Origin of the sequence: Rickettsiella endosymbiont of Aleochara curtula (assembly GCF_964030935.1) — a bacterium.
Classification (GTDB): Bacteria; Pseudomonadota; Gammaproteobacteria; order Diplorickettsiales; family Diplorickettsiaceae; genus Aquirickettsiella.
This window is the reverse complement of the sequence record NZ_OZ034990.1, coordinates 1,504,388-1,619,730: the sequence shown is the minus strand read 5'-3', so window position 1 is coordinate 1,619,730 and position 115,343 is coordinate 1,504,388. Positions and strand designations below refer to the sequence as shown.

107 protein-coding genes and 6 tRNA genes (1 of these 113 cut by a window edge) are annotated in these 115,343 nt (G+C 39.7%); 29 read left to right on the top strand and 84 right to left on the bottom strand.

Annotated elements, in window-relative coordinates; genetic code table 11:
• Window positions 1-812: the 3' portion of a bifunctional methylenetetrahydrofolate dehydrogenase/methenyltetrahydrofolate cyclohydrolase FolD gene (gene folD, locus AAHF87_RS07245; protein ID WP_342147836.1), read on the top strand. Its footprint begins 46 nt before the window's first position; the window shows 812 of its 858 coding nt (coding positions 47-858); its start codon lies beyond the left edge, outside the window; the stop codon is at window positions 810-812.
• Window positions 813-885: 73 nt separating this feature from the next.
• Here folD and AAHF87_RS07240 read toward each other — a convergent pair whose 3' ends face one another.
• The 6 genes from AAHF87_RS07240 to rpsU all read right to left on the bottom strand — a co-directional run bounded on the left by AAHF87_RS07240 (window position 886) and on the right by rpsU (window position 6,982).
• On the bottom strand, window positions 886-1,527 hold the full coding sequence (locus tag AAHF87_RS07240; RefSeq protein WP_342147835.1) for a GNAT family N-acetyltransferase: 642 nt from the start codon (window positions 1,525-1,527) through the stop codon (window positions 886-888).
• A 29-nt stretch (window positions 1,528-1,556) separates the two neighbouring features.
• Window positions 1,557-2,930, bottom strand: a complete 1,374-nt coding sequence (locus AAHF87_RS07235) for a leucyl aminopeptidase family protein (RefSeq protein WP_342147833.1) — start codon at window positions 2,928-2,930, stop codon at window positions 1,557-1,559.
• Window positions 2,923-4,041 carry an alanine dehydrogenase gene (gene ald / locus AAHF87_RS07230; protein ID WP_342147832.1) on the bottom strand — a complete coding sequence of 373 codons (1,119 nt, stop codon included), beginning with the start codon at window positions 4,039-4,041 and terminating at the stop codon, window positions 2,923-2,925. Before ald ends, AAHF87_RS07235 begins: the two co-directional genes overlap by 8 nt.
• Window positions 4,042-4,316: 275 nt before the next feature.
• Window positions 4,317-6,071, bottom strand: coding sequence for a DNA primase (gene dnaG, locus AAHF87_RS07225; RefSeq protein ID WP_342147831.1), 1,755 nt, complete (start codon window positions 6,069-6,071; stop codon window positions 4,317-4,319).
• 228 nt (window positions 6,072-6,299) lie between these two features.
• Window positions 6,300-6,749 (bottom strand): GatB/YqeY domain-containing protein, encoded by a 450-nt coding sequence (locus AAHF87_RS07220; protein ID WP_342147830.1) that lies wholly within the window; start codon window positions 6,747-6,749, stop codon window positions 6,300-6,302.
• A 5-nt stretch (window positions 6,750-6,754) separates the two neighbouring features.
• Window positions 6,755-6,982, bottom strand: coding sequence for a 30S ribosomal protein S21 (gene rpsU, locus AAHF87_RS07215; protein ID WP_006035291.1), 228 nt, complete (start codon window positions 6,980-6,982; stop codon window positions 6,755-6,757).
• A 61-nt stretch (window positions 6,983-7,043) separates the two neighbouring features.
• Between rpsU and tsaD the strand changes: the two genes are divergently transcribed.
• Complete coding sequence (tsaD, locus tag AAHF87_RS07210; protein WP_342147829.1) at window positions 7,044-8,099, top strand: tRNA (adenosine(37)-N6)-threonylcarbamoyltransferase complex transferase subunit TsaD; 1,056 nt, start codon at window positions 7,044-7,046, stop codon at window positions 8,097-8,099.
• Window positions 8,100-8,149: 50 nt separating this feature from the next.
• On the opposite strand, the gene AAHF87_RS07205 is transcribed toward tsaD, so the two are convergent.
• Window positions 8,150-10,324 carry a DUF5617 domain-containing protein gene (locus AAHF87_RS07205; RefSeq protein WP_342147828.1) on the bottom strand — a complete coding sequence of 725 codons (2,175 nt, stop codon included), beginning with the start codon at window positions 10,322-10,324 and terminating at the stop codon, window positions 8,150-8,152.
• A 116-nt stretch (window positions 10,325-10,440) separates the two neighbouring features.
• Window positions 10,441-11,046 (bottom strand): glycerol-3-phosphate 1-O-acyltransferase PlsY, encoded by a 606-nt coding sequence (gene plsY, locus AAHF87_RS07200; protein ID WP_342147826.1) that lies wholly within the window; start codon window positions 11,044-11,046, stop codon window positions 10,441-10,443.
• 271 nt (window positions 11,047-11,317) lie between these two features.
• Here plsY and orn point away from each other — a divergent pair, with 271 nt between their 5' ends.
• The gene (orn, locus tag AAHF87_RS07195; protein WP_342147825.1) at window positions 11,318-11,863 is read left to right on the top strand and encodes an oligoribonuclease; all 546 of its coding nucleotides are present in this window, start codon (window positions 11,318-11,320) and stop codon (window positions 11,861-11,863) included.
• A 9-nt stretch (window positions 11,864-11,872) separates the two neighbouring features.
• Window positions 11,873-12,442: an elongation factor P gene (gene efp, locus AAHF87_RS07190; protein ID WP_342147823.1), complete on the top strand. Its 570-nt coding sequence runs from the start codon at window positions 11,873-11,875 to the stop codon at window positions 12,440-12,442.
• Between the two features lie 269 nt (window positions 12,443-12,711).
• Here efp and AAHF87_RS07185 read toward each other — a convergent pair whose 3' ends face one another.
• The 12 genes from AAHF87_RS07185 to prmB form a co-directional block, all read right to left on the bottom strand.
• Window positions 12,712-12,873 carry a hypothetical protein gene (locus tag AAHF87_RS07185; RefSeq protein ID WP_342147822.1) on the bottom strand — a complete coding sequence of 54 codons (162 nt, stop codon included), beginning with the start codon at window positions 12,871-12,873 and terminating at the stop codon, window positions 12,712-12,714.
• Between the two features lie 263 nt (window positions 12,874-13,136).
• On the bottom strand, window positions 13,137-14,198 hold the full coding sequence (gene truB / locus AAHF87_RS07180) for a tRNA pseudouridine(55) synthase TruB (protein ID WP_342147821.1): 1,062 nt from the start codon (window positions 14,196-14,198) through the stop codon (window positions 13,137-13,139).
• 194 nt (window positions 14,199-14,392) lie between these two features.
• A complete protein-coding gene (gene rbfA, locus AAHF87_RS07175; RefSeq protein ID WP_342147820.1) occupies window positions 14,393-14,785 on the bottom strand; it encodes a 30S ribosome-binding factor RbfA in 393 nt (130 codons plus the stop codon).
• The gene (gene infB / locus AAHF87_RS07170) at window positions 14,785-17,241 is read right to left on the bottom strand and encodes a translation initiation factor IF-2 (protein ID WP_342147819.1); all 2,457 of its coding nucleotides are present in this window, start codon (window positions 17,239-17,241) and stop codon (window positions 14,785-14,787) included. The genes rbfA and infB overlap by 1 nt, the downstream gene beginning before the upstream one ends.
• Before the next feature lie 130 nt (window positions 17,242-17,371).
• Window positions 17,372-18,910 carry a transcription termination factor NusA gene (nusA, locus tag AAHF87_RS07165; RefSeq protein ID WP_342147818.1) on the bottom strand — a complete coding sequence of 513 codons (1,539 nt, stop codon included), beginning with the start codon at window positions 18,908-18,910 and terminating at the stop codon, window positions 17,372-17,374.
• Between the two features lie 13 nt (window positions 18,911-18,923).
• The gene (gene rimP / locus AAHF87_RS07160; protein WP_342147817.1) at window positions 18,924-19,382 is read right to left on the bottom strand and encodes a ribosome maturation factor RimP; all 459 of its coding nucleotides are present in this window, start codon (window positions 19,380-19,382) and stop codon (window positions 18,924-18,926) included.
• Window positions 19,383-19,527: 145 nt separating this feature from the next.
• Window positions 19,528-19,604, bottom strand: a tRNA-Met gene (locus AAHF87_RS07155).
• A 159-nt stretch (window positions 19,605-19,763) separates the two neighbouring features.
• Window positions 19,764-20,783, bottom strand: a complete 1,020-nt coding sequence (locus AAHF87_RS07150; protein WP_342147816.1) for a hypothetical protein — start codon at window positions 20,781-20,783, stop codon at window positions 19,764-19,766.
• A gap of 172 nt (window positions 20,784-20,955) precedes the next feature.
• Window positions 20,956-22,362: a Dot/Icm T4SS effector AnkH/LegA3 gene (ankH, locus tag AAHF87_RS07145; protein ID WP_342147815.1), complete on the bottom strand. Its 1,407-nt coding sequence runs from the start codon at window positions 22,360-22,362 to the stop codon at window positions 20,956-20,958.
• 3 nt (window positions 22,363-22,365) lie between these two features.
• Window positions 22,366-22,872: a hypothetical protein gene (locus AAHF87_RS07140; RefSeq protein WP_342147814.1), complete on the bottom strand. Its 507-nt coding sequence runs from the start codon at window positions 22,870-22,872 to the stop codon at window positions 22,366-22,368.
• Window positions 22,873-22,989: 117 nt separating this feature from the next.
• Entirely contained in the window at window positions 22,990-24,012 is a 1,023-nt protein-coding gene (locus AAHF87_RS07135; RefSeq protein WP_342147813.1) for an aspartate-semialdehyde dehydrogenase, read from the bottom strand.
• Window positions 23,996-24,973, bottom strand: coding sequence for a 50S ribosomal protein L3 N(5)-glutamine methyltransferase (gene prmB / locus AAHF87_RS07130; protein WP_342147812.1), 978 nt, complete (start codon window positions 24,971-24,973; stop codon window positions 23,996-23,998). The genes AAHF87_RS07135 and prmB overlap by 17 nt, the downstream gene beginning before the upstream one ends.
• 126 nt (window positions 24,974-25,099) lie before the next feature.
• Between prmB and AAHF87_RS07125 the strand changes: the two genes are divergently transcribed.
• On the top strand, window positions 25,100-25,453 hold the full coding sequence (locus AAHF87_RS07125; protein ID WP_342147811.1) for an Hpt domain-containing protein: 354 nt from the start codon (window positions 25,100-25,102) through the stop codon (window positions 25,451-25,453).
• Between the two features lie 133 nt (window positions 25,454-25,586).
• On the opposite strand, the gene rplQ is transcribed toward AAHF87_RS07125, so the two are convergent.
• From rplQ to AAHF87_RS06895, 46 genes are all read right to left on the bottom strand, one after another.
• Entirely contained in the window at window positions 25,587-25,967 is a 381-nt protein-coding gene (gene rplQ, locus AAHF87_RS07120; RefSeq protein WP_342147810.1) for a 50S ribosomal protein L17, read from the bottom strand.
• Between the two features lie 20 nt (window positions 25,968-25,987).
• Window positions 25,988-27,031 carry a DNA-directed RNA polymerase subunit alpha gene (locus AAHF87_RS07115; protein WP_342147809.1) on the bottom strand — a complete coding sequence of 348 codons (1,044 nt, stop codon included), beginning with the start codon at window positions 27,029-27,031 and terminating at the stop codon, window positions 25,988-25,990.
• 11 nt (window positions 27,032-27,042) lie between these two features.
• Window positions 27,043-27,663: a 30S ribosomal protein S4 gene (gene rpsD, locus AAHF87_RS07110; RefSeq protein WP_342147808.1), complete on the bottom strand. Its 621-nt coding sequence runs from the start codon at window positions 27,661-27,663 to the stop codon at window positions 27,043-27,045.
• Between the two features lie 69 nt (window positions 27,664-27,732).
• Window positions 27,733-28,185 carry a 30S ribosomal protein S11 gene (gene rpsK, locus AAHF87_RS07105; RefSeq protein WP_342147807.1) on the bottom strand — a complete coding sequence of 151 codons (453 nt, stop codon included), beginning with the start codon at window positions 28,183-28,185 and terminating at the stop codon, window positions 27,733-27,735.
• A gap of 45 nt (window positions 28,186-28,230) precedes the next feature.
• On the bottom strand, window positions 28,231-28,590 hold the full coding sequence (rpsM, locus tag AAHF87_RS07100; protein WP_342147806.1) for a 30S ribosomal protein S13: 360 nt from the start codon (window positions 28,588-28,590) through the stop codon (window positions 28,231-28,233).
• 240 nt (window positions 28,591-28,830) lie between these two features.
• The gene (gene rpmJ, locus AAHF87_RS07095; RefSeq protein ID WP_339049872.1) at window positions 28,831-28,947 is read right to left on the bottom strand and encodes a 50S ribosomal protein L36; all 117 of its coding nucleotides are present in this window, start codon (window positions 28,945-28,947) and stop codon (window positions 28,831-28,833) included.
• 39 nt (window positions 28,948-28,986) lie between these two features.
• Window positions 28,987-30,342 carry a preprotein translocase subunit SecY gene (gene secY / locus AAHF87_RS07090; RefSeq protein WP_342147805.1) on the bottom strand — a complete coding sequence of 452 codons (1,356 nt, stop codon included), beginning with the start codon at window positions 30,340-30,342 and terminating at the stop codon, window positions 28,987-28,989.
• 4 nt (window positions 30,343-30,346) lie between these two features.
• Window positions 30,347-30,781 (bottom strand): 50S ribosomal protein L15, encoded by a 435-nt coding sequence (gene rplO, locus AAHF87_RS07085; RefSeq protein ID WP_342147804.1) that lies wholly within the window; start codon window positions 30,779-30,781, stop codon window positions 30,347-30,349.
• 2 nt (window positions 30,782-30,783) lie between these two features.
• Window positions 30,784-30,969, bottom strand: a complete 186-nt coding sequence (rpmD, locus tag AAHF87_RS07080; RefSeq protein WP_342147803.1) for a 50S ribosomal protein L30 — start codon at window positions 30,967-30,969, stop codon at window positions 30,784-30,786.
• Window positions 30,970-30,984: 15 nt separating this feature from the next.
• Window positions 30,985-31,488 (bottom strand): 30S ribosomal protein S5, encoded by a 504-nt coding sequence (gene rpsE / locus AAHF87_RS07075; protein WP_342147802.1) that lies wholly within the window; start codon window positions 31,486-31,488, stop codon window positions 30,985-30,987.
• A gap of 18 nt (window positions 31,489-31,506) precedes the next feature.
• The gene (gene rplR, locus AAHF87_RS07070) at window positions 31,507-31,872 is read right to left on the bottom strand and encodes a 50S ribosomal protein L18 (RefSeq protein WP_342147801.1); all 366 of its coding nucleotides are present in this window, start codon (window positions 31,870-31,872) and stop codon (window positions 31,507-31,509) included.
• Window positions 31,873-31,887: 15 nt separating this feature from the next.
• Complete coding sequence (rplF, locus tag AAHF87_RS07065; RefSeq protein WP_342147800.1) at window positions 31,888-32,418, bottom strand: 50S ribosomal protein L6; 531 nt, start codon at window positions 32,416-32,418, stop codon at window positions 31,888-31,890.
• A gap of 20 nt (window positions 32,419-32,438) precedes the next feature.
• Window positions 32,439-32,834, bottom strand: a complete 396-nt coding sequence (gene rpsH, locus AAHF87_RS07060) for a 30S ribosomal protein S8 (protein ID WP_342147799.1) — start codon at window positions 32,832-32,834, stop codon at window positions 32,439-32,441.
• A 10-nt stretch (window positions 32,835-32,844) separates the two neighbouring features.
• Window positions 32,845-33,150 carry a 30S ribosomal protein S14 gene (gene rpsN / locus AAHF87_RS07055; protein ID WP_342147797.1) on the bottom strand — a complete coding sequence of 102 codons (306 nt, stop codon included), beginning with the start codon at window positions 33,148-33,150 and terminating at the stop codon, window positions 32,845-32,847.
• Between the two features lie 5 nt (window positions 33,151-33,155).
• On the bottom strand, window positions 33,156-33,698 hold the full coding sequence (gene rplE / locus AAHF87_RS07050; protein WP_342147796.1) for a 50S ribosomal protein L5: 543 nt from the start codon (window positions 33,696-33,698) through the stop codon (window positions 33,156-33,158).
• 17 nt (window positions 33,699-33,715) lie between these two features.
• Window positions 33,716-34,036 (bottom strand): 50S ribosomal protein L24, encoded by a 321-nt coding sequence (gene rplX / locus AAHF87_RS07045; protein WP_342147795.1) that lies wholly within the window; start codon window positions 34,034-34,036, stop codon window positions 33,716-33,718.
• Between the two features lie 14 nt (window positions 34,037-34,050).
• The gene (rplN, locus tag AAHF87_RS07040) at window positions 34,051-34,419 is read right to left on the bottom strand and encodes a 50S ribosomal protein L14 (RefSeq protein WP_342147794.1); all 369 of its coding nucleotides are present in this window, start codon (window positions 34,417-34,419) and stop codon (window positions 34,051-34,053) included.
• Between the two features lie 12 nt (window positions 34,420-34,431).
• Window positions 34,432-34,725 (bottom strand): 30S ribosomal protein S17, encoded by a 294-nt coding sequence (rpsQ, locus tag AAHF87_RS07035; protein WP_342147793.1) that lies wholly within the window; start codon window positions 34,723-34,725, stop codon window positions 34,432-34,434.
• Entirely contained in the window at window positions 34,722-34,928 is a 207-nt protein-coding gene (gene rpmC, locus AAHF87_RS07030) for a 50S ribosomal protein L29 (RefSeq protein ID WP_342147792.1), read from the bottom strand. Before rpmC ends, rpsQ begins: the two co-directional genes overlap by 4 nt.
• Window positions 34,928-35,341, bottom strand: a complete 414-nt coding sequence (gene rplP, locus AAHF87_RS07025; protein ID WP_342147791.1) for a 50S ribosomal protein L16 — start codon at window positions 35,339-35,341, stop codon at window positions 34,928-34,930. The genes rpmC and rplP overlap by 1 nt, the downstream gene beginning before the upstream one ends.
• 36 nt (window positions 35,342-35,377) lie before the next feature.
• Window positions 35,378-36,151 (bottom strand): 30S ribosomal protein S3, encoded by a 774-nt coding sequence (rpsC, locus tag AAHF87_RS07020; RefSeq protein WP_342147790.1) that lies wholly within the window; start codon window positions 36,149-36,151, stop codon window positions 35,378-35,380.
• Between the two features lie 2 nt (window positions 36,152-36,153).
• Window positions 36,154-36,501, bottom strand: a complete 348-nt coding sequence (gene rplV / locus AAHF87_RS07015; protein WP_342147789.1) for a 50S ribosomal protein L22 — start codon at window positions 36,499-36,501, stop codon at window positions 36,154-36,156.
• Between the two features lie 17 nt (window positions 36,502-36,518).
• Entirely contained in the window at window positions 36,519-36,812 is a 294-nt protein-coding gene (rpsS, locus tag AAHF87_RS07010; protein WP_339049897.1) for a 30S ribosomal protein S19, read from the bottom strand.
• 22 nt (window positions 36,813-36,834) lie between these two features.
• Entirely contained in the window at window positions 36,835-37,662 is an 828-nt protein-coding gene (rplB, locus tag AAHF87_RS07005; RefSeq protein WP_342147788.1) for a 50S ribosomal protein L2, read from the bottom strand.
• A 15-nt stretch (window positions 37,663-37,677) separates the two neighbouring features.
• Entirely contained in the window at window positions 37,678-37,992 is a 315-nt protein-coding gene (gene rplW, locus AAHF87_RS07000; protein ID WP_425287956.1) for a 50S ribosomal protein L23, read from the bottom strand.
• Window positions 37,989-38,606 carry a 50S ribosomal protein L4 gene (gene rplD, locus AAHF87_RS06995; protein ID WP_425288006.1) on the bottom strand — a complete coding sequence of 206 codons (618 nt, stop codon included), beginning with the start codon at window positions 38,604-38,606 and terminating at the stop codon, window positions 37,989-37,991. Before rplD ends, rplW begins: the two co-directional genes overlap by 4 nt.
• Before the next feature lie 55 nt (window positions 38,607-38,661).
• Entirely contained in the window at window positions 38,662-39,333 is a 672-nt protein-coding gene (rplC, locus tag AAHF87_RS06990) for a 50S ribosomal protein L3 (protein ID WP_342147787.1), read from the bottom strand.
• Window positions 39,334-39,371: 38 nt separating this feature from the next.
• Complete coding sequence (gene rpsJ, locus AAHF87_RS06985; RefSeq protein ID WP_342147786.1) at window positions 39,372-39,725, bottom strand: 30S ribosomal protein S10; 354 nt, start codon at window positions 39,723-39,725, stop codon at window positions 39,372-39,374.
• 19 nt (window positions 39,726-39,744) lie between these two features.
• The gene (tuf, locus tag AAHF87_RS06980; protein ID WP_342147784.1) at window positions 39,745-40,947 is read right to left on the bottom strand and encodes an elongation factor Tu; all 1,203 of its coding nucleotides are present in this window, start codon (window positions 40,945-40,947) and stop codon (window positions 39,745-39,747) included.
• Window positions 40,948-40,971: 24 nt separating this feature from the next.
• On the bottom strand, window positions 40,972-43,086 hold the full coding sequence (gene fusA / locus AAHF87_RS06975; RefSeq protein ID WP_342147783.1) for an elongation factor G: 2,115 nt from the start codon (window positions 43,084-43,086) through the stop codon (window positions 40,972-40,974).
• A 27-nt stretch (window positions 43,087-43,113) separates the two neighbouring features.
• Complete coding sequence (gene rpsG, locus AAHF87_RS06970; RefSeq protein ID WP_342147782.1) at window positions 43,114-43,662, bottom strand: 30S ribosomal protein S7; 549 nt, start codon at window positions 43,660-43,662, stop codon at window positions 43,114-43,116.
• A gap of 23 nt (window positions 43,663-43,685) precedes the next feature.
• Window positions 43,686-44,063, bottom strand: coding sequence for a 30S ribosomal protein S12 (gene rpsL / locus AAHF87_RS06965; protein ID WP_071662579.1), 378 nt, complete (start codon window positions 44,061-44,063; stop codon window positions 43,686-43,688).
• A 330-nt stretch (window positions 44,064-44,393) separates the two neighbouring features.
• On the bottom strand, window positions 44,394-46,439 hold the full coding sequence (locus tag AAHF87_RS06960) for a hypothetical protein (protein WP_342147781.1): 2,046 nt from the start codon (window positions 46,437-46,439) through the stop codon (window positions 44,394-44,396).
• 219 nt (window positions 46,440-46,658) lie between these two features.
• Complete coding sequence (locus AAHF87_RS06955; protein WP_342147780.1) at window positions 46,659-48,269, bottom strand: hypothetical protein; 1,611 nt, start codon at window positions 48,267-48,269, stop codon at window positions 46,659-46,661.
• Window positions 48,270-48,561: 292 nt separating this feature from the next.
• Window positions 48,562-52,806 carry a DNA-directed RNA polymerase subunit beta' gene (gene rpoC, locus AAHF87_RS06950; RefSeq protein WP_342147893.1) on the bottom strand — a complete coding sequence of 1,415 codons (4,245 nt, stop codon included), beginning with the start codon at window positions 52,804-52,806 and terminating at the stop codon, window positions 48,562-48,564.
• 232 nt (window positions 52,807-53,038) lie between these two features.
• Complete coding sequence (gene rpoB / locus AAHF87_RS06945; RefSeq protein WP_342147779.1) at window positions 53,039-57,172, bottom strand: DNA-directed RNA polymerase subunit beta; 4,134 nt, start codon at window positions 57,170-57,172, stop codon at window positions 53,039-53,041.
• A 299-nt stretch (window positions 57,173-57,471) separates the two neighbouring features.
• Window positions 57,472-57,855, bottom strand: a complete 384-nt coding sequence (gene rplL, locus AAHF87_RS06940; RefSeq protein WP_342147778.1) for a 50S ribosomal protein L7/L12 — start codon at window positions 57,853-57,855, stop codon at window positions 57,472-57,474.
• 164 nt (window positions 57,856-58,019) lie between these two features.
• Window positions 58,020-58,550, bottom strand: coding sequence for a 50S ribosomal protein L10 (gene rplJ, locus AAHF87_RS06935; RefSeq protein ID WP_342147777.1), 531 nt, complete (start codon window positions 58,548-58,550; stop codon window positions 58,020-58,022).
• A gap of 302 nt (window positions 58,551-58,852) precedes the next feature.
• On the bottom strand, window positions 58,853-59,548 hold the full coding sequence (rplA, locus tag AAHF87_RS06930; protein WP_342147776.1) for a 50S ribosomal protein L1: 696 nt from the start codon (window positions 59,546-59,548) through the stop codon (window positions 58,853-58,855).
• Window positions 59,541-59,984, bottom strand: a complete 444-nt coding sequence (gene rplK, locus AAHF87_RS06925) for a 50S ribosomal protein L11 (RefSeq protein WP_342147775.1) — start codon at window positions 59,982-59,984, stop codon at window positions 59,541-59,543. The genes rplA and rplK overlap by 8 nt, the downstream gene beginning before the upstream one ends.
• A gap of 216 nt (window positions 59,985-60,200) precedes the next feature.
• Complete coding sequence (gene nusG / locus AAHF87_RS06920; protein ID WP_342147892.1) at window positions 60,201-60,728, bottom strand: transcription termination/antitermination protein NusG; 528 nt, start codon at window positions 60,726-60,728, stop codon at window positions 60,201-60,203.
• 131 nt (window positions 60,729-60,859) lie between these two features.
• On the bottom strand, window positions 60,860-61,231 hold the full coding sequence (secE, locus tag AAHF87_RS06915; RefSeq protein ID WP_342147774.1) for a preprotein translocase subunit SecE: 372 nt from the start codon (window positions 61,229-61,231) through the stop codon (window positions 60,860-60,862).
• Window positions 61,232-61,359: 128 nt separating this feature from the next.
• Window positions 61,360-61,435 (bottom strand) — tRNA-Trp (locus AAHF87_RS06910).
• A gap of 10 nt (window positions 61,436-61,445) precedes the next feature.
• A tRNA-Thr gene (locus AAHF87_RS06905) sits at window positions 61,446-61,520 on the bottom strand.
• 202 nt (window positions 61,521-61,722) lie between these two features.
• Window positions 61,723-61,797, bottom strand: a tRNA-Gly gene (locus tag AAHF87_RS06900).
• A 22-nt stretch (window positions 61,798-61,819) separates the two neighbouring features.
• Window positions 61,820-61,904, bottom strand: a tRNA-Tyr gene (locus AAHF87_RS06895).
• 114 nt (window positions 61,905-62,018) lie between these two features.
• Between AAHF87_RS06895 and AAHF87_RS06890 the strand changes: the two genes are divergently transcribed.
• Window positions 62,019-62,615 (top strand): MarC family protein, encoded by a 597-nt coding sequence (locus AAHF87_RS06890; protein ID WP_342147773.1) that lies wholly within the window; start codon window positions 62,019-62,021, stop codon window positions 62,613-62,615.
• Window positions 62,616-62,737: 122 nt separating this feature from the next.
• Here AAHF87_RS06890 and rocD read toward each other — a convergent pair whose 3' ends face one another.
• The 3 genes from rocD to AAHF87_RS06875 form a co-directional block, all read right to left on the bottom strand.
• A complete protein-coding gene (gene rocD / locus AAHF87_RS06885) occupies window positions 62,738-64,006 on the bottom strand; it encodes an ornithine--oxo-acid transaminase (RefSeq protein ID WP_342147772.1) in 1,269 nt (422 codons plus the stop codon).
• A 5-nt stretch (window positions 64,007-64,011) separates the two neighbouring features.
• Window positions 64,012-64,896: an arginase gene (locus AAHF87_RS06880; protein ID WP_342147770.1), complete on the bottom strand. Its 885-nt coding sequence runs from the start codon at window positions 64,894-64,896 to the stop codon at window positions 64,012-64,014.
• A 156-nt stretch (window positions 64,897-65,052) separates the two neighbouring features.
• Entirely contained in the window at window positions 65,053-66,438 is a 1,386-nt protein-coding gene (locus AAHF87_RS06875) for a hypothetical protein (RefSeq protein WP_342147769.1), read from the bottom strand.
• Window positions 66,439-66,837: 399 nt separating this feature from the next.
• Between AAHF87_RS06875 and AAHF87_RS06870 the strand changes: the two genes are divergently transcribed.
• The 3 genes from AAHF87_RS06870 (at window position 66,838) to pgi (ending at window position 72,335) form a co-directional block, all read left to right on the top strand.
• Window positions 66,838-69,015 (top strand): cation:proton antiporter, encoded by a 2,178-nt coding sequence (locus AAHF87_RS06870; RefSeq protein WP_342147768.1) that lies wholly within the window; start codon window positions 66,838-66,840, stop codon window positions 69,013-69,015.
• Window positions 69,016-69,387: 372 nt separating this feature from the next.
• Window positions 69,388-70,734, top strand: a complete 1,347-nt coding sequence (pcnB, locus tag AAHF87_RS06865; RefSeq protein ID WP_342147891.1) for a polynucleotide adenylyltransferase PcnB — start codon at window positions 69,388-69,390, stop codon at window positions 70,732-70,734.
• Window positions 70,731-72,335, top strand: a complete 1,605-nt coding sequence (gene pgi, locus AAHF87_RS06860; RefSeq protein WP_342147767.1) for a glucose-6-phosphate isomerase — start codon at window positions 70,731-70,733, stop codon at window positions 72,333-72,335. Before pcnB ends, pgi begins: the two co-directional genes overlap by 4 nt.
• A 30-nt stretch (window positions 72,336-72,365) precedes the next feature.
• Here the strand turns inward: pgi and AAHF87_RS06855 are convergent, their stop codons facing one another.
• On the bottom strand, window positions 72,366-72,785 hold the full coding sequence (locus AAHF87_RS06855) for a hypothetical protein (RefSeq protein WP_342147766.1): 420 nt from the start codon (window positions 72,783-72,785) through the stop codon (window positions 72,366-72,368).
• A 205-nt stretch (window positions 72,786-72,990) separates the two neighbouring features.
• Between AAHF87_RS06855 and AAHF87_RS06850 the strand changes: the two genes are divergently transcribed.
• Window positions 72,991-73,869 (top strand): LOG family protein, encoded by an 879-nt coding sequence (locus AAHF87_RS06850; protein ID WP_342147765.1) that lies wholly within the window; start codon window positions 72,991-72,993, stop codon window positions 73,867-73,869.
• 142 nt (window positions 73,870-74,011) lie between these two features.
• A complete protein-coding gene (locus AAHF87_RS06845) occupies window positions 74,012-74,935 on the top strand; it encodes a hypothetical protein (RefSeq protein WP_342147764.1) in 924 nt (307 codons plus the stop codon).
• Window positions 74,936-75,064: 129 nt separating this feature from the next.
• Here the strand turns inward: AAHF87_RS06845 and AAHF87_RS06840 are convergent, their stop codons facing one another.
• Window positions 75,065-75,238, bottom strand: a complete 174-nt coding sequence (locus AAHF87_RS06840; RefSeq protein WP_342147763.1) for a hypothetical protein — start codon at window positions 75,236-75,238, stop codon at window positions 75,065-75,067.
• A gap of 14 nt (window positions 75,239-75,252) precedes the next feature.
• The gene (locus AAHF87_RS06835; protein WP_342147762.1) at window positions 75,253-75,426 is read right to left on the bottom strand and encodes a type II toxin-antitoxin system Phd/YefM family antitoxin; all 174 of its coding nucleotides are present in this window, start codon (window positions 75,424-75,426) and stop codon (window positions 75,253-75,255) included.
• A 464-nt stretch (window positions 75,427-75,890) separates the two neighbouring features.
• On the opposite strand from AAHF87_RS06835, the gene AAHF87_RS06830 reads away from it, so the two are divergent.
• Window positions 75,891-81,437 carry a hypothetical protein gene (locus tag AAHF87_RS06830; protein ID WP_342147761.1) on the top strand — a complete coding sequence of 1,849 codons (5,547 nt, stop codon included), beginning with the start codon at window positions 75,891-75,893 and terminating at the stop codon, window positions 81,435-81,437.
• 4 nt (window positions 81,438-81,441) lie between these two features.
• Entirely contained in the window at window positions 81,442-82,587 is a 1,146-nt protein-coding gene (locus AAHF87_RS06825; protein ID WP_342147760.1) for a hypothetical protein, read from the top strand.
• Window positions 82,588-82,618: 31 nt separating this feature from the next.
• Here AAHF87_RS06825 and AAHF87_RS06820 read toward each other — a convergent pair whose 3' ends face one another.
• The 3 genes from AAHF87_RS06820 to icmV are packed head-to-tail and all read right to left on the bottom strand — an operon-like array spanning window position 82,619 to window position 86,136.
• Window positions 82,619-83,137, bottom strand: a complete 519-nt coding sequence (locus AAHF87_RS06820) for a hypothetical protein (RefSeq protein ID WP_342147759.1) — start codon at window positions 83,135-83,137, stop codon at window positions 82,619-82,621.
• Between the two features lie 31 nt (window positions 83,138-83,168).
• On the bottom strand, window positions 83,169-85,685 hold the full coding sequence (gene dotA, locus AAHF87_RS06815; protein ID WP_342147757.1) for a type IVB secretion system protein DotA: 2,517 nt from the start codon (window positions 85,683-85,685) through the stop codon (window positions 83,169-83,171).
• Window positions 85,678-86,136, bottom strand: a complete 459-nt coding sequence (gene icmV / locus AAHF87_RS06810) for a type IVB secretion system protein IcmV (protein ID WP_342147756.1) — start codon at window positions 86,134-86,136, stop codon at window positions 85,678-85,680. The genes dotA and icmV overlap by 8 nt, the downstream gene beginning before the upstream one ends.
• A gap of 217 nt (window positions 86,137-86,353) precedes the next feature.
• Here icmV and icmW point away from each other — a divergent pair, with 217 nt between their 5' ends.
• The 10 genes from icmW to AAHF87_RS06760 all read left to right on the top strand — a co-directional run bounded on the left by icmW (window position 86,354) and on the right by AAHF87_RS06760 (window position 99,621).
• Window positions 86,354-86,806, top strand: a complete 453-nt coding sequence (gene icmW / locus AAHF87_RS06805) for a type IVB secretion system protein IcmW (RefSeq protein ID WP_342147755.1) — start codon at window positions 86,354-86,356, stop codon at window positions 86,804-86,806.
• Between the two features lie 2 nt (window positions 86,807-86,808).
• On the top strand, window positions 86,809-87,351 hold the full coding sequence (locus tag AAHF87_RS06800) for a hypothetical protein (protein WP_342147754.1): 543 nt from the start codon (window positions 86,809-86,811) through the stop codon (window positions 87,349-87,351).
• Window positions 87,352-87,386: 35 nt separating this feature from the next.
• On the top strand, window positions 87,387-88,400 hold the full coding sequence (locus AAHF87_RS06795; protein WP_342147753.1) for a hypothetical protein: 1,014 nt from the start codon (window positions 87,387-87,389) through the stop codon (window positions 88,398-88,400).
• A gap of 18 nt (window positions 88,401-88,418) precedes the next feature.
• Window positions 88,419-90,296 (top strand): 1-deoxy-D-xylulose-5-phosphate synthase, encoded by a 1,878-nt coding sequence (dxs, locus tag AAHF87_RS06790; RefSeq protein WP_342147752.1) that lies wholly within the window; start codon window positions 88,419-88,421, stop codon window positions 90,294-90,296.
• Window positions 90,297-90,357: 61 nt separating this feature from the next.
• Window positions 90,358-93,066 carry a preprotein translocase subunit SecA gene (gene secA, locus AAHF87_RS06785; protein ID WP_342147751.1) on the top strand — a complete coding sequence of 903 codons (2,709 nt, stop codon included), beginning with the start codon at window positions 90,358-90,360 and terminating at the stop codon, window positions 93,064-93,066.
• Between the two features lie 19 nt (window positions 93,067-93,085).
• Complete coding sequence (gene map / locus AAHF87_RS06780) at window positions 93,086-93,862, top strand: type I methionyl aminopeptidase (RefSeq protein ID WP_342147750.1); 777 nt, start codon at window positions 93,086-93,088, stop codon at window positions 93,860-93,862.
• Between the two features lie 133 nt (window positions 93,863-93,995).
• The gene (locus tag AAHF87_RS06775) at window positions 93,996-95,030 is read left to right on the top strand and encodes an efflux RND transporter periplasmic adaptor subunit (RefSeq protein ID WP_342147749.1); all 1,035 of its coding nucleotides are present in this window, start codon (window positions 93,996-93,998) and stop codon (window positions 95,028-95,030) included.
• A 4-nt stretch (window positions 95,031-95,034) separates the two neighbouring features.
• Entirely contained in the window at window positions 95,035-98,127 is a 3,093-nt protein-coding gene (locus tag AAHF87_RS06770; protein ID WP_342147748.1) for an efflux RND transporter permease subunit, read from the top strand.
• A gap of 32 nt (window positions 98,128-98,159) precedes the next feature.
• The gene (gene dapD / locus AAHF87_RS06765; protein WP_342147746.1) at window positions 98,160-98,984 is read left to right on the top strand and encodes a 2,3,4,5-tetrahydropyridine-2,6-dicarboxylate N-succinyltransferase; all 825 of its coding nucleotides are present in this window, start codon (window positions 98,160-98,162) and stop codon (window positions 98,982-98,984) included.
• Between the two features lie 160 nt (window positions 98,985-99,144).
• On the top strand, window positions 99,145-99,621 hold the full coding sequence (locus AAHF87_RS06760) for a DUF4440 domain-containing protein (RefSeq protein WP_342147745.1): 477 nt from the start codon (window positions 99,145-99,147) through the stop codon (window positions 99,619-99,621).
• A gap of 114 nt (window positions 99,622-99,735) precedes the next feature.
• On the opposite strand, the gene AAHF87_RS06755 is transcribed toward AAHF87_RS06760, so the two are convergent.
• The 6 genes from AAHF87_RS06755 to AAHF87_RS06730 form a co-directional block, all read right to left on the bottom strand.
• A tRNA-Leu gene (locus AAHF87_RS06755) sits at window positions 99,736-99,820 on the bottom strand.
• 15 nt (window positions 99,821-99,835) lie between these two features.
• Window positions 99,836-100,237 (bottom strand): preprotein translocase subunit SecG, encoded by a 402-nt coding sequence (secG, locus tag AAHF87_RS06750; protein WP_342147744.1) that lies wholly within the window; start codon window positions 100,235-100,237, stop codon window positions 99,836-99,838.
• 32 nt (window positions 100,238-100,269) lie between these two features.
• On the bottom strand, window positions 100,270-101,043 hold the full coding sequence (gene tpiA / locus AAHF87_RS06745) for a triose-phosphate isomerase (protein ID WP_342147743.1): 774 nt from the start codon (window positions 101,041-101,043) through the stop codon (window positions 100,270-100,272).
• Between the two features lie 13 nt (window positions 101,044-101,056).
• A complete protein-coding gene (locus AAHF87_RS06740; protein ID WP_342147742.1) occupies window positions 101,057-102,376 on the bottom strand; it encodes a hypothetical protein in 1,320 nt (439 codons plus the stop codon).
• Between the two features lie 95 nt (window positions 102,377-102,471).
• Window positions 102,472-103,701, bottom strand: a complete 1,230-nt coding sequence (locus AAHF87_RS06735) for a DUF456 domain-containing protein (protein ID WP_342147741.1) — start codon at window positions 103,699-103,701, stop codon at window positions 102,472-102,474.
• A gap of 136 nt (window positions 103,702-103,837) precedes the next feature.
• Window positions 103,838-104,725: an NAD(+) kinase gene (locus tag AAHF87_RS06730; protein ID WP_342147740.1), complete on the bottom strand. Its 888-nt coding sequence runs from the start codon at window positions 104,723-104,725 to the stop codon at window positions 103,838-103,840.
• Window positions 104,726-104,955: 230 nt separating this feature from the next.
• Here AAHF87_RS06730 and grpE point away from each other — a divergent pair, with 230 nt between their 5' ends.
• From grpE to greA, 4 genes are all read left to right on the top strand, one after another.
• On the top strand, window positions 104,956-105,600 hold the full coding sequence (gene grpE, locus AAHF87_RS06725; RefSeq protein WP_342147739.1) for a nucleotide exchange factor GrpE: 645 nt from the start codon (window positions 104,956-104,958) through the stop codon (window positions 105,598-105,600).
• 127 nt (window positions 105,601-105,727) lie between these two features.
• The gene (dnaK, locus tag AAHF87_RS06720; protein ID WP_342147738.1) at window positions 105,728-107,710 is read left to right on the top strand and encodes a molecular chaperone DnaK; all 1,983 of its coding nucleotides are present in this window, start codon (window positions 105,728-105,730) and stop codon (window positions 107,708-107,710) included.
• A 134-nt stretch (window positions 107,711-107,844) separates the two neighbouring features.
• A complete protein-coding gene (gene dnaJ / locus AAHF87_RS06715) occupies window positions 107,845-108,993 on the top strand; it encodes a molecular chaperone DnaJ (protein WP_342147737.1) in 1,149 nt (382 codons plus the stop codon).
• Between the two features lie 219 nt (window positions 108,994-109,212).
• Window positions 109,213-109,689, top strand: coding sequence for a transcription elongation factor GreA (greA, locus tag AAHF87_RS06710; protein WP_342147736.1), 477 nt, complete (start codon window positions 109,213-109,215; stop codon window positions 109,687-109,689).
• 32 nt (window positions 109,690-109,721) lie between these two features.
• On the opposite strand, the gene AAHF87_RS06705 is transcribed toward greA, so the two are convergent.
• Window positions 109,722-110,333 carry a hypothetical protein gene (locus AAHF87_RS06705; RefSeq protein WP_342147735.1) on the bottom strand — a complete coding sequence of 204 codons (612 nt, stop codon included), beginning with the start codon at window positions 110,331-110,333 and terminating at the stop codon, window positions 109,722-109,724.
• 231 nt (window positions 110,334-110,564) lie between these two features.
• A complete protein-coding gene (locus AAHF87_RS06700) occupies window positions 110,565-111,359 on the bottom strand; it encodes a thymidylate synthase (protein WP_342147734.1) in 795 nt (264 codons plus the stop codon).
• A 102-nt stretch (window positions 111,360-111,461) separates the two neighbouring features.
• Here AAHF87_RS06700 and AAHF87_RS06695 point away from each other — a divergent pair, with 102 nt between their 5' ends.
• Both AAHF87_RS06695 and galU read left to right on the top strand, forming a co-directional pair.
• On the top strand, window positions 111,462-112,880 hold the full coding sequence (locus tag AAHF87_RS06695; RefSeq protein WP_342147733.1) for a UDP-glucose/GDP-mannose dehydrogenase family protein: 1,419 nt from the start codon (window positions 111,462-111,464) through the stop codon (window positions 112,878-112,880).
• Window position 112,881: 1 nt separating this feature from the next.
• A complete protein-coding gene (galU, locus tag AAHF87_RS06690) occupies window positions 112,882-113,769 on the top strand; it encodes a UTP--glucose-1-phosphate uridylyltransferase GalU (protein WP_342147732.1) in 888 nt (295 codons plus the stop codon).
• A gap of 58 nt (window positions 113,770-113,827) precedes the next feature.
• Here the strand turns inward: galU and AAHF87_RS06685 are convergent, their stop codons facing one another.
• A complete protein-coding gene (locus AAHF87_RS06685) occupies window positions 113,828-115,153 on the bottom strand; it encodes a transglycosylase SLT domain-containing protein (RefSeq protein ID WP_342147731.1) in 1,326 nt (441 codons plus the stop codon).
• Window positions 115,154-115,343 lie beyond the last annotated feature (190 nt).

The following is a 115,343-nucleotide window of genomic DNA, read 5'->3' as shown; positions in this document are numbered from 1 at the left end:
GTGTAAAACTTAAACGTCGACTGGAAGAACGGCGTATAAAGAATTTAATTACTCCTGGCTTAGCTGTGATTTTAGTGGGTGAAGATATCGCTTCGCAAATTTACGTGCGGAATAAACGCGATGCCTGTCGCGATGCTGGAATAAATTCCTTTGCCTACGATTTGCCTCAGCAGACCACCGAGCAAGAATTGCTTAACTTGATTAATAGCTTGAATGCTGACCAGAAAGTGCACGGTATATTGATCCAACTGCCACTTCCGTCATCCATTAATACCGCACATATCATAGAAAGTGTCGATCCAAAAAAAGATGTCGATGGTTTTCATCCGACGAATTTAGGTCTATTAGCCCAAGGCCGGCCCTTTTTACGTCCTTGTACTCCTTATGGTGTAGTGCACTTATTGAATTATGAAAAAATTGCATTAAAAGGTTTGAATGCGGTCGTTGTGGGTACTTCGAACATCGTGGGCAAACCGATGGCTTTAGAACTGTTGAATGCAGGATGCACTATCACACTCTGTCATAGCGCAACCCGTGATTTACAACAACATGTTCAGTGTGCCGATTTATTGGTGAGTGCCATCGGTAAAGCCGGCGTTATTCAAAGCACTTGGATCAAACCTGGTGCAATTGTGATAGATATTGGTATTACGCGCGGGGCGAATGGAAAACTGCATGGCGATATCGAATTTTCCAGCGCTAAACAAATCGCCGGTTACATTACTCCAGTGCCGGGTGGCGTCGGTCCTATGACCGTGGCGATGTTATTAGAAAATACGTTATTTGCTGCTGAACATAGTCATGTTGAATAATAACTTAAATATAGGTAAAAACCTATATTGGTTATGGGATAAACATGGATCTAGGATAATAATTCTAATTTAGTTAGCTTATTAAGCTACATTTTTCGTTAAAAATTTCGTTTTGTGTTTCTATTTTTATCAAATCTATGGTATTTACGAAGAAAAACTGGCGTTGTTTCCCCCATTTAAGTTTTTCAGAAAATTTACTCATCCCTGCCGCTAGTAATAATCTAATAGACGCTTGATTATCTGTGCGCGCAGTTGCTTCAATACGCGTAAACTTTTTTCCTGTCAACCTATAATCACGTTTAACTAATTCCGGTGCGTATTCTTGTACCATAATAGGAATAGCTTCCTTACCATAACCTTTCCCCCAGAATTTCTTATCAAAAACATACGCTAACTCAGCAGAGCCGGGTTGATCGCCATCACCTAATAATACATGTCCTATAAATTCATCCGTATCATTTTTTAAAATAGCCAATGAGCTGAAAGGACTATCGTTATTCCATCTTGCTACCCATTGATGGTGTTGCTCTCCTATTTTATCTGCACTCCATGGATTTCCATCCATAACTTTGTACATATTTTCTGGCATTGTAAATAGATTTTTATAATCAGAAAAATGGGAATGGGTGGTTGACTGCATAATCAGTCGTTCAGTTTCTATAGTTACCTTTAACTGATTGGTTTCTGGATTTTTTTCAAAATAAATATCTGGCATCTAACCTCCCCTGTTAGTCAAACATTTAATTAAATAGGATATCGATCTAATAAATAACTAAATACCGCTAATATCGCCATCGCTTCTCCACCCTCTGGCCGGCCGGGTCTAGTATTAACATTGTAAGCATTAAAATCAAAGTGTAACCACGTCGTTTCTTCACTAATAAAACTTCGCAAAAATAACGCCGCGGTAATCGCGCCGGCAAAAGGCGAAGAGCCGCAATTATTTAAATCTGCGAATTTAGTGTCAAGCAGTTTTTGATAGGGTTTATATAAGGGCAGACGCCATACTGGATCCTGTTGCTGTTGACTATGTTGAATTATTTCATGCGCCAATGGTTCTTGATCGGTAAAAAAGGCACTTATTTCCGTTCCAACTGCACCTCTTGCTGCACCGGTTAACGTAGCAAAATCGATTAACAATTCTGGGCTTTCGCTATCCGCTTCACAGAGTGCGTCCGCTAAAATAAGACGACCTTCGGCGTCCGTATTACCTACCTCTACGGTTAAACCATGTCGAGTCTGAATAATATCTCCGGGTTTATAAGCGTTGCCCGATACCAAATTTTCCACTGCAGGAATTAATAAACGTAATCGCACTGGTAATTGATGCGCCATAATCATTTCAGCCAAGCCGATAGCATTCGCGGCTCCACCCATATCCTTCTTCATGGCCAACATATTGCCACTAGACTTTAAATTATAGCCACCCGAATCAAAGCATACACCTTTACCCACTAAGGTAATTTTTGGATGTTTGCTATCACCCCAGGTTAAATCAACTAAACGCGGTTCATGACAGCTCGCTTTACCCACCGTATAAATTGCTGGGTAGTTAGCGGTGAGTAAATCAGCACCGACTATCTGTGTCACTGTAGCATGATATTTTTTGCCGATCTGAAATACATTTTCTACCAGTTCAGCTGGATCCATATCATCTGCTGGTGTATTGATCATATTACGCACGCGATAAATCGCCTCAAGCTTTATTATTAAGTCGGTATGATTCTTTTTTGATATAAGCAATTGCACCAAGGGGCGAGTTGATTTTTTATAACGGGTAAATTCATAAGCACCCAGACCCCAAGCTAAAGCAATCTGTTCCAGTAATTTGGGTTTATCGATATCTTCGATATGATAATGTCCTTCCGGTAGTACATTGGGTAGTAAACCGAACGTCCAAAAATCTGCCGCATCACTACGTACCAATAGAACGTGCTGCAGTTGCCCCGCTGTGCCAGGAAGTAAGCTATAACTTCCTGGTTTTGCAATAAAATTAATAACCTGTAACCATTGCTGGGTGGCTTTGGTCTGACCCATTAACCAATCTTGCCATTGTTCTGGCAAAATGGCCGTAATTGGGATCGAGCGCGAGGATTCATGAATAAAACAATTAAGCACTTAAAACCTCCCGTGCTGAAACATAAGGCTTATCAAATACATTCGCCACGGCCTGATGGGTAATGCGACCACGTGAAATATTTAAACCATTACGTAAATGTGCATCTTCAGCCAACGCACTATAAATACCTTTATTAGCTAAGGCTAAAATATAAGGCAGTGTGGCATGCGTTAAAGCAAATGTAGAAGTACGTGGCACTGCGCCGGGCATATTACTCACGCAATAGTGCACGATGTCATCGACAATATACGTAGGATCCGTGTGCGTTGTCGGTCGGCTCGTCGCAAAACATCCGCCTTGATCGATAGATACATCCACCACTACCGAACCTGGACGCATTTTTTTCAATAAATCTCGTGTAACAATTTTCGGCGCTTCAGCGCCGGGTACTAACACTGCGCCTATTAATAAATCTGCCAGCGGTACATATTTTTCTATGGCATCTTGTGTGGAAAAAATCGTATTAAGTTGTCCGCCAAAATGTAGATCTAACTCTTTTAGCTTTGCCGCGGATTTATCTAAAACGGTCACTTGCGCTTCTAAACCTAAGGCCATACGGATGGCATTACTACCCACTACGCCACCGCCTAACACTACGACACTCGATGATGCAACGCCTGGAACACCGGATAATAAAATACCGCGTCCACCTTGTGCTTTCTCTAAACAATGTGCGCCGGCTTGTATCGACATACGTCCCGCCACTTCACTCATCGGTGCTAACAAAGGTAAACCACCGCGAGCATCAGTGACGGTTTCGTAAGCAATAGCGGTACAATTCGAAGCTAATAATAATTCAGTTTGTTTTTTATCGGCGGCCAAATGCAAAAAAGTAAATAAAGTTTTTTCTTCATTTAAGTAAGCACATTCTTGTGGCTGGGGTTCTTTAACTTTAAGAATCAGATTGCCTTGCTTGAAAACTTCTTGTGCTGTATTAAGTATGACAGCACCGGCTTCTTGATAGTCATTATCTGAAATATCGATCCCACTCCCTGCATTCGTTTCCACAAACACCTGATGACCGTGATCAGTCAATTCACGAACAATAGAAGGCACAATAGCCACTCGATACTCATGGTTCTTAATTTCTTTAGGAACACCAATATGCATATTAACTCCATATTAAAAAATGCTATCAAGTTTGTATTACTCTCAGCACAATATAAAAATTAAAAATAGTCCGTCAAGGCGAGGCCGAAACGTGACTGAGGCCGTGGCCATCCAGAAAAAATTAAGCTTTTCGTTAGATTGCCGGGCGCTTCGCGCTCGCAATCACGAAAAATACTTTAACTTCGACCTCTAGGACTACAATGGGACCCACACAAAATACACGGGTTTTATAAAAAGTCCATATATAGGTACTTTTGATCTAAAAACGGAATTAGCTATTTATCATTGATGTTATTTAACATCAAATGATATAAATGTTTTTTTTCTGCTTCGTTTAAGCCGGATTGCCTTCCTTGTTGTAATATCTTATCGATTTGTCCTTCTGCGGCGGCTTTTTTTAAATGCTTAAGTAAATCATGGAATTCGGCTTGGACTCCTGACTCGGGGATAGTTAAGGGATAATTGATCAATTGTTGGAGGATTTTATAGCGAGACTCATCTTCTCGCCAATATTCTAATAACATAGCACTCGTTAACTCTGGATTTTGTTTGAGCAGTAAAAATAATTTAACTAATAAATCACTGCCAGGTAGTTCTAGTCGATTTAAGGTTTGGCATTGTTTATCAGAAAGCGATTTAACGATTTGAGGGAACTGTACTAATAAAGCAATCGCTAAACGCATCGGTGAAGAACGATTAGCGCTATTAGGCGGGTATATTTTTTTTTGCATAGTTTTTATTGAATTGCTTTTATCATTGATGGTCACTTTTTTTAATGTCACTACATCCATATTCACTAAAGCCGCCAGTTGTTCAAATAATTTATGTTGCATAATACCCACCGCCACTTTTTCAATGAGCGGGACAGCTAACTTTGCTAGGCGTGCTTTACCTTCTAATTGATTGATATCAACTTGTGTTAACAGATAACCAAATAAAAATTCACCCAAAGATTGCGCTTGCTGTAAACAAGTAATAAATGCCGTGCGTCCTTTTTTCTGTATTAAAGAGTCTGGATCTTCGCCATTGGGTAATAGTAAAAAACGCAGTATATAACCATCGCTTAATAAATCTAAACTTTGTTCGAGTACGCGCCATGCGGCTTTTTTTCCGGCAATATCCCCATCAAAACAAAAAATTATTTCTTGTGTATGACTCATCAAACGACTTATTTGGTCACGACTGGTTGCCGTGCCCAAGGTTGCAACCGCAAAAGGAAGATCAACTTGAAACAACGCTAAAACATCCATGTAACCTTCAACCACTAAGATGCGTTCCAGCTGACGATTGGCCTGGAATGTTTCATAAAGACCATACAGTTCTTTGCCTTTATGAAAAAGCGTCGTTTCAGGCGAATTTAAATACTTGGGTTCCTGCTGTGCTAAGACGCGACCACCCAAGCCGATCACACGTCCTCTTCTATCCCGTATAGGAAACACAATGCGATCTCGGAAACGATCATAATAACCTTGACTTTCGGATTTTTTTACTAATAAACCCGCTGCAAATAAACTTTCTTTATCACCAAAAGTTTTGAGCAAAGTATCCCAAGCCCCTGGTGCATAACCTAAGTTAAACTTCTTTGCTATCTCGCCGGACAGTCCACGCTGTTTTAGATAAGTAATAGCGTGTGTATTATGTCGTAATTCTTTGGTATAAAACTGCGTCACCTCTTCTAACAAACCATAAAGATTAGCAGAAGCTTTATAAGCTTCTTGTTGTTTTGCATGTTGCGGAACTTCCATGCCCATTTGTTCGGCCAATAAACTTACCGCCTCCACAAAGCTTAGTTTTTCATATTCCATTAAAAAACTTATGCCATTTCCACCTACAGAACAACCGAAGCAATAATAGAATTGTTTTTCAGGCGTAACGGTAAAGGATGGTGTTTTTTCGGAGTGAAAGGGACAACAGGCAATATAATTTTTACCTTTTTTTCGCAGAGGAACACGTGCATCAATAAGCTGGACAATATCAACGCGCGCTAAAAGTTCATTAATAAATTCTTGTGGGATGGGCGCTAGTGACATATATTCCTGGTACTCTTCGTATCAAGAGCGATTTGCATCTTGATGTGCCTACATCTCGCGATGAATATTTTCAAGCTGAAAAATCACCATCATGGCGAGGGAATGCAATGAGCATGGCCATCCATGGATTGCCATGCACCTACGGTGCTCGCAATGACGAGTAATATTTACGAGCTTGCAATGACGAGTAAGTTATTTGAATTTTCCGCAAGCGGTAGAAACGAACTTTTAAGTCAAACGTTCTTTGATTTTTGCGCTAATCTGTGTCATGTCCGCACGACCTTGCAATTTTTCTTTTAGTTCTGCCATGACCTTTCCCATATCCTTAACTGAAGTTGCACCTACTCTTGTTATGACTTCAGACAGCAACCGGTCAATGTCTGCGTCACTTAAAGGTTCAGGTAAATAGGTCTGAATAATGCCGACTTCTAAACGTTCTTGATCAGCTAAATCATCACGCTTAGCCTGGTCATATTGAGCAATTGAATCACGACGTTGCTTAAGCATTTTATTCAATATCTGCGTAATACGCGTATCGTCTACCTCAACGCGTTCATCCACTTCAACCTGTTTAATAGCTGCCAGGATGAGTCGTACCACGCCCAAACGTTGCTTATCTTGTGCTCGAAGAGCAGTTTTCATATCTTCCTGTATGCGCTGCTTGAGAGAGGTAGTCATGATTTTTAGTGCTTACGTTTCGTTTTAGCTATAAAACAAGGATTATCGCGCATCAAACGCTTACGACAACGTTTAACTGCTGCAGCAAAGCGACGCTTGCGTGCTTCAGTGGGTTTCTCGTAGTATTCACGACGACGCACTTCAGCGAAAATACCTGACTTTTCACAGGCACGCTTATAACGGCGGATAGCCGACTCTAGTGTTTCGCTGGTTTTAAGTATTACGCCGGGCATGTAGTGCACTTCCTCAATTAAAGTTAAAATAGGTGCTAATTCTAACCAGCAATCCATAAAAATGCAAAGTTTCTATTCAAAGCAACCCGATTTCCATCCAGAAACCATACAATGTGTATTAGGTATTGAGACTTCTTGTGATGAAACCGGTATTGCGATTTATGAAGGCCAAAAAGGGCTGGTCGCGCATACGCTGTATAGCCAAATTGAGCTACATAATCTGTATGGGGGGGTCGTTCCAGAATTAGCCTCACGCGACCATATCCTGAAAATATTACCCTTAGTAAAGGAAACCTTGGCGACTGCCCATCTGCTGCTCTCGGCCATCGATGGCATCGCTTATTGCGCAGGACCTGGCTTAGCCGGGGCGCTGTTGGTCGGTGCGGCTTTTGGGCGTAGCTTGGGTTGGGCACTGGGAATTCCTACGCTAGGCGTACATCATATGGAAGCCCATTTACTTGCTCCCATGTTGGAACAACACGCCCCGGAATTCCCATTTGTTGCCCTATTAGTGTCGGGTGGGCATACGCTACTGGCTCAAGTAAACGGTATCGGCGCTTATCAGATTCTTGGCGTCAGTCTAGATGATGCGGTAGGCGAAGCTTTTGATAAAACCGCCAAATTATTAGGTCTGAATTACCCGGGAGGTCCGGCCATCGCTGCCTTAGCTGCGCGTGGTCAAGCTAAACAATATGCTTTTCCACGACCGATGGTGAATAGACCAGACTGCGATTTTAGTTTCAGTGGTCTCAAAACATTTGTGAGCACAACATTAAAAAATAGTGACCAAACCGACCAAACCAAAGCCAATATTGCGCATGAATTTCAAGCAGCGGTAGCTGAGACCTTAGTCATCAAGGCCATACGCGCCTTAAAGCAAACCGGCTTGCATCGTTTAGTGGTCGCAGGTGGTGTAGCCGCCAATACCTGGCTTAGAAAAGAACTAGCTAGCATGGCATTAAAGCATAACATCACGCTCTACTATCCACGACCTAGTTTTTGTACGGATAATGGTGCAATGATCGCTTATTTAGGTTATCGACGTTTGAATTTGGGGCTAAGCGATAATCTAAGCATAAAAACCATTGCACGTTATCCTTTAGATCAATTGGATTAATCGTCAAATTTAATTCTAGTTGAGCGGCAACGTCTAGTGCGAAGCGTATATTAAAGACCACTCACTCCTGGAGATGAGGGGCATGCATTACCCCCCGCGACTTTACCCTGCTCGCCCAGTAGCATAATTGGGTTGAGTCCTTTCTCTGCATCTATAAAAAATTTGGTAGTTAGCCGTTTACTCGCCTCACTAGCCGATCGTGGACGTATGGGTTGATTGTGTTCAGGAAAAAATTTATTTTCGAAAGTGTCCTGGTAGCTACCTGCTTTTGTTCTATTAATTAACAACTCAGTCGATTCTGTGGGGGAATTCCCAAATGGCAAAGGCGGTGGCGTAATAGCTATCGGAGCAGGCACCCACAACGGCTGAGTAGGAATAGGAGTCCCATGAGGAGGCTGAACGTTTTCTAATGGTAATGTCAGTTGATGAGCAGCATCATCTAAACATTCGCCGTCAATGATTACTGGAATGAAATCACTTTCTTCGCCATTAAGCGTAGCGCAAAATAATAATCTTTTTAGCAACGTACTTTTGTTATCCCGCAAAGAAATATCCGCTCCAAAATTTCGTAATTTATTTAAAATATCATAAATAGTTAGATTATCCGGAGAGTTTTCTGGATCATATTCCCTTAAAAATTGGTTAACACTCGAGATATAATGTCGATTCCAAGCCAAAGAAAAAAATCTTTTTATAACTCCAGATAAACCTTGGCCTTTAGTGTAATCCTTTAATAGATTGATGCAGGTTTGTATCGGATCTTTTTTATCAAATGCTATAAAAGAAGAAATATTTTCTATGTCTAATCCTCGACCTGGAATTATTTTTCCTGGGATAGACCATTCTTGTAATTGATTTTTTTCTGCCGGAGTTAAACCATTGTGCAATATATAGGCTAATATCAAGTTGATTTCAGAAGTAAGAAAACTTAGATCAACATTTTTTTCTTTAAAAAACTGAATAAGCCCTTTGATGGCCTGCCAAAAATCATTGAAAGAATCGCTTTTTTTAACCTCCGTTGTATTGGATAAAATACTTTGATTAGATAAAGCTTGCGCAGAGGTTGAAGGCTGATGGATACCCGCTGGCAATTCCGATTCGATTTTAGTTACTTTAGCTTTTTGTTCGGTGTTATCTATAAGTTTTTCAGTGCAACTGAATAGCTGAATTAAATTCAACTTTAGGAGTTCTTTTTCTCCATAAATTTCTTTTAAAAATTTTTTATTCCCTAGTGCTAAAAACTCATCATCTATTATACAAAACAGTTCAACAATTTTATCTAATAAAGTCAAATCTTTTTCAGCTAATGCCTTGGCGCCAGGAAAACGAGTTTCATCTAAATAATACCCAGCATCTTGTATTTCACCCTGAATGGCAATATTGCAATCGGTAATACGCTTAATTAATGGCGCATTATCATTCGGAATAACGACTTGTGTATTACTCAGATCAATACCCAAGTGTTGCAAGGCAAACAAGGAAACCGCAATATTATCGATGGGAGCATCAAAAAAAGCATTGTAAACAGAAACATAGTTCACTTGTCCTTCTAATACTTTTGGATAAACATCACCTCCGGTGACGCGCTCTTCTACCTGACTATTACCAATTTGTATACATCCTACTGCCTTTAGCAAAGCTCCTTGTGCCATTTTATATAAATTATTAACTACCAGACCGTCAGGCTTAGGTACAATAAAAAATCTATTGTCGTAAGTCACACCAAATTCAACCGCACCTTGAATGGAATATTGGTCGCCACGAAAACTATATGCATGCGTAGAACTAAATTTTCTTTGATAAAAAGGAGTTTCAGATTTATCTTGATTTTCAACTATGCCCAAGCCTAAGCGATTTAAATTAGGATCTTTAAAGCTTTTCCCATGAACTAACTGATTTTCTTTTCTAAGTTTATCTTGCTGGGACAAATACTCAATTATAGTTTGTTGACTCTCTGGATTTACTTGCGCAGTCTTATCGATGGCCGCCGATAGCACACTAAACTTATCTTTAGCTTCAGCTGTTTTCAGAGGATCCGAAGGCTTAGAAACTTTTTCTGGCATATCCGAATTTTTTTTAATCAAATCTCTAGCTAGACCAACTACCTCTAATTTTTTTTTCGCATATTCTGCTTTCTCTTTAGACGGAGATAAAAAAGTATTTAGATGTTTTTGTAAGGGATCGGATCGCTCTATAAGAGGAATATTTTTAAGTTTAATCGGCATGAATAACCTCCATTTAATCAAATTTTTTAATTATAAAATATCCATTATTCAAACAACATAACATAAAAATATTTTTGTAAAAAGTTTTATTAATAAATTAATAAAAAATGTAAAAATTATTTTTTCTTTTTCAATTCAGATTTAATAAATTGAGGTTCTTTACCTTGAAATAAACGTTGAATATTTGAAAAATGACGTGCTATCAACAATACCGTCATCAAAAAAATCGGTAAATAAACTGGCAAGGCATACATGTAAAAAACGTAAAAAAAAGTCACTACCGCCGCCAGCATAGACGCCACAGAAATATAACCCAATAAAAACAGCGCCGCAGCCCAACTTAATAATCCTATTAAACCTAAAGGCCAAGCTAGAGCCACTAATCCACCCAATGCGGTTGCTACGCCTTTCCCGCCACGAAAACCAAAAAAAACTGGATATAGATGACCTATAAAAGCAAAAAAAGCCACCCATGCCAAAGACGCTAAAGGCAAGCCAAATAATTTAGCCAGCATGACCGGAATCCATCCTTTGAGCACATCACCGACTAAAACGATGGCGGCTAATTTTTTTCCACCTATTCTTAGGATATTACTAGCCCCGGGATTTCCCGAGCCTTGCGTACGCGGGTCAGGCAGACCTGCACATTTACTTACAATAATCGCACTGGACAAAGAACCTAATAAATAAGCAACTAAAATAAAAATAAATAGCAATAACATAAATTTTCCTAAATTCGAGCTTAAGTAGTTAACTTCTAAAAAATTCGCATCTTTAGTGCGCCACGGTATAATATACGAATAAACAATTTTCGTGATTGAAAATTGCGACAGCCCATTTATATACTCACAGCAATTGGATTTTTGGCAAGGCGCCGCGAGAATGAAGCAACCTTTATTTATTCAAGATACATGAGGATTGCGAGTTGAGCGGCAACACAGATAAAAATTCCAAGTGCGAAGAGTATAGTAATAATTATTAAAAGGTTCTAACATGACGCCTAAAGCGGATAATTTAATTTGGATCGATCTCGAGATGACAGGACTTGATACTAATCAAGATAAAATTATCGAGATTGCAACCATTATCACCGATTCTCAATTAGAGATTATAGAAGAGGGTCCGGTGTTTGCTATATTTCAATCTGAACAACTATTAACCGGTATGGACGATTGGAATAAACGCCAACATAAAGGTTCGGGCTTACTCGATAGAGTGCGAGTCAGTAAAACCACTGAAGAAGAAGCAGAAAAACAAACCTTAGAATTTATTATGACGTACGTCCCACCTAATAAATCGCCCATGTGTGGTAATAGTATTTGCCAAGATCGTCGCTTTTTGGCCCGTTGTATGCCCGTATTAGAGAAATATTTTCATTATCGAAACTTAGATGTCAGCACCTTAAAAGAGCTAGCCTTTCGTTGGAAACCCAGCATCTTAGATGCCTACAAGAAAAAATCTAAACATTTGGCACTCGAGGATGTGCGAGACTCTATTAATGAATTGCGCTATTATCGCGAGCATTTATTTAAACTTTAACTTTGAATTATGTCTTACTACACTACCAATGAATTAAGAAACGGTATGAAGGTCATGCTCGATAATGACCCTTATACAATTTTAGAAAATGACTATGTTAAGCCAGGAAAAGGGCAAGCTTTTAACCGGATTAAGTTACGTAATTTAAAAAACAGTCGCGTCATTGAACGGACTTTAAAATCTGGAGATACTTTACAGGCTGCTGATGTTTTTGATATTGAAGTTCAATATCTCTATACCGATGGACATGTTTGGCACTTTATGGATGCCGAGACCTATGAACAATACGCCGCTGACGCATCGGCAGTGACTGAAGCTAAAATATGGCTAAAAGAACAAGACTCCTGCACGTTGACCTTATTTAACGGGTCGCCTTTATGCATAACGCCGGCTAATTTTGTTATTTTAAAAATAGTAGAAACGGACCCTGGGGTACGCGGCGATACGTCCGGTGGAGGTGGAAAACCAGCGACTTTAGAAACAGGCGCTATGGTACGAGTCCCTCTGTTTATCCAAATTGGCGAATTAATTAAAATCGATACTCGCACCGGCGAATATCTTTCCCGCGTAAAAGTATGAATCACCGTCATGGCGAGCGAATACTACGAGCGTGGCCATCCACAAATAGAATTTCCTGGATTGCCGCGCGCTGCGCGCTCGCGACGAATACAATGTTTCAATTTTTCGCATCATATCTTGGTAGACTCACAGCAATTGGATTTTTGGCAAGTGCGAAAAGTATGGTATAAAAAAAGATGGATGATCGTTAAATCATCCATCTCAGTTGCGCTCCTGCCCCAATCAACTGCTAAAAAACTTAGCAAGCCTATCCAAAAGCATTAACGGTTTTAGCGTTTGTCTTTGTTATCTGGCCATTGTGGTTTGTTTGGATTACCTTCTGTGCCTTGTCCGCCGTGGTGTCCAGGATTGTGTGGAGGTTTTTGTGGACCATGACCTGGCCATTGTGGTTTTTGATGTTTCTTATCGTGAGGAAATTTACCTTTGTTCATATGAGCTCCTAATTAAAACTTATAATGTCTCTCCCTTTAAGCCTAGCAAAGACCTCGCTAAATACCATAATATTGCTATTAATTGGACAAAATATGATCAATTTATGTCGGCAGCGTAAATAGTTGTCAGTTAAATATACTCGCAGCAATTAGATTTTTGTCAAGGCGGCGAGAAAACCAGCAACCGGAGCGTATATATAACTTACATGAGGATTGCGAGTTGAGCGGCAACGCAGAAAAAAATTCAAGTGCGAAGAGTAACTTCACTTGTTTAAATCCACTAAACGCCGGGGGGTAACACGTCCATCGTCTAAGATTTCTCCCACACCGATAAATTGCCCACTTTCTTGTAACAGTAAACGCACAAAGCCTTGTTTCGGAAGACCAGGTAGTAATACTGCTTGACCACGATAAAGATAATAAGCCGCCGCTTGTGAAATTTTCAAAACCGGCCATTCGTTAAGCAAACTATCTAAGCTCAATAATTTTTGATCGCACTCGGCTAGGCTTAATCGTTGTAATTCTTCCAAGCTTACCATTTGTTCAGCCAGATAATTAGCTACACCCAGGCGACGTAAATCATACACATATGCACCGCAACCTAAAGCTTCACCGATATCTTCTATTAAGCTACGAATATACGTACCTTTACTACATCTAATTTCTAAATTAAGTATTCTCTTAGCACTCGAATTTTTTCCTGCGTTGCCGCTCAACTCGCAATCCTCATGTATGTTATATACACTCCGGTTGCTGGTTTTCTCGCCGCCTTGACAAAAATCTAATTGCTGCGAATCAACTTTTAGGACACTTGAATTTTTTTCTGTATTATTACTTTCAAGTAGACGTAAACTATGTATGATCACGGTGCGCGGATTACGTTCTACCACTATGCCTTGCCTGGCTAATTTATATAAAGGTTGACCTTTATGTTTTAGTGCCGAAAACATAGGAGGAATCTGCGAGATCGGCCCACGAAAAGCAGATAACACGCTTTCTAGTTGATCTGCGGAGTAATTGGCTACAGGGCGGGTTTCTATCACTTCTCCCTCAGCATCGCCGGTGTTGGTTTTGAACCCTAAGCGAGCACTCACGCGGTAAGTTTTATCGGCGTTGAGTAAAAACTGAGAAAATTTTGTTGCTTCTCCAAAACATAAAGGCAACAAACCTGTTGCTAATGGATCTAAGCTACCGGTGTGTCCTACTTTAATAGCCGAGAATAATTGTTTTGCAGTTTGTAATGCTTGATTTGACGTCATCCCTTTTGGTTTGTCCAGCAATAAAATACCATTGACGGAACGTTTTTTTGAGCTTGGGGGGTGCATAACTTATTCTTTTATAAAAATAACTATTTACTCTTCGCACTTGACATTAGCTGTGTTGCTGCTCAACTTGCAATCCTCATGTATCTTGAATAAACCAAGATTGCTTCATTATCACAGCGCCTTGCCAAAAATCTAATTGCTATGAATATATTACTCTAGGGTTAACTTTAAATTTTTGCATTTTAGCGAATGATTTATTCGGAACGTTTGGCCTTATCTTTCTCGATGACACTGTCAATCAAATTATGGATACGATCACTTTCTTCCAGGAAATCATCATAAAAAAAGCGCAGACTAGGCACTTTATGTAGTTGTAAACGTTGCGCTAAAGCATAACGTAAACGAGCAGCCGCTTTTCTTAACAATTTAACTGCTAATTCCTTACTGTGTTGTTTATCCGTTGAATTTTCTACCTCTAACTGTGTAAACCATATATCTGCGTAGGAAAGATCACGTGACACCTTGACTGATGTGATCGTAATAAATTTCAAACGGCTATCCGCTATTTCTTTATTCAGAATATTATTACTTAATTCTTTCTGTATCAGATCGGCAATACGCGCGACACGACTAAATTCTTTTGGCATTAGATAGTTCTAGATATAGAAATACGCTCATACACTTCGATCATATCGCCCACTCGTACATCGGTAAAGTTTTTAATGCCGATACCACATTCCATACCATGACGAACTTCTGCAGCATCATCTTTAAAACGACGTAATGAATGTAATTCACCTTCATGAATCACCACATTATCACGCAACAATCGGATAGATGCATTACGTCGGACCAATCCTTCTGTCACCATACAGCCAGCAATAACACCGAGCTTGGCGGAACGAAACACTTCACGGACCTCGGCTAAACCTAAAATATTTTCTTTTATTTCTGGAGCCAACAATCCATTCATGATGTTTTTAACTTGGTCGATCAGGTCATAAATAACGCTATAATAATTCATTATTAAGCCTTCTTTTTCTACCGTTCTTTTGGCGGTGGCGTCCGCTCTAACATTAAATCCTAAAATTAATGCCTTTGAAGCTAAAGCCAGATTAGCATCGGATTCAGTAATCGCACCTACGCCCACATAGACCAATTTTATTTTAACTTCAGAAGTAGAAAGTTTATTCAAGGCTTCTTGCAAAGCTTCCGCTGATCCTTGCATATCCGCTTTTAAAATAATATTTAAAGTCTTAACTTGGTTTTCATCCAACTGGCCGAAAATATCATCGGTTTTAACCATTCGTTGTTGTGCTAATTTGGCTTCACGTAATTTTCCTTCACGGAATAAAGCAATCTCTCGCGCTTTACGTTCATCAGCTACCACCACTGCTTCATCACCCGCCACTGGTGCACTCGACAGACCTAATACTTCAACGGGCATAGAAGGTCCCGCTGCTTCGACTAATTTACCTCGCTCATCAAGCAAGGCTCTGATACGACCATAAGCGGTACCTGCTAACAGTAGATCGCCCTTATGCAATTTTCCTTGTTGTACTAATATAGTTACAACCGGACCTTTTCCTCTATCTAAACGTGATTCTATAACGATGCCTTGTCCCGGCCCTTCTTGAGGTGCTTTTAGTTCTAATACTTCTGCTTGCACCAACAGCGAATCTAATAAATCATCAATGCCTAGCCCTGTTTTTGCAGAGACAGGGATAAGCATAGTATCACCGCCCCATTCTTCAGGATTAAGACCTTGTTTAGCTAATTCATTTTTTATTCTATCCAGATCGGCTTCTGGTTTATCAATCTTATTCACGGCAACAACAATAGGAACGTTTGCTGCTTTGGCATGTTGAATTGCTTCGATGGTTTGCGGCATCACACCATCGTCAGCAGCGACAACCAAAACAACGATATCAGTGACGCGTGTACCTCGTGCTCGCATCGCTGTAAACGCCGAATGTCCAGGAGTATCTAAAAACGTAATAACTCCCTTGGGTATTTCCACGTGATAAGCACCGATATGTTGGGTAATACCACCCGCTTCTCCCTGAGTTACTTTCGTACGTCGGATATAATCTAAAAGAGAAGTTTTCCCATGATCAACATGACCCATAATGGTTACTACAGGTGGACGCGCCAGCAATTCACCCATTTGTTGTTGCGTGGTATTCACTAAACCTTCTTCTAATGCATTGGAACTGACAGGCTTAGCAATATGTCCCATTTCTTCTACAACGAGTATGGCGGTATCCTGATCGATAGCTTGATTAATAGTTGCAATCACACCCAACTTCATTAACGCTTTAATCACTTCAGCTGCCTTAATCGACATCTTTTGCGCTAAATCACCCACTGTAATCGTTTCAGGAATTCCAACCTCGTGTATGGCAGCTACCGTCGGCTTTTCAAATTGTTGTTGTAAAAACTGATCCGGTCGCTTGTGCTTACCGGTTTTTTTACGATAACGGAATTGTTCGTCGGACTCATCTTCAAGCTGATAAATCGTTTTATGTCGGTATTTCGCTAGCTCTTTTTCTTTTAAATTGCGATTTTTATGCTTTTTCTCACGTTCCAATCTTTCTGCATTGGTAGGTAAAGCAATAATCACTTTTTCGTTAGGTTTAGATTTTTTTTCTAAATTTGTTGTAGGCGCAATGAATTTTTTCTCAGGTACAGACACTTGTTCTTTTTCCACTGTTTCATTAGATACCACCGGCTCTTCATTGGTTGGACTATTACTTTCGGCAGTGGGTTCTGCTTGCGCTTCAGGTGTAATTAATTTTTCTGCAGCGGCTTTTTCTGCTTGATGGGCTAATTCTTCTGCTTCTTTAATTTCTTTTGCTTCGTTAGCGCGATTAGTCTCTTCATCTATCAAGCCTTCATTACTTTTCACATAAGTTCGTTTTTTACGAACTTGAACTTTAATAGTTTTGGCCTTACCTGAAGTATCTTTCACTTTAAGCAAACTCGTGCTTTTACGAGTACGAGTCAACGTAATTACTTTTTTAGGGTTATTATCCGCAGAGGTTTCTTTTTCAAGCTCTGTAGAAACTTTATTTGCAGTTTTATCTTTAATACTTTCTGTCATACTATGCTTCTCCTGCCAATATTTGACAGCTTCGAAAACTTACTTAAGTTCTTCTGAATGTGTATTGTTGCTGCTTACCTATCGAACTTTAATTTTTTTTTATAAAAAATAATAGCTCTACTTTTGACTCCTATTTTTTCTCTTCGGCAAACCAAGGAGCACGTGCAGCCATGATTAACTTACCCGCTGTTTCACGATCTAATTCGATAATATCTAACAAATCATCGACTGCCAACTCGGCTAATGCCTCGCGTGAGGAAACACCTTTTTTAGCTAATGTGACTGCTATCTCTTCGGTAATTCCTTCTAAAGAAAGTAAATCTTGATGCGGCTCTAAAAATTTACCCTGTTCAGATATCGTCGATTTTTGCTTAGCAGCAGCTTGTGTCGCTAACACTTCTTTAGCACGATTTTGCAGCGTCTCTACTAACTCTGGATCAAAATCTTCAATATCTAATAGCTCTTGCTCTGATACATAAGCAATTTCTTCTAAACTGGTAAATCCCTCTCGCGCTAACATCTGTGCTATTTCTTCATCTATGGCAAGTTGTTCCATAAAAAGATTTTGTAAACCTTCCGATTCTTTAACCACTTTTTTGGCCGCTTCTTCTATAGTGATAACATTAATTATCCATCCGGTTAGTTCACTGGCTAAACGTACATTTTGACCATTGCGACCAATGGCTTGTGATAATTGTTCCTCTTGTACAGCTACATCCATCACCTTGGTATCTTCATCCACCACGATAGAAGCCACCTCAGCAGGCGCCATCGCATTTATAACTAATTGAACTGGGTTATCATCCCATAACACTATATCAATTCGCTCACCAGCTAATTCACTGGAGACGGCTTGTACTCGCGCGCCACGCATACCAACGCAAGCACCTATCGGATCAATGCGACCATCATTGGTTTTAACTGCAATTTTTGCACGTGAACCAGGATCACGCGCGGCGCTTTTAATTTCAATCAACTCTTCGCCAATCTCCGGCACTTCTATCTTAAAGAGTTCAATCAACATTTCTGGGCGTGTGCGACTTATTAATAACTGAGGACCTCGCACTTGCGGATTCACGGCATATAAATAGCCACGCAAACGATCATCAGATCGTACTTCTTCACGGGGTATCATTTCCTCGCGTGGAACAAACGCTTCTACGCTTGCGCCTAAATCCACGATCAAACCTTCTCGTGTAATACGCTTGACTATTCCTGATAACAATTCACCAATACGACTGGTATAGGCCTCGGCTATCTTAGCGCGTTCGGCCTCTCTGACCTTCTGGATAATGACTTGCTTTGCCGTTTGCGCTGCAATACGGCCAAACTCCACCGAAGGCATATGCTCTTCTACCACGTCCCCAATTTGGCTATTTGGATCACGCTTTTTAGCTTCGCTTAATAGTATTTGTTTTAAGGGCTCAAAGGGGATATGAGCATCTCCAAGATGACTCGCCACAGTTTCATCCGCAACGACTGTCCAGTAGCGAAAAGTATCGTAGTCACCGGTGCGGCGATCGATAGCCACTCGGACATCGATATCTTCACCTGCTTTTTTCTTGGTAGCCATCGCTAAAGCGGCTTCTATCGCTTTAAAAATTAACTCTTTATCAACATCTTTTTCGTTAGATACCGTCTCTGCCACTAATAAAATTTCTTTTTTCATAGCCTGCCTCCGGTTATTTATTCATTTCAGGCAATACATTCGCACGCAAAATATTGTCCCACGTTAACACTAATTCCTTCCCATCCTGGCTTAACACTATCCCAGCTACTCCTACTGATTGTAAAAGACCTTTAAATTTACGTTGATTATCGATGGGCGTGTGCGTAGCAACACGCACCGTATGACCAACATAACGCTGAAAATGCTTCTCTTTAATAAGGGGTCTATCTAAGCCCGGAGAAGAAACTTCTAAGTTATAACGTCCTAATAAAGGGTCTTCCACATCCAATAATGCACTAATTTGGCGGCTTACCCGTTCGCAGTCAGCGACGGTAATACCTTTTTCACTATCAATATAGATACGCAATACACTTTGTTGACCTTGTGTCAGATAGAGGCAGGCCCATAACTCATAACCCAGGGCTTCAACCGTCGGCAATATCTTTGCTTCTATCGCTGAATTGTTTTTCATCGTCTACGCTCTTCGCACTTGTGAATATAAAGCCACTCAATGCGCACACCCCCGTGTATGGGCTAATACACTCCTGGCTGCTGATATTTAGCGCTAGTCTAGTCAAAATAAAAAGCCCCATAATGGGGCCTCTCGCACAATAAATTGGTAGCGGGGGTAGGATTTGAACCTACGGCCTTCGGGTTATGAGCCCGACGAGCTACCAGACTGCTCCACCCCGCGATAGCGGCACAGAGTATACTCCATTCGATGCGGTAATTACAATGGGATAAATTATTCTAATTAAGTATTGATAACACAAACAATTCATCTGGTTTAGCCGAGAAATAAGCTTAAGCTTAAGGGTTGTAAGTATGCACATAACGTTCGCTCACCGCTATCTCAGTCGCTATAAAAAGAAAAAACCGAAGGATGAGAATGATGAAGATTCAATGGCGTATCTGTGTGGGCTTCCTGTGCTCGGCGTGACGTGAAAAATTGCCAAAGATAACTGCGAAAACTATATAGCCGTAGAGGTTTATATAAAGTAGCAGGCCATTGATCCAACATGACTTGGCCTGAGAAAAGTTGATATAATTTTATCTTCCAAATGAAAATCGGCGTATCTGCCTGCAGAGATTCCCAAGATTGCTGCTTTAAAATTCGTAAATTTACATTAAGTAAAGGTCTCAAGGTTTGCAACTTCTTATTGACGATATAGGCATTACTACCACCTAAGCTGGCTACAACTAGCACGGTAGATTCATTTTCTAGCCCTAATTTAAGCTCCTCTAACGTAGAATTATATTTTATGAAATTTCGATTCTTAGGTAAGGGTTTATCATAAAGATCACTCAATTCTTTCCGCAAGTTAGCAGGAGCGATTTGTCTTAGACTTTCGATACTTCGCCGTAGATTTTGGACTATATTCTCTAAACACTCAGGCACATAAAGCGTTTGTGCAAAAAAATTCAAAAAACATTGTTTACTAGAAAAACCCAAACTTAGTGCCGTAAAATTCAAACTGTAATGATAAATGTAATAGTGAATAGTCGATAATTTATGATTTTTTGCATTAAAATTTATCTGATTAGTGATTTTCCCAAAAAAATTATTTCCTACCAGCCTAATTAACTCAGGTTCGGAACTGTTTTCAAAATCATACAAAGTTACTTTTTTCCCACAAAGATTTGATTTTGCAATGACGAGTTGCAACTTTCTTTTAGAAGAGTATCCATATTGATTTAAAAACTCTTTAATACCGAGTTTGCATAACTCATGGTAAAAAGCCTTCCAAGTTAGATCATAAATGGATTTTTTATTAAATTGGTTTACCTTACTAACCCAATTTTCTCTGTATCTTTGTTTCGTATCTCTTTGGGTAAAAAAACTGCGACGCCCAGTGGTCATTTCCCTATTCATCTTTCTGTTCCTTAGTATTCAAAACCTCTGTTTTCTGTAGCGTATAAAATATTAATCGTCATTGCGAGCACCGTAGGTGCGCGGCAATCTATGGATGGCCACGGCCTCACTGACGTTTCGGCCGCGCCATGACGGATTCGTTAATTTTTATACCACAGAGAGAAAACCATTGTTATAAAAATTCTCGGCTGATACCACAAGCATCTAGCAAGCCAATCAAGTTTTTTCCCTGCACAGTTTTATTTAATTGCCAATATACATTCAAGTAACTTTTTAGCAAATAATTATAATCGTCTAAAGTTAAAATTTTTAATATGGCTTCGGCTTGTTTTAGACTACTAAGATTTAGCGTCGACTTTTGGAATAAAATGGCGGCTAAAATAGTCGCTTTAGTGGCTCCTCGAACTTTATTGCTATAATAAAACCCTTGTATACATTCCTCTAAGGCACGATCTTTATCCCAGGTTTGCCAATCCTGAAAAAAACCTAAAGCTTGCTGTTGATATTTTTCAAAATCAGAAACTAATTGGCCTTTAGTACCGACTCCAGACAGCAAAAATAATATACCTGCAATACTTGCTTCGATATTTGCCCAAGAGCAATTACCGATAACTTGACCCTGAAGGGGTAGGTTTGCAACAGTGACTAAACCCAAGTGACGATGTATCCCTTGAGTTAGAAACTCACGAGATAGGCGTGTATAAATTAATTGTTTGCAAAACTCATTATTCCAAGCATAGGGATGCTGACATTCATAGATAACAATACTGCCTTCTCGATGGCTATTCTCACCCCGATCGCAACGAACTAACCAATTTTTATATTTAATCAATGCAATGGCATGGCCTTCATAAGCGATGGGTAATAACAGTAATTCTTGATCTAACAAGGCATCGATACTATGCGTGTGATCCTTAATATTAATCGTATAACGCTGATATTTTAGTAATGCCTGCGCGTTAGAAAATGCGGCAATCAATTTTTCTAAATTGTCGAAGTAAGGCCGCAAATGGCGTGAAGAAAAATTATTCTGATAGCGACGCAAAGAATTGAGTATGACGTCGAGTGTAAACTCTAAAAAAAATCCTTCGTAATTTATCTCTATAAAACGTCCTGCGCCATTAACAATATCGACCTGACCTACCAATTCATAACGATGTCCGAGTAATTTAGCTTGGATAAAGTCTTGAGCAAATCCTAATTTAGCACCATATCGATAAAGTAATTTTTTTAATTCATTTTGCTGTCTCAATAAAGGATAAACTAAAACAGGCTGTCCCGCGCTGGTATAAGCATTAGCATCGGCTTTATTTGCAAGTAATAATTCACATAAAGCTAAATTGTGATTATCGACTGCCCAATGTAATGCAGTGCGACCCGTGGTGTCGGCATTATTGATATCGGATCCATATTCTAATAATAACTCAACAACCTCTAGCTTATTGGCAATCGTCGCCTCTATTAACGGTGAGAAACCATACTCATCAGTTTCTTCTATATCCGCCCCCGCTTGGATATACCGCTCTACACCATTAAGTGTACCAAACAAAATTTCGTGAGCGAAAGTAGGCTTTAACATCTATTATCTAGCAAGCGTTACACTTTTGCTTGCACCTAAACCAAGATTTTTTTGTAACCGTAATTGATTTTCTAGGCGTTTTTCGGGAAATTTTTTACTAGCCTCGGAATTCTCCGTAGGATTTGCACTTATGGAAGGATCATCACCGCTAAACTGCTGACTATTCGCTAATAAGGGATGTATCTGGGGCGATTCTCCAAAACCACACGAGCGCGAATTTTTCTTACCCAACAAATTGTTAGGGTCTTCTGATAAAGGACAGGCAGCAAATTTTCTCTGTCCATCTACACGCTGTCGGCGTTCCTTATTAAATGCCGCTTGTAGATAGGCCGACAGCTGTTCAACACTCAGCGTCACCGTACCGACGCCGCTGCCATCCTCATCATCATCTTCCTCTAAATTAACGACGGGGTCGATATGCTTTGCATAAAAAAAAGCTTCCATCTCAGTGGAGGAAGGTAGCTCGTCATGTTCAAAATAAGGATTTTTTTTATTTGTATTATCAGTCATATTCGCAACGCTTGGTAAAACCCACTCATGCGGCTATTTTAACCTAGCTTACTCTAAAGATATAGACGTCAAGGGTATACTCCTGAAGCAACGAATTAGACCCCGCTAATAGGTGGCCTATATATAGTGCTCAATCAGTAATTCAGCAATTTGTATGGCATTTAGGGCGGCGCCTTTACGAATATTATCCGCAACGATCCACATGTCCAAACCCAAGGGATGGGAAATATCCTCTCGAAGCCGACCTACCAACACTTTATCGTTATTAGCATGAGAAATGGGTGTTGGATAACCATTATTGGCAAGCTTATCGATAACTAATATACCCGGAGCTTTTTTTAATAACTGCTTGGCCTGGCTAGCAGTTATTTTTTTCTTTGTTTCTATATGCACCGCTTCAGAGTGTCCATGGAACACCGGAACTCTTACCGCGGTGGGGTTCACTTGAATTTCTGCATCGGCAAAAATTTTTTGCGTTTCCCAGACCATTTTCATTTCTTCGCGTGTATATCCATTTTTTTCAAACTCATCAATATGCGGGATAACGTTAAAAGCAATTTGCTGAGTAAATGCTTGTGGCTGCTTAATGGGTAAACCATTTAGTAATTGGCCTGCTTGCTGAATCAGCTCATGGAATGCAGCTTTCCCTGCTCCTGAAACGGATTGAAAAGTTACAACATTAATACGGCTTATACCAACGGCGTCATAGATCGGCTTCAAAGCGACTAACATTTGTATCGTAGAGCAATTTGGATTAGCAATAATATGACGTTTTTTATAAGCGAGTAATGCTTCGGGATTTACCTCGGGGATTACTAAAGGAACATCGTCGTCGTAACGAAATTGCGGCGTATTATCGATAACTAAACAACCCTTTTGCGTCGCTTCTGGAACATATTGAGCAGAAATTGCCGAACCCGCTGTAAATATCGCGATATCAGCTTGCTTAAAATCAAATTCAACTAAATCGGATACGATTAATGGCTGTTTATTAAACTCCATCGTCTCGCCAGAAGAACGTTCACTGGCAAGTAGATAGAGATGCTTAATCGGAAATTTCCGCTGTTGTAAAATATTTAATACCGCTTGACCAACAAAACCGGTAGCGCCAACGATGGCTAAATTAAATTTCTTGCTCATAACGAGTTAATTGCTCTTGGGTTAATAAAAAAATTTCCGCTTCGCCATATTCAAATTCAAGCCAGAAAAAAGGAATTTGTGGATAACGATCAATTAATGCTTTTTTACTATTACCCACCTCTATAATCAAAATACCCTTTTCTTTCAAATATTTTTTGGCGCGCTTAAGAATTTGAGTAACAAAATCTAAACCATCCGCACCCGCAGCCAGAGCCGCAGCAGGTTCATGCTGATATTCTGGCGGCAAACTCGCAATGTCTTCAGCATCAACATAGGGTGGATTACTAATGATAATATCGTAAAGCCGACCACTTAAGTTTTGAAAAAGATCGGAGTGAATTAAATTAATTTGACCTTGTAATTTATGCGTGCCTACGTTAATAGCGGCTACTGCTAATGCATCTTTCGAATTATCAACTGCATCAATACGTGCTTCAGGTAAAGCATACGCGCAGGCAATCGCGATACAAGCACTACCCGTTCCAATATCAAGTATTGTATTGATTCTTTTAGTATCTTCAATCCAGGGGCTAAAATCACGCTGAATTAATTCAGCTATCGGTGAGCGTGGTATCAGCACACGCGCATCGACATAAAATGATAAACCGGCAAAGTTTGCTTCATTCACCAAATAAGCCGTGGGAATACGATCTTCAACACGCTGGCGAATATTTTCTATAAGTAAACGACGCTCAGCTAAGCTTAAACTAGCCGCTAAAAAACATGGATTTAAATGCGAGCCAAGTTTTAGTGTGGATAACACTAAATAAAGTATTTCATCCCATGCATTATCGGTGCCATGACCATAATAGAGATTTGCTTTATTAAATTGGGTAAACCCCCAACGTAATATGTCTTGTAAATGTCTAAATTCTAATAATGCTGCTTTAAGCTCTTCATCAGAAATACAATAAGATAATTTAGCCACAAAGTTTCGACAGTTGAGTAAAATATTCTTCATTTAAACATAGGCCTAAAAGAGAAACAATCAACAGATTTCTCATATGCCTATAAAATGAATGACTCGCTTAGATTAGGCCCAATGAGTAAACTGAAAAATTATATGGCAACTTTGAGGATAATGAATATGGAAAAAAAACCATCCGATCTGCCGATCATGGATAAAAATATAGATAAAGCTTTCACAAAAAATTCGAGCAAAATATTAAAGGAATTACTCGATCTGTTTATAAAAGAAACCCCTATGTTACAAACAGAAATTAATTCTGCTTTTCGAAACCAACAACAGCAAAAACTTGAAGATGTGCTGCATAAATTACTGGGTTCTTGTGTGTATTGTGGATGGTTACGGCTTAAAGTCAGCATCATTGCACTGGAAAACGCCATCGCACAACAAAATTATTCTAACGAGCTATTGGAGCAATTCAATCTAGAATTAGAAGCAGCGTTGGTTAAGGCGAAAGAAATAACACGTTCATAAAACAGTTCTCATGGCGAGACCGAAACGCTGCTGAGGCCGTGGCCATCCATGAATGGCCACGCACGGTGCTCGCAATGACGAAAATGCTATTACAATAGACTGAATAAAAGAGTATCCACTGTTAATTCATTTATTACGATGATTTAGTGTCACTCTCTGTGCGTTCGACAAGTTCAACCATAGCCATAGGCGCACAATCACCGGCACGGTACCCGCATTTCAAAATACGTAAATAACCGCCGGGTCTTTTTTTAAAGCGTGGACCTACGGTATTAAAAAGCGTAGCCACTGCTTCTTTATTACGTATACGATCAAAAGCCAAGCGTCGTTGAGCAACACCATCAGTTTTCGCTAAAGTAATAAGCGGTTCGGCAACTCGTCGCAGTTCTTTAGCTTTAGCTAAGGTTGTACATATAATTTCTTTGGCTAACAAGGAAGTAACCATATTGCGAAACATCGCGGTTCTGTGACTGGTTGTTCGGCCTAATCGACGGCCGGAATTAAGATGACGCATAAAACACTTAGCCCTTTAAATTAATCTTTATTAATATCTTCAGTTTTTTCTAACTTTTCTGCTTCTTCTGCACCTTCTAAAGATTTCTTTAGAGAAGTCAGTTGCTGCAAAGGAACATCCATACCTAAAGACAATCCACGTTTTTGTAAAGCGGTTTTAATTTCCCATAAAGACACTTTACCTAAATTCGGTGTAGATAAAAGTTCTGATTCTGTTTTGGTGACTAAGTCGGCAATACGATAAATATGTTCAGCTTTTAAACAATTAGCCGCTCGTACCGTCAATTCCAACTCATCAACAGGAAGTAATAACATAGGGTTAATATCAACCAGATCTTCCACAACTTCATCTTCTGTTTCATGTTGTAACTCAACAAAAGCATATAATTGTTCTTGTATAATCGTCGCAGCACGACGTATCGCCTCTTCAGGCTCAATAGTACCGTTTGTCTCTAAATCAATCACTAATTTATCTAAGTCAGTACGCTGCTCAACACGCGCATTTTCAACGGAGTAGGTCGCACGTAATATTGGATTAAAACGCGCATCCAATTGTAATGAGCCAACTTCACTCACGAACTGATCATCTGCCTTGCGTAGCGATGCGGGTTGATAACCACGTCCCCTTACTACTTTAAGCGTCATTTTAAACTCTTGCGGTTTGGTTAAATGCGCAATAATAAAATCTGGATTCTTAACTTCAACGTCGTGGGTTAATGTAATATCTCCCGCACGCACAGGCCCGACCGTATTCTTGGTGAGTTCAAGCGTGACTTCTTCTTTGCCATGCATCAGGAAGGCAACGCCTTTTAAATTAAGCAAAATATCGATAATATCTTCTTGTACACCATCTAAACTACTGTACTCATGAAGTACACCTTCGATTTTTGCTTCCACAACTGCGCAGCCTGGCATAGACGATAGCAATATTCGACGCAGAGCATTTCCTAAGGTATGGCCAAAACCAGCTTCAAAAGGCTGCAAAGTAATTAACGCTCTATTTGGCGCAATACTTTGAACTTCGATGGTTTGTGGGGTTAAAAACTTCTTAACATTCGTCGACATGGGCTACCTTCTTACTTAGAGTAATACTCAACGACTAGATTCTCATTAAATTCTAAGGGCAATTCGCTACGCTCAGGAATTAACTTAACGATTCCTTGTAATTTAGTGGAATCCACATCTATCCAAGCAGGCTGAGGTTTTTGCTTCGCAAGTTCTAGTGCGGCTTGAATACGAGTTTGGGCCTTACTTTTTTCCTTAATTTCAATAACATCACCCGCTTTAACTTGGTATGAAGGGATATTAACAATATTTCCATTCACTTTTACGGAGCGATGTGAGACTAACTGTCTTGCTTCAGCGCGCGTCGCAGAAAATCCCATCCGAAATATGACATTGTCTAAACGGCATTCTAACAATTTGAGTAGATTTTCGCCGGTGATCCCTTTACGCTTAGCAGCTTTAGCATAATAAAGTCGAAATTGTCTTTCCAATACACCATAAGTACGTCTAATTAATTGTTTTTGGCGAAACAATACACCAAATTCAGATAATCTGCCGCGTTTGGCGCCATGCATACCTGGAGGCGTAGCTAACTTACATTTGCTATCAAGTGCACGTATACCACTTTTTAACTGTAAATCAGTCCCAAGTCTGCGTGCTAATTTACAAGTAGGACCTCGGTATCTAGCCATTAAATTATTTACTCCAAATTATTAATATGTATACTCTTCGAATTCTTATCATTATGAGTATGTTTTTCTCTAAACTCGACGGCGTTTAGGAGGCCGACAACCATTGAAAGGAATACCTGTAACATTAAGTATTTGTGTGACCTCTATATCTTTGTTCTTCAATGCCATAATCGCTTGTTCCGACCCTTGGCCAGGACCCTTTATCCTAACTTCAACACGTCCCAGGTTATGTTTATATTTAGCTCTATATTTATCGTAGGCTTTTTCTATGGCCTTTTCGAAAGCTACCCGAGCAGCGAAAGCAGTACCCTTTTTAGTACCCTTAAAGTCACAAGCTCCGGCAGATGATATACCTAAGGTATCACCGCCTTTGCGTATACAAATAATCGTATTGTTAAACGAAGTACTCAGATGAACGATAGCATCCGGTATAACCTCTTTACGCTTACGGTGAGCGCCTGCTAAAGCTTTATCGGCCATAGTTAAGGGCGGCTGAGAAGCATGTGAATTGTAATCTGACATATTAATGAATACCTACGCTTATACATTTTATGAGTGACATGGCCATTAATCCTTGCGAATCATTTTACGAGGACCCTTACGCGTACGTGCGTTAGTGCGAGTACGTTGGCCACGGACAGGTAAACCACGACGATGGCGGATACCTCTATAACAGCCTAAATCCATCAAACGCTTGATGCTGATGGAAACTTCTCGCCGTAAATCGCCTTCCACTTTATAAGTAAGAATCTTCTGCCGTATAGCATCTAATTGGGCATCTACAAGGTCCTTAACTTTAGTCTCAGGCGCTATAGCCAAGTCTTGGCATATTTTCCTTGCGCGGGACCGACCAACACCATAGATGGCGGTTAAGCCTATAACGACATGTTTATTTATTGGTATATTGACACCGGCTATTCTAGCCATTTTTCACTCCAAACCCTTAAATTTAAGATATTTCAGAAGGCGCAGTAGGGTATCTCACTCCTGAAAAAAAATCAACAACGCTCACTGGAAAAATATCTTTGCACGCTACAAAAATGCCCGTCATGACAAGACCAAAACGCCAGTGAGACTGCTGCCATCCAAAAAAATCTAAGTTTTTCAACTGGATTGCCGCGCGCCGTGCACTCGCAATGACGAAAAATGCTCAACAACAAGCCAATACTAGCCCTGGCGCTGCTTATGGCGCGCTTCAGCCGAACAAATAACGCGTAATTTACCTTTACGCTTGATAACCTTACAGTTTCGGCAAATTTTTTTAATCGACGCTCTAACTTTCATAATAACCTCTAAAGATGAAGCTTATATTCCTTCAGCCAACTAATAGGCACTGCCTGGTCCGCCAGACAAACCCTTCAAATTGGCCTTTTTAAGTAGTGATTCATATTGATGCGACATCAATAAGGATTGAACCTGGACCATAAAGTCCATAATGACCACTACAATAATTAATAGGGAGGTGCCCCCAAAGTAAAAAGGGACATGCCAAGTAAATATCATAAACTCAGGTAATAAAGCAACCAAAACCAGATATATACAGCCAATTAAAGTAAGTCTAGTCATCGTTGTATCAATGTACTTCGCGCTTTGCTCGCCCGGTCTAATACCAGGAATAAATGCCCCAGATTTCTTTAAATTGTCCGCCGTTTCTCTAGGATTAAAAACCAACGCCGTATAAAAAAAAGAAAAAAATATGATTGCAGCAGCGAATAACAAAATATATAGGGGTTGTCCCGGCGCTAACCAAAAACTAAGCTTCCCTAACCAACCTAAGCCTTTCACGTTAGCAAACCAATTCGCAAAGGTTCCGGGCAACAACATGATGCTAGAAGCAAATATCGGTGGAATAACTCCTGCCATGTTGATCTTTAAAGGCAAATGACTGGTTTGTGCACTATAAATTTTTCGACCTTGCTGACGTTGTGGATAATTAACCGTGATACGACGTTGTCCTCGCTCCATAAATACAACAAATGCCGTCACCAAAACAATAACCGCCAAAATACAGAGTAAGGTTAAAAACTGTACCTGCCCCTGTCTAAACTGCTCCAAGGATTTAGCCATCGCCACCGGCAGTCCTGACACAATTCCCGAAAAAATTATCAAAGAAATACCGTTACCGATACCGTGCTCGGTAATTTGCTCACCTAACCACATCAAAAACATCGTACCGGTAACCAACGTAACCGTCGCAACAAAATAAAAGAAAAAGCTAGGATTTAGAACAACTTGATTGCCTACCAACCATTTTGCCATGCCCACGGCTTGTATTAATGCCAGCAACGCGGTTCCATAACGCGTATACTGGTTAAGTTTACGACGCCCTGCCTCACCCTCTTTCTTAAGTTCCTCTAATGCTGGCGTTACGGCTGTTAAAAGCTGCACGATAATTGAAACAGAAATATAAGGTAAAAGGCCTAAAGCAAAAACCGTAAATCGGGAAAGAGCACCTCCCGAAAACATGTTAAACAAACCTAAAATGCTATTGCTTTGATGACTAAATAAATCTGCTAAGCGATGTGGGTCCAAACCCGGCACCGGAATGTGAGCGCCAATACGATATATAACCAATGCTAATAAGACAAATAGTAAACGTCTTTTAAGTTCGCTAAAACCGCTATTAGGAGCTCGCGCTTTTGCAGAAGCTGCAGCTGCTAGATGGCTAATTTTATCCATCTATTTAAGCCTCTACACTGCCACCGGCTGCTTTAATTAAGGCCTCAGCTCCTTTAGTTAACTTTATACCTTTTACAGTCACTGATTTTTCAAGTTTACCTGTTGCAATGAATTTAACTTCTTTTGTCAGAGCAGGAATCAATCGACAATCTTTTAGTACTTGTATGTCAACGACCTCAGCCTTAATCTTATTTAAGGCATCAATACGTAGCACTTGTAATGGTAATGATTTAAGGGCGGTAAATCCGAACTTAGGCAAACGACGTTGTAATGGCGTTTGTCCACCTTCAAAACCCAGTTTATGAAAGCCGCCCGCACGTGCGCGCTGGCCTTTATGACCACGCCCACAAGTTTTCCCCAAACCAGAACCTATTCCTCTCCCTACGCGCTTTGCAGTAGGCTTTGAGCCCGGAGCAGGCTTCAATGTATTAAGATACATGGTTAAATTTCCTCTACTTTAAGTAAGTAAGATACTTGATCGATCATTCCACGCATAGGCAAGTTATCTTTTACTTCAACGATCTGATTTAATCGCTTTAAACCCAACGAAAGTACTGTCGCAGTATGATGCGGCAACCGACCGGAAATACTTCGGAGGAGAGTCAAGCGCAATTTTTTTTCTGACATATTTACTTACCTTAATTATTCGTAAATTTCTTTAATCGATTTTCCACGTTTATCCGCAATCATTTCAGGTGTAGACATGCTCGACAACGCTTTTAAAGTGGCACGTACGACATTGATTCGATTTGAGGATCCAATAATTTTTGCTATGACATTTTTAATGCCCAATACTTCAAAGATAGCACGCATAGGACCACCGGCAATAATACCTGTTCCTTCAACGGCAGGAAGTATAATAACTTTAGTTGCCCCGTGACGACCCACCAACGGGTGGAATAGCGTGTGATTATTCAGTTCGATATAAAGCATGTCTCGTCGTGCTTTTTCTAGTGCTTTTTGCATAGCAACAGACACTTCTCTCGCCGGACGTTTGCTAAAGCCAATACGTCCTTTACCATCGCCTACTACAACTCCCGCTGCAAAACTAAAAATACGCCCGCCTTTGACGACTTTAGCGTGACGATTAACTGCAATTAACTTTTCTTGTAAACCATCACTTTTCGTTGATTGATCAAAACTCATCGATGAATAACCTTTTAATTAAAAGGGCAATCCGGCTTCCCGGGCTGCCTCTGCCAATGCCTTGATACAACCATGATACCTAAAACCTGAACGATCAAAAGCCACTTGATTTATTCCAGCGGCTAATGCTCGTTTTGCTATAAAATCACCGATCACTGCCGCTGACTTAATATTATTTCCAGTCGTAGTACCTAAGGTCTTGATTTCTTTATCTAGCGTAGAAGCACTTGCTAATACTTTGTCTCCTCCATCCGAAGAAACAATAATTTGCGCATAAATATGCTTAGTGGTACGTCCGACACAAAGGCGCGGAACACCTAGTTGGCGTATCTTAGCACGTGTCTTGGTTGCCCTACGTTTTCGCTTTAACTTCTTGTCTAACATGCCTACCTCTAGTCGCTATTTTTTCTTGGTTTCTTTCAATTTAATGCGTTCATTCGCATAACGAACACCTTTACCTTTATAAGATTCAGGTGGGCGATACTGACGTATTTCTGCCGCAACCTGTCCTACTAATTGCTTATTAAATCCCTGTATGACTATTTCAGTCGGTGTCGGGGTTGTTATAGTAATTCCATCCGGAATCTCATAATCTCTAGGGTGTGAAAATCCTAATGTAAGGTTAATTTTATTGCCCTGTACATTGGCTCGATAACCTACACCAACGAGTTGTAAAACTTTTTTAAAGCCATCAACCACACCTACAATCGCATTAGCAATATTGGCACGTGTAGTCCCGGCTAAAGCATCGGCCATAGTAGTCTCATCGATAGGGCTAACTTGTAAAGATTTATCTTTAATCTCTATGTTAACCTGCTTAGCCAGCTTTAAATTTAATACGCCCTTGCTGCCTTTAACAACTAAGGTTTCACCGTCCAGCGTGACTTGTGCATCGCCGAAATTTATTGGATTTTTTGCAACTCTTGACATACCAACCTTTATCTTAACGTTTATTCAACGATAGCAATTACTTCGCCGCCTTGACCTAAAGCTCGAGCCGCCCTATCTGTCATCAACCCTTTGGGAGTGGAAATAATAGCGACCCCTAAACCAGCTACCACTTTAGGTAACTCAGTCGCTGAGCGATATATCCGCAAACCCGGACGACTTACACGCTTTAATGCAGCAATAACGGGTTTATCTAAATAATATTTTAAAAATATTGTGAGCGAGGATCTGAATCCTTTTTCTTCACATTGAAAATCAGTAATATAGCCTTCTTCTTTTAACAATTTAGCAATAGCTAATTTTATTTTTGACGAAGGCATCGATACCGTTGGCTTTTCAATAGCTTGGGCATTTTTTATTCGGCAGAGCATATCTGCGATAGGATCTTGCATACTCATATTTTTTACCTTACCAGCTTGATTTGACTAATCCTGGGAGCTCACCTTTCATAGCATAAAGCCGCAGCATATTTCGAGACAATCCAAAGTGCCGATAAACACCTCGTGGTCGCCCTGTTAAACGACAACGATTGCGTAATCGCACTGGAGAAGAATCACGCGGCATTAATTGGATTTTCTGTTGCGCCAACCATTTATCTTCATCAGATGCAGTTGTACTGTAAATGATTTCTTTTAACTCAGCACGTTTTACCGCATATTTTTTAACGATAAGTTCGCGCTTTTTCTGGCGCATAATTACACTTTTCTTTGCCATAAATATTAATTCTCTTTAAACGGAAACTCAAATGCTGCTAATAAAGCTCGGCCTTCCTGATCTGTTTTTGCAGTGGTAGTAATAGTGATATCCATACCTCTTAAAGCATCAATAGTATCGTATTTAATTTCAGGAAAAACGATTTGCTCGCGGATTCCTAAACTATAATTCCCACGGCCATCAAATGATCGAGGACTAAATCCACGAAAATCTCGAATCCGCGGTATCGCTACACTGATTAAACGATCTAAAAATTCGTACATACGAGTCTTTCGCAGCGTTACTTTACAGCCAATAGGCCAATCTTCACGAATTTTAAAACCCGCATTAGATTTTTTAGCTTTAGTAATAATCGGTTTTTGTGCAGCGATTAACGTCATATCTGACGCGGCTGCATCAATAACCTTCTTATTTGCTGCGGCTTCACCCACACCCATATTGAGTGTAATTTTAGTAATACGTGGAACTTCCATGATACTACCATAAGCAAATTCTTGCTTAAGTTTAGCCATAACCGTATTTAAATAATGCTCTTTTAACCTTGCCATCAAATCTCACCTAATTATTAGATATCAACCAGCTCACCGTTAGATTTAAAGATGCGCACCATCTTTCCATCTTCCAGCTTTTTTATTCCCACTTTATCGCCTTTTTTCGTCACTGGATTATACACAGCCAGATTCGTCAAATTAATTGCGGCTTCTTGTGTGACTATTCCCCCAGCAACATTTTTTTGCGGGTTGGGTTTCACATGTTTTTTTATTAAGTTAATGCCTTCTACGCGCGCACGATTCTTAGTCACGCTAATATTTAGTACTTTTCCTTGTTTACCCTTGTCTTTTCCGGTTAAGGCGATGACGGTATCACCTTTTCTAATTTTACGCATATTTTGGTCTACCTTTATAATACTTCAGATGCCAATGAGATAATTTTCATAAAGCGTTCGGTACGTAATTCTCTAGGAACAGGACCAAATACACGTGTGCCTAATGGTTGTAATTGCGCAGTCAATAAAATAACGGCGTTACTATCAAAACGTATCACGCTACCATCCCCTCTACGTACGCGTTTTTTAGTACGCACAACGACAGCATGCCAAACTTCACCTTTTTTAACTTTACCGCGCGGAACAGCTTCCTTGACGCTGACTCTAATAACATCTCCCACTCCGGCGTAGCGTCGTTTTGATCCGCCTAATACCTTAATACACATCACACTACGAGCGCCGCTATTGTCTGCTACAGCAAGTACCGATTGCATTTGTATCATAAAAAACTTCCCCTATCCCGTCGTTTCTTCTGGAACGGGTTGCTGATTTATCGATTTTACTACCACTTGCACGAGCGTCCAGGCTTTACGTTTGGAAATTGGACGTCCTTCCTGAATAATAACGGTATCACCTATTTGACACTGATTTTCAGCATCATGCGCAAAGATTTTACTGCTACGCTTTAAGTATTTTCCATACTTAGGATGTTTCACTTTACGTTCTATACAAACGTTGATGGTTTTATCCATCTTATTACTAATAACTCGCCCCTTTAAGGTACGGTTGACTTTACTTGCTTGGCTCATACTTTGTGGCCTATATTTTCGTGTAAAATAGTTAATGATGTTGCTAACAAACGTCTAACTGCTTTCAATCTATGTGTTGCAGTTAGTTGATGTGTCGCATGTTGCGCTTCTAATTTAAACTTCTCCTGTCCTAACTTAAAGCTTTCTTCCCTAAGTGCTTCTAGTGATAATTTACGTAATTCAGTTTTCTCTTTTTTATTCATTAAATCACCGTCCGCGTTACAAAGTTAGTAGTCATAGGCAATTTTGCTGCTGCCAATTTTAAAGCTACTTTAGCCATTTCAGCAGATATACCTTCCATTTCAAATAAAACGCGCCCCGGCTGTATGACCGCTACCCAATATTCAACGCTACCCTTACCTTTTCCTTGACGGACTTCTAAAGGTTTTTTAGTAATCGGTTTATCAGGAAATATTCGAATCCAAACTTTTCCACCGCGTTTTATGTGTCGCGTTAAAGCACGACGCGCTGCTTCAATTTGTCTCGAAGTTATAAAGCCTGCAGCAGTTGCTTTCAAGCCATATTGTCCAAAACTAACTTCTGTACCTCGTGTAGCAATACCGCGATTACGCCCTTTAAATTGCTTACGATATTTTGTTCGCTTGGGTTGCAACATAATCTTTTCCCAAATTACCTATTCTTCACTATTATTTTAACGCGTGGCTTCATCAACAATTTCTTTATTCGCAGCATGTTTAGGCGCAGGTTGACGTCTGCGACTATAATGCTTTTGATTTCTATCATCAAGAAATTGTGTCTTAGCTTCTGTAGTTTCTAAACTCGAAATTTTTGAGCGATCAAAAACTTCACCCTTATAAATCCAAACCTTGACGCCTAATTTTCCATAGGTTGTTTGTGCTTCCGCTAAACTGTAATCGATGTCTGCCCGGAAAGTATGTAATGGAACGCTTCCTTCTTGATAACGTTCACTGCGTGCAATTTCAGCTCCACCTAAACGTCCGGAAACATTAATTTTAATTCCAAGCGCGCCTAAGCGTAACGCAGTTTGTACAGCACGTTTCATCGCTCGACGAAACATAACACGACGCTCTAATTGTTGCGCAATATTTTCTGCCACTAATTTAGCGTCCAATTCAGGTTTCTTTACTTCCACCACGGAAAGTCGAACCGGCACTAGCATTATTTTTTCTAATTGTTCCCTTAAACGATCAATGTATTCACCCTTTTTACCTATTACTATGCCGGGTTTGGCAACGGAAATAGTTATCTTTGATTTTTTTGCCGCTCGTTCTATTTGTATGGATGAAACTCCAGCTTGTAATAGCGCTTTTTCTATCAGTTTACGAGCACATAAATCACTGTAAAGATTATCCGCATACTCATGAGACTTTTTTGCATACCATCTCGCTGTCGATGTTCGGGTTATACCTAAACGCATTCCAACAGGATTAACCTTATGGCCCATAATTAGTTTTTCTCCCCATTAGCATCTGACACTTTTACTGTAATGTGACAAGTTGGTTTTAATATGCGATTACTCCGGCCCTTAGCTCTAGCATGCATACGCTTTAAAGTAGGACCTTGGTCTACAAAAATAGTCGATACTTTAAGGGTATCGATATCCGCTCCAGCATTATGTTCGGCATTCGCTACGGCTGATTCCAAAACTTTTTTTATAGCCTTAGCATTTTTTTTGACACTCATAGTCAAAACTTGCAGTGCCTTTTCCACGGTTAAACCGCGTACTTGATCCGCCACTAATCGACACTTTTGTGGTGACAACCGTGCGTATTTTAAATGTGCTGCAACTTCCACTTTCTATACCTCATTAACTATTTTTTTTCATCTGCGCCTTTGGCTTTCTTATCAGCGGCCCTGTGGCTACGAAAAGTTCGCGTAATAGAGAACTCTCCTAATTTGTGACCTATCATATTTTCTGTAATATATATAGGAACAAAATCACGACCATTATGAACCGCTATAGTCAAACCTATCATTTCAGGCAAAATCATAGAGCTACGTGACCATGTTTTAATAGGCCGCTTAACACTTGCAGCCTGAGCTGCCTGTACTTTTTTCGTTAAATGTCCCTGTATATATGGACCTTTTTTTACTGAGCGTGGCACTAGATCACCTCATCAAATTAAATTATTTCTTTTTACGCCGTTGCACAATCATTTTTGCATTGCGCTTATTTCGGCGAGTCTTATATCCCTTGGTTGGAAGACCCCAAGGGCTCACAGGATGTCGTCCACCTGAAGTTTTACCTTCACCACCACCATGCGGGTGATCAACCGGGTTCATCGCCACACCTCTAACGGTGGGCCGAATCCCACGCCAACGTGATGCGCCTGCCTTTCCTAAAGAACGCAGATTATGATCATTATTGCTGACAACACCTATGCTCGCCTTACATTCGACAGGTACTTTTCGTAGCTCACCCGAGCGCAGCCGTATAGTAGCATAATCTCCTTCGCGCGCAATGAGCTGTACATATGCACCAGCGCTACGTGCCAACTGAGCGCCTTTTCCAGGCTTAAGCTCGATGGCATGCAATACCGTTCCAACCGGAATATTGCGTAAAGGCAATGAGTTACCCGGCCGTATCAAAGCCTCAGCTCCTGCTGTTACTTGCATCCCTACCTTAAGGTCATTCGGCGCCAAAATGTAACGTCGCTCACCATCCGGATACAATATTAAAGCAATGTGTGCTGTACGATTTGGGTCGTATTCTATACGTTCAGCACGGCCCGCTATTCCTTCTTTGTCTCGCTTAAAGTCTATCAATCGATATTGCTGTTTATGACCGCCACCTTGATGACGCGTGGTAATCCTTCCTTGATTATTACGCCCACCTTTTTTAGGCTTAGGAGCCAATAAACTACTATGTGGCTTACCTTTATGTAGACCTACTTTGGAGATCTCAACGACAAAGCGACGACCTGGTGAGGTAGGATTTGCTTTTTTACTAGGCATAAAACTTATTTCTCTCTATTTTGTTCCGGTAAAATCAATGTCGTAACCATCTTTTAAGCTTACATATGCTTTTTTCCAACCCTTTAACTGACCTTCAACTTGTTTAAAGCGTCGACCTTTAGCTTTCACATTCAAAAGTTGCACGGCATTTACTTTTACATTAAACAGAGATTCTACTGCTTGTTTGATTTCTGACTTATTTGCATTCTTTAATACTTTAAAAACAAACTGTCGATGCTTATCCGCGAGCATCGTAGACTTTTCTGATAAATGCGGCCGTTGAATAATCTTAAACCGGCGCAACTGCTGAGTTAGGGCAATATTCATCATGCTAAGAGTTCCTCAATTTGTTTTAAAGCAGGCGCCGTAATTAATATTTTTTCATAATTAATTAAGTTAACTGGATTGATAGCTTCCACGTCAGTTAACTCTACTTTATGTAAATTTCTTGCCGCTAAATAAATATTTTCATTAATTTCTTCAAGTACGATAAGTACTTTTTGATCAATATTAAGTTCTTGAAGCTTAGCCACGAAATCCCGTGTTTTGGCTTTTTCAAGCTCAAACGCTTCCAAAACTATAAATCGACCTTGTCGTAATAATTCTGAACAAATGGATCGCATCGCTGCGCGATACATTTTTTTATTTACTTTCTGCGAAAAATCTTGCGTGCTTGATGCAAAAGTAACTCCACCACTACGCCACAGCGGGCTACGGATAGTTCCAGCTCTTGCACGACCCATGCCTTTTTGTTTCCAAGGTTTCTTTCCACCACCACTCACAGCAGCGCGGTTCTTCTGCGCGCGCGTACCTTGCCGTCCTCCTGCCAAATAAGCCGTGACAACTTGATGAACTAAAGGCTCATTAAAACGACAACCGAAAACAGCTTCTGACAACTGCAGTTCTTGATTTGCGCCATTCTTTGTAACTAAAGCCACTTGCATAACACCATTCCAAAAATTTATATTTCAATATTTTAAATCAATCTTTACTAGGGGATCAGCCTTTATTTCGTTTATTCTTTTTTCTTACCGCGGGTTTAATAATAACGTGCCCACCTGGCGCTCCTGGTACCGCCCCTTTTATGTGCAGTAAATGCCGTTCAGGATCGACCTTAACTACTTCTAAAGATTGAATGGTGCAACGATGATTCCCTAACTGCCCACACATTTTCTTACCTTTAAACACACGGCCTGGCGATTGACGCTGACCTATAGAACCCGGTGCGCGATGCGAAAGCGAATTACCATGCGTAGCATCTTGCGTAGCGAAATGATATCGCTTAATAACACCTGCAAATCCCTTACCCTTATTAGTACCTGTCACGTCAACGCATGTGCCCAGTTTAAATAACTGATCAACGGTAATTTCCTTTCCTAATGATAAGTCCTTAATAAATTCACTATCTTCGTCATTTAACTGAAATTCCCAAAGACCTTTCCCAGGCTCAACATTAGCCTTAGCAAAATGACCCGCTTCGGCTTTACTTAACCGTGAAGAAGATTTTTTATCTGTGGTTACCTGAACAGACTCATATCCATCGCGTTCTTTAGTTTTAATTTGAACTACACGATTAGGTAGTATTTCAATGAGCGTGACAGGTATTGCCGAACCGTTTTCAGCATATATCTGCGTCATACCACATTTTCGACCTATTAAACCCATTGTCATAAAAAAAAACCTTCACTGAATTAGCATTTTTAAGGAAATTACTTATCTTTCTTATCGCTCTTATCTTTTTTGTCACTCATTTTTACCTGAATATCAACATTAGAAGGTAAAGCCGCAAGATCTCTACTAATAGCATCGACCGTTTTATCAGTTGAAGCATAAACATCAATTAAGCGTTTATAAGTACGTATCTCATACTGATCTCGAGCATCTTTATCAACATGTGGCGATGTGTTAATCGTGCACTTCTTTTTGTGTATCGGCAAAGGAATCGCAGAGATAATAGCTCCTGTTCGTTTTAATGAGCTCACAATCTCTTTCGTTGTTGCATCGATTAAGCGATGATCAAACGCAAGTAGTACTATACGAAAATCTGGGACTTTTAAAGACATAATTATTTCCTACTGACCATTAGGCCTTTTTACCTTTTTTAACAAGATTAGAAACAACACCAGATCCTACGGTCTTACCACCTTCACGAATTGCGAAACGTAAACCTTTCTCCATAGCAACACCATACTCATTCATCAACGTCACTGTAATTTTAACGTTATCTCCTGGCATAACCATTTCCGATCCTTCAGGAAGTTTAATCGTTCCGGTTACATCGGTGGTTCGAAAATAAAACTGTGGTTTATAATTATTCATGAACGCAGTATGACGACCACCTTCTTCCTTGGTCAGCACATAAATTTCTGCTTCAAATTCTGTCCAAGCTTCTACAGTACCCGGCTTCGCCAATACTTGGCCGCGTTCCACATCTTCACGCTTTAATCCTCGGATTAACGCACCAATGTTATCGCCTGCTTCACCTTGATCCAGTAACTTACGGAACATTTCCACGCCAGTCACAGCAGTATCTTGTACAGCTCTTAAGCCCACCACTTGCACAGCATCACCTACTTTAACAATTCCACGTTCTACACGGCCGGTTACTACCGTTCCACGACCTGAAATGGTAAATACATCTTCGATAGGCATTAAGAAAGGCTTATCCGTATCACGAACGGGTTCTGGAAAATAGTCATCCATCGCCTTAACCAACGCATAAACACCGCCGCCTTCACAATCACCTTCTAGCGCTTTCTTAGCCGATCCACGGATAACAGGAATATCGTCGCCAGGAAATTCATACTTAGAAAGCAATTCTCTGATTTCCATTTCTACTAAGTCTAATAACTCGGCGTCATCTACCATGTCACATTTATTCATAAATACAACGATATTAGGCACGCCTACTTGTCGCGCTAATAAGATGTGTTCACGTGTTTGTGGCATAGGACCGTCTGCCGCACTCACTACAAGTATTGCACCGTCCATCTGCGCAGCACCGGTAATCATGTTTTTCACATAATCGGCATGGCCTGGACAGTCAACGTGCGCATAGTGACGTTTATCGCTTTCATACTCTACGTGCGAAGTCGAAATAGTGATACCACGCGCCTTTTCTTCAGGTGCTTTATCAATTTTATCAAATGCTATCGCTTCACCACCAAACTTATCAGCCATACATTTAGTAATTGCTGCAGTCAATGTTGTCTTACCATGATCAACGTGGCCTATAGTTCCCACGTTTAAGTGGGGCTTATTTCGTACAAACTTTCCAGTGGCCATAATTTTTACCTCAATAACTATTAATTATTTACTATCATCTTTTTTACGAATAATACCATCCGCAACATTAGCGGGAGCTTCGTTATATTTACCAAACTCCATCGTATAGGTTGCACGTCCTTGAGTCGCTGAACGTAAGTCTGTGGCATAACCAAACATTTCAGAAAGCGGAACTTCAGCGCGTATCATTTTTCCACCACCCGCAGGCAAATCTTCCATGCCTTGCAAAATTCCACGCCGGCGATTCAGATCACCCATGACATCACCCATGTATTCTTCAGGGGTCACCACTTCGACCTTCATAATCGGCTCTAATAACACGGGTGACGCTTTGCGTGCACCTTCTTTAAACGCCATGGAGCCGGCAATTTTGAAAGCCATTTCGCTGGAATCAACATCATGATAAGTCCCATCGAAAAGGGTTACTTTCACATCGACGACTGGATAACCGGCTATCACACCATTTTCTAATTGCTCTTTTATTCCTTTATCCACGGCTGGAATATATTCTCTAGGAATAGCACCACCGACAATAGCATTTTCAAATTCGTAACCTTTACCTGCTTCTAATGGTTCTAGCTTTATCCATACATGACCATATTGGCCGCGACCACCACTTTGACGAACAAACTTTCCTTCTTGTTCTACGGCTTTACGTATGGTTTCTCGATAAGCGACCTGTGGCTTACCGACATTCGCTTCGACACTAAATTCTCGTTTCATGCGGTCCACAATAATTTCTAAATGCAGTTCTCCCATACCAGAAATAATGGTTTGACCTGATTCTTCATCAACCCGCACTCGAAAAGAAGGATCTTCTTGCGCTAACTTACTCAACGCAATAGACATTTTCTCTTGGTCGGCCTTGGTTTTAGGCTCTACCGCTACAGAGATAACCGGCTCAGGAAACTCCATGCGCTCTAACGTAATAATGTTATTGGGATCTGACAATGTATCACCGGTCGTGGTGTACTTCAGACCAACAGCGGCAGCAATATCGCCCGCTCTGACTTCTTTTATTTCTTCCCGCGTATTAGCGTGCATTTGCACGATACGCCCTATACGCTCTTTTTTACTTTTAACTGGGTTGTAAACACTGTCGCCGCTCTTTACGACACCCGAGTAGACTCGAAAATATACCAACGAACCAACAAAGGGATCGGTTGCTATCTTAAATGCCAGCGCCGCAAAAGGTGCGTTATCAACCGGCGGTCTTTCAGCGACGGTCTGATTAGCATCATCGAGCACACCTTTAATGGCCGCAACATCATTAGGAGCCGGTAAATACTCAATAACGGCATCCAACATCGCTTGCACACCCTTATTCTTAAAGGCGGAACCACACAGTACCGGAACAATCTTGTTGTCTAAAGTCAACACACGAATGGCGTGCTTGAGCTCATCGGTAGTAAATTTTTCACCATTGAGATAGCGCTCTGTCATTTCTTCAGTAGCTTCAGCAACTGTCTCAATCAGCTTTTCATGCCAAGTTTCACACTCAGCTTTGAGGCCTTCAGGGATATCTCGATATTCAAACCGCATGCCTTGCGTACTTTCGTCCCAGTAAATAGCCTTCATTTGCACTAAATCAACGACGCCCTCAAAATTTTCTTCTGCGCCTATCGGAATATGAATAGGGATCGGACGCCCACCTAAGCGCTTAGCTATTTGCTCAACGACGCGTAAGAAATTTGCACCTGCTCTATCCATCTTATTCACAAAGGCAAGCCGCGGCACCTGATATTTATTTGCTTGGCGCCATACCGTTTCTGATTGTGGCTCAACACCACTGACCGCACAAAAAACGACACAAGCACCATCCAGCACACGCAATGAGCGTTCTACTTCAATAGTAAAATCAACGTGTCCAGGCGTATCAATAATATTAATACGATGCTGAGGAAATTGATGGGCCATACCATCCCAAAAACAGGTGGTCGCAGCGGAGGTAATCGTAATACCTCGCTCTTGCTCTTGAGCCATCCAATCCATAATGGCGGTTCCTTCATGGACCTCACCCAGCTTATGGGATACCCCAGTATAAAATAATATACGCTCTGTTGTTGTTGTCTTCCCCGCATCGATATGGGCAATAATACCGATATTTCGATAGCGTTCTATGGGCGTTTGTCGATCCACACTCAGTACCTTTTAAATTTTTTAAAATCAGCCGAACCGGAAATGAGCAAAAGCTTGGTTAGCTTTAGCCATACGGTGCGTATCTTCTCGTTTTTTCACTGCGATGCCTTTATTGTCATAAGCATCCAAAATCTCTGCCGACAGGCGTTGTGCCATGGTCTTTTCGCTACGTTGGCTTGCTGCCACCTTAAGCCAGCGCATGGCTAAGGCTGTACGCCGCGATGGGCGTACTTCAACTGGAATCTGATAGGTCGAGCCACCCACACGTCTTGCTCTTACCTCAACGTTCGGTCGGATATTATCTAAAGCCTGGTCAAAAATATCGAGTAATGCATCTGCATCGAAGCCTTGCTTTCCACTACTGCCTTCCCCGCCCGCTTCTTCATCTCTGTCTACTTTTTTAGACTTATCTCTTAATCGGGCATCTAAGCGTTCTAAAGCGCCATAAACGATTTTTTCGGCAACAGCTTTTTTCCCATTTTTCATCACTGAGTTAATGAATTTACTCAATAACTCACTTTTAAACTTAGGATCAGGGAGAATAACCCTTTTAGCAGCAACACGTCTTCTTGGCATAACTCAATTCCTAGCTATTTAATTTATTTATCTTTAGGCCTTTTAGCACCATATTTAGAACGCCCTTGTTTTCGGCCCGATACACCTGAGGTATCTAAAGCACCACGAACCACGTGATAGCGAACACCAGGTAAGTCTTTTACCCGGCCGCCACGCATCAGAATAACCGAGTGCTCCTGGAGATTATGGCCTTCACCACCGATGTAAGTGGTTACTTCCATACCATTGGTTAAACGCACCCGCGCTACCTTCCGTAAAGCCGAATTTGGCTTTTTCGGTGTCACCGTATAAACACGTGTGCATACACCGCGTTTTTGCGGGCATTCACCTAACGCAGGCACCATAGATTTAGTGCGTCTTTGTACACGCGGCTTTCGTACTAACTGGTTAATTGTGGCCATGTAATCTCTTTACTCAAAAATGTGGCTTATAATTTAATCTGAATGCTTTCTTTTTTAGTGTAAATCACACTTTTAGCTGCGTTTATACTAAATTTTTTAGGCGTTACAGTAAGCTCAAAAAATACTTTCTTCATCGAACGAAGAGGGGCGAGATTGTAAAGAGACCGCTCTAAGATGTCAAGTGCCGGTATCAGCTTATTCACTTATTTTTTACTCTTTTTTTTGTATTTTTTTAAGCCTACACGATTGAAATTACCTCCTTGTTTAGCCTTCTTTTCTTATCTTAATGATCCGTTATTTTTAGCTTAACTCTCCTAGAAGGATCTAAATCTAAGAAGATCTGAAAATGTTCGTCATTGGGATCTCTATTTCTTGAATTAGCTCTTTTTCGGGTTTGAAAAAAAGTCTTTTTGTTAGATTTTTTAGAGAGAATAAAGGGACCCTTATTTTCCTTCCATCTGGATCAGATGGCTTATTTAAACGGGCAAAAAAGGTACTTGTGGTATTGGTCCATTTATCGATCTTGACATCTGCAGGTAAAATCATCCCCGGCTCAACAATACCCTTGGCTCCCGGAGCATTTTCTCCAGCCGCCTTTTGCTGGTGGCCTGAGTCGAACAGACTTTTAAGCAGCGAAATATAAGCGTCTCTAGCGCTTTGTCCATCCTTATGTCCAGGTAATTTTCCAGATTGCATGAAATACAACAGCGCGGCATCATAAGCTATTGAAGCTATTCCAGTCCGATCTTTACCACTTTTACAAGCTACCCATAGCGAACCCTGGATACAGTTCAAAATAATCGCTTCTGCACTACTTATCAGCAGCTGATTGTGACGCATATCCTCATCTATCAAACCACCTTGATTTATAGGTGTAGATAGCAACATATAAATTGCATGAAACAACAGTAAGATATTTGGCTGCAATTTCAATTTATGATGAATACCTAGCAAACTGTCTAAAGTTTCTATAAGATTTTGTTTATCATTTATTGAAACGGTTTTTTCCTCTTCACACTTACTGAGTGTCTTTAACAATTGATTGAAGGTAGGAAGTTGTTGGGTTAAATGAATCTTTTCACTATGCTCTTCAACCATTGGCATTAGAAATCGACCCACGACGCCTAACAAAAGCGCAGTATTATAATCGTTATTGCTAGTTTGCGGCGTATATACACCACCACGTCGCAAAATGTTTAGAGGATGATTAGTCGATAGCAAAGTAATTTTTAATGGTTCACTGTCTTTGTATTTAAATAATCCACGTTGTGCTTCTAGACCCCATTTGGCTAAAAAATCTTTATAGAAAATCGGTTGCTCCTCCGTATACTCGCTTAAAAACAGCGCTTTGAGTTGAACATGTTTTTCATTTATAGCTTCATTAGGGTGAGATAATGCGTATTGAAAGAGCTCAACGATCTCCTCCTTCATTTTGTATATCTCAGTGTCATTGTCACTAGGTCCAGAAATCTTACTTTTAAGATCAGCGACTGTTCCTGGTGATAGCAGTGATTGCGTTAAAATAACCGCTTCTCCCATTTGTTTTACGCCAGCCCGTTTAATTTGATCCTCCAAACTCAATCTAATCTGACTGGCCATATTCAAACAGGTTATGCGGTATCCTTCATCGTGAGCATCTTTATTATTCATCAAATCCACCGGCCGCTGAGTGGCATGCCGAAAATAAGCTAATCTTTCAACACCGTTAATAGTGCAAACGTGTTTTGATAAATTTGCTAGTCCGGGTACAGAACGTAATGAAGAAGGTATTGAGTTTTTTATTAGCGTGTTTCGATTCTTACCAATAAACTCTTGTTGCCAAAGTGACAACCACTGAAACCAGAATGGTGGAGTTTTGTTATCAATTTTTTTGTACTCCTCAGCCAAAGTCTCAACATCCTGGCAAGGAATTTCTTGCTGTGTTATTTTAAGTTGGCTACTTTTAACAGTCACACCAATTACTTCAAATTGACTGCTTTCACCCGCCGTCTCAAGAACTTTTCGTCCCTTTTCCCATACCGCATAACGTTCTGCCTCGCATAAGGATTGAAAAGAATCTTTTAATGGGATATTTGCTTGCACTAGTTGTGTATACTTACTGAGTAACTCACTTAAATTTTGATTCCCCTCTTCGTGAGAAATGATGTCATCCAGCTTCAACTCATATTTTTTTTCGTAAAATTCATCAATACAAACGATGGTACCTATATATTTATCTATCAATTGACTCTTTTCTTTATTATCATCAATTTTTTTAACTTTCAGGTTTTTTAAAGCGTCGACCATCAAAAGCATTCCTGCTTTAAAAGATTTTCCACGTAGTTTTAAATTTCCTTGAAGGTCGTGTATTTCCGCTACAGATAGTATCGTTGTCATGGAATTATTCTTTTTTTGCTAAAATCTAATATCAAAATAATTGATATATCTGCTGATTAAAGCAGATGATTATTAACAAAAAATGAACGCAGTGAATTTTTACTGCTGATTTTCAGGGTTTATGCAAAAAACAAGCTTGGCAAGGTTGTACAAAAGATAAAAAAAATGCACCGACAAGTGCATTTTTATATTCTAAAGAAACTTTATGATGGAATGTAACTAACTGTGGCTTGGCCCTAGCTTTTGCGGTTCTTCTTTTTTCTCAATCTTTTTACCCGCAGCAGCAGGATAAAAAGACGTGTTCATCCCATCTGACTCTCTATTTGCAGCCATAAAGCGTGTAAAGCTGGTGGAAGTCAAATTACCCCCAACTTGCCTGCTCTCCTCACTTATTTTTCTAAGCGTAACGGGTTCATTTGTTACTGCAAGAGTATTTGACACTGGAGCAAATAACGTCGATGAAACTTCTTTAGAAGCACTCCCCTTAACAGAAGAAACTATCACTTTGTTTTTTTCAGGTTTAGCAGCCTCACCAGACTCTAATTGACTTTTATCTACCTTACTCTGTAAATCGCTCGTTTGAAGCTGCTCTAGTAACTTTTTGGGAGTAAAAAAATCACATGGCATTCCCTTTAGCTCTTCAGCTATTATTTCTAAATTCGATGAGCTGTGGTAATTGTTTTTAGCAAGGTCTGCCAGAAGTGTGGCAGACTGTGCAATATAAATCACATTTTGAGATAATGTGCCCTTTCCCACTCTTTCCTCGCTTGATAATTCTACATATTTATCGGGACTCGTAAGACTATTCAATGTTAACACTTCGAAGTCTGGGTCTTGTAAGTCTTGATCTTGCGTTAAATTACGTCGTGACAATTCACCGATGGTTTCTAAAAGAAATGTTTTTTCTGCATCTTTACTAATATCTACATATTTAGTCATTACTTGTGAAGCTTTAAAAACTTGATTAAAATTCATAGTAAGTTTTCTAATGGGCTCAGCTAACTTGTCTGCACCTATACCATTAGCTGAAACTTCCATTATAGTTTCTTTAGCCGCTGCGCTTATAGACTCCAAAGTAGGTTGAATATTTTCAAGTAAATGCTTTTCAATCATGCGCGCTTCTGGAGATGCGGGTATTTTTTTAGTTATTTGATTTAAATCATCGGCCATCTGGCTTAGTTCATCCTGCGGAGGAAGGTTTTGCTTTGCTGTTTCCTCGCACTGTTCCTTCATATGGTCTAGTATCAATGGATACCCATACGCTTTATGAATAGAATTCGCTAACGAACTTGCAGAGCCTAAAGTCTTCGCGATCGTCTTTGAAAGTGTGCTATTGACTGTTCTATCTTCTTTTATTAGCTTTTTATAAGTTTTATCATCCCCAAAAGTCTGGAACTTATTTCCTTCCCCCATTTCATGTTCTGAGATTTTCGCGAGCTTATCGAGGAGATAACTTTTGCTTACATTCTCTTCTTTACCTTGATCAGTTAAGATTTTTGACACCTTATCAAGATCGGAAAGCGCCGTAGTAGCTTTCCTCAAGCAGCTTTGGGACCGCAAAGCTTCCAATTTAGTTAATTTATCTGAATCATGAGGATTGTCTTTTACAGCTTTTTCAGCCTCCAGCAATTCATCCGTACCAACAGTTTTAATAAGCTGTTTCTTACGTGTCAATCCATTCCTTGACACCTCTTGCCTGGCTTCCTCGGCTCTCTGTACTATAACTAACAAGGTATCAGGCGCGTACTCCACCATTTTGTCATCTGCCTGTTTTAGAAATTCAATTCGATGCACTTCCATTTGTTTATCATCCATTAAATCAACGTTCATAATTATTTTCCTTTTTGAAAAGGAGATTAGGATAGCATTTTTTCTCACATTTCGAGCACGTAAAATATTAATCGTCATTGCGAGCGCGTAAAATATTAATCGTCATTGCGAGCGCGTAAAATATTAATCGTCATTGCGAGCGCGTAGCGCGCGGCAATCCATAGATGGCCACGTTCACTGATATTTCGGCCTCGCCATGACGCTCATTATTGAGCGCAAAGACAAAAAAAATGCACCGTAAAGTGCATTTTTTTCTAAATTTTCTAAACTAGAGAAAACTTAACCATATTAATTATGATTTCTCATCTTTCTTCGGTTCAGATAAGGCCTGACTCAGCGCTTGTTCCACGTCACTGGCGGTCATTTGAGCTGGCGCCGCCGCAGCCGTTAAACGTTGTTGCTTTGCCAATACATTAGCCGCCCGTTGACGACGTGCTTCAGCATGATAAGCAAATCCAGTTCCTGCAGGAATTAAACGGCCAACAATCACGTTTTCTTTCAATCCTTTCAGTTCATCACGTTTTCCAGTGACCGCGGCTTCGGTTAATACGCGTGTGGTTTCTTGGAAAGATGCGGCTGAGATAAAGGAATCCGTCGCTAACGAGGCTTTGGTAATACCTAACAATACAGCTTCAAAGCGTGCCGGTAATTTATTTTCCGCAACCAGCTTCCTGTTTTCTTCTTTGAGACGTGATTCTTCCAATTGCTCGCCTTTTAAGTAACGACTTTCACCGGAGTCAAGAATATTTACTTTACGTAACATTTGACGCACGATCACCTCAATGTGTTTATCATTGATCTTCACACCTTGTAGTCGATACACTTCTTGAACTTCGCTGACGATGTAATTAGTCAGTGCGTTAATCCCTAGCAAACGTAAAATATCATGTGGGTTCAAAGGTCCATCGGCGACAATTTCACCGCGCTCGACATGTTCACCTTCAAACACCGTCACGTGACGCCATTTAGGAATGAGCGCCTCAAACGCTTCGCCGTTGCTACCGGTAATCACTAAACGTCGTTTACCTTTGGTTTCTTTACCAAAACTAATGATACCGGAAATTTCCGCCAAGATGGCAGGCTCTTTAGGCTTACGTGCTTCAAAAAGATCCGCGACACGCGGTAAACCACCGGTAATATCACGCGTTTTTGAAGTTTCTTGTGGAATACGTGCAACGATGTCACCCACGCCTACCGCAGCACCATCTTCCAAGCTCAAAATAGCATTAATCGGTAAGAAATAATGTGCTGGCAAACGCGTACCGGGCAAGAACAGATCATTACCTTCTTTATCGGTCAGTCGTACCATAGGACGTAATTCTTTACCTCCTGAGCCACGCTGTTTGGAATCCATGACCACAATACTGGTTAAACCGGTGAGTTCATCGGTTTGTCGATTCATGGTAATGCCATCGATTAAGTCGATAAACTTAACATAACCGGCTACTTCAGTAACAACAGGATGCGTATGCGGATCCCATTGCGCGATTAATTGTCCTGGTACCACTTCGGTACCGTCAGAAACTTTAATGGCAGCACCATAAGGCAGCTTATAACGCTCTCTTTCGCGACCTTGTGGATCCAATAACGTTAATTCGCCTGAACGTGAGACCGTCACATAATGCCCATCGTTGTGTTTGACGAGCTTGATATTATGCAATTTAATGCGGCCCTTAGACTTTACTTGGATATGATTAGCCAAAGCCACCTGCGAAGCCGCACCACCAATATGGAAGGTACGCATGGTTAACTGTGTACCGGGTTCCCCTATCGACTGAGCGGCGATAACGCCGACTGATTCACCGATACCCACTAAATGACCACGCGCTAAGTCACGGCCATAACAGGCCGCACAGATACCATATTTAGCTTCACAGGTAATCGGCGAACGCACATTCACTTGGTCCACGGCGCGTTCTTCCAAGATATTGACCCAGTCTTCATCTAATAAGGTTCCCTTATTCACTACAATATCATCACTGCCCGGTAAGCTAACATCTTCAGCCAATACACGGCCTAATACTCGCTCACGTAATGGCACCATGATTTCTCCGCCTTCAACATGGGGAGTAATAGCAATGCCTAAGGTCGCTCCGCAATCATCTTCAGTGACAACCATATCTTGTGCCACGTCAACCAGACGGCGAGTCAAATAACCAGAATTAGCGGTCTTAAGCGCGGTATCCGCCAAACCTTTACGCGCACCGTGCGTAGAAATAAAGTATTGTAATACGTCTAAACCTTCACGGAAGTTAGCCGTAATCGGTGTCTCAATAATAGTACCGTCCGGTTTAGTCATCAAACCTCGCATACCGGCCAACTGACGCATTTGCGCGGGTGAACCCCGGGCACCTGAGTCTGCCATCATATACACTGGATTAAATGACTCTTGGGATACAATAGTCCCATCAGCAGCCGTAACATTTTCGGTGGCTAATTTTTCCATCATCGCTTTAGCCACTTGATCATTGGTACGCGACCAAATATCAACAACCTTGTTATAACGTTCTCCCTGCGTGACTAAACCGGATGCATATTGTGCTTCAATTTCTTTTACTTCGGTTTCTGCGGCTGCAATAATTGCGGCTTTATTTTCAGGAATGATTAAATCTTCAATCCCGACCGAAATACCGGCACGTGTGGCGTAGCCAAAGCCGGTATACATCAATTTATCCGCAAAAATAACCGTCGCTTTCAAACCCAAGCGTCGATAACATTCATTGATAAGACTTAATATCGCTTTTTTATTCAGTGTCTTATTAATTAAAGAAAACGGTAAACCATCTGGCAGCGTTTCACGTAATAAAGCTCTACCCACTGTGGAGTCAATTAACTTAACTGTTTCGTTACGCTCACCTTTTGCATCGAATAACACTTCGGTTATTCGAACTTTAATCTTAGCATGTAAGTCTGCATAGCCTGCATCATACAATTGACGCACGTCGTTAACATCGGCACAAATTAAACCTTCTCCTTTGGCATTAATTTTGTCGCGGGTTAAATAATAAAGACCTAAAACCACATCTTGCGTTGGCAGTATGATTGGCTCGCCATTCGCAGGAGATAAAATGTTGTTAGTCGACATCATCAACGTACGTGCTTCCAGCTGAGCTTCGATGGTTAATGGCACGTGTACCGCCATTTGGTCACCGTCAAAGTCCGCGTTATACGCTGTACAAACTAAAGGATGCAATTGGATAGCTTTGCCTTCGACTAATATAGGTTCGAATGCCTGAATACCTAAACGATGCAAGGTAGGCGCTCGGTTTAATAATACTGGATGTTCGCGGATCACATCTTCGAGGATATCCCACACTTCCGGCGACTCATTTTCTACCATTTTCTTAGCGGCTTTAATCGTAGACGCTAAACCACGGAATTGTAATTTACTTAAAATAAAAGGCTTAAATAACTCTAAAGCCATTTTTTTCGGTAAGCCACATTGATGTAATTTTAAAGTAGGACCGACTACGATGACCGAACGACCGGAATAATCGACACGTTTACCCAGTAAGTTTTGTCTAAATCGACCTTGTTTACCTTTGATCATATCCGCCAAAGATTTTAATGGTCGTTTATTACTGCCGGTAATAGCACGACCTCGTCGGCCATTATCCAATAACGCGTCCACTGATTCTTGCAGCATGCGTTTTTCGTTACGCACGATAATGTCAGGCGCGTTTAGATCTAATAAACGCTTAAGACGGTTATTACGATTGATCACACGCCGATAAAGATCATTCAGATCCGATGTCGCAAAACGCCCACCATCTAAAGGTACTAAAGGACGTAAATCAGGTGGTAACACGGGTAATACCGTTAACACCATCCATTCTGGTTTATTGCCGGATTGATCGAATCCTTCCAACAGTTTTAAACGTTTAGAAAATTTCTTTAATTTGGTTTCTGAACTGGTATTCGGAATCTCTTCACGTAGAGTATTGATCTCTTCCTTCATATTTAAGGTGATCAGTAGTTGCTGTATGGCTTCGGCGCCCATACGCGCATCAAATTCGTCACCATGTTCCTCAATAGCTTCTAAGTATTGTTCATCTGTTAAAAGCTGGCCGCGTTCTAACGTCGTCATACCGGGTTCTATAACCACGAATGCTTCAAAATACAGCACACGTTCTATATCGCGTAAAGTCATATCGAGTAGTAAACCGATACGTGACGGTAACGACTTTAAAAACCAAATATGGGCGACTGGGCTGGCCAGTTCGACGTGACCCATACGTTCACGTCGTACTTTGGTCAATGCCACTTCGACACCACATTTTTCACAAATCACACCACGATGTTTAAGCCGTTTGTACTTACCGCATAAACACTCATAGTCCTTAATCGGCCCAAATATTTTTGCACAAAACAAACCATCTCTTTCCGGTTTGAACGTACGATAATTAATGGTCTCAGGTTTTTTGACTTCGCCATAAGACCAGGTGCGAATCATTTCTGGCGAAGCTAAGGAGATACGAATATTATCAAACTCATCTAAATAATCTTCTTGCTTCAAAATACCAAGTAAATCTGACATTAATGGCCTATCAGCCATCTTCATTTCAGATAACGCCTTTATTCTATCGCTATTGGTATACGTAGATTGCATTGCCTCAGCCATAATCGCCAGATTTTCTTGGCTTGGCATTTTTTTAGCTTCATCAGAAGTTGATGAAATTTCTTCAGGCATAGTGTGATTCTCTTCCTCTGCTTTTATAAAAAGGTCTGATCTAGGTTTAGACGTTGCCAAGGTAATACTCCACTTCAGATTAATCTTTGGTTTCTAATTCTGCATTAATCGCCAAGGAGCGTATTTCCTTGACTAATACGTTAAATGATTCTGGCATACCCGCTTCCATTTGATGGTCACCATCCACAATATTCTTGTACATCTTGGTTCGGCCGGCAACGTCATCCGATTTGACTGTTAACATTTCTTGTAAGGTATAAGCCGCTCCATAAGCTTCTAACGCCCAAACTTCCATTTCACCAAATCGCTGACCACCAAATTGCGCTTTACCGCCCAGTGGTTGTTGAGTGACTAAACTATACGATCCGGTAGAGCGCGCATGCATCTTATCATCGACTAAATGATTCAATTTGAGCATGTACATATAACCTACCGTAACGGGCCGTTCAAAACGTTCGCCGGTTCTGCCGTCGTAGAGCGTGGTTTGCCCTGACTCTGGTAAATCAGCCAAGCGTAACATGCGTTTTATTTCCGCTTCGGTCACACCATCAAAAACCGGTGTGGCCATAGGTACGCCACTACGTAAATTTTGCGCCAGCTCAACAACAGACTCATCCGATAATTTGTCTAAATCTACTTTTTGCGCCGTTTCCTTAGTATCGTTGTAAATAGACCCTAAGAAGTGTTTAATTTCTTTAATATTTTTTTGCGCATCCAGCATACCCGCAATTTTGATACCTAAACCTTTTGCTGCCCAACCTAAATGCGTTTCCAGCACCTGTCCCACGTTCATACGTGATGGCACACCTAAAGGATTAAGAACGATATCAACCGGCGTACCATCTTCCATGTAAGGCATATCTTCGACAGGAATAATGGTAGAAATAACCCCTTTATTACCATGTCGACCAGCCATCTTATCTCCCGGCTGAATACAGCGTTTGATGGCTAAATGAACTTTAACGATCTTAAGTACGCCTGGCGGTAAATCATCGCCTTGAGTTAATTTTTTGCGTTTATTCTCAAACTTTTCATCTAGGGCAAGACGCGCTGCTTCTAACTGTTTGGCAACCGCTTCCAATTGCTGGTTAGCCGCTTCATCACGCAAGCTGACAGAGAACCATTGATCTTTAGCCAGTTGTTGTAAATATTCCAATGTAACTTTACTACCGGACTTTAATTTATTTGGCCCACTACTTGCCGTAGCACCGACTAATAAGGTCTCTAGACGTTGATAACAATCATTTTCTAAAATTCTAAACTCGTCGTATAAGTCTTTCTTAACTTGATCTAGAGCCATTTCTTCGATACTTAACGCACGTTTATCTTTTTCTAAACCATCTCGCGTAAATACTTGAACATCAATGACGGTACCACGCATTCCAGAAGGAACACGTAACGAACTGTCTTTTACATCCGATGCTTTTTCACCAAATATAGCGCGTAAGAGTTTTTCTTCGGGTGTCAACTGTGTTTCACCTTTTGGTGTCACTTTTCCAACCAGTATGTCACCCGCTTCTACCCAAGCGCCTAAATGCACAATACCTGACTCATCCAATTTAGAGAGTGCACTCTCTCCGACATTGGGAATATCCGATGAGACTTCTTCGGTGCCTAATTTAGTGTCACGTGCGGTACAGGTTAACTCTTCGATATGTATCGTGGTGAAACGATCTTCCGAAACGACGCGTTCAGAAATCAAAATAGAATCTTCAAAGTTATACCCATTCCAAGGCATAAAGGCGACCAGTAGATTACGCCCTAAAGCTAACTCACCTAAATCGGTAGAAGGGCCATCCGCCATCACGTCGCCTTTCTTAATCATATCGCCTTTCTTTACTAAAGGTCGTTGATTAATACAGGTGTTCTGATTAGAGCGCGTATATTTTGTCAGATTATAAATATCCACACCCGCGGTGCCTGCTGTCGCTTCTTCATCATCAACACGCACAACGATACGACCGGCATCCACTGAATCAATGAAACCACCACGCTTTGCCACTACGACTACGCCTGAGTCGACCGCTACTTTACGTTCCATACCGGTACCCACTAAAGGTTTTTCGGTACGCAAGGTAGGCACGGCTTGACGTTGCATGTTCGAACCCATCAACGCACGGTTCGCATCGTCATGCTCTAAAAAGGGAATCAAGGAAGCGGCCACCGAAACAACTTGAGCCGGTGAAATATCCATATAATTGACTTTGTCCGCTGTTGTCAGCATCGACTCATTACGGTGTCGAGAAGGAATTAAATCATCGATCAACTTACCATGACCGTCAAGCCGTGTGTTGGCCTGCGCAATGACATATTTACCTTCTTCAATGGCAGATAAATATTGAATCTCTTTGGTTACTTTACCATTTTCAACTTTACGGTACGGTGTTTCAAGAAAACCATAATGGTTGGTTCGAGCATACACCGCCAAGGAATTGATCAAACCAATATTGGGTCCTTCAGGTGTTTCAATCGGACAAACCCGACCGTAGTGGGTTGGGTGTACGTCACGAACTTCAAAACCTGCTCGCTCACGGGTTAAACCGCCGGGCCCTAAGGCAGATACGCGGCGTTTATGCGTAATTTCTGAGAGAGGATTCACCTGATCCATGAACTGCGATAATTGACTGGAACCAAAAAACTCTTTAATTGCCGCTGAGATAGGCTTAGCATTAATCAGATCTTGTGGCATTAAATTTTCAGATTCAGCCACGCTTAAACGATCTCTGACGGCTCGTTCAACACGCACTAAACCAATACGGAATTGGTTTTCGGCCATTTCACCGACACTACGTACGCGACGATTACCCAAATGATCGATATCATCTACCTCACCTTTACCATTGCGTATTTCGATCAATGCGCGTAACACAGCCACAATATCATCTTTGGTCAAGGTACCAGACCCAGTAATTTCTTCACGACCTAAGCGACGATTAAATTTCATCCGTCCTACTGCAGATAAATCGTAACGATCCAAAACAAAAAATAAATTTTTAAATAAAGCTTCTGCGGCTTCTTTAGTGGGTGGCTCACCCGGACGCATCATACGGTAAATTTCGACTAAGGCTTCTTGCTGACTGTGACTTGGATCAATACGCAAAGTAGTAGAGATATAAGCGCCTGAATCCAAATCGTTGGTATATAAGGTTTCTATTTTTTCTATCTGGGCTTCTATCAATTTTTTGACAATATCTGCGCTTAGTTCTGTGTTGGCTTCAAACAGAATTTCGCCAGTTTCAGCATTAATAATAGGCTTAGCCAATGTTTTGCCAATCAAATAATCTAGCGGTAACTCTAAGTGTTTAATTTTAGCCTTTTCTATTTCGCGAATTTGTCTTACAGCAATACGTCGACCTTGCTCAACAATGACTTTGCCACTGGCATCTTTAATATCAAAGCTGGCTATTTCACCACGCAAACGCTCGGGCACTAAATCTAAAACAATCTTCTCACCCTTTAGATGAAAAACATTATTACTAAAAAATAACTCTAATATCTCTTCTGAAGTGTATCCTAATGCGCGTAATAATATGGTTGCGGCTAATTTACGTCGTCTATCGATACGAACAAACAAATTATCCTTAGGATCAAATTCAAAATCTAACCAAGAACCACGATACGGAATAATTCTCGCCGCGTACAACAACTTACCTGAAGAATGAGTTTTACCTTTATCATGTTCGAAAAACACACCGGGCGAACGATGTAATTGTGAAACAACCACACGATCCGTTCCATTAATTACAAAACTTCCGGTATCGGTCATCAAGGGCAATTCACCCATGTAAACTTCTTGCTCTTTAATATATTTGAGCTTAGTTGAGCCTGGCGCTGCTTCTTTATCATAAATAATTAAACGCATTTTCACACGTAAAGGAGCACCATAAGTTAAACCGCGTGCTTGGCATTCTTTAACATCAAAAGGTGGTTGTCCTATACGATAATTAATATATTCTAACGTAGCTTCGCCACCGGAATAAGAAGAAATAGGAAATATAGATTTAAAAGCGGCATTAAGCCCCACATCTTCCAGCGCATCCGACGAGGTACCTGTTTGTAAAAATCGATGATACGACTCAATTTGCGTCGCTAATAAATAGGGCGCTTCCATTATAGTCGCTTGTTTACCAAAATTTTTACGAATACGTTTTTTTTCAGTAAACGAATAAGGGGTATTTGTTTGCTCAGTTGCTGGGGATGTCCGAATTACCATCTAAAGTTCACCTAGTTAGAGAACAGAATAAATAAAGAAAAATCGCGCCCATTATATCTGGGCCTATATTAGTGTTGGCTAGTAATGCTTAAGCCTATAAAGCCTATTATTTAGAATAGCGCTTTACTCTCGTTCTAAGTCCCTTTTTAGCCTAAGTCCTTACGATCAACATCGTCTTAAACCTGAATCTTATATAATGTGCTGCACGTTTAAAGATTAAAAGTATATGCTTAGAAACGAGTTTCATAACATAAAGAATGCCCAGCATAAATCTGAGCATTCTTTTAGTGTTATAAAACTTATTTCATTTCGCCTACAGCTTTAGCTTCTGTAAGCTTAGCGATAAGCTTTTCGGCATCTGCTTTAGACATACCTTCTTTAATGACTGCTTTAGGTGCTGATTCAACTAAATCCTTAGCTTCTTTTAAGCCAAGACCAGTCTCTTCGCGCACTACTTTAATCACATTGATCTTATTAGGACCCACTTCTTTCAACTCAACATTGAATTCGGTCTTTTCTTCAACCGCTGCTGCTGCTGCACCCGGTGCTGCTGCCACGGCGACTGTAGCGGCAGCTGCAGAAACACCAAATTTATCTTCCATATTCTTAATAAGATCAACAACTTCCATGACACTCATGTTAGAAATTGTATCTAATACATCTTCTTTTGCTTTAGCATTCATATTAATCACTCCAAAAAAATAACTTTAACTTATACTCTTCGCGCTTGAATTTTTGTCTGTGTTGACGCTCAACTCCCAATCCTCATGTATATTACATACACTCCGGTTGCTCATTTTCGCGACGCCTTGCCAAAAATCCCATTGCTGTGAGTATATACAGCGCATTATGCGGCTGCTTGTTGCTTTTCACGCACAGCAGCCAACGTACGTACCAGTTTGGCTTGTGGTTCAGCCAGTGTACGTACTAACTTAGTAATCGGTGCTTTCATAACTGCCATTAATGTCGCAATTGCTTCATTACGGGTTGGAAGATTCGCGAGTTTTTCGAGTTCATTCACCGCCAATAATTGACCATCAAAGGCAACTGCCTTAACGACCAATTTTTCATTTTGCTTAGTAAATGTTCGAATAAGCCGCGCTGCTGCACCTGGCTCTTGTTGGGAAAATGCCAAAAGTAAAGGGCCTACCAGCGTGTCTTGTAAACACGCAAAGCCTGTACCTTCTAAAGCACGACGCGCCAAGGTATTACGCACGACACGTAAATACACTCCAGAACTGCGTGCTTGTAAGCGTAATTGACTCATTTCCCCCACACTTAAACCACGATATTCAGCAGTGACTGCTGATAACGCATTTTTTGCAACCTCTCCAACTTCCGCAACAATGGCCTGTTTATCTTCAAGTCTTAATGTCACGTTGGTTTTCTCCTCATGTATTGTTCAACCATCGACTATTACTGGATGATGGTTAAAGGCTCGGTGGCCATAAAGGTTCACCGTCTGCGTAGGTAATAAATTAAGCGCCAAATTATCAAGAGGGACTTTGAAATCTATCTTTTTAATGCCGGCACACCTACGGTCTCCGACAGTTAGAGGGAAAGCCCTTTAACTGCGAATTCATTCCCACTATTATATCAAGTGGGGGTAGCTCTTCTATCCTAAATACGCTAAATAGTCAAGCCGTAAACGCCAATTTTACGTTATTCCGGATACTCTGCTTAACTTGCTTCTAAGGATGCTAAATTAATTAATAGGCCGGGTCCCATCGTGCTGGATAGACTCAGCTTTTTAAAATAAATGCCTTTAGCCGTGGCTGGTTTGGCTTTTTTAACCGCCCCTACTAGCACCTCTAAATTCTGTAGCAATTGCTGAGTCTCAAAGTTCAACTTACCAATAGTACAGTGGATTATTCCGCCTTTGTCAGCACGGTAACGCACCTGTCCTGACTTCGCGTTAGCAACTGCCGTAGTTACATCCATGGTTACGGTGCCTATCTTAGGATTAGGCATCAAGCCTCTTGGTCCTAATATCTGACCCAGCTGACCAACCAAGCGCATCGCATCTGGCGTTGCAATGAGTACATCAAAATCTAAATTACCGGCTTTGATGCTTTCAGCCAAATCCTCAGAACCTACGATATCAGCACCGGCTGCCTTTGCGGCTTCGGCATTAGCTGCCTGAGCAAACACGGCAACACGCGGTGTTTTACCTGTTCCATGAGGCAATACTACCGCACCGCGAACAGTTTGGTCGGATTTACGTGGGTCAATACCTAAATTGATACTAACATCGATGCTTTGGTTGAATTTAACTGGAAATTCTTTGAGTAAGGTGATGGCTTCTGCTACCGTATATATCTTCCCGGCTTGCAGCTTTTCATTAATCACACGGAAACGTTTACTTAACTTAGCCATTTTTAGCTTCCCCCTCGACTTCAACACCCATATTACGCGCCGTACCCGCTATTGTGCGCATAGCAGCTTCTAAATCACCTGCGGTTAGATCGGGCATTTTAACTGTTGCAATCTCAGCCAGTTGTTTGCGAGTAATTTTACCGACTTTATTTTTGTTGGGGATACTACTCGCTTTGCTGATCCCGGCTGCCTTCATAATTAAATAAGAAGCAGGCGGAGTTTTGATAATAAAGGTAAAGCTACGATCGGTATGCACCGTAATCACTACCGGCATTGGCATGCCTTTTTCGACATTTTGCGTACGCGCATTAAAGGCCTTGCAAAACTCCATAATATTCACACCTTGTTGTCCCAAAGCAGGGCCAATAGGTGGCGCAGGATTAGCCTCGCCGGCTTTTACCTGTAATTTCACATAGGCTTGTACTTTCTTTGCCATTTTTACCTCCGGGTCTAGCGCTTAGCTCTGTCACTAAGCTTCCCATCGTTTATTTATACTCTTCGCACTTTAATTTTTGACTGTGTTGCCGTTCAACTCGCAATCCTCATGTATAGAACCTACACTCCGGTTGCTCATTTTCCCGGCGCCTTGTCAAAAATCCCATTGCTATGAGTATGTTTCTATCCCTTCTCATTAGAAAAGGGGCCAAATGCATCAAGCTTTTTTAACTTGACCAAACTCTAATTCAACCGGCGTGGAGCGACCAAAAATGATGACCGAAACACGCATACGGTTTTTTTCATAGTTTACTTCTTCAACTTCACCATTAAAGTCAGCGAAAGGTCCATCCACGACTCGTACCACTTCACCTACTTCGAACAAGACTTTAGGCCGAGGCTTATCTACGCCTTCTTGCATACGTTGTAAAATCTTATCAACCTCTTTACTGCTCAGAGGCACTGGCTTGTCGCTGGTTCCGCCAATAAATTTGATCACTCCTGGTGTTTTTTGAACAAGATACCAACTATCTTCATCCATATCCATTTCGACTAAGACATAGCCTGGATAAAATTTGCGTGCTGTTTTGCGCTTCCGACCTTGGTGAATTTCGACCACTTCTTCAGTCGGTACAATAATTTGACCAAATTTCTCTGTTAGGCCTTGTTGTTTAATTCGTTCATTTAAAGCATCTAAAACCTTGCGCTCATATCCTGAGCGTGCTTGTACGACATACCACTGCATAGGTCCATGCGTGGTTTTTTCTTCTGCTATAGATGATTTTTCAGTTGAAACAGGATCGTTTGACGATTGCTCTGAAACATCGGAATGAAGTTCTGATTTTTTTTCTGTCATACGTTAACTATCCTCTTCATTTACGCTGTTAAAAAAGCAACTGCCCATAACAGGAGTGTATCTATACCCCATAAAAACAAGCCCGCGACAACAACCATCGCCATCACAATCAAAGTAGTGCGCACGGTTTCTTCGCGTGTTGGCCACACAACTTTGCGCAGTTCAGCACGTGAAGCTTGTGCAAACACCCAAAATCGCCGCCCTAGAGTCGTATAAAAAAATAATGATGCTAGCACCAGCGCATCTATTATCCAGCCTATCAAGCGAATAGCAATGGCCTGATGAGAGAAATAATTATTGGCGTAAATAGCCAATAGAAGAACGACTCCCATCGCTATCCAGAGTATGGAGTCTCTACTAGTAGCCTTGCTTTCAAGCTTTGCGTTCTTCATTTCGCCTATTTCTATATTTTCTGTAAAAACTGAGTCACTTGATTTCCTGCATGCCACATCTTAAACCGCAGCATTCGATATCAAATACCTTTAGTTTAGTCATTTAACCCTGCCAAACTTGGATTTTTTGGCAGGCCAGGAGGGAATCGAACCCCCAACCTGCGGTTTTGGAGACCGCCGCTCTGCCAATTGAGCTACTGGCCTAAACATCTCATGGAGCCCACAACCGGGATCGAACCGGTGACCTCTTCCTTACCAAGGAAGTGCTCTACCACTGAGCCATGTGGGCCTCTGCATATCACACTCTTCGCACTTGACATTGTCTGTGTATCGCGCGGATCGCAATCCTCATGTATCATGAACACATTCCGGTTGCTTCATTTTCGCGTCGCCTTGCCAAAAATCCAATTGCTGTGACTGTATGATTTCTTTGTCCTTTTTTCCCATTCTGGATTTAAGGTTATTTGTCCAGTTTGTTCGTCCTGCATTTCTGGAGCGGGTGATGGGAATCGAACCCACATAGCCAGCTTGGAAGGCTGGAATTCTAACCGTTGAACTACACCCGCATGTATAATATTTAAAATTAACTGGTGGAGGGGGAAGGATTCGAACCTTCGAAGGCTGAGCCGGCAGATTTACAGTCTGCTCCCTTTGGCCGCTCGGGAACCCCTCCTCAAAATTGAGGGGCTATTTTGCGAAAGTCAAGGCTAGATGTCAACCACTATCTCAATTACAATACATAAATATTTTCCGTGTACGCTTCGCGCTTTTTATTATGCATTTTCAAATGAACATTTATTCCGCTGCAGTGACACTTTTTTTAGTCATGGATCCGCTCGGAAATATCCCCGTTTTCCTATCGTTACTCAAACAAGTTGATCCAAAGCGACGTACCAGAATTATTTTGCGTGAAAGTTTAATTGCATTTGCCATCCTGACACTTTTTTTATTTTGCGGAAAGCCTATCTTAGATAGTTTACATATTACTGAAGAAGCATTAGGTATTGCAGGCGGAATTATTTTATTTCTTATTGCGATCAAAATGTTATTTCCTATGGGACAAAATAAGTTGGCCGAGCAAACTCACGGAGAACCCTTTATCGTTCCTATGGCCATTCCTTTGCTTGCTGGCCCTTCCTCCATGACCACTGTCATCTTATTCGCCAGCCAAGCTCCGCATCAAATGAGTAAATGGTTTGCAGCCTTAGCAGCCGCTTCATTGATAGCGACCTTACTACTTTTAATTGCTGTACCTTTACAAAAATTATTAGGCGTTAAAGTTATCGCTGCATTAGAACGTTTAATGGGAATGATATTGACCACCATTGCGGTACAAATGTTTTTAACCGGCTTAGGTACCTACCTTAGCACTCTTCGCACTTGAATTTTTTTCTGCGTTTCCGCTCAACTCGCAATCCTCATGGTTATTGTATAAACCAGATTCTTGCATGGACGCGGCACTTGCCAAAAATCCAATTGCTATGAGTATCTTTGATCAATATGCTTTTAATTTTGCTGAACGGTATTCGCTAACAATACTTTTTTTAAGATGCTTAAGGCTTCATCTAACTGTTCCTTGCTAATGACTAAAGGCGGCGCTAAGCGAATAACGGTATCGTGGGTTTCATAGCTTAATAAACCCTGCTCTAACAACTGTAAAACAATATCACGCCCTTTTGCATAGCGTCCATCCAGTTCGACACCGATAAATAAACCTTTACCGCGAATTTCTTTGATGAGTGGTGATGCTATTTTTAATAGGTTTTGATGCAAATAATCGCCTAACTCTGCTGAACGTTGGATTAGGTTTTCATCAAATAGTATGTTTAAAGCTTCTAATGCGACTGTAGCCGCTAAGGGATTCCCGCCAAAAGTACTGCCATGATCGCCCGGTGTAAAAACATCCATCACTTCACGACGACTTAAAAATAAAGACACCGGTAGTAAGCCGCCACCTAATGCTTTACCTAGAATCAAAGCATCTGGTTTAGTATGCTCATGTTCGCATGCCAAAAATTTTCCTGTTCTACCTAAACCGGTTTGTATTTCATCAAAAATGAGTAACACATTATTTTCTCGACAAATTTTGGCAATGGCTTGCAAATATCCTGAGGGTGGCACAACTATGCCTCGCTCACCTTGAATAGGTTCGACTAAAAATGCCGCGGTATTAGGCGTGATTGCAGCTGATAATGCCTCGGCATCACCATATTCTATGGTTTTAAATCCTGGAGCAAAAGGCCCAAAACCCAACTGATACTGTGGTTTTGATGACATGCCCACCACGGTGGTGGTACGGCCATGAAAGTTGCCACGACAAACAACAATCTCGGCTTGATTTTGTGCCACTTTTTTAACGGTATAAGCCCATTTTCTAGCAGCTTTAATCGCTGTTTCTACCGCTTCAACACCGGTGTTCATCGGTAAAGCACGATCCATCTGCGTTAAGTCGCAGACCTGCTTTAAAAAAGCGCCCAACCTATCGCTATGAAAAGCGCGTGAACACACCGACAAGCGTTGTGCTTGCTGCGTTAAAACCTGCACTAACCGCGGATGACTATGTCCGTGACTCACTGCTGAATAAGCACTCATCATATCGATATAACGCTTACCGGCGGTATCCCACACTTCGGCACCCAAACCACGTGTAAGCACCACCGGCAAAGGATCATAATTGGCCGCGCCATACCGTTGCTCCAACTCGATGGGATTATTCAGTCTTAGATCGTTAGAAGATTCTGACTGTTGATCGGCGATGGCGCTTTGCTTACTCATTTAGTTTAAACTCCAAAAATACCCAGCAATATTTCTTTAATTAATCTTTCGGTTTTAAGATCCTTATCATGATAAGGGTTGTATTCCACCACTTCAACTCCAATAAGCGATGTTTCTTGGCGTAATAGAGTCAATACTTGGCATAAACTCTCCCCTGCAATACCGTTAGCTTCTGGCACACCGACGCCGGGCGCATCAAAAGGATCAATGGCATCTAAATCCAAACTAACGCCAAATCCTGAGCTATTTGCTTTAACATAAGCTATCGCTTCCGAAAAAACGCTATCCAAACCACGCTTTGCAATCGCTTGCATGTTATAAACACGTACGCCTAAACGCTGTAATAATTTTTCTTCTTCCTCCTCAAAACTACGGATGCCGATTAACACCAAGCGTTTTGGATCGATTTTAGGACGAGGTATAGCGATTTGTGTTAGCGCTGGATCGCCATAACCTAACAGCGCTGCCAAGGGCATACCATGAACATTACCCGTAGCCGTCGTTTCAAAGGTATGACTATCCATGTGTGCATCGATCCAGATCAACCCCAACTCACTCTCAGGTTGTTGCTCGAGCGCAGCGGCGACACCACTCCACGTACCGATTGCACAAGAATGATCGCCTCCCAACACCGCAAAGCGTTGTTGTTGTTGGACTAAATCAAAAGTTATGGCAGCCAATTCGGTATTGAGTTCCACCACGCGCTGCAATTTATCGCTTTTGTCGCCACTACGCGGCACTAGCATGGCTTGCCAATGAGCACGCAAATGCTGTTCGGATAATTGTTGCTCTAAGACATGCTTTTGTAGCTGCAGCGGACCTTCGGCACAGCCAGCTTCATTCGCAGCGATGCCCGATGCATAACCAATCAGAGATAGTGATGTTGTCATGGATATTGACCCTATTAATTGGCACATTATATACCTATATATATCGGACTCACATAAGCAAGCAACGGACAAAAAGAAAAGGACATTGTGATGAGCAATGTCCTTTAATGATGTATCTTAAACTAGCAAATCAAATGCTAATTTTAATAGTTAAGATCATCTTAGAGTAAAACCATCCGTAATAGGTGGTAGATTGTTTTTATCAGTTTTGGTTGTATTAAAAAATCCCCTAAAAAATCGCCCAATTGTATTAGCATTTTGAGAATCTTGACTTTCAGCCTTTTGGTTTTGTAGGTCAGTTACGTTAATTTCAGTAAGCTTAGTAAGAGTTTCAAAAGCTATGACTATGTTATTTACTATAGTTACTAATGAAATAGACTCCGAACCATCAGGAAGTAAATCATTTAAGCGGTTCTTAAATATTCCAAGCTTTTCGTCATTTAATTCTTCAAACATAAAAACACAGTTCACCTTAGGTGACAGTCCGTCTACCTGATCTTCACCTGTATTTTCGTTAGCATCGACTATATGAAAAATCACATTGGAAGGTTTACCGTCCCACTCATCCGTAGATTCATAATCATTGGTATTCTGATCATCTAACTTTTCATCGGACTTTATAGCTGCGCGGCGTATATCAAGAGCATTTTTTAATGCCCTCATAAAATCAATACCATTACTAGAGTTGGGCCCGCTTGATTTTCCACTTTCGTTTTTTTGTTTATTCTCTTTGACAATTTGTACGATATCCTTGATTAAATCACCTTTACTAATATTCATAGGTAATGGAGGTGGGGGTGGTACCACAGGTTCTTTTTTTTCTTCTGAAGATGTTGTTACTTGATTATAAGAACTTGAAGAAGCTGCACTTTCCGATGTTTCGTTTTTCTGAAGAAAAGGGAGGGGTTCTCCAATTACTGAACCAGAATCTTCTAAACTGTTATTAAGAACTGAATGACGGTTTTCAACAAATTTACCAACCACTATTTCTAAATTTTCATTAAAAGCTGAATTTTGATGTAAATCAAAATAATTAGCTTTCTTCTCCTTCAAAGCTATCCTGATTGCATCTATAGCAGACCCTAGAGATTCATTCTCAATCTCTGCGTTAACCACAAACCTTTGTGTGTTAAATAATTTTCTTGCCCAATAACCCAAGAGTTGCGCCCAATAAACAATACGCCATGAATGTGAATCTGATGTCGGTTTAGCCTCAGGAGAGGAGTTTTTGGCCAAAAAATAACGTAAAAGATCTGACTCACTATATTCAGCGACGATAAAAGCAACTAAACAATTAAAAGCATCGGTGTATTTTTGTTGTTGACCAGCATCAGTATTCTCAAATTGATGTTTTTTTAGGAAGGATGCAAACTCTTGCTCCCCTACTTGGTTCATCTCTTCAAAAAATGTTTTAACACAACGAGCCAGATCCATTTGATAATTAGTTCCATCGTTGATATCAAGTCTCTTAATCTTAGGGAAAAAATTATCCTTAATCTCTAAGGTTCTATTCTGCAGACCCACTGCTTGTAATTTTGTCATATCTTACCTTAATTTTATTGTGTTAATAGGTTTCATGATCGTTTATTTCCATCATACTAAACAATATCGCTAAATTTTTATTTATGATGTTGATAAGGATCATACGTTGTTATCGAAGAGTAAAGAAAAAATATTAATGAAATATTAAGTTCTAAGAAAAGTTTCGTCAGCTATTGCGCTGCAGATCAATGACTGACTTTTATGATACAAACATTGCATTTACTTTTTACTAATCAATTACAAAGACTCGTTTCAGTAAATAAGATTGCCTTAAGTTTTGTTTAAACAAAAAATCTTAAAAAATTAAACTATGCAAGCAATGAATCGTTTTCACTAAAGCTGCAATACAAAGTCATGCAAAAACTTGATATATCCTAAAAGAAGACTAACAATACATCTATGCAACCCCTTGCTCCACTGATTAAAGATCTCGCTGTCATACTAGGCGTCGCCAGCTTAGTCACACTGCTATTTCAAAAAATAAGACAACCGGTCGTATTGGGTTATCTATTATCCGGAATTATTGTCGGCCCGCATGTGCCGCCCTATGATCTGGTGACTGACGTACCCAGCTTACATACGCTCTCCGAATTGGGCGTTATCTTTTTGATGTTTTCACTCGGTTTAGATTTCAGTTTTCATAAACTGAAACGCGTTGGCACACCGGCTATCATTACTGGCTTGTTTGAAGTACTGATAGTTTTAGCCATAGGCTTCGTGCTAGGCAAAATATTGGGCTGGTCGACGTATGATTGTATTTTTTTAGGCGCGGCACTATCCATCTCATCGACCACTATTATCATCAAAGCCATGGAAGAATTGGGTTTGAAAAGCAAACACTTTGCTGAACTGGTCTTTGGTGTGTTGATCGTCGAAGATCTACTCGCGATTTTATTACTCGCCGGACTCTCTATCGTAGTTGGCACACATGCGGTTATTTCTGCCACACTCGCAGACTCCGCGATTAAACTTTTTATCGTGGTTGGTAGTTGGTTTTTGATCGGTTATTTTTTAATTCCCACACTGATTCGAAAACTAGTCGACGTCGCCAATCAAGAAACTTTAACGATTGTTTCCGTAGCGATGTGTCTAATATTGGTCTGCATTGCCGCGTATTTTGGTTATTCCACGGCATTAGGCGCCTTTATTATGGGTTCCATACTCGCTGAAACCGATTTAATTCAATTTATTGAACAATATATGCGGCCGATCCGTGATATTTTTGCGGCAGTGTTTTTCATTTCGGTGGGTATGCTGATCGATCCGAGTATGATCTTGCAAAATATTTGGATAGTATTACTCATTTCCATCATCACCATCATCGCTAAAATTCTTGCTACCGGCACCGGCGCCTTAGCATCGGGACAAAGTTTAACCACGTCGGTGCGCGCCGGCTTTAGTATGGCGCAAATCGGTGAGTTTTCTTTTATTATTGCCGGCTTAGGACTGACATTACAAGTGACGCGCCCTGCGCTATTTCCTATTATTATTGCCGTATCGGCCGTAACCACGTTTACCACGCCTTATCTCATTATGTCCTCGGCGGCATTGAGTAAACTTTTAGAAAAAAATCTTCCCACGCGCGTGAGACAGCTACTCAGTCATTACACGATACTCATCCATCGTTACCTAAGATTGAAGAAAAAACGTGCGGTTTACAGTCAATACATCACGCGCTTGCTGATTAATAGCGTCATGGTGGCTATTATTTTTAGCTTAAGTGAAAAATGGATATTTCCAAAAATTAGTGAATGGATCACTGCAACTTATTGGGTAAACACCTTAAGTTGTCTGATTGCCTTATTATTAGCTTCGCCATTTATCTGGGGCATGATTTTTGCCTACCGTGCTTTCCCGCATCGACGCCTGGCAGCCATTAAACCTATTATTGCCATAGGATGGATTTTTACTTTAACCGTCATCACGACGTTAGCCGTCACTTATTTTCATACTTGGTCAATTATTTTACTGCTCATCCTTATTGCGTTTACCTTATTTAGTTTATTACATAAACCTTTACAAAAATTTTATCCTTGGTTAGAAAAAAGATTTCTAGCCAATATTAAAACGCCGAGCATACAAGAAACTTCCAAAGATGAATTAAGCGCTTGGGGTGTCAATTTAAAAGGCACTGACATCCAGAATAATTATTATTTTATTAATAAAACCATACAAGAATTAGACTTGGCGCAACAATTTGGCATCCATGTGGTTGCGCTGTATCGTGGCCCCAAAATCATTTTGACTCCGCCACATCATGAAAAAATTAGGCTGTATGATAAACTGTTTATTTTAGGTAGTGACGAACAAATCGACACCTTTAGTCAGCTATTACAGGTAAACATCTATCAAGAAGAACTGGAATTATTTAATCATCTGGAGCTAAAAACTTTTTTACTTGATAAAAGCCATACGTTTGTTGGGCTTACTATAGAAGAAGCCATGCAAAAAAATCATATCGATGGAATCGTATTAGGCATGGAGCGCAAAGGTGTCAGGAAAATTAATCCAAGTAAAGATACAATTTTACGTAAGGAAGATCTGTTGATCTTGTTAGTCTATAAAGCTTCAACTTAGTGACACTAGGCTTAATCATCATTGCGAGCTCATAAGCAACTTTGTCATTACAAGCACCATAGCTATGTTGAACGTCATTGCAAGGTTTCTAGCGCGTTGATGTCTTACGAACATGAACGCCATTGCGAGCGCCGCAGCAATTGTTCTTCATTGCGAGGGTTAGCGTGTTGACGGCATTACGATCGCCGCAGCTTATTGTTCGTCATTGCGAGCGCCGCAGGCGCGCGGCAATCTAGACATTCGCTCGCCATGACCGTGATTTTTTTATACTATTATGAAAGAATTTTGGTAGCATACCTGCCTAGAAGTGGGTTTTCATAGGTTTTTGAGCAAAAAATTGTCTATCAATTTGTCAAACCTACCCATTAATGAATTATACAAAAGAGGAAGATCCCCATTATTAAGCAGTTTTTCCATCGACTATTCCCCAAAAAAATAGCGCACGTACCAGCCAACATCATCCCTAGGGCTGAACATACTATTTCCCGCAAAGATATTAGTGATAATGCGCTTAAGGTTCTTTACCGACTGAATCAACATAAGTATAGTGCTTATTTAGTAGGTGGTTGTTTACGGGATATTTTACTTAAGCAAAAGCCTAAGGACTTTGACATCGCCACCAATGCTAGTCCTGAAAACATCAAAAAGCTTTTTCGTAATTGTTTATTAATAGGCCGCCGCTTTCGTCTCGCACATATTCGCTTTGGTCGGGAAATCATCGAGGTCAGTACCTTTAGAGCGCAAAGCAAAAAAAAATCGCTTAAACATCGCAAGATTGCCACGCACGGTATGTTATTACGTGATAATGTCTATGGAACTATTGAAGAAGATGTATGGCGACGAGATTTTACCATGAACGCCCTCTACTACAATATTGCAGATTTTTCCTTGGTCGACTATTGTGGCGGACTCACGGATATACAAAATAAAATCGTACGCATTATTGGCGAACCACGAACTCGTTATCAAGAAGATCCGGTTCGGCTTTTACGCGCGATACGCTTTGCCGGAAAATTAGGTTTCCAGTTAGATCCCGCTACTGCCGAACCGATACAAGAACTTGCGCCTTTACTGCGTCATGTGCCACCCGCTCGCTTATTTGAAGAAGTACTTAAACTTTTTCATCATGGACAAGCCTTAAAAACCTACCAATTACTACAGCAATATCATCTACTCAACGAATTATTCCCATACGCTAAGCAAGATTCTCTAGATGATACCAACGACAAACTACTAGAACTTGCCTGTGAAAATACTGATAAACGTATTCAACAAGGCAAAACCGTTTCACCGGCATTTTTATTTGCCGTGTTTTTATGGCCTACCGTACAAGCTAAAGCTCAACAACTCATAGCCCAACACACACCCATATTTGTTGCCTATCAACATGCAGTAAGTTATGCACTGAGCAAACAACAAAAACTGATTACTATTCCGCGTCGGTATAGTACCGCTATTCGTGAAATATGGGATTTACAACATCGATTGTTGCAACGACGTCCTTTTATGTTGCACCGCTTAATGAATCATCCGCGCTTTCGTGCTGCTTATGATTTTTTATTATTACGCGCCGAAATCAAGGAAATTGATCCCGACATTGCGACATGGTGGACTGAATTTTTAGAAGCCGATGATGAAACCAGAAAACAATTAATCCTAATCGCAACGCAAGCGCCCCGAGGAGCCAAACGTCCCAAAAAACGAGGAAGAACAATATGAATGGAATCGAAGCCGAACTGACTCAGTCGGCGAGCTGGAAGAATTTAAAACAGCATTTTTTACAAATTGAAAAAATCAGCCTCGCAGAATTATTTCATAATGATCCATTACGTGCTAAAAAATTTAGCTTAACTGAAAAAAACTTATATTTTGATTATTCAAAAAATCCGGTACTTGATAAAACGCTAACACTATTCGCTCAATTAGCCGATAATGCTCATCTGAAGCAGCATATCCACGCTTTATTTTCAGGTGCTTGTGTAAATACTACACAACAACTTCCTGCCTTGCATACCGCATTACGCGACCCACGAAAATCCGGATTAATCGTGAATGGCGAAGATGTCTTAGTAAAAATTCATGCCTGTTTAGATAAAATGCAACACTTCGTGGAACAAATACATCGGCAACAATGGCGCGGCTTTAGCAACAAAAAAATAACTGACATTGTTAATTTAGGGATAGGCGGCTCAGATTTAGGACCTTTAATGGCCGTTCATGCCTTGCAACTCTGGCAAAAAAACTCCTTACGCTTTCATTTTATCTCATCGATCGATGACAGAACATTACGAAGCTTATTAGAAAAAATAAACTTAGAAAGCAGCTTATTTATTATTACTAGCAAATCCTTTACCACTTGCGAAACGCTTTTGAATGCCAAAAGCATCCTAAAACTATTTCAAGAAAAATTTAGCTCAGCAGCCATTAAACAACATTTCATAACCGTCACCAGCGAAATCGAGAAAGCCATTGCATTTGGTATCGATCCTGAGTGCGTATTTCCACTTTGGGATTGGGTCGGCGGTCGTTATTCATTATGGTCAGCGGTGGGTTTACCGATTGCCTTAGCCATCGGTATGTCAAATTTCCGTGAACTGCTTAGCGGTGCGCATGCTATGGATCGCCATTTTTTCCATCAACCCTGGCGAGCAAATATGCCAGTGTTATTAGGTCTGTTAGGCATATGGCAAGTCAATTTCTTTCAATCTTCCGCTCATGCGATATTAGCCTATGATGCAGGACTAAAGTATTTTCCAGCTTATTTACAACAGTTAGAGATGGAAAGTAATGGTAAATCGACGCGTATTGATGGTGAGGCAGTAGATTATGACACCTGCCCGATTATTTTCGGAGACATAGGTTTAAATGCGCAACATGCCTTTAATCAACTGTTTCATCAAGGTACGGCGCATTTTTCTGCGGATTTTATTTGCAGCTTACGCCATCCCAAACTTAATATTCGGCATCATCAACATGTCATCGCCAGTGCTTTAAGTCAAAGTAAGGCTTTTATGGAAGGTTGTCATAGCGATATCCAATACAAAAATCTGCGGGGAAATCATGCCAATAATATGCTGGCAGTCGATGAACTTAATCCATTTAGTTTAGGATTGATGATTGCGCTTTATGAACATAAAGTGTTTGTACAAAGCGTTATTTGGCAGATTAATCCATTTGATCAATGGGGAGTTGAATATGGCAAACAATTAAATAAACAGATTTACCAAAGTTTAAATAACCCTAGCAAGCAAACTACTGAAAACTTTGATTCCTCCACCCAGGGCTTAATCGAACGCTATCAAGAGATTAATAGCTCATAAAGTAAACTATGCACCAAATCATGGACCAACCTAATACATAAAACGAATTAAGGTGAGTAATACCACGGTCTGGATTGCTGAAACACTCAGCACCCATTTAGCGATCTGCTTACTAAGATTCGCATAAACTTTTTCTATTTTTAATTCAAGATCGCTTTTGATTTCTCCTATTTTCAATTCAAGATTTCCCTTTATTCCTTCCATTTTTACTTCAAGATCGTTTTTTATTCCTAGACTTTCTCTTCTTAAACCTTCTATTTTAAGCTCTAACTCTTTTAATTTAATATTGATATTACCTTCTAGCTCGCGTAGATCTTGTTTAGTACAAATGTTGTCATCAATGGCGCGGAAAATAAGGTCGACTTGAATCTCAGCTTGCTGGGGCGGAACCCCCGCCTGCTCTAATTTTTTTGCCCAACTTAAGGTGTCGAATTTCATCAGTGCCGCCATATTTAGATTTCCTTATTATTTTTCTTCATTTTCTCTCAGACACTAGGAATTATACACCTAAAATAGTGCAAGTAAGAATTTTATCCAGAACGAATCTTAATTGATATTAAAGACCGTCTGTATTGCTTTTACTATCATTTATTTATATTAGGCACACTCGAATAGCACTGATATACTTATCATTTATACCCATCAAGGTTAATGAATGGATATTGCAGATTCTAAGCCGTTTTCATCCGCAAAAGTCGAAGTTAAAAAGCGTAGCCGGCAAAAAGTGGCCTGGCCAGCCTATGAACTGGCTTTTTTAGATCATGATTTTTTGCTGCACAAATCCTTACGTTCAGTGCGTTTGCAATTAGAGTTGTTAAAACCAGAACTCTCGCAACAAAAGCTAAAGATCGAATCCACCATTGTTGTGTTTGGCAGTGCGCGAGTCGTCGATCCTGAAGTAACCAAGCAGGAATTAAAGCAAGTACAAAAGAAATTAAAACAGACTCCCAATAGTGCTTCCGCCAAAAAAACAGAAAAATTGCTTAAAAACCAACTCGAAAAAGGCAAATACTACCAAGAATCGCAACGTTTCAGTCAAATTGTCTCGGAGCGCTGTCAAAAAAATCGACGTCGTCATTTCGTCATCGTCACCGGCGGTGGACCCGGCATCATGGAAGCCGCTAATCGCGGTGCACAAGATGTCAAAGCTAAAAGTATCGGTTTAAATATCGTGTTACCGCACGAACAAAATCCTAATCCCTATATCTCGCCTGAACTGTGCTTTCAATTCCATTATTTTGCGATACGCAAAATGCACTTTCTGATCCGTGCCAGAGCCTTAGTCTGCTTCCCAGGCGGCTATGGTACTTTAGATGAACTCTTTGAAGCTTTAACGCTGTTACAAACCAAAAAAATCAAACCGATTCCGTTACTATTATTCGGCAAAAAATATTGGTCCAAACTGATCGATTTTAATTTTTTAGTTAGTGAAGGCATGGTCGATGCCAACGATTTGAAATTATTTCATTATGTCGAAACCGCCGAGCAGGCTTGGAAAATCATCGCTGAATTTTATGATTTGCCGAGAAAATAAATAAAACACTGATATCAATTTTTATTATAAATAAGCTTTAGCTAAATTTATTCCATCAATCTATTTGACTGTATAGTATCTTTTTAGACATTTACTAGATTAGAATCTAAAAAGTTTTTACACAAATAAACAAGAATAAAAAATGGCTGAAAATAAGCAACGAGCAAACCACGACTCAGCATGGAAAGATATATTAGATGCCTATTTTAAAGAGTTTATAGAATTTTTTTATCCTGAGATTGCTACAAAAATTGACTGGTTAGCGCCGTATATAGCTTTAGATAATGAACTTCAGTCTATTACGACGGACGCTATGCTAGGTAAAACGGTTGTTGATAAATTAATAAAAGTTAAATCGTTAGCAGGGAAAGAAGAAGTTGTATTAATCCATATCGAAGTCCAAGGACAAAAAGAAGCAGAATTTTCTAAACGACTATTCCAGTATTACTGCAAACTTTTTACAAAATACGATCAATCTATTCTAACATTAGCTATTCTGACCGATAATAACCAAAGCTGGCATCCAAATAGTTATCAAAGAAATGTTTTTGGCTTTTCAGTAGTAAACTTTAATTTTAAAACTCATAAATTACTTGATTATTATGACAAAAAACAAGAGTTAGCGATTTCTAACAACCCTTTTGCAGTAGTTGTTTTAGTCCACCTTATTTTCTTAGAAACTAAAAAAGATCCTAAAGCACGATCGCAAATGAAATTTCAGCTAACTCGCCGTTTATATGAGAAGGGTTATAATCGAGATTATGTAATAAATTTGATCAAAGTGATAGACTGGGTATTAGTCATACCTGAACATCTGGAGTTAAAATTTAAAACAAAGATTAATGAATTAGAGGAGAGAAAAAATATGAGTTATATAACCAGCTTTGAGCGATTAGGTCGAGAAAAAGGACTACAACAGGGATTACAGGAAGGCCGACAAGAAGGCCGTCAAGAAGCGCGGTATGAATTGGCTAAAAGCCTTTTAGCAGAAGGTTTTGCATTAGATTTAGTAAAAAAAGTAACCAAATTATCTGATTTGGATTTAAATGAACTAGAGAAAGCTTAACTTCTAGTAGACACCTAGCGCTTCATTAATTTATATCGAGTCATGCGCGGCGTATTTACAGCCGCGAAGATCGATCATGATGCCCGTCAGCTCATCAAGACGGGAACAAGTAGGTTAATATGCGATCCTTTAGCGATTGTAATCCCAGGGACAGACTACTTGTAAAGAATCAAAAATAAAGTCTTTTTTATTTCGTGTGACTAAACGCAAATCATGAAAACGCACCGTTGCCGCTATAAGATTATCAATAGCAGGAAGTGGTTTGTTTACTGATGATAGTAACCTAACCCATCTATCAGCCACCTCATGATTTATGACTAAAAATACGATCCCTGTTTCGAAATTACCACTACAGCCGGTTTACCATGTAAAGTAATCTCTTGTGGGCCATGCAAACTCGCCGCTTTGACCACTTCACTCAATCTAGCCTTAGCATCTTGTAATTGCCAAGCATGCATATCCACCCCATTATCAAAAAAATCTAGTCTCACTAGTCATTTCAATATAATAAACCGCAAAAAACAACCCATTTATATTTGACTTTAGGAAGCGATTTTAGTTATCTATTTCCAGTTAACAAGCATATTTCTCCGCGCGCGCCGTAAATGATGGGCAATTACTCATTATATTGCGAGCACTAAAATATTTATCGTCATTGCTGAGCGCGTAACATATAATCGTCATTGCCAAGCCCTAAAATATTCATCGTCATCGCCGAGCCCGTAACATATAATCGTCATTGCGAGCACCGCAGGTGCGTGGCAATCCACTCGGCCTCACTGAGGTTTCACCCTCCCTTAACAGCGCTCATGAATACCTTCATTTTTATTCTTAATCTGCACATAACCTTTCATTAAGGAAACCTTAAGAGTTTCTTAAGCTTCATCGCGTAGAATTAAATAAGTAAAAAACCTTTGTTATTAATAATAAAAATAATTCGATATAAGGAATAAAAATGAAGCCGTCTATCATTGAAATCTTAACTACTTTAAACGTTAAAAAAAATATAAAGCAACATATTGAACAAATCGAAAATTACTATAAAAAATTTAAAGTTAGCCCTCTAAAAGATTTGCTTAATGAAGATGAAAAAACATTAAATGACAATCCCATTCTAACCGAATTGAAAAAAACTCTTGAGTCGCATGCTACTACAAAAGAAAATCCCAGCAAGGAAGATTTAGAAGTAATAAAACGTAAAATTTCAGAAAAAAAATTAACAATTGGAAAATTAAATTCTCAAGCAAAAGATTCTATCCTTGAAAATCTAAAAAAAGTCGAAGCAAAAATAATTGGTTTTATTAAACAACAGCAAAATATGATGTCTGATGAAATGCGAAACCAAGCTTATACCGACGCTAAGAATGCACTATGTTTAGCAGATATTGAATTAGTAAAAATCGAGATACAAAAAGATATAAGTGAAAAAAATATTGCTGCATTATATAAATTAGTAAATCCGAATATTCTTGGCTTAGCTAGAGCTCTTTCCCTTAAAAATGAAATTGATAGCAGCGATGTTAATCGTGAAAATTTAAATATTTTCTTCGATTCAATTAAAACACAACTTAATCTAGCTACCGACGAAGCTATTAATCTATCAAATTTAGAAAAAATACCTAACTGGTCAGCATTTAAGCTTTCATTAAATACAAAATTGGAACAAAATAAAAAACGAAAATTACAAGCGCAAAATGCTGCTAACACCTCTGCTAATCCTGATATTACTCACTCAATGAAAGTTTTAAAGGAATTGCAGGAAGAAAATCAAAAATTATCTGCAGAAATAATTACACTTAATGAAAAAATAATTTTTTTACAAACCCAACTACCTGCTGAAACCTCTAGCATTGAAGAAAATTTATCAGAAACTAAAAACCTTAACGACACTTTGCAAAACCCAAATACTTCTGAAGAAACTATTACAGAAAACTTACCATTTTTAAGTTTACTAGATGCACTTACTGAAAAAGAAACGCAGCTTGCCGCTTTGGAAGCATCTTTTAAATTTTTTAAAAAAGACTACGATATACTTCATAATGAAAAAAATGAACTCCAGAACGAAGTTGTAAGGCTTCAAAGGCTAGAAATAAATTTTGTAAATAAAGAAAAACGTGACAACTCCCACGCTAAAATATTAACTACATTACACAATCTAAAACTCCCAGAAATCGGTGCTCTTAAAAAAGAATTACTAGACAAAGAGTCCAAGTTAAAAGCATTAAGAACGAAACTCGAAAAATTTAACAGCGACACCAATAGATTAGTTCAAAGTTATGAAACAGAATTAACTCAAAATAAAGCTTTAGAATTTAAACTCCAATCTCAACTAAAATCAAAAGAAGAAGAAATAAATCAGTTAACACGTAAACATCAAGAACAAATTCTTCTGTTTGAAAAACAAAAAAAACTAATTGAAGATGATAAAAACAAACTTGTAGATCAAGTAACTGTTAAAGACAGTGAACAACAAGTAGTAATTGAACAGATTACACGAACATACGATGAAAAAATAAAACTTCTAGAACAACGGATTAATTCTCTTAATACAGATCATGAAAAACTTTCAGAAAAATTAATCGCCACAAAAGCAAATTCAGAAAAATTCGAAAGTGACTTAAAGCTAGCTAATGAAAATCTTACAAAATCAAGAGAATTATCAAATAAATTAAAAGCAAGAAAAACTGAACTTCAAAATGAAATAGATACTCTAAAAGAATCCTCCAAAAAAGCTGCAGAAACTATATCTGATCTTGAAGTTGAAAAACTAAAATTAGATACTAATCTAAAGAATATGCAGGAAGCTTTAGAAGAATCTAAGAATGAAATAACTAATCTCCAAGATAAACGAGTTGCTCTAATTGAAAATGATTCGACTAATAAAGATAAAATATCTGAGCTTACAGGCAAGATTAGCTTGCTTGAAGAAAAAACTAAAGGCCAAGAAATTTCTATTAAGGACCTAACAAGTCAAATAAAAGTTAATTTAGAAAAGTTAAAACAAGATTCAGGGGCTCAAGTATTAGAATTACAAAATGAGTTAGCAGCAGAAAAAAAAGGAAATATTGAAAAACTTGATAAAGAAAAAAATCAACTTACGAAAAATATAAATACTACGAATGAAGCTTTCGAAGCGCTTAAAGTCGAATTCGAAAAAACTAAAGAAAATTTGACTCAAATCCAAAGCGAGTTAGATAAAGCTAATGAAGAGCTTACACAATCACAAGTTAGTACACACAAATTATCTGATGATAATAATAAATTAAAAAAAGACGTTGAAACTCTCCAAAAAACCCATGGCGATCTACAAAATAAATGTGATAGGCTTAAAAAGAGATTAAAAGATAAAAATGAAGAAATAAAGAATTCAAATGATCAAATTACCGAAATTAATCAACAACCTCAAAATGGCAAACAGAAAGTAGAAAGCTTAGCTACACGATTAGAAGAAGCTGAACAAAATACGCAAAGTTTGAAAGAACAATTACAGGAATTAAAAAAGGATAAGGAGAATAAAGTTATGCCAAATCAAAATGTACCCGTCGAAGCACCTCTCATCGATCTCAGTACAAGCGAGGATGATAAAACCCCTCAGAGAGTAAGTGAGACCAATGCTGACTCGGCATTAAGTTCATCCCCTACTCCTTCTTCACCTCAAACATCAAGCTCCTCACTTAATTTGCAACTTCCAAATCATAATTCATCTGTGGATCAAGGCGATTCAGGTCTATTTCATCCTTTGTCATCAAACCCAAATACGTACTCTTCGGAACCAATTATAAATAATCCGAATTTAAAGCAACCAGTAAGAACCTCTCCTTTTTCGTCTCCCCCATATTTACATCGATCACAAAGCTCTCCCGCTTTGAACAAGGCAAATGAAGAAAGAAACGGAGCATTTATCGGAGCTAATTCTAGGGAGAGTTTGACAACCCTTGGAAGTACTGGCGGTATTACAGATCCAACTGTATCAACAAAAATAACTCCCGTAAATACGGGTACATCCATGCCTACACTAGAACAACAGATAGATAATTTAATATCAGGTCCTGAGTTTAAAAATCAACTAACAAGGGACTTAGCTGCACGACTAAATAACTATTATAAAAAAGCTCTTACACATGAACTGAATCTCTCTATGGAAAATTTAGATAGCTTATTGCTAGAACCTAGTGAGGTAAGCAAGCGTCAGTTATTAGCCGATGGTACTGTAGATCATCTGCTCAGTATCGAAGATGCAAAACAAGAAATTAAAACAGCGCTTACTCAAATAGTTTCTGAATCTGAAGAAGAAAATCTACTTTATCCTGAAAATGCAGCAAAAGAATTTTTAGATATCTTTTTTAAGCTGAATTCATTTACTAATGCCCCAGCAGACTATCCGGAATGTCATGATAGATTATTAAACTCTCTTAATGCTAATAAAGCCAATGCCCAAGCATATGTTGCGCTATTAAAACTTTGTGATGAGCAGATCTTAAGCCCACAAATGAAACAATCTGCTTCGATTTATATTCAAACTCAATTGGCAAATGGTTTAACCGCAATTAATATAAATCCTGAAGAATATAGAGCGTGGATAATAAACACAGCTTCCGAATTTGTTAATGAAATATTAAATCCAAGGAATATGCTTGATGCCTTAGAAGCAGCAAAAGTTAGCTTACCTAACTCAAGTAATTTGCTACAAACTACAAAAGATATACTGTCTAAGCAATGTGATGCAAAAATTAAATCTATTATTGAAGATAATTTTGCTCACATTTTTATCGATGGCATTTTAGAAAAAATTAATAATGGTGTGGAATTGTCTGCTGATGAAATACAGAAACTACCACCGCAACTGCAATATGCCGATACAGTAAACGATTTTGAGTTAGGCTTGAAATCGGAATGGCCTAATTTAAATTATTTTAACGCATCTGCGGCTCTTCGTGAAAAGTGCTTTCGAACCGCTCGTTCATTGCTACGCATAAAAGCTTTAGATCATTTAGCGCAAATTAATCCCGAAGAGTTACTTGAAGAAATAAATCATCATGATAATGAAGCTTGGCTAGAAAAAAAGCTTCAATTAATAACGGGTAAATCTGTTAATTTAAAACTAGTTCAGCTAGAAAAAGAACAAAAAAATTTATTAAACGAACTCAGTTCCTCACTCCATATATCAACTTTCTATGATATAGCGATTACCGGTAAATCCATTCCCGATCTTATCCAAGAAATAGAAAAAGTTAGTAAAATCCAATTGTCTGTTGCTGAGCAAGTAAGTCAGATTTTTCAGGAGATCGACACAAAACAAGCTGCATATCCTGAACTAAAAGATGACCGGGAACTTGTCGACTTTGTAGGTGACTTTAATCAGCCTCTTGAAGAACAAGATAAGGCTTTACCAAAAATTAATGCCGACCAAGCTACCATTCTTTTAATGCGAATCAATCAAGAATTAGCAAAAAACAAATGGGCTTTCGCTTATAATAAAACTGAAAAAGAAATTATTTCTGATAGTTTAGTTAATATCAGTCAACAAGAAATTTTCAACTTTACTAAGGATGAAAGCAAAGAACTAATCGTACTTGCTTGGAAAGTATTATGTAAAAATCCTAGTGATGATCTGAAAAAAATAAAGCAATGGCTAAAGCTTACGCTAGAAAAAAGAGAACAAGCCCTAAAAGATACTATGAAAAAAAGAGAGCATTGGCTAAAAGATATTGCACTCCTTCATGCTATCACCAAAAAATTGGCCCTATTTAGTCCAAAAATAAAAGAAAATATCGCTAAATTTGAAGATTTAAGAGTTCGCAAGGAAGAGGATATCAATCAGCTGGAAGAGCCCGTAGCCAAGAAAATAGAAGATGCTGTGTATCTTCCTCATAGGCATACGATTATTGCCAATTCATTAGATCCCAATGTAGCAAAACCTCTTCCTGCCGATTTTGAACTATTAGATGGTGCTTTTTATAAACAAGATCCGCTCCAAATAGGCCAAACTATTACTTTTGCATTAAACTTACACAATGGTGAAGAACAGAAATGCTCTGTTACTCGCAATGAAACATGCTTAGCTTATAAAATTCATACTCCTTGGCTAAATATTGTTAATAAGATCAAAGATGGAGTTGCAAATAAAATGACTTATGCTAGATCAAATACAAATAGCTCCAAGCAATTCAATACCGAAGAAGAAACTCTTTTCACACTATTAACGCATGCTGTTAATAGCTCTAAAGGTCCAACTCATACGATTATGCTAGGTAAAAAATGCTCTAATGAAAAAGCAATATTTATTTGTTTTTTTGCAGAAAAAATCAATGCTGACCCAAACCTAAGTAACAAAAAAACCATACTAGTGGTAAATGCTAAGGATAAGCTCAAAGTACATTCAGATGATAAAAAAACAATTTATAATAAATTCCATAAAGCAAATTCTCATTCTGTAGAACTTGGCAATGCGGCTATACGAATCAGTAATACTCTCAATCGTAATAGACCAACAGGATTATAAAACTATGCCAATAAATTTAGAACAATATAAGATTGCCTTCACACACATTAAAAATAAATTAGTTAATTTACCTAATTATGATAAGGAAGAATTTTTTAATTTATTTGGTGAAAAATTTAAAAATAATCTTTCCGAATCCGGAAAAAATATTTATGCTGCGGGTTTAAATAAAGATGCATTAGCAGCAACTTATAAAAAAATGGATGAAGAATTAAAATCAGAATATGTAAAAATATTAGATTTAGCTGAGAAAGATGCATTAGCAACTTTTGATCCGCATGCAACTGTAGAGAAAGCAAAAAACCTTTTGCTGTCGAAATTAGATGAATTAAAAATTATACTTTGCGATACCTTAAAGCATGAACTCACTGCAAATGGGCAAATCTTCGATGAAGAAGATAAAAAAGAACTAATTAATGTATTAAACGAATATCTTGATAATTGTGGAAAAAATCCTAATATCTTTTTAGGAAAAATTAACGGAGTTTGGCCTGAAGTAGCTAAGCTTCAATTACATATAAATAACGAAGAATCAGAATTTAAAGCAAAAAATCCAGATGCCACGTTTGCTTTAAAAGAAACCGATCTTGATAAGCTATCAATCGGCGCTGCGCCTGCCCCCGTCACTGGCCTTAAAGTTCATAAAGATAATCTTTCTGAGCAAATAATGCATGCTTCAGCTAGCGGACGGAAATTAGATATGGAACTTATTCTTTCTGATTGGGACGCTATTTTTAGGCAACTCGCCGAGATCGCATCTCATTATAGAAATCCAGCTATTGTTCTTCTTATAGTGCTGATTTTTTATTTTGCGGCCGCGATATTTAACAATGAAAAAAGGGTTGTGGCTGCGATTAAAAAAGTCATTGAAGAAAAAGGTATTATAATAAATCTTGAAGATATAACGCTTACCATCAAACGTTTGGATAATAATGGCAAACCCGTCGTCATTAGGGAAAAAGCAGCTTTAAATGCAGAGCAGATAAAGGAATTACAATTGAGTAATGATGAAGTTAAAAAGAAATTGCAAGAACATCATACCTTGCAAAATAAAAACAAGAATCCGTTATCAACACCCCCCTTTGTGGAATCTGGTTATAATTCAGAGACTGAAGAAGAAGAAATCTTAAGACCTAGAAGAGGGCCTTAGTTTCCTTCAAAAATTCAAACGTGGAAAAGTTTTATTTGCTAGCTGTATAAGCGATGCTAGTGCGTAAGCTGTCTAGGCGCGGCAAACGATCATGTAGTATTTGGGTCTTATTATCCGGCGTAAAGTTAGTTACTTTTATTTTATACTTTTCACATTCAAGACTAGCAAATCGCTGAGCTGCGTCCAGTCCAGCAAACTTCAGCTTTTTGGCGCCACGCTCACTCATTAATTTAATCATCTCGCGTACTGTTACTAGTAAGCGTCCTGTAGAATAACTACCATAATTTTTTCCAGCCGATGTTTTTAGATGCGTGCCGTAGTCAAAGATTTGATAGGCTTGTTCAATTTGAATGATATGAGGTTTAGAGCATGCAATTCTTCCAGAAGCATCCCCTCCTTCGTTACCCTCATCCATAGAAACTTCAAAATAAGCCCACAAAAGCAATAAATATAAATACGCTTGCTGATTAATATCAGAACTTTGCGTAATTTCAGCCAGCTGAGCGAAGAGCTCATCTAAATTTAAATTGAATTCAGCATCATCTTTCATAGCTTAAAATATCGAATTACTAATGGTGAGACTATAACAAAGCTGCTTCAGCCGCGGCATTAGCACCGCCGCCGCCTCCCGCTGCACCGCCGCCTGCTGCTCCACCACCTGGACCACCACCAGCAGCGCCGCCGCCATCATCACTTCCGCTAGCACTCGCTGAGGTTTGATTACCTGATGATAAGGCTTGACCGGCTTTTTGCCCACTCGTAAGTGCGCCACTGATAGTTTCACTGGTAGGCGCTTGTTGAGCCAACGACCTTACATCCCCATCATGTTGTTGACGAATACCTTGCAGCATGGACTCTTCATGACCACTTTCTTGGGGACCACCGATCCAACGCAATACTTTATTCGGCACTTCATAAATCATCGCAAAGCTCCGATTCACAATGGCCAATACGGCAGCCGTATAAATAGCCATCATGGCTAATTGATAGACAATACTAAAGATATCACCATTGTATTCTGTTAAATACTGTGAGGCGATACTAAAGCCACGATTAAAAACAGAAATGGCGACATAAGACAGGATGATCCCAAAAATAAATCCAAATATCATCAACATCGGCCTTAGGAAAACACTCGCTAGCAGCATAACAGACTGTTCAGCTTTACCTAAAAAGTCATGGCCCTCCGGGTGCGTAATGCCTAGGGCAACTAACGGTGCGGCTAAAATAGCCTCCAACACCACAGCAAACCAAGTAATGCTACCAAATGCAAACAGGAAAAATGGAATTAATGGTATGTAATAGGACAATAAAGAACCTAGAACTAGGTTTATTACCATCCAAACCGTCACTATAGGCATCACTAACATAATAACTGACATAGCAGCCAAGTTGGCTATAATCGTAACCGACGGGAAGAAAAAAGATCCAATAGCTGAAAGAATTCCTCCGGCAAAAGCGACTCCTATGATACTAGCCCATACGGTTTCAACCATCTTTACTAAACCATTTCCCAGTGAGGCTAAAGCAAAAATAGGATCCATATTTTTGTTATTCAAATTATCAGCAAATGTACTTTCAAAGTCATAAACCCGTGGGAAAATAACATTCATTATCCAAGATGCTGCTGAACCTAAACCATTTTCTGCTGAATTTTTTGGGAAGGAAGGATCCGCTCCAGGCCCTGGATTATTATTCTTTCCGGCTTGAGCAATCTCATCCCTAATATACCGGTCGATAACACCATCATTAACCGGTAAATTATTTTTTAAATTAAGTTTAACATTGTCATCCGCGATGTCATTAAAACTACCTTTATCATAGCTAGGATTAAATTGTGGTATTAATTTATCTTTAATAGCCAGAGTCCCTGTATTATTTCTGATATTTTGATTTAAACGTGCCATGTTATAATAATAACTGCCTGCCAATATCCAACCCGTGTCTTTAGCATTCTTGATGAAGTCTTTATATTTTTTATTGGCATCGTCCTCTAAGGATCGTAAAGCGGGTTTTACAATTGCAAAATAATCATCACCGGTATCGATTAATGCATTGGGAGCAAAGATTGCATCGTCTGCTTTTAAAGTGACTATAGGAACTGTTTTATCTGATTTATCTGCGTAAGGAGGAACTAATTTATTCGCTATGGATTTAGCTAACCCGCCTATGTCTAAAGTCATTTGTCTAGCCGCAATACTGGCACTATCATTGGCTGTCAATTGTGCTGGGTTATAAACTTGGCCATTATCACTCTTACCAATAAAATCCCAAGAAACGTTCCCACACATACCTATATATTTTTCGTAAGGTGTTTTGACTAAACCTTCTCTACCAGGAAAGCTTATAAACCCACCGGTATCATTGGCATAATTTATCGGTGCATGCGTATTTAAACCATCAGGACCTTTCCCAGTCACAGACAGTGAACTCATAAAATCGGGAACCGGAGCAACAGGAGCAGCAGGAGGTGTGCCAGAAGAAGCTGAACTTGCAGCATTTTGGCGGTTTAATGCATTTTGCACGGCCAGCATACAGGTTTCTGACTTCAGAATATTGCCTGCATCATTGATAAGAAATGTATTATTTGCTTTTCCAGATTTTGGATCCGGTGCTAGAGATTGTATCGGTTCGACGATGGTTCCGTTACGATTCATATAATTTAAAGCGACATTCCAAACTTCATCCGCCGCGCCTACTCCTTGTACCACGACCCACATCACCATGATTTGTATAAAAGAATAACCGGTGGCTTTCGGTAATAATAAACCCACACCCATAACCGTTCTTACCGGCACCCATATCGATGACCATTTCTTACCGAGAAACTCACCTTCATGTGAGGTATTTAATACTGAGATAAATAAGACATAGGTTAATATGGTAGAAGCCATCACTAGTATAATGGCATTAAAGGCACCGAACATGGTTCCTAAAATTTGACTTCCTGTGCCATGTAATACGCCATCTACCACGCCGAAAATTGTCGCTAAATACGACATGGATAGATCGGTGGTGGGCGGTGTTAAGCTTAGCGTATCTGCTAATAACAAGGAGGGAAACAAATAGAGAAAGCTAATTAATAGAAACTTACGCATTATTTTTCTTTCCTATAATAAATTGATTATTAAACCAATCACGAAAACCACAACCTAAGCGACGTTGTTTAATTTGAAAAAGCCAGAAATGATAACGGAAGATTTGCGTTAAAATAATAAAACTAATGCCTAGACAAGGAAAAAATCCTCGAAAAGCATGGTAGTACAAGAGATAAACACTATAGCTAATGCTAAGAAAGAAAAGAAAAATCCAAATCCACAGCAAACGCGTAAATTCTTTACTGCGTTGAATTAAATCGGCTGGAGTTAGCTTTAGACGTAACAGTGCCTCCTCAAAGGACTCCTGTGTCTTCGCTTGATCAGGAATAAAAAACTTTTTAATAAACCCGAAAACCGAACGATTATTTTTAACCAATTGTCGATAGTCTATCCACTTCGGAACATCAACAGCTGGCTTAATTATTTTTTTTATACCACCAAAAAAACTCACGTATCACCCCGCGGTTTAATTACCTATATTATCCTGACCCTATCAAACTTGCAAATTTCGGTTTCTAGACTAAATCGAGTATCATGACGAGCAGAAAACCCCTAGCAGCTTGAGATTGAGTTTGATTTCACCCGCATTAAGTTGGATAATCAAGCTTCCTTTGCAGCAGTTTATACCCAATTAGATTGGGTATTACAAATAAAACAATACAATACTTATGCCTGACTTAACTCACAAAGGTTCACACCTCTATTGGAAACACTATCAAGACCCCTTAATTTATAGGGTACTGTGCTTCATGGAAAGTGTCGAATCCTGGACTAAAAATGGCGACACCGCACTTGAAGCCAGCATCGATGAACTAGGAAAAGAGCTGGATGACATTGATAAAGTCGATCTGGATAAGCTTGCTCAGCAAGCTTTGTTTATTCGTTTAGGCAATCATTTGGGGATGTCGCGTACTTTACGTCTACTCCAAGCCTTAGATACGACACATCCCGGTTCTGCCGCTAAATTACTCATGCATGCCGAAGAAATCAGCAATGGTCCTGAAGACGAAGCGGGCTTATTTCTGCGTAGAAATATTAGCTTTGAACGCTTACGTCTACTCGCCAGAGTGTTTTCGCAAGATCGTTTGGACTTAGTTTTAAAAGCATTAGAAGGTGAATAATTATGCTAAAGCCTCTGCTATCTCGATGCTGTTTAATTTTTTTTAGCTGCTCCATGCTCAATGTAGCCTATGCGTATCCTGAGCCCACGAAAAGTGACCCTTTACAGGCCTATCGTGATGAAATCAAACAGTCTGAAACCAATGCCTCGCAAGCAGTTTTGGATGCTTTAAAAGCCAATGCCGATCCGGAAAGCCCCTCTGCTCAACAAAATCAGTCAGTCCCAGAAACCTCTGCAGCATCGGCGATACCGACTCCGCGTTCAAACAACGATAAAGCCTTTTCAGCTCCCGCTAGTAAATCTGCAAGCACAGAAAATTCAGCCAATAAAAATCCCTGGCTGCAACCTAATCCCTGGGCACAGCAACCGCCTAACATTTGGGAAAAAAACGCTAAAGTAAACCCTTATTCGAATGCACCTATTCCCGGACCAACGCCACCATCGAACGCTTCTACTCATTTAGCTATTCCTAGTCCACCGAATATTTTTGCACCCTCACGACCCACCCCTAGTCCAAATAAACCGCAAGCCAATGCTAACTTTTAAGAAATTTTACTTTCAAACTCCATGAGGATGTTGTTATGTCTTACTCATCAAAAATAAAAACTTTAAAAAGCAGTTTTTTAAGTATTAGTTTAGCCAGCTTAAGTTTCTTGAGTTTTCCTAGCTATGCCGATACCGGTAGTAATATCAGTGTGGATAATTTAGTTGCGGGTTATGGCCAGATCGCCATCAAAGCTAACACTATGAATTCTGCACCACTAGGCGATGATCTAACCATTGCGATTAATAATGCCCAAGCCGCTTATTTGTTATATCCCAGTTCGCCTTTGGTTAGTCCGTTGACACAACAATTACTGACCCAATCTGCCAACTTAAATGATACTAGCAATAATATTTTAGCCTTCACTTGGAATCCGAATACCAAAAGCAACGCTAATGTTGAAAAAGATCCTTTAAAATCGATAGATATCAATAGCTTGCTACAACCTATTAGCTATAATGCGACTGAAGCCATTCAAGCTAAAAATGTGATTGATGCCTTAAGTGCTTCACTAGCGCCTATCAATACCGTCAATCTCAATCAACTGGTTGCAAATCTAAATGGTAATAAAGCCAATAACTTAAGAGTTAAGCTGAATGAAAAACCCATACAAGAATATCTCGCCAGCCTACGCAGTTATTTAGCCACACAAAGTGTCGCGGTAAGTAATCTTTATCAACTTTATGCAGAACGACAACCCATCGATCCTAGCAAAGCTGATCCTGCCGTCCAGCCTGCGTTGGCTGCATTAAGCCATCAAACATCGGGCCCTATCAGCCTATTAAAATTGGAAAATTTTATGGCGACGCGACGAATTCTCGATAAAAACTGGTACAAAAATGATTTGATCCATGAAAATCCGGCCACCTTGCAACGTCAACAAGTCGAATTACTAGCCGAAAACTTAGCAGAAAGCTACCAAACACGGATGACATTAGAGCGTTTACTCGCTACTATGTCGGTCTTAGTGTTAGAACTGAATAATCAAGGACGCTCGCAACTGATACAGCAAGCACAAAGCATTAATAACCCTAATCAAACATCAGGATAATTTTCTTTTATAAACTACATGGACCTCAACAACAGCACAGGTTCTTTACTAGAACAGATTAATTCTCCCGCACAGTTGCGCAAACTCAATGTTGCGCAACTGCCACAATTAGCTGCTGAGCTTAGAGCGTTTCTCATTCAAACGCTGGATCAATGTGGAGGTCATTTCGCGGCTAATTTAGGAACCGTGGAATTAACCATTGCTTTGCATTACATATTCAACACGCCGTATGATCACATTGTTTGGGATGTTGGTCACCAAGCCTATCCACATAAAATCCTGACCGGTCGCCGCGAACAACTCTGTAGCATTCGGAAAACTCATGGTTTAGCTCCTTTTCCTTCGCGTGAAGAAAGTTCATTTGATAGTTTTGGTGTCGGCCATTCGAGCACTTCGATTAGCGCCGCATTAGGATTTAGTGTCGCTGCAAAAAAAAATAATACCGATCAAAAAGCCATAGCGGTGATAGGCGATGGCGCGATGACTGCTGGCATGGCCTTTGAAGCTTTAAATCATGCGGGCGATATCCATGCGGATCTTTTAGTGGTACTTAATGATAACGACATGTCGATTTCCAACAATGTCGGCGCCTTATCTAATTATTTTGCGCGTATATTATCCAGCAAACTTTATTCTAGCGTCAGAGAAGGCAGCAAAAGAATTTTGGAATCTATTCCTAGTGTCCGTAAATTCGCTAAGCGGACTGAAGAACACGTCAAAGGCATGTTAGTCCCAGGCACTTTATTTGAAGAATTAGGCTTTAATTATATCGGCCCGATAGACGGCCATGACTTACCTTTATTGTTAAATACACTCAGCAATTTACGCCAATTATCCGGCCCGCAACTGGTGCATGTCATCACTACCAAGGGTAAAGGTTATACCGCTGCCGAGCAAAATCCTATTGCTTATCATGCCGTCAATCCACATTTTTTAGCGCCGGTATTACCCACTTCGAATAAGCCCAAACCTAAGACCTACGCCAATATTTTCGGCCAGTGGATTTGTGATATGGCGGCTATCGATGAACGCTTAATCGCGATTACACCGGCGATGCGTGAAGGATCGGATCTAATAGAGTTTTCCGAACGTTATCCGGATCGCTACTTTGACGTGGGTATCGCGGAACAACATGCCGTCACTTTCGCTGCAGGTTTAGCCTGCGCAGGCCAAAAACCGGTAGTCGCCATTTATTCTACCTTTTTACAACGTGCTTATGATCAATTGATACATGACGTTGCATTGCAAAATCTACCGGTATTATTTGCTTTGGATAGGGCCGGGATCGTAGGGGGAGACGGCGCAACTCACCATGGCTGCTTTGATCTCTCCTATCTGCGTTGTATTCCGAATCTGACACTCATGACACCCAGTAATGAAAATGAATTAAGACAAATGCTTTACACCGGCTTTCAACTCAGTACGCCTTGCGCGATACGCTATCCGCGCGGTGCCGGCATAGGTACTTTAGTTGAACAAGAAATGTCATGCATACCTATCGGTAAAGCTGAAATCTGTCGCAAGGGACACTCGATAGCCTTGTTGGCCTTTGGCTCTATGGTACACGCGACTCTCAGTGTCGGCGAGTCATTAGATGCAACCGTGGTGAATATGCGCTTCGTCAAACCTTTGGACGAAAAGCTGTTACGTAATCTAGCAAAAACGCATGGTTTATTGGTCAGCTTAGAAGAAAATGTTAAGGTAGGTGGTGCCGGGTCGGCGGTGAGTGAATTTCTACATCAACAAGGCATTGCTTGTGATGTGTTGATCTTAGGACTTCCGGATCGATTTATCGAACATGGTGATCCGAACACATTACTCGCACAGGTAGATTTAGATGCCACCACTATTTTGTCTGCTATTGAACAACGACTAGCAGTGTCACTTACTTTTTAGTACAGTAAGCACATTTTCTGGGCTTTTGTTGCGTAAAGCACACTGAGAGTTTTTTATATTTATGATTTCTAAGCTTTTAAGTAAATTTATTCCTAGCCGCAATCAGCGCGTACTAAAACAATTTGAAAAAACTGTTGCTGTGATAAATGCGCTAGAACCCAGCATGCAAAATTTATCTGATGCGCAATTGCAAGCAAAAACCTCAGAATTCAAAGCCCGCTTACAAGATGGCTGCTCTTTAGATGAATTGTTAATAGAGGCTTTTGCTGTAGTGCGTGAAGCCAGTACGCGTGTGTTAGGTTTGCGTCATTTCGATGTACAACTAATTGGTGGCATGGTTTTACATAGCGGAAAAATTGCTGAAATGCGCACCGGTGAAGGTAAAACCTTAGTCGCTACCTTACCTGCTTATCTGAATGCGCTCAGCGGTTTAGGTGTGCACATCGTGACGGTCAATGATTACTTAGCCAAACGCGACGCAGAATGGATGAAACCGGTCTATACTTTTTTAGGCTTAAGTACCGGTGTGATTGTTTCTGATCTCCCTCTTCCTCAACGACAAGCGTCTTACGCAGCGGATATTACTTACGGTACCAATAATGAATTTGGTTTCGATTATCTACGCGATAATATGGCTTTTTCATTGGCAGAAAAATCACAACGTATTTTAAATTTTGCCATCGTCGATGAAGTGGATTCCATCTTGATTGATGAAGCACGTACTCCCTTAATTATTTCTGGTGCCAGCGAAGAAAGCTCGGAACTTTATATCAAGATCAACCAAATTATACCTAAGCTGGTTTTAAGAAAAGCAGAAGATGGTCCCGGCGATTTTTATCTGGATGAAAAAGCTAAACAAGCTTATTTAACCGAAGAAGGACATCAAAAACTAGAAGAGTTATTAGTCAAACAAGGCTTATTAAATCCAGGCGAAAACTTATATCATCTGACTAATATTGGTTTGATGCATCATGTTTACGCGGCATTACGCGCGCATTATTTATTCCAACGTGACATCGATTATATTGTGCAAAATAATCAAGTAATTATTGTCGATGAACACACCGGCCGTTTAATGTCGGGTCGGCGCTGGTCAGATGGTTTACATCAAGCGGTTGAAGCCAAAGAAAAAGCCAACATTCAAAACGAAAATCAAACCTTAGCGTCGATTACGTTTCAGAATTACTTTCGCTTGTATCATAAACTGGCAGGGATGACCGGCACCGCCGATACCGAAGCCTATGAATTTCAACAAATTTATAACTTAGAAGTCGTGGTAATCCCCACGCATTTACCGGTTTCGCGTCAAGATTTAGCCGATCAAATTTATTTGACCAAAGATGAAAAATTTAATGCCATCATTGATGACATTAAAGCGTGTCAAGCACGTCAGCAACCGATATTAGTCGGTACCGCATCAATAGAAACATCAGAATATTTATCGCAACTGCTAGAAAAAGAAAATATTACGCATCAAGTGCTTAATGCTAAGTTTCATGAAAAAGAAGCCCAAATTATTGCCGAAGCCGGTCGCCCTGGCACGGTAACCATTGCCACGAATATGGCGGGTCGCGGAACGGATATTGTCTTAGGTGGTAATTTAAAAACCGAACTGGCTGTCTTACCAAGTGATAGCTCGGCAGAAGAAATTGCACAGCATAAACTCAACTGGCAAAAAAAACATGATGCAGTAATTGCCGCTGGTGGTTTACATATCATCGGTAGTGAACGACATGAATCACGTCGTATTGATAATCAATTACGCGGTCGTTCTGGACGACAGGGTGACCCGGGCTCTTCACGTTTTTATTTATCCTTACAAGATAATTTAATGCGTATTTTTGCATCGGATCGCGTTGCTATGATTATGCAAAAGATTGGTATGCAACCCGGTGAAGCCATTGAACATCGCTGGATAACGCGTGCCATAGAAAACGCGCAACGAAAAGTAGAAGGCCGTAATTTTGATGTGCGCAAACAATTATTAGAATTTGATAACGTCGCCAATGAACAACGTAAAGTTATTTATGAACAACGTAATGAATTATTGGCGACAGAAGATATTTCACCGGTGATTAACAATTTATGGGCTGACGTTATCTATAGTGCTATAGAACATTATATTCCACCGCAAAGTTTAGAAGAACAATGGGATATACCGGGCTTAAAAAATGAGTTGAAACAAAATTTTTGTTTGGATTTACCCATAGACACATGGTTGGAAGATCCTAATTGTCTTGAAGAAAATCTGCGTGAAAAAATATTACTTGCCGCTCAAAACGCTTATGCAGAAAAAGAAAATTTATTTGGCTCTCCGACGCTGCGCCAAGTTGAAAAAACTTTAATGCTACAAACACTCGATAGCTTATGGAAAGATCACTTGGCGGCCATGGATCATTTGCGCCAAGGAATACATCTACGTGGCTATGCACAAAAAAATCCGAAACAAGAATACAAGCGCGAATCCTTCTTATTATTTGCTGAACTTTTAGATCAGCTAAAATATCAAGTCATTAGTTTGCTCTGCTGTTTGCAAATCCGAGCACCTGAAGATGCCGAACGCTTAGAAGAGCAACGACGTCAGCAAATGCCACAATTACTGGATTTTCAACATCAAGACTTGCTTGCGGCTGATGAAGCGTCATTGACTGATGAAACTGCAAGCGCTCGTCTTAGTACGCAACGAAATTCAAATAAAACCGGACGCAATGATCCTTGTCCATGCGGTTCTGGAAAAAAATATAAACATTGTCATGGTCAAATCAATTAATTTATAAAATCCATTTATTATGTCACCCATTATTATAAAAACTCCGCAAGAAATCGACAAAATGCGTATTGCCGGGCGCTTAGCGGCAGAAGTTTTAGAAATGATTGCGCCGCATGTGAAAATGGATATTACCACCAATCAACTCGATAAAATCTGTCACAATTATATCGTCAATGAACAACAGGCAATTCCTGCCCCCTTAAATTATCGTGGTTTTCCGAAATCTATTTGTACATCTATTAATCACCAAGTCTGCCACGGCATTCCCAGCGATCGCGTCTTAAAAGACGGGGACCTGATTAATATTGACATCACTGTTATTAAAGACGGTTACCATGGCGACACGAGTAAAATGTTTTTTGTTGGTAAACCTTCGATATTGGCACAACGTTTATCTAGAATTACTCAAGAATGTTTGTATAAATCCATACGTTTGGTCAAGCCTGGTACCTATTTGGGTGATATAGGCGCGTGCATACAAGCGTACGCGGAATCAGAGGGATTTTCCGTAGTGCGAGAATATTGTGGCCATGGTATCGGTCGATTGTTTCACGAAGATCTACAGATACTACACTATGGCCGAAGCGGCACTGGGATTCAATTAATTCCTGGCATGACTTTCACGATAGAACCTATGATCAATGCCGGCAAACGTTTTACTAAACTCATGCCGGATCAATGGACAGTCGTGACCAAAGATCATAGCTTATCGGCGCAATGGGAACATACATTACTGGTTACTGAAACCGGTTATGAAGTATTAACCAAACGCACTGAAGAACAAAACGTCATCTAGTATAGAAGCCCCCCCATTGGCATTTACCACTCCAAAGTAGCTTGGTTGATTTCGAGCTATTGAGCCTATATAGTCCTTAGTCCACAGTATTTTTACTGAAATAAAAGCGTCAAAAAATAAAGAAAATAACAATATGCGCTTAGTTTACGCTGTTCTTCTAAGTATATTAATAGCTGCAAGCGCTATTAGCATCGCCTTTTATAATAAAAAAGGCCCTCAACTCACGTCTCCAGTAATGGTGGAAGCTGTTCCTGCATGCCTAGGATCTTGGCAAAAAACGCTAGAGGCTGTTGGGAGTCTATCTGCCAGCCAAGGCACCGTCATCAAGGCGGAAACATCTGGCCGCATTACCGGCATTTTTTTCCGTTCAGGTGAAAATGTTAAAGTCGGAGCCCCTTTACTACAACTTAATCCGGATATTTTAAGCGCTCAGTTAGCTGCCGCTAAAGCGCAAACACAATTAAGTAAAGCCGACTATGAGCGTGGTTTAACCTTGTATAAAAAGAAGGTATTTGCAAAAGCAGACCTAGATAAAATTTCGGCAACTTATCAAGTAGATCTCGCCAAACAAGCGCAAAGTCAAGCCGCTTTCGATCAAACACTCCTACGCGCGCCGTTCAGTGGACGATTAGGTCTCCGTCAGGTCAATTTAGGGGATATTATTGATCCGAGTACGCCTATTACCAACTTGGAGGCCATTAATCCCTTATTGGTAAATTTTAATATACCTGGAACTGAAGCAAGCAAAGTAATTATTGGTAGCAAGATATTGATTCATGCGAGTGCTTACCCAAACAAGACATTTGTTGGCACTATTTATGCAATAGATTCACACATTGATAATGACACACGTAGTTTAGGAGTGCGCGCCAGTCTTAATAATCCCGACCAAGCATTACTCCCCGGTGCTTTTGTTGATATCAAAATTGAAATCGGTTCACCCCAAACATTGATTATCGTCCCAGAAACCGCAGTCAATACCGATGATAACGGCAGCTTTGTGTATCGCATCATTCAGCATAAAGCGATTAAAACACCCGTCAAGATTCGTTTTCATGAGGATGGAAAAATAGGGTTGGTGAGCAGTGCTATTCATCCGGGAGATCAAATTATTAGCGTGGGCGGTTTTAAAGTAGAGGGAAATTCAGTCGTGATAGTTGAGAAGTAAACCGATGCAATTCACTGAGCTGTTTATCCGCAAACCCGTATTAAGTATTGTTTTAAGCTTGTTCATTTTGCTAGTCGGAGTTAAGGCATTTTTATCCTTACCGATACGCTTATATCCTTCCATATCTCCTTCTGTCATTAACATACAAACCAGTTATCCGGGCGCACCTGCACATTTAATGGAAAGTTTTGTTACTACGCCCCTAGAAAATGCTTTAGGCGGTATTGAAGGCATCGATCTGATGCATTCCTCAAGCAAGCAAAGTACTAGCCGGATCACTTTACAATTTAAGCTAGGTTATGATCTAACCAAAGCTATGACCAATGTCAGTAACGCAATTGCGTCTGTACGCAAACAATTACCTAAAGCAGTTTTAGATCCGGTTATTAATACCAAAGATCCGGACGCAGATCCAACGCTTTTCATTTCATTTTCTAGTAACACACTAAGTCCTCCTGCAATTACAGATTACCTCATTCGAGTTATCCAACCACATTTACAAACTATTCCTGGCGTTAGCCAAGCACAAATATTTGGTGACAATCAGTATGCTTTACGGATTTGGCTTGACCCGATAAAAATGGCTGCTCATCAAATAACTGCTAGCGACATTATGACAGCCCTACAGCAAAATAATATTCAATCAGCCTCTGGGTCACTGATTACTCCCAATCAAATCATTAATATCAACACCAATACCGATATACATACAGCAGCCGAATTAAATCATTTAGTTATTCATAAGCAAAATAATTATTTAGTACGTTTATCGGATGTGGGCCATGCGGTACTCGGTGTAGAGTCGGACGATAGCAGTGCCACGGTTAATGGCAACAAAAAATCAGTCATTATGGGTATCGTATCTCTTAGTACCGCTAATCCTTTAGACGTTTCCAAGGCAGTCATAGCGGTGTTACCCGAATTAGAGAAAGCGGCTCCGGGAGATATAAAAATTCATTTAGTCTGGAATGCTGCAAAATTTATTGCTGCGTCCTTACATGATGTAAAAAAGACTATTTTTGAAGCGTGTCTATTTGTATTTACCATCATCTTTTTATTCCTAGCTAATTTTCGTGCGGGTTTAATTCCGTTTGTCACCATTCCTTTATCCTTAATGGGCGTATGCGCTGCCATGCTGGCCTTAGGTTATACATTAAATGTATTAACGTTTTTAGCCTGGGTGTTGGGTATTGGTTTAGTCGTCGATGATGCGATTGTAGTGTTAGAAAATATCCATCGTCATATCGGTTTAGGAAAAACGCCGGAAAACGCCGCCATTATCGGCACTAAAGAAATTGGATTCGCCATCATTGCCATGACATTAACCTTAGCTGCTGTTTATACACCGATTGGTTTTATCAACGATATGACCGGTTTACTATTTCGTGAATTTGCTTTTACTTTGGCGGCAGCAGTTATTATTTCAGGCTTCATTGCTTTAACACTTTCACCGATGATGTGCGCTAAGCTTTTAAAACAAGAACAGCAATCCTCACGCTTTAGCCTAAAAGTCGATCATTTTTTTCATGTAGCGATAGCTGCTTATAAAAAATATTTACTTCTGGCAATAAGCCATCGAAAAATTATGTTAGCTATCGGCCTGACGATTTATTTTGTGTGTTTTGGATTATTTAAAATCTTACCTAGCGAGTTGGCACCACAAGAAGATCAAGGTCTTATTATCAGTGCCGCAACTGGACCGACGTCGGCTAACCTAGCCTATATGGAAAAGTATATGGCAAAAATTCAAGCAATCTATAAATCCACTCCCGAGATAGAGACATATATTACTTTAATAGGAATGCCTATCACCAATAACGCGCTCTCTTTTTTAATTTTAAAGCCCTGGCAAGAACGAAATAAAACAACTACCGATATTATTCAAACTTTATTTAAGCGATTTTGGGGAATTACTGGTCTACAAGCATTTCCATTTAGCCCGCATGCACTGCCTGGCGCTACTGGGCATGCCCCGCTTATGTTTGTTCTTAAAAGTACTGACAGCTATGAGGTCTTGAATCAATTTAGCAAAAAATTACAGTTAGCCATTACACAAAATAATCCACATATTTTAGGTCTACAATCCGATCTCAAAATTGATGCTAATCAAATCCAAATTAATATTGATAGAGATAAAGCTAATTCACTAGGCATTAGTATGAGTGACATCGCGAATAGCTTGAATAGTCTCATCGGCGCACCACAAGCAAGTCTGGTTAATTGGGATGGTCGTAGTTATCAAGTGATCCCACAACTCAATAGAAATTATATGACGACTGACCAGCAGCTAAAACTGATTAATGTGCGCGGCGAAAATAACAAACTGATTCCTCTAGCTAATTTCGTCAATGTACAAAATTCATTTACGCCTTTAAGCCTTAATCATTTTCAGCAATTACGCGCTGTTACTTTTAGTGCTAATCTTACTCCTGGTTATACCATCGGTGATGCTGTTAAGTATTTAACACAATTAACGAATAAAATTCTTCCTCATAACGTGCAAATTGATTTTTCAGGAGAAACGCGTCAATTCATACAAGGCGGAAATAATATGCAACAAACCTTTTTGTTTGCATTGTTATTTATTTTTCTTGTTCTTGCTGCGCAATTTGAAAGCTTTCGTGCGCCCTTTATTATCCTTATTGCTGTCCCTTTATCCTTAACCGGGGCACTATTTGCACTGTATTGTGTGGGTGGAAGTTTAAATATTTACACACAAATTGGATTAATTACCTTAATTGGGCTGATTACTAAACATGGGATCTTAATTGTAGAATTCGCCAGACAATTACAAAAAAATCTGCATATTTCTGTACAAGAAGCCGTCATTGAAGCCGCTGCATTACGTTTACGTCCTATTTTCATGACCACAGCAACCATGTTGTTAGCAGCCGTTCCATTGGCATTGGCCAACGGTCCAGGGGCACATGCACGCAACCAATTAGCTTGGGTTATTTTGGGAGGAATGTCTATCGGTACACTTTTTACCTTATTTATTTTGCCGGTAGTCTATACTTTGATTTATCATTCTAAACTGAGTCCTGATAACCTTAATGAACTTGAAGGTAAAACTGAAACAGTCACTATAGCCGAGTAATTATTTTTTTAAACCCAAATGAGTTCTCCTCCATGACACCATTAAAAACGATTATCGAAAAAGCTTACCCACATATCAACGAGATTAATGCTGAGACTATAGATAACTCTAGTAAATCAGCAATTTTAGAAGCAATTGAATTACTCGATCAAGGAAAACTACGCGTTGCCGAAAAAATAAACGATGCTTGGAAGGTCCATGAATGGTTAAAACAAGCTATTTTATTGTCCTTTCGAATTCATACCAATAAATTATTTGATGCGGGATATACGCATTATTTTGACAAAATCCCATTAAAGTATGCTCATTATAATGCCGAAGATTTTGCAAGAGATGGTTCACCACGTATTGTACCCAATGCTTGCATTCGCCAAGGTTCCTTCGTAGCAAAAAATACGATATTTATGCCCTCATTCGTTAACATAGGCGCGTATATTGACGAAGGAACTATGATAGATACTTGGGCGACGGTGGGTTCCTGTGCACAAATTGGTAAAAATGTACATTTATCTGGCGGTGTAGGCATTGGTGGTGTACTCGAGCCGTTACAAGCCAAGCCAACCATTATTGAAGATAACTGTTTTATAGGCGCGCGCTCAGAGGTGGTAGAAGGCGTAGTAGTTGAAGAAAATAGTGTCATTGGTATGGGAGTTTTTATAGGGAGTAATACGCCTATTTATAATCGTAAAACCGATGAAGTGGTGTATGGTCGCGTACCTGCAGGTTCAGTAGTACTCGCAGGCAGTATGCCCTCTAAAACAGGGCATTGTCATCTCAACTGTGCGGTCATTATCAAACAAATCGACGACCGAACTCGAACCAAAGTTGCGATTAATGAATTACTTAGAGATAGTTAATGCATACTCACTGCAATTAGATTTTTAGCAAGTCCCGCGAAAGGATTGAGAATTAAATGGCAACACTGGCAACAATTCAAGCACGAAGAGTATAATTGCAGACATCAGATAACTAACCTACTATTATTGGTATTAAGTTCTAATTTTTTAAGGATTTTCTATGCGTAAAAAAACTATCATTACAGCTGTTTTATTAAGCAGTTTATTATCAACCCCCGCTATCATGGCGATGAGCTCAAGTAACCATATAGCGTGTGTTAAAACTAACGAACAAGAGATTGCCGCACTATTTGATCGCTGGAACGCCTCTCTTAAAAGCAGAAATCCTGTTAGAGTAAATGCTAATTACACGGATAACGCGATATTATTGGCAACAATTGCTAACAAACCCAGAGTGAATAGTGCTGAACGGATAGCTTATTTTAAAGACTTTTTAAGTAAACATCCGGTGGGCAAAATCGATTCACGCACCATAAAGATAGGATGTAACAAAGCAATTGATACCGGTTTATATACATTTACTTTAAAAGGTGGAAAAAAGGTTCATGCACGTTATACATTCACCTATCGTTGGGATGGGCACAAATGGTTGATTTCATCACATCATTCTTCTGTGTTACCAGAAGAAGTTAAATAAAAATGCTTTTAGGAAGAACAAAAAACTGAGATAAACACTTCAAGATATCGACTAGTAGCTTGAAGTGTAAAAATACTCTTCGCATTTTACATTGCTGTGAGTATAACAAACAGTTGGTGCCGAAAGCCGGACTCGAACCGGCACAGCTTGCGCCACCGCCCCCTCAAGACGGCGTGTCTACCAATTCCACCATTTCGGCAACGATACAAATAAATTAAGAAAATTCAGACGGCAGAGGATACGATTGTTGATGGTCTAAAGTTGTTTTTCCTCTACTTTTATTCAAAGATAAATTTTTATTTTCTACATCATGAGTTTTATTACCTTTGGATGGTAATTGCTGAGCCATGCTAGCTAAGTTTTGAATGGGGTCTTTTCTAACTGTGTGTCCAGCTAAATAACCTAAACTAAGACTGGTGACAAAAAATAATAATGCAAGTAGACCGGTTAATTTAAGTAAAAAGGAACCTGATCCTTGACTACCAAAGACTGTCTGCGAAGCTGCGCTTCCAAAAGTCGCACCTAATTCAGCACCTTTACCTTGTTGTATTAGAACCAAAGCAATCAATGCGATTGAAATAATAACGTGCATTAAAACTAAAAACTGCTGTAACATAAATCTTGTGCGTTAGACTAGAATACTAAAAATTAAATTTTATCACATGCTATTGAAGCAAGTATTCCATAAATACGTGAAAACTCTATGGCATCTAATGATGCTCCGCCAATCAAGCCGCCGTCAATATCGGGCATCCGAAACAAAGCCTCAGCATTGCTGGCTTTAACGCTGCCACCATACAGGATAGGTAATTCTTGTGCAAGATCCGAGCCCAAAAATTTAATTTGTTCACGTAAGAATTGGTGCACCTCTTGCGCTTGCTCGGGTTGGGCTGACAGCCCTGTACCAATAGCCCAAACAGGTTCGTAGGCGATAATAGCTCGTTTAAAAACTTCGCTACCATAATCTACTATTTTTTCTAATTGAGTTTGCAATACGCTGTAGGTTAGTTTTGCCTCACGTTCAGCTAAGGTCTCTCCGACACAAAGGATGGGTGTAAGGCCCGATTTTATAGCTAAATCAAATTTTTTTGCGATTTGTGCATCCGTTTCCGCAAACAAATGCCGGCGTTCTGAGTGGCCGAGCAAAACATATCGACAACCAAATTCATACAACATGCGCGCCGAGATCTCCCCGGTGTAAGGACCTTCTTGCTCCACCGCCATGTTTTGACCGCCCCATTGCAGCTGGGTGTTTTTTAGTAAAATCTGGGTTTGTTCGAGAAAAACATAAGGAGGACAGACTATCATCTTTACATTAGATTTTTCTTTTTGCTCAAAATTCTTAATGTTATTTAATAATTCAGCAACGGAAGCTTTGTTGCCGTGCATCTTCCAATTGCCGATGATATATTGCTTACGCATGACGAGATTCCTCTTACCTACTCACTGTCAAATAATTGTTGTTTAGTCTAGCATACTCAACACTCAGCAGATCACTGCTTTCATCAAGAGAAATTTCATCCTCCTTTTGGATAGCATTTCGAAAATTAGACCTGTTAAAAAATCGGCAATGCGTTTTTATCTGGTTAAAAAATCTTATTATTTTATTACTAGGTGAACAACGATCTTCTAGTCGTTGTTTTAAATCTTTTAACTGGACAATCTCTTTGGGTTGCAATCTAGAAAACTCAAACAAATAAACAAAGAAATCTTGTATTAATTGCTGTCGATCCGTATAGGAAAGGTTTCGATCATTAATGAGTAATGAAGGGAAATTATCTAAAATTAATTCAATTTGTTGAAAAGTAAGCGTAGAAAATATTTTTTTACACCATCGATTAAAGAAACTGAAGGTTTCGCTTAAGTCCTGCTGCGAGGAGCTAAGCCTCAAGCGTTTAAAAAAAATATAACGTAAAATTATTATATAACCTTTTGTTTCATTTTCTAACAAAATGGTGGGCAATTTTTCAGCACTGATTTTTTCCAATAAACCATTAGTTAGCTGGGCGTAATAATTAATTTTAAATTGATTTGATTTTTCATTCTCAAACACCATCTGTAACCATGTCCCTAAAACGCACCAAATGAAACTAAATCCATTACGTTGTGTCCGGAAAACTAATGTTTCTATACCGAAGTTTGTGGTCTTATCAATTATTTTCTTACCAATATCGTTTAAATAAATAACTTGGCTGGGATGTAAAGTCTTGTGGGCTATAAGAAACATAAGTTTTTGAATAATATAAAAACCGGTATTTTCATTATTTAAACTTAATTTTGTTATGGTAAGCGCGCTGGCCTGGTCAAAAAAAAAATCGATACACGCCGCTAGCGCCGTTATTCTTTTGCTATTTTTATCCGAAATAACAAAATCGCTTAACCTAAATTTTATCAACTCACTTACTATATAATAGGCCCAAGCCATTTGATTAATTTTATTATCAAAAAATATTTGATCGATAGTATCGAATTCCGCTCGCGCCATTAATATTTGCAATAATTCAAGTAAGCATTTGCTTTGATCGGTCGTCAAACTCTTATTTTTAATAAAAATGAACATAAACATCGGGATCACTGAAAGTTCAAGCTCATTTTTACTTAACAAGAAGCTTTGTATCCAGCTTGGATGTACCTGTTCGAGGTGTGATTTAATAATTCCTGGATCGGGAATACAGAGACAATAGCCTTTTTTAAAAAGTAAATCGACTAATATTTTCCGTGTGCCTTTTTGATTGTGTAATCGACTTAGCAACATAACACTCCTTGTTATTTTCTTTAAGGCATACTAACTGAGCACAGATTTTTTTGCACACTTGCATCAAAAAATCAGATAACATTAATAGGATAACATTATTTTTTTAATATTGTGTGAATGCTATGCAACTGATTATCTTCAGTAATAGAAGAGTCATTTTCTTGCCGAAACTTAAATAATAAGCTTAATGCTAAACTTGACATTACCAAGCTTGCGCCAGATCGATTCAAATTTGCAACAGCATCAGATTCAATAGGTGAATCGACCATGGTAGTGAATATTTCAGACTCGGCATTCTTAGTACGAAAAATGGCAGTTTTGTTTGATTTTCCACTAAAAAGACTATGTAAAAATTTTTTCATTCTAGAAACAAAGCCAATCTGCTGTTCATCGACCAACTCAGATGTTCCAAATTCAATCGTGGTTTGGTTATTTTGAATTGCTTTTGAAAAACCTAAGCTACTAATCCCTACAAAAGTAATTACCGCTGCCAACGCAGCTAGAATTGTACCTAATGGAGGAGTAACAAAGAGCCCTAAAATCAATCCTGCTCCTATCCCAGTCACCCCGGCAAACATTGTCCATTTTATCCAATCCCGCGCAAATCCAAGTAAGTGGTAATTTTTATATTTATGTGGTTTTAACTCAGCAGATTTGGATAATCCAATTTTTTTTTCATTCTTTAAAAATTTTGTTACATTTTCATTATCATCTTGTTTAAAGGTCTGGCGTAATATTTTTTTACTGCCATCCTTTTCTTTAAAAATAAAATAAGTCATTCCTCCTTCTAACTTTAAATCTGCAGCTAATTTAGAAAGATTTTCTAAAAATTCAGCATCGTCAATAAATGGTTTTCCAGCAAAAAGATTTTCTTTAAATTGTTTAGAACTTTCTTGATTTTCTTTTTCAATAAATTTTTCGAATGCACTGTCATTATCATTATTGTTAATTTGATTATAAGTGATAATAAATCTACCTTCATCTAAATTAATACTATCTCCAATGAGGTCATTTATATTACGAACATAATGTATACCTAGTTTTTGATAAAAAAAATGCTTAATTCTAACCGAAAATTTTTTTCTCTTACTAGGATTTCTAGCGCCGATAACTCTTACATTTTTATTTAAATCTGAGGATTTAAAACATGCCGAACCAGGCAGCAATAATTCAATTCGTGCATTTTCAAAATAAGGAATTAGGATATTGCTATCGGTAGTAGGATTGATTTTTTGAAAATCTTGCGCAGCTTTCTTGTCTTTAAAAGGTTCAAGCTCATCTAATGTATTATGAAAAACTGACAATTTGGCATAAGGATCAGGCATAAAAACCTTATTATTGTTATAATTATTTTAATGATAATAGAGTACAAAAAAAAATAAAAAAAATCAACTAATAAGAAACTTTATTTTTAGTTTAAGTAGCTAAATACCAATTTAAAATTAACAAATTAATTTTTATTTATTTAGTATTATTATGTTTATGCCAATGTAATTTTGACCGTAAAGTTTCAAAATAATTATAATCTAAAGGATGAATTAGGCGCAGTGCTTTAGCATTTTTTTGAATGCTAATATTAGCACCGACAGGAACTGAAATGCGTTCTTGCCCATCACAGCTTAACCAGGGTGCGGCTGTACTATGAGTATCAATGTGAATCACAATACGACTTTCTGCCGAAACAACGATAGGTCTCGCGCTCAGTGTATGCGGAAACATCGGGACAAGCACAATAGCATCAAGCTGTGGGTATAAAATCGGGCCTCCACCAGATAGAGCATAAGCTGTTGATCCGGTCGGTGTCGCCACTATTAACCCATCGGCTTGTTGAGCGCAGACAAATTGGTCATCAATCATGATAGAAAATTCGATCATACGTGCCACATTGCCCGGCATTAACACCACTTCATTTAAAGCGATCCCCGCCTGTTGCTTATCTAATTGCATGGCTATTGTGGCATTTAGTAGAAAACGTTTCTCTTCTTGATAACTTCCTCCTAATACTTCACCTATTCTCTTTTCTAAATCTTGAGGATGAATATCGGTAAGAAAACCAAGACGACCGCGATTGACGCCTAGCACCGGAGTATTATGTTTTACCGCACTATGCGCCGCATTGATAAGACTTCCATCGCCACCCACCACAATCAACAAATCAACTTTTTGAGCTAATTGATCACGAGTGCAGGAAGTAAATTGGCGATTTTTAAAACAATGTGCCGTTCCTTCTTCCACCAATACTTCATAATCATGAGATTGTAAATAATCTAAGACAGAGATCAGTGTATCACTGACATCCTTCATGCCTTGCCTGCCGATCAAACCAATGGTTGTAAAAATCTTGCTCATAAGCGGTTATTTCATACGTTAAAGATTGCCGATATCCTGTTCGAAACTGTCACTCTAGTCAACTGGGATACTTTTTATATTAGTCGTGATTAGATTTTTTAGTTAAATTTTCATCCTGCGAGCACCCTACTCTTGAATCCAAGCGGTCGAGTCTCCATAATTTATGCATGTGCCTCTATCTAATATAGAGTAGTTATCTCTTTCTTTAAAAAATGGGAGCCCTGTCAGAAATGACTGAAAAAGAACCATCAAAAAAATCCACTTGGGAAAAGCTCAATATTGCAGCAAAACAAGTTTCCCCTACTGCTAACGAGAAAAAAATCCCTTCTACAGAAAAGGAAAAACCTGAACAGGAAAAACAACTAACCCATCCTGACTATGCAGCGCTAGAAGCACAGCTACTTGAGACGGAAAAACGAGTCAATGACTATAAAAGCCAATTAGTGAAGGTTGAAGAGCAAAAAATTTACCAGCTGGCTGAAATGGAGAATATCCAACGTCGCACTAAGCGCGATATTGACAACGCTTATAAATTTTCATTAGAAAAATTTATCAAAGAATTGCTGCCTATAAAGGATAGTTTAGAAAAGGCACTCGAACTTGCCATCGCTAAAGAACATGACCTTGCTTTATCAGGCATCCAGCTCACACTGAAACAGTTAGAAAATCTCTTGGAAAAAAATGGCGTGAAACCGATAGAACCAGCCGGTAAGCAGTTTGATCCTCACTTTCATGAAGCCATGTTAGCCGAAGAAAATGATGAGTTTCCACCGAATACCATCATTAAGGTCCTACAAAAAGGCTATTTACTTCATGAAAGACTGATGCGTCCCGCTTTAGTGGTAGTCGCGAAAGTCAAAGAAAAAACTTCGTAAGACTACACCTTGAAAATTAAACATCTCAACCCAATTTTAGTAGGAGTTGTTAATTTTCCATTAACAAACCGTTTTTCAACATAATTTATACCAATAAAAAATTAAGCTAATTAACGCGGAGAAATTTATGGCAAGTGCAAAGATAATCGGCATCGACCTAGGTACCACAAACTCCTGTGTCGCCATTATGGAAGGAGGTAAACCGAAAGTCATCGAAAATAAAGAAGGTCGGCGCACTACCCCTTCTGTCGTTAGCTATGATGGCAATGAAATAAAAGTGGGCGAAGTGGCTAAACGACAATCCGTCACCAAGCCTGCAGAAACCATTTATGCAGTAAAACGTTTGATAGGTCGGAAATTCGACGATGAGGCAGTACAAAAAGATATCAAGATGGTCCCCTATAAAATCATCCCCGCCAAGAATGGGGATGCTTGGGTAGAGGTAAATGGTAAAAAATTATCGTCCCAGGAAGTTTCTGCACAAATCTTAATGAAATTAAAAAGAGATGCGGAAGCTTATTTAGGATATGAAGTAAAAGAAGCCGTTATTACGGTACCCGCCTATTTTAATGACTCACAACGTCAAGCGACTAAAGATGCAGGCCGCATTGCGGGACTTGAAGTTAAACGTATTATCAATGAACCAACAGCCGCTGCACTTGCCTACGGTTTAGCCAAAAATCGTGGTGATTCCAAGATAGCCGTTTATGACTTAGGAGGAGGTACTTTCGATATCTCTATTATTGAGATCGCTGAAATTGAAGGTGAACATCAATTCGAAGTGTTGGCTACTAATGGCGATACCTTTCTTGGTGGTGAAGACTTCGATCTACGCGTTATTAATTATTTAGCGGATGAATTTAAAAAAGATCAAGGGATTGATTTGCATAAGGATCCACTTGCTTTACAGCGTCTGAAAGAAGCCGCTGAAAAAGCAAAAATTGAGCTCTCTTCTACCGAAGAAACAGAGATCAATCTTCCTTATATTACCGCTGATAGCAGTGGCCCTAAGCATCTACATATTAAATTAACGCGTGCCAAACTAGAGTCACTGGTAGAAGATTTGATTGAGCGCACTATTGAGCCTTGTAAAAAAGCTATTTCAGATGCCAAAATTTCCCTCAGTGAAATATCACAAGTTATCTTGGTTGGTGGGCAAACCCGTATGCCTAAAGTACAAGAAGTAGTTAAAGCTTATTTTAAAAAAGATGCCCGTCATGACGTCAATCCAGATGAAGCAGTCGCGATTGGTGCTGCTATTCAAGGTGGGGTATTAGGTGGTGATGTTAAAGACGTCCTATTGTTAGACGTCACTCCACTTTCTTTAGGAATAGAAACCTTAGGTGGTGTAATGACTCCGCTGATTGAAAGAAATACCACTATTCCTACCAAGAAAAGCCAAGTGTTTTCAACTGCAGAAAACAATCAACCGGCAGTTACGATTCATGTATTACAAGGTGAACGTGAGCAAGCCAGGGACAATAGAACATTGGGGCGTTTTGATCTGACAGACATTCCACCAGGCCCGCGTGGTACACCACAGATCGAAGTCACCTTTGATATCGATGCAAACGGTATTATTAACGTATCTGCTAAAAATAAAACCACCGGAAAAGAACAAAAAATCATTATCAAGTCAGGGAGTGGTTTGTCTGAAGAGGAAATTCAACAAATGGTCAAAGATGCTGAAGTACATGCGGATGATGATCGCAAGTTCCGCGAACTCACCAAAACGCGTAATGAAGCAGACAATTTAATTCATACCACTAGCAAAGCACTAACCGACGTTGGCGATAAAATTAGTGCTGATGAAAAAGCTCAATTAGAGAAAGTAATAGAGGAATTGAAAGAAGTGCTAAAAGGCACTGATAAAGAAAGAATAGAAGCTAAACTTAAAGAGCTTACAGAGCTATCCGGAAAAATGGCTGATCGACTTTATGCGCAACCGGGTACTGAAACGAGTGATGCAGGAACTCAAACGGGTAGCGCTGATCAGGACAGTACTAAAGACAACAAAGACGATGTTGTTGATGCGGTATTCGAAGAAGTGAAAGACAAAGATAAAGACAAGGATAAAAAAGATAACGATAAGGATAAAGATAAAGAATAACCGCTCGCCTTCTAGTTACTGGTGGTCACACCAGTAACTAGATCGACCGTATACACCTATATCCATTAAAAATCTCAAAATCCCTTGTTGTGTAGTTTACTCACAGGGGATTTTCTATCTTTGGTTCTCTAACTATGGCAAAAAAAACTGACTACTATGAAGCATTAGGTGTATCACGCAATGCCGATGATACCGATCTAAAAAAAGCTTATCGTAAATTAGCGATGAAATATCATCCCGATAAACATCATGCTGCTGAGGATAAATCAGCAGCAGCCGCTGAAGAAAAATTTAAAGAGATTAGTGAAGCTTATGAAGTTTTATCCGATCCTAAAAAACGTGCTGCCTATGATCAGTTTGGTCATGCTGGTGTAGATGCTGCTGGCATGGGTGGCGCACAGGGTGCACACGGGTTTAACTTTAATGATGTTTTTGGCGATATTGGTGATGTCTTTGGAAATATTTTTGGCAACCGGGGCGGTCAACAAAGTCAGCGCACGCAACGTGGTGCCGATTTACGTTATACATTGGAATTGGATTTAGAATCCGCAATTCATGGCACGACCGTACAAATTCGTATTCCGCGTCTGGTTACTTGTAAAAGTTGTCAAGGATCAGGTGCGCGCAAGGGAACTAAGCCAACTATTTGTAAAACTTGCGAAGGTCAAGGTCAGGTTCGCATCCAACAAGGCTTTTTTACTATTCAACAAACCTGTCCCGAATGTCATGGCGAGGGCCGCATTATCACCCATCCTTGTCCAGAGTGTCATGGTCAAGGCCAAGTTCAAGAAACTAAGACCTTATCAGTAAAAATCCCAGCAGGTATAGACGAAGGCAACCGCATTCGCTTAAGTGGTGAAGGAGAAGCAGGTAGTCATGGTGCACCTGCCGGTGATCTGTATGTGCAAATTCACCTTAAACCACATCCTTTATTTAAGCGTGAAGGTAATCACTTATATTGTGATGTTCCTATTAACTTAACACTTGCATTACTAGGTGGAGACATACAGATTCCTACCTTAACCGGTGTGGTAAACTTACATATACCGCCAGAAACGCAAAGTGGAAAAGTATTACGCTTGCGTGGCAAAGGCGTTCCTGGACGCCCTGGCGTAACCGGCGATTTACTCTGTCGTGTTTTTGTGGAAACACCGGTCAACCTGAGCAAAGCGCAAAAAGAATTTGTCGTTGCATTGGAAAAAGAATTGCAAAATGGGAATCACTACCCAAAAGCACGATTATGGTTTGAAAGTGTCAGAAAATTTTTCAGTAAACAAAACTGAAACTCGAAAAATTGAATCAAAAAAGGTATGATTATCGGTCTTATGCTCTAAGGAATTGGATTTTTGACAAGTGCCGCGTCCATGCAGTAATCATGGTATATCTAATATACATGAGGATTGCGAATTGAGCGGCAACCCAGGCAGTGTCAAGTGCGAAGAGTATATCAATGATTCAGTATGGACGCTGAAGAAAAATATGAAGCAAGCTAGAGAGAAATCATGAAAAAATTTCCTATGACTATCAGCGGTGCTGAACATTTAAAAGAAGAACTCCACCAGCTAAAAACCTTGAAGCGGCCGCAAGTGATTGCCGCTATTGCGGAAGCGCGTGCACATGGAGATCTCAAGGAAAATGCCGAATATCATGCTGCCAAAGAAATGCAAGGCTTTATTGAAGGTCGTATTAACGAAATCGAAACCAAATTAGCCACTGCACAAGTGATTGATGTCACCAAAATAAATAATCATGGCAAAGTCATTTTTGGTTCTACGATACATCTGATCAACTCTCACACTGATGAACAAGTAACTTATCAAATCGTCGGTGAAGACGAAGCCGATATCAAACATTCGAAAATATCGGTCGCCTCCCCGATTGCCCGTGCATTAATTGGCAAAGAAGAAGGCGACACTGTCGATGTACAAACTCCAGCCGGTTTGCTTAACTTAGAGATTGATAAAGTAGAATATATTTAAAAAAACTTTCTTTATTTTTGCATTAAATATTGTTAAGCCCTAAAATTCGGTTTACCAACCGCTATTGCTTTATTCAAATAATTGTCAGTTAAATCTTGCAGTTCTTTATCGGTTAAATTATCAATTCGGAATGCATTTCGATAACTTTGGGGAACCTTTCTTCTTTTTGGATCAATATTTTTTAAGAAAGGATGAGCTTGTGACAAGATGATTAGTCTCCCTTCTATATCAAATTTAAATATTTTAGGATTTTCGTTTCTTGAATTGTTACTAAATAATGAAGCTTTCGTATTCCTTCGGCTCAATGTTGGTATTTTATATTCTCTTAATTTCTCTTGTCGAACAGAACCATTTTCTGAAGACGACTGTGATGGAATAGAAAATTCAGAAGAGCTTGATGTTATAGTAGAAGAATTAGATATGCTATTGATTAACTGAAGCTTATTGCTTTGTATTTGCTTTTCCTGAGCTGCGATTCTTTGTTGCACCATGCCGCCACCGGGAATCTCATCGGTAATTGATGCACCACCATTACGAGTCGTGAGTTTAATAACTTCCGTTGATTTCATCCATTTATCTGTTCCATTATAAGTTGAATTTTTTAAACTTTCATCTTTGGGTATCTTTTTTTCCTCGACAATCATAAATACCTCTAAATTTTTATCAAAAAAACAAGGTACCAGGCTAACGATTTAGTCTTAAGGTTTCCTTAAGGAATGAAAGAAATTTATTTAACTATTAATTATTATTTTTAAAAAAGAATCAGAAATAGAATTGACGTCTCGCTACTCGTCATTGCGAGCGCGTAGCGCGCGGCAATCCATGGATGGCTACGGCCTCACTGACGTTTCGGCCTCGCCATGACGGGCATTTAATTAAACCGCAATGGCTGCTTTAATTGTGGGATGATATTCATAATCTACTAAAGAAAAATCATCAAACGCATAATCAAATAATGATTCTGGTTTGCGTAAAATGTTTAATTGTGGTGAGGCATAGGGCTGTCGCGACAATTGCGTATGCACTTGTTCGAGATGATTACTATAGATATGACAATCACCACCGGTCCAAATAAATTCACCGACTTCTAAGTTACACTGTTGCGCAATCATGTGTGTTAATAAAGCGTAAGAAGCAATATTAAACGGTACGCCTAAAAATGCATCGGCACTACGTTGATAGAGCTGACAAGAAAGACGTGAATTAGCTACATAAAATTGAAATAACAAATGACAAGGCGGCAAAGCCATTTTTGCCAGCTCACCGACATTCCAAGCGCTAACAATTAAGCGCCGCGAATCCGGATTAGTTTTTATTTGTTGAATAAGCTGACTTATCTGATCAATAGCTTGATGATCGGTTGTTGACCAAGAACGCCATTGCTTACCATAAACAGGCCCTAAGTCGCCCGCTGCATCAGCCCATTCATCCCAAATAGTGACTTGATGTTCATTTAAGTAACGAATATTGGTATCACCGCGTAAAAACCACAGCAATTCATAAATAATACTTTTTAAATGTAATTTTTTTGTTGTTACAAGTGGAAAACCGACACTCAAATCAAAACGCATTTGATAAGCAAAGGTACTGAGTGTACCCGTGCCCGTCCTATCGGTTTTAGCTTGTCCATTATTAAGAATGTGCTGTAAAAAATCCAAATAGGGTCGCATCAGAGTTACTCTCTAAAACATCAAAGTCTAGCTTATGTTTAGCCAAAATTGAAGCAATCACTATTCTGCGATACTATACTCGCCGCACATGGGTTTTTGTCTATGTTGCCGCTCGATGTTAAAGACGTAATTTCGTCTCTTAAAGGTAATCTATATTCACCCAAGTATTTTCTAGCCCTTATTAAAATTATGCGAATTAATCTCTTTGGTGCAGGTTATGTAGGTTTGGTCACAGCCGCCTGTTTAGCCGAGCATGGAAATAAAGTACTTTGTATTGATGTTGATCAAGAAAAAGTAAAACGTTTACAATCAGGTGAATGCCCTATTCATGAACCTGATTTGCCTGCTTTACTACAAAAAAACTTAAGTGCTGGCCGGCTTGAGTTTAGTACCGATCCGCAACAAGGGGTTGAACATGGCTTTTACCAATTTATTACCGTAGGCACACCTCAAGATGAAGATGGCTCTGCGGATTTGAGCTATGTTTTAGAGGTTGCCGAATACATAGGGAAAGCACTGGTTGAACCTAAGCTGATTATCAATAAGTCGACTGTGCCCGTAGGTACTGCCGATCAAGTAAAGACAATTATTCAAAAACAATTACATCAGCGCAATGTCAACATTGCATTTGATGTCGCTTCGAATCCTGAGTTTTTACGCGAAGGCGCAGCAGTCAGTGACTTTATGCGTTCTGACAGAATTATTATTGGCACCGATAATGAGGCAGCAGAATCACATTTACGACATTTATATAGACCGTTTAATCGTAATAATGATCGTTTAATCGCTATGGATATCCGCTCTGCAGAACTAACCAAATATGCTGCCAATGCCTTTTTAGCTACCAAAATAAGTTTTATAAATGAAATCAGTCAACTGGCCGATCGCTTAAATGCAGATATTGAGCAAGTGCGGATTGGCATCGGTTCTGACCCGCGTATTGGTTATCACTTTATTAATCCTGGATGTGGTTATGGCGGCTCTTGTTTCCCTAAAGATGTACTCGCTTTAGAAGCCACCGCTAAAACTGTTCATTACCAACCTAAGCTATTAAATGCCGTACATCAAGTAAATGATACACAAAAAAAACTTTTATTTAGCAAGCTTTCCCAATTTTTCCAAAATGAATTACGCGGTAAAATAGTCGCCTTGTGGGGTTTATCTTTTAAACCCAACACCGACGATATGCGCGAAGCGCCTAGCAAGGTGTTTATTGCCGCTGCTTTAGCTGCAGGCATGAAAATTCAAGCCTATGATCCTGTCGCCATGCCCGAAGCAATGCGTTTTTATAAGGATCAAGCTAATTTTAGTTGCTGCAGCAGTCCTGAAGAGGCGTTAATTAATGCCGATGTCTTAGTGATAGTCACCGAATGGAATATATTCTTTAATCCGGATTTCCAACTCATCAAAGAACGTTTAAAACAGGCCGCTATCTTTGACGGAAGAAATCTTTATGATCCAGATTGTTTAAAGCAATTGGGAATTAAATACTATGCCATTGGTCGTGGAGAGCATTTCTAAGATGAAAAAGAATAAAAAAATTACTAAAGCAATTTTTCCAGTTGCCGGTTTAGGGACTCGTTTTTTACCTGCAACAAAAGCCAGTCCTAAAGAAATGTTGCCTATCGTGGATAAACCTTTAATTCAATATGCAGTAGAAGAAGCCATTGCTGCGGGAATAACCGAACTCATTTTTATAACGAGTAGTAGTAAACGGGCTATCGAAGATCATTTCGATTCAAATTATGAATTAGAAGCCAAGCTCAATGAAGCAGGCAAAAAAGATCTGTTAGATATTGTGAAAAATATCTTACCAAAAGGTGTAAGTTGTGTGTATCTACGTCAACCAGACACTTTAGGTTTAGGACATGCTGTTTTATGTGCACGACCTCTGATGGATGATGAAGCATTTGCTGTTTTACTTGCCGATGATTTAATTGATTCTGCTACCCCTTGTTTAAAACAAATGTTAGCTATCTATCAAGAAAAACAAAATACTGTCATTGCCGTTCAAAGCGTAACTCCCGAAGAAACTGAGCAATACGGGATCGTCGGTTATAAAACTAAAGCAGGCAGACTCAGTCAGATTAATACTATCGTAGAAAAACCCAGTCACAAGGAAGCGCCTTCCAATTTAGCGGTGGTGGGTCGTTATATTCTTACTTCAACTATTTTCCCTTATCTTTCCAAAACTCCTATGGGAAAAAATGGCGAAATTCAACTGACAGATGCCATCGCTAGCCAGCTAAAAGATGAGATGATGCATGCTTGGGAATTTGAAGGAATACGTTACGATTGTGGAAGTAAATTTGGTTATTTAAAAGCAACGATAGCTTATGCGTTAAAGCATCCAGAAACTAAAAATTTGTTCCTTAAATATTTAAGAGCTCTGAGTGAAAATCATCGCTAGTTTTTTTGGCAAAAAAAAACGAAGAAGTATGGGTACCTCTTCGTTTAAAGTTATACTTTTATGAAAGCATAATTTTTAGTTTTTCACCTGGCTTGAGAAAGTCGCTATCCAGCTTATTCCAAGCCTGTATTTTCTTAACCGATACGTGGTAGTGCTTAGCAATACCCGCCAGCGTATCCCCACTTTTTACCAAGTGGATTTGCTGCGAACTTGGGTTAGACTTCACCAAAGTAGCCGGACTCGGCTTAGTTTGGTTACTCACTAACTGAACAGGGCTATGCTTAGCTTTTGTTCCAGCTTGTTTTAAAGCAAGCCTACTATCATCAGCTTGAACCTTAGAGTTCGAGCTTGTAGCGGTAACTAATTGTTGTTTATACAAAGCTACCCTATCGATAGGCAAAGCAACCTGACCACGTTTAATCGCAGCAGAACTACTTTTCATTCCCGGATTCAATTCCTTTAATTCCGCAACGCTCATACCTGCTAATTTAGCTACATGAGTTAAACTCATGCTATTTGCATCAACTAGCTCTAAATAAGGCTTAGCACTGACCGGAGGTAAGCTCACGCCATACTTAGCTGGGTTTTTAACAATCGCAGCTAAAGCCAATAAACGCGGAATATAAGAACGTGTCTCAGATGCCAATGGCAATGCCCAGAAATGGGTATTCTTATCTTGCTGCGTATTATGACGGATCGCATTCTGTACGTTACCTTCACCCGTGTCATAAGCCGCTATAGCTAACAACCAGTCGCCCCCGAAGAAGCTTCTTAAATAGGTAAGGTAATTTAAGGCCGCATTGGTCGAGCTACTAATATCTCGACGACCATCAAAACCTCTGTCTTGGTGGACACCATAGCCTTTAGCGGTACTCGTCATTAACTGCCATAAACCAGCCGCGCCTGAGGACGAGTTAGTCGCTGACGGATTATAACCACTCTCAATAATAGGCAATAAAACCAACTCAGTAGGCAAATCACGAAGTCTCACCTGCGAATATACATAGTATATATAAGGTGCAGCTCGATTTACCGCGTCTTTTAAATAGACTGGGTTTTTAGCAAACCATCGGATCTGCTCTTGAACCTGAGGTTGGTTTTCCTCACGAGCCGACAATTGTAAGTGGGCTCGAATAGGCTCCCAAAGCGTACCCTTATCTACAGCGCTATAAAGCGCTTTAGCATTTTTAGGCGCTAAACTACTACCGGTCGATTTCATAATAACGGTTTGATAGGTTTTACTATCAGTATCGTTACCCGCACCGCCGAGGCCCTTCCCACCTTCTTCAGAGCTAGGAAACTGCACACATGCGGTGATACCCACTGCTAGAATGAATAGTACGGTAAGTAATAATGAATAAATTTTAAGCATTTTATAAGTCATACTAAAGATCTTACGGGGACCCCTTAGGTAGGTCAAGACAAAGGGCTTACAACTGCCAAATTAAACCCCTTTTTTGTAGGATTTTAACCTACATTTTTCTGAGGTAATTCTTACTTAAATACCTACATTTTTGCATTGTTTTTAGGTATAAGTGAAGGTTAAATCTTGGCTTTTTAAGGGTATTTTTAGC

What these genes read in the sequence shown, in the direction of transcription:
- AAHF87_RS07240 (WP_342147835.1), bottom strand. Translation starts at nt 1,527, where the DNA reads ATGCCAGATATTTATTTTGAAAAAAATCCAGAAACCAATCAGTTAAAG.
- ald (WP_342147832.1), bottom strand. Translation starts at nt 4,041, where the DNA reads ATGCATATTGGTGTTCCTAAAGAAATTAAGAACCATGAGTATCGAGTG.
- dnaG (WP_342147831.1), bottom strand. Translation starts at nt 6,071, where the DNA reads ATGTCACTAGCGCCCATCCCACAAGAATTTATTAATGAACTTTTAGCG.
- AAHF87_RS07220 (WP_342147830.1), bottom strand. Translation starts at nt 6,749, where the DNA reads ATGACTACCTCTCTCAAGCAGCGCATACAGGAAGATATGAAAACTGCT.
- rpsU (WP_006035291.1), bottom strand. Translation starts at nt 6,982, where the DNA reads ATGCCCGGCGTAATACTTAAAACCAGCGAAACACTAGAGTCGGCTATC.
- tsaD (WP_342147829.1), top strand. Translation starts at nt 7,044, where the DNA reads ATGCAAAGTTTCTATTCAAAGCAACCCGATTTCCATCCAGAAACCATA.
- AAHF87_RS07205 (WP_342147828.1), bottom strand. Translation starts at nt 10,324, where the DNA reads ATGCCGATTAAACTTAAAAATATTCCTCTTATAGAGCGATCCGATCCC.
- plsY (WP_342147826.1), bottom strand. Translation starts at nt 11,046, where the DNA reads ATGTTATTGCTATTTATTTTTATTTTAGTTGCTTATTTATTAGGTTCT.
- orn (WP_342147825.1), top strand. Translation starts at nt 11,318, where the DNA reads ATGACGCCTAAAGCGGATAATTTAATTTGGATCGATCTCGAGATGACA.
- efp (WP_342147823.1), top strand. Translation starts at nt 11,873, where the DNA reads ATGTCTTACTACACTACCAATGAATTAAGAAACGGTATGAAGGTCATG.
- AAHF87_RS07185 (WP_342147822.1), bottom strand. Translation starts at nt 12,873, where the DNA reads ATGAACAAAGGTAAATTTCCTCACGATAAGAAACATCAAAAACCACAA.
- truB (WP_342147821.1), bottom strand. Translation starts at nt 14,198, where the DNA reads ATGCACCCCCCAAGCTCAAAAAAACGTTCCGTCAATGGTATTTTATTG.
- rbfA (WP_342147820.1), bottom strand. Translation starts at nt 14,785, where the DNA reads ATGCCAAAAGAATTTAGTCGTGTCGCGCGTATTGCCGATCTGATACAG.
- infB (WP_342147819.1), bottom strand. Translation starts at nt 17,241, where the DNA reads ATGACAGAAAGTATTAAAGATAAAACTGCAAATAAAGTTTCTACAGAG.
- nusA (WP_342147818.1), bottom strand. Translation starts at nt 18,910, where the DNA reads ATGAAAAAAGAAATTTTATTAGTGGCAGAGACGGTATCTAACGAAAAA.
- rimP (WP_342147817.1), bottom strand. Translation starts at nt 19,382, where the DNA reads ATGAAAAACAATTCAGCGATAGAAGCAAAGATATTGCCGACGGTTGAA.
- AAHF87_RS07150 (WP_342147816.1), bottom strand. Translation starts at nt 20,783, where the DNA reads ATGAATAGGGAAATGACCACTGGGCGTCGCAGTTTTTTTACCCAAAGA.
- ankH (WP_342147815.1), bottom strand. Translation starts at nt 22,362, where the DNA reads ATGTTAAAGCCTACTTTCGCTCACGAAATTTTGTTTGGTACACTTAAT.
- AAHF87_RS07140 (WP_342147814.1), bottom strand. Translation starts at nt 22,872, where the DNA reads ATGACTGATAATACAAATAAAAAAAATCCTTATTTTGAACATGACGAG.
- AAHF87_RS07135 (WP_342147813.1), bottom strand. Translation starts at nt 24,012, where the DNA reads ATGAGCAAGAAATTTAATTTAGCCATCGTTGGCGCTACCGGTTTTGTT.
- prmB (WP_342147812.1), bottom strand. Translation starts at nt 24,973, where the DNA reads ATGAAGAATATTTTACTCAACTGTCGAAACTTTGTGGCTAAATTATCT.
- AAHF87_RS07125 (WP_342147811.1), top strand. Translation starts at nt 25,100, where the DNA reads ATGGAAAAAAAACCATCCGATCTGCCGATCATGGATAAAAATATAGAT.
- rplQ (WP_342147810.1), bottom strand. Translation starts at nt 25,967, where the DNA reads ATGCGTCATCTTAATTCCGGCCGTCGATTAGGCCGAACAACCAGTCAC.
- AAHF87_RS07115 (WP_342147809.1), bottom strand. Translation starts at nt 27,031, where the DNA reads ATGTCGACGAATGTTAAGAAGTTTTTAACCCCACAAACCATCGAAGTT.
- rpsD (WP_342147808.1), bottom strand. Translation starts at nt 27,663, where the DNA reads ATGGCTAGATACCGAGGTCCTACTTGTAAATTAGCACGCAGACTTGGG.
- rpsK (WP_342147807.1), bottom strand. Translation starts at nt 28,185, where the DNA reads ATGTCAGATTACAATTCACATGCTTCTCAGCCGCCCTTAACTATGGCC.
- rpsM (WP_342147806.1), bottom strand. Translation starts at nt 28,590, where the DNA reads ATGGCTAGAATAGCCGGTGTCAATATACCAATAAATAAACATGTCGTT.
- rpmJ (WP_339049872.1), bottom strand. Translation starts at nt 28,947, where the DNA reads ATGAAAGTTAGAGCGTCGATTAAAAAAATTTGCCGAAACTGTAAGGTT.
- secY (WP_342147805.1), bottom strand. Translation starts at nt 30,342, where the DNA reads ATGGATAAAATTAGCCATCTAGCAGCTGCAGCTTCTGCAAAAGCGCGA.
- rplO (WP_342147804.1), bottom strand. Translation starts at nt 30,781, where the DNA reads ATGTATCTTAATACATTGAAGCCTGCTCCGGGCTCAAAGCCTACTGCA.
- rpmD (WP_342147803.1), bottom strand. Translation starts at nt 30,969, where the DNA reads ATGTCAGAAAAAAAATTGCGCTTGACTCTCCTCCGAAGTATTTCCGGT.
- rpsE (WP_342147802.1), bottom strand. Translation starts at nt 31,488, where the DNA reads ATGAGTTTTGATCAATCAACGAAAAGTGATGGTTTACAAGAAAAGTTA.
- rplR (WP_342147801.1), bottom strand. Translation starts at nt 31,872, where the DNA reads ATGTTAGACAAGAAGTTAAAGCGAAAACGTAGGGCAACCAAGACACGT.
- rplF (WP_342147800.1), bottom strand. Translation starts at nt 32,418, where the DNA reads ATGTCAAGAGTTGCAAAAAATCCAATAAATTTCGGCGATGCACAAGTC.
- rpsH (WP_342147799.1), bottom strand. Translation starts at nt 32,834, where the DNA reads ATGAGTATGCAAGATCCTATCGCAGATATGCTCTGCCGAATAAAAAAT.
- rpsN (WP_342147797.1), bottom strand. Translation starts at nt 33,150, where the DNA reads ATGGCAAAGAAAAGTGTAATTATGCGCCAGAAAAAGCGCGAACTTATC.
- rplE (WP_342147796.1), bottom strand. Translation starts at nt 33,698, where the DNA reads ATGGCAAGGTTAAAAGAGCATTATTTAAATACGGTTATGGCTAAACTT.
- rplX (WP_342147795.1), bottom strand. Translation starts at nt 34,036, where the DNA reads ATGCGTAAAATTAGAAAAGGTGATACCGTCATCGCCTTAACCGGAAAA.
- rplN (WP_342147794.1), bottom strand. Translation starts at nt 34,419, where the DNA reads ATGATACAAATGCAATCGGTACTTGCTGTAGCAGACAATAGCGGCGCT.
- rpsQ (WP_342147793.1), bottom strand. Translation starts at nt 34,725, where the DNA reads ATGAGCCAAGCAAGTAAAGTCAACCGTACCTTAAAGGGGCGAGTTATT.
- rpmC (WP_342147792.1), bottom strand. Translation starts at nt 34,928, where the DNA reads ATGAATAAAAAAGAGAAAACTGAATTACGTAAATTATCACTAGAAGCA.
- rplP (WP_342147791.1), bottom strand. Translation starts at nt 35,341, where the DNA reads ATGTTGCAACCCAAGCGAACAAAATATCGTAAGCAATTTAAAGGGCGT.
- rpsC (WP_342147790.1), bottom strand. Translation starts at nt 36,151, where the DNA reads ATGGGCCATAAGGTTAATCCTGTTGGAATGCGTTTAGGTATAACCCGA.
- rplB (WP_342147788.1), bottom strand. Translation starts at nt 37,662, where the DNA reads ATGCCTAGTAAAAAAGCAAATCCTACCTCACCAGGTCGTCGCTTTGTC.
- rplW (WP_425287956.1), bottom strand. Translation starts at nt 37,992, where the DNA reads ATGATGAATATTGCCCTAACTCAGCAGTTGCGCCGGTTTAAGATTATT.
- rplD (WP_425288006.1), bottom strand. Translation starts at nt 38,606, where the DNA reads ATGCAAGTGGCTTTAGTTACAAAGAATGGCGCAAATCAAGAACTGCAG.
- rplC (WP_342147787.1), bottom strand. Translation starts at nt 39,333, where the DNA reads ATGACAATGGGTTTAATAGGTCGAAAATGTGGTATGACGCAGATATAT.
- rpsJ (WP_342147786.1), bottom strand. Translation starts at nt 39,725, where the DNA reads ATGTCTTTAAAAGTCCCAGATTTTCGTATAGTACTACTTGCGTTTGAT.
- tuf (WP_342147784.1), bottom strand. Translation starts at nt 40,947, where the DNA reads ATGGCCACTGGAAAGTTTGTACGAAATAAGCCCCACTTAAACGTGGGA.
- rpsG (WP_342147782.1), bottom strand. Translation starts at nt 43,662, where the DNA reads ATGCCAAGAAGACGTGTTGCTGCTAAAAGGGTTATTCTCCCTGATCCT.
- rpsL (WP_071662579.1), bottom strand. Translation starts at nt 44,063, where the DNA reads ATGGCCACAATTAACCAGTTAGTACGAAAGCCGCGTGTACAAAGACGC.
- AAHF87_RS06960 (WP_342147781.1), bottom strand. Translation starts at nt 46,439, where the DNA reads ATGACAACGATACTATCTGTAGCGGAAATACACGACCTTCAAGGAAAT.
- AAHF87_RS06955 (WP_342147780.1), bottom strand. Translation starts at nt 48,269, where the DNA reads ATGAACGTTGATTTAATGGATGATAAACAAATGGAAGTGCATCGAATT.
- rpoC (WP_342147893.1), bottom strand. Translation starts at nt 52,806, where the DNA reads ATGTCAGATTTACTTGGTATTTTGAAGCAAGAAGATTATTTAGATGAG.
- rpoB (WP_342147779.1), bottom strand. Translation starts at nt 57,172, where the DNA reads ATGGTAATTCGGACATCCCCAGCAACTGAGCAAACAAATACCCCTTAT.
- rplL (WP_342147778.1), bottom strand. Translation starts at nt 57,855, where the DNA reads ATGAATGCTAAAGCAAAAGAAGATGTATTAGATACAATTTCTAACATG.
- rplA (WP_342147776.1), bottom strand. Translation starts at nt 59,548, where the DNA reads ATGGCTAAGTTAAGTAAACGTTTCCGTGTGATTAATGAAAAGCTGCAA.
- rplK (WP_342147775.1), bottom strand. Translation starts at nt 59,984, where the DNA reads ATGGCAAAGAAAGTACAAGCCTATGTGAAATTACAGGTAAAAGCCGGC.
- nusG (WP_342147892.1), bottom strand. Translation starts at nt 60,728, where the DNA reads ATGCAGTGGTATGTCGTACAAGCACGCTCAGGATATGAGCGCAAGGTT.
- secE (WP_342147774.1), bottom strand. Translation starts at nt 61,231, where the DNA reads ATGAAGAACGCAAAGCTTGAAAGCAAGGCTACTAGTAGAGACTCCATA.
- AAHF87_RS06890 (WP_342147773.1), top strand. Translation starts at nt 62,019, where the DNA reads ATGAACATTTATTCCGCTGCAGTGACACTTTTTTTAGTCATGGATCCG.
- rocD (WP_342147772.1), bottom strand. Translation starts at nt 64,006, where the DNA reads ATGAGTAAGCAAAGCGCCATCGCCGATCAACAGTCAGAATCTTCTAAC.
- AAHF87_RS06880 (WP_342147770.1), bottom strand. Translation starts at nt 64,896, where the DNA reads ATGACAACATCACTATCTCTGATTGGTTATGCATCGGGCATCGCTGCG.
- AAHF87_RS06875 (WP_342147769.1), bottom strand. Translation starts at nt 66,438, where the DNA reads ATGACAAAATTACAAGCAGTGGGTCTGCAGAATAGAACCTTAGAGATT.
- AAHF87_RS06870 (WP_342147768.1), top strand. Translation starts at nt 66,838, where the DNA reads ATGCAACCCCTTGCTCCACTGATTAAAGATCTCGCTGTCATACTAGGC.
- pgi (WP_342147767.1), top strand. Translation starts at nt 70,731, where the DNA reads ATGAATGGAATCGAAGCCGAACTGACTCAGTCGGCGAGCTGGAAGAAT.
- AAHF87_RS06855 (WP_342147766.1), bottom strand. Translation starts at nt 72,785, where the DNA reads ATGGCGGCACTGATGAAATTCGACACCTTAAGTTGGGCAAAAAAATTA.
- AAHF87_RS06850 (WP_342147765.1), top strand. Translation starts at nt 72,991, where the DNA reads ATGGATATTGCAGATTCTAAGCCGTTTTCATCCGCAAAAGTCGAAGTT.
- AAHF87_RS06845 (WP_342147764.1), top strand. Translation starts at nt 74,012, where the DNA reads ATGGCTGAAAATAAGCAACGAGCAAACCACGACTCAGCATGGAAAGAT.
- AAHF87_RS06830 (WP_342147761.1), top strand. Translation starts at nt 75,891, where the DNA reads ATGAAGCCGTCTATCATTGAAATCTTAACTACTTTAAACGTTAAAAAA.
- AAHF87_RS06825 (WP_342147760.1), top strand. Translation starts at nt 81,442, where the DNA reads ATGCCAATAAATTTAGAACAATATAAGATTGCCTTCACACACATTAAA.
- AAHF87_RS06820 (WP_342147759.1), bottom strand. Translation starts at nt 83,137, where the DNA reads ATGAAAGATGATGCTGAATTCAATTTAAATTTAGATGAGCTCTTCGCT.
- dotA (WP_342147757.1), bottom strand. Translation starts at nt 85,685, where the DNA reads ATGCGTAAGTTTCTATTAATTAGCTTTCTCTATTTGTTTCCCTCCTTG.
- icmW (WP_342147755.1), top strand. Translation starts at nt 86,354, where the DNA reads ATGCCTGACTTAACTCACAAAGGTTCACACCTCTATTGGAAACACTAT.
- AAHF87_RS06800 (WP_342147754.1), top strand. Translation starts at nt 86,809, where the DNA reads ATGCTAAAGCCTCTGCTATCTCGATGCTGTTTAATTTTTTTTAGCTGC.
- AAHF87_RS06795 (WP_342147753.1), top strand. Translation starts at nt 87,387, where the DNA reads ATGTCTTACTCATCAAAAATAAAAACTTTAAAAAGCAGTTTTTTAAGT.
- dxs (WP_342147752.1), top strand. Translation starts at nt 88,419, where the DNA reads ATGGACCTCAACAACAGCACAGGTTCTTTACTAGAACAGATTAATTCT.
- secA (WP_342147751.1), top strand. Translation starts at nt 90,358, where the DNA reads ATGATTTCTAAGCTTTTAAGTAAATTTATTCCTAGCCGCAATCAGCGC.
- map (WP_342147750.1), top strand. Translation starts at nt 93,086, where the DNA reads ATGTCACCCATTATTATAAAAACTCCGCAAGAAATCGACAAAATGCGT.
- AAHF87_RS06775 (WP_342147749.1), top strand. Translation starts at nt 93,996, where the DNA reads ATGCGCTTAGTTTACGCTGTTCTTCTAAGTATATTAATAGCTGCAAGC.
- AAHF87_RS06770 (WP_342147748.1), top strand. Translation starts at nt 95,035, where the DNA reads ATGCAATTCACTGAGCTGTTTATCCGCAAACCCGTATTAAGTATTGTT.
- dapD (WP_342147746.1), top strand. Translation starts at nt 98,160, where the DNA reads ATGACACCATTAAAAACGATTATCGAAAAAGCTTACCCACATATCAAC.
- AAHF87_RS06760 (WP_342147745.1), top strand. Translation starts at nt 99,145, where the DNA reads ATGCGTAAAAAAACTATCATTACAGCTGTTTTATTAAGCAGTTTATTA.
- secG (WP_342147744.1), bottom strand. Translation starts at nt 100,237, where the DNA reads ATGTTACAGCAGTTTTTAGTTTTAATGCACGTTATTATTTCAATCGCA.
- tpiA (WP_342147743.1), bottom strand. Translation starts at nt 101,043, where the DNA reads ATGCGTAAGCAATATATCATCGGCAATTGGAAGATGCACGGCAACAAA.
- AAHF87_RS06740 (WP_342147742.1), bottom strand. Translation starts at nt 102,376, where the DNA reads ATGTTGCTAAGTCGATTACACAATCAAAAAGGCACACGGAAAATATTA.
- AAHF87_RS06735 (WP_342147741.1), bottom strand. Translation starts at nt 103,701, where the DNA reads ATGCCTGATCCTTATGCCAAATTGTCAGTTTTTCATAATACATTAGAT.
- AAHF87_RS06730 (WP_342147740.1), bottom strand. Translation starts at nt 104,725, where the DNA reads ATGAGCAAGATTTTTACAACCATTGGTTTGATCGGCAGGCAAGGCATG.
- grpE (WP_342147739.1), top strand. Translation starts at nt 104,956, where the DNA reads ATGACTGAAAAAGAACCATCAAAAAAATCCACTTGGGAAAAGCTCAAT.
- dnaK (WP_342147738.1), top strand. Translation starts at nt 105,728, where the DNA reads ATGGCAAGTGCAAAGATAATCGGCATCGACCTAGGTACCACAAACTCC.
- dnaJ (WP_342147737.1), top strand. Translation starts at nt 107,845, where the DNA reads ATGGCAAAAAAAACTGACTACTATGAAGCATTAGGTGTATCACGCAAT.
- greA (WP_342147736.1), top strand. Translation starts at nt 109,213, where the DNA reads ATGAAAAAATTTCCTATGACTATCAGCGGTGCTGAACATTTAAAAGAA.
- AAHF87_RS06705 (WP_342147735.1), bottom strand. Translation starts at nt 110,333, where the DNA reads ATGATTGTCGAGGAAAAAAAGATACCCAAAGATGAAAGTTTAAAAAAT.
- AAHF87_RS06700 (WP_342147734.1), bottom strand. Translation starts at nt 111,359, where the DNA reads ATGCGACCCTATTTGGATTTTTTACAGCACATTCTTAATAATGGACAA.
- AAHF87_RS06695 (WP_342147733.1), top strand. Translation starts at nt 111,462, where the DNA reads ATGTTGCCGCTCGATGTTAAAGACGTAATTTCGTCTCTTAAAGGTAAT.
- galU (WP_342147732.1), top strand. Translation starts at nt 112,882, where the DNA reads ATGAAAAAGAATAAAAAAATTACTAAAGCAATTTTTCCAGTTGCCGGT.
- AAHF87_RS06685 (WP_342147731.1), bottom strand. Translation starts at nt 115,153, where the DNA reads ATGACTTATAAAATGCTTAAAATTTATTCATTATTACTTACCGTACTA.